The sequence below is a fragment of the Marinomonas rhizomae genome (assembly GCF_024397855.1).
In the GTDB taxonomy this organism is placed as follows: domain Bacteria; phylum Pseudomonadota; class Gammaproteobacteria; order Pseudomonadales; family Marinomonadaceae; genus Marinomonas; species Marinomonas rhizomae_A.
This window is the reverse complement of record NZ_CP073343.1, coordinates 2,249,189-2,364,531: the sequence shown is the minus strand read 5'-3', so window position 1 is coordinate 2,364,531 and position 115,343 is coordinate 2,249,189. Positions and strand designations below refer to the sequence as shown.

99 protein-coding genes, 1 tRNA gene, 4 rRNA genes and 1 riboswitch (2 of these 105 running past the window's edge) are annotated in these 115,343 nt (G+C 42.7%); of the genes, 65 read left to right on the top strand and 39 right to left on the bottom strand.

Annotated elements, in window-relative coordinates; translation table 11 throughout:
• The 3 genes in view from KDW99_RS11205 to KDW99_RS11195 are tightly spaced (at most 3 nt apart) and all read left to right on the top strand, a layout consistent with a single transcriptional unit that may run on beyond the window.
• Positions 1 to 569, top strand: the 3' portion of a protein-coding gene (locus tag KDW99_RS11205; RefSeq protein WP_113915722.1) for a DUF2760 domain-containing protein. Its footprint begins 40 nt before the window's first position; only the last 569 of its 609 coding nucleotides appear in the window; its start codon lies off the left edge, out of view; the stop codon is at positions 567 to 569.
• 3 nt (positions 570 to 572) lie between these two features.
• Positions 573 to 2,351, top strand: a complete 1,779-nt coding sequence (locus KDW99_RS11200; RefSeq protein WP_255824865.1) for an Hsp70 family protein — start codon at positions 573 to 575, stop codon at positions 2,349 to 2,351.
• 3 nt (positions 2,352 to 2,354) lie between these two features.
• Positions 2,355 to 5,072, top strand: a complete 2,718-nt coding sequence (locus KDW99_RS11195; RefSeq protein WP_255824864.1) for a hsp70 family protein — start codon at positions 2,355 to 2,357, stop codon at positions 5,070 to 5,072.
• A gap of 50 nt (positions 5,073 to 5,122) precedes the next feature.
• Here KDW99_RS11195 and KDW99_RS11190 read toward each other — a convergent pair whose 3' ends face one another.
• The 11 genes from KDW99_RS11190 to KDW99_RS11140 all read right to left on the bottom strand — a co-directional run bounded on the left by KDW99_RS11190 (position 5,123) and on the right by KDW99_RS11140 (position 17,119).
• Positions 5,123 to 5,968, bottom strand: coding sequence for an ABC transporter ATP-binding protein (locus KDW99_RS11190; protein ID WP_304941358.1), 846 nt, complete (start codon positions 5,966 to 5,968; stop codon positions 5,123 to 5,125).
• Positions 5,965 to 7,050 (bottom strand): FecCD family ABC transporter permease, encoded by a 1,086-nt coding sequence (locus tag KDW99_RS11185; RefSeq protein WP_255824863.1) that lies wholly within the window; start codon positions 7,048 to 7,050, stop codon positions 5,965 to 5,967. Before KDW99_RS11185 ends, KDW99_RS11190 begins: the two co-directional genes overlap by 4 nt.
• Positions 7,047 to 8,066: a FecCD family ABC transporter permease gene (locus KDW99_RS11180; protein WP_255824862.1), complete on the bottom strand. Its 1,020-nt coding sequence runs from the start codon at positions 8,064 to 8,066 to the stop codon at positions 7,047 to 7,049. The genes KDW99_RS11185 and KDW99_RS11180 overlap by 4 nt, the downstream gene beginning before the upstream one ends.
• A 17-nt stretch (positions 8,067 to 8,083) precedes the next feature.
• Entirely contained in the window at positions 8,084 to 9,025 is a 942-nt protein-coding gene (locus KDW99_RS11175) for an ABC transporter substrate-binding protein (protein ID WP_255824861.1), read from the bottom strand.
• A 282-nt stretch (positions 9,026 to 9,307) separates the two neighbouring features.
• Entirely contained in the window at positions 9,308 to 10,090 is a 783-nt protein-coding gene (locus KDW99_RS11170) for an ABC transporter ATP-binding protein (protein ID WP_255824860.1), read from the bottom strand.
• A gap of 11 nt (positions 10,091 to 10,101) precedes the next feature.
• The gene (locus KDW99_RS11165) at positions 10,102 to 10,941 is read right to left on the bottom strand and encodes an ABC transporter ATP-binding protein (protein ID WP_255824859.1); all 840 of its coding nucleotides are present in this window, start codon (positions 10,939 to 10,941) and stop codon (positions 10,102 to 10,104) included.
• Between the two features lie 12 nt (positions 10,942 to 10,953).
• The gene (gene nikC / locus KDW99_RS11160; protein ID WP_255824858.1) at positions 10,954 to 11,856 is read right to left on the bottom strand and encodes a nickel transporter permease; all 903 of its coding nucleotides are present in this window, start codon (positions 11,854 to 11,856) and stop codon (positions 10,954 to 10,956) included.
• Entirely contained in the window at positions 11,853 to 12,887 is a 1,035-nt protein-coding gene (locus KDW99_RS11155; protein ID WP_255824857.1) for an ABC transporter permease, read from the bottom strand. Before KDW99_RS11155 ends, nikC begins: the two co-directional genes overlap by 4 nt.
• Positions 12,888 to 12,988: 101 nt before the next feature.
• Positions 12,989 to 14,599, bottom strand: a complete 1,611-nt coding sequence (locus KDW99_RS11150; protein WP_255824856.1) for an ABC transporter substrate-binding protein — start codon at positions 14,597 to 14,599, stop codon at positions 12,989 to 12,991.
• Between the two features lie 92 nt (positions 14,600 to 14,691).
• Complete coding sequence (locus KDW99_RS11145; protein WP_255824855.1) at positions 14,692 to 15,846, bottom strand: mandelate racemase family protein; 1,155 nt, start codon at positions 15,844 to 15,846, stop codon at positions 14,692 to 14,694.
• 403 nt (positions 15,847 to 16,249) lie between these two features.
• The gene (locus KDW99_RS11140) at positions 16,250 to 17,119 is read right to left on the bottom strand and encodes a lipase family protein (RefSeq protein WP_255824854.1); all 870 of its coding nucleotides are present in this window, start codon (positions 17,117 to 17,119) and stop codon (positions 16,250 to 16,252) included.
• 630 nt (positions 17,120 to 17,749) lie between these two features.
• On the opposite strand from KDW99_RS11140, the gene KDW99_RS11135 reads away from it, so the two are divergent.
• The 10 genes from KDW99_RS11135 (at position 17,750) to KDW99_RS11090 (ending at position 25,138) form a co-directional block, all read left to right on the top strand.
• A complete protein-coding gene (locus tag KDW99_RS11135; protein WP_255824853.1) occupies positions 17,750 to 18,175 on the top strand; it encodes a hypothetical protein in 426 nt (141 codons plus the stop codon).
• A complete protein-coding gene (locus KDW99_RS11130; protein ID WP_255824852.1) occupies positions 18,172 to 18,603 on the top strand; it encodes a hypothetical protein in 432 nt (143 codons plus the stop codon). The genes KDW99_RS11135 and KDW99_RS11130 overlap by 4 nt, the downstream gene beginning before the upstream one ends.
• Positions 18,604 to 18,788: 185 nt before the next feature.
• Positions 18,789 to 18,983, top strand: coding sequence for a hypothetical protein (locus KDW99_RS11125; RefSeq protein ID WP_255824851.1), 195 nt, complete (start codon positions 18,789 to 18,791; stop codon positions 18,981 to 18,983).
• Positions 18,984 to 19,235: 252 nt separating this feature from the next.
• The gene (locus KDW99_RS11120) at positions 19,236 to 20,762 is read left to right on the top strand and encodes a hypothetical protein (RefSeq protein WP_255824850.1); all 1,527 of its coding nucleotides are present in this window, start codon (positions 19,236 to 19,238) and stop codon (positions 20,760 to 20,762) included.
• 155 nt (positions 20,763 to 20,917) lie between these two features.
• Positions 20,918 to 21,457 (top strand): tetratricopeptide repeat protein, encoded by a 540-nt coding sequence (locus KDW99_RS11115; protein ID WP_255824849.1) that lies wholly within the window; start codon positions 20,918 to 20,920, stop codon positions 21,455 to 21,457.
• 10 nt (positions 21,458 to 21,467) lie between these two features.
• Positions 21,468 to 22,124, top strand: a complete 657-nt coding sequence (locus KDW99_RS11110; protein ID WP_255824848.1) for a hypothetical protein — start codon at positions 21,468 to 21,470, stop codon at positions 22,122 to 22,124.
• Positions 22,121 to 22,600, top strand: a complete 480-nt coding sequence (locus tag KDW99_RS11105; protein WP_255824847.1) for a hypothetical protein — start codon at positions 22,121 to 22,123, stop codon at positions 22,598 to 22,600. The genes KDW99_RS11110 and KDW99_RS11105 overlap by 4 nt, the downstream gene beginning before the upstream one ends.
• Positions 22,601 to 22,731: 131 nt before the next feature.
• Positions 22,732 to 23,211, top strand: a complete 480-nt coding sequence (locus KDW99_RS11100) for a hypothetical protein (RefSeq protein WP_255824846.1) — start codon at positions 22,732 to 22,734, stop codon at positions 23,209 to 23,211.
• A gap of 2 nt (positions 23,212 to 23,213) precedes the next feature.
• A complete protein-coding gene (locus tag KDW99_RS11095) occupies positions 23,214 to 23,906 on the top strand; it encodes a hypothetical protein (protein WP_255824845.1) in 693 nt (230 codons plus the stop codon).
• Positions 23,907 to 24,349: 443 nt separating this feature from the next.
• On the top strand, positions 24,350 to 25,138 hold the full coding sequence (locus tag KDW99_RS11090; RefSeq protein ID WP_255824844.1) for a hypothetical protein: 789 nt from the start codon (positions 24,350 to 24,352) through the stop codon (positions 25,136 to 25,138).
• 917 nt (positions 25,139 to 26,055) lie between these two features.
• Here the strand turns inward: KDW99_RS11090 and KDW99_RS11085 are convergent.
• A protein-coding gene (locus KDW99_RS11085) for an IS3 family transposase (RefSeq protein ID WP_370646783.1) occupies positions 26,056 to 27,212 on the bottom strand; the annotation gives its coding sequence in 2 pieces (ribosomal slippage) (positions 26,056 to 26,964 and positions 26,967 to 27,212; 1,155 coding nt in all).
• Between the two features lie 276 nt (positions 27,213 to 27,488).
• Between KDW99_RS11085 and KDW99_RS11080 the strand changes: the two genes are divergently transcribed.
• Together KDW99_RS11080 and KDW99_RS11075 are read left to right on the top strand one after the other, a co-directional pair.
• The gene (locus KDW99_RS11080) at positions 27,489 to 28,253 is read left to right on the top strand and encodes a DUF1499 domain-containing protein (protein ID WP_255824842.1); all 765 of its coding nucleotides are present in this window, start codon (positions 27,489 to 27,491) and stop codon (positions 28,251 to 28,253) included.
• Positions 28,254 to 28,335: 82 nt separating this feature from the next.
• Positions 28,336 to 28,923, top strand: a complete 588-nt coding sequence (locus tag KDW99_RS11075) for a TetR/AcrR family transcriptional regulator (RefSeq protein WP_255824841.1) — start codon at positions 28,336 to 28,338, stop codon at positions 28,921 to 28,923.
• Between the two features lie 5 nt (positions 28,924 to 28,928).
• On the opposite strand, the gene KDW99_RS11070 is transcribed toward KDW99_RS11075, so the two are convergent.
• Entirely contained in the window at positions 28,929 to 30,686 is a 1,758-nt protein-coding gene (locus KDW99_RS11070) for a DEAD/DEAH box helicase (protein ID WP_255824840.1), read from the bottom strand.
• A gap of 118 nt (positions 30,687 to 30,804) precedes the next feature.
• Between KDW99_RS11070 and KDW99_RS11065 the strand changes: the two genes are divergently transcribed.
• Positions 30,805 to 31,497: a 2OG-Fe(II) oxygenase gene (locus KDW99_RS11065; protein WP_255824839.1), complete on the top strand. Its 693-nt coding sequence runs from the start codon at positions 30,805 to 30,807 to the stop codon at positions 31,495 to 31,497.
• Positions 31,498 to 31,623: 126 nt separating this feature from the next.
• Complete coding sequence (gene trhO, locus KDW99_RS11060; protein ID WP_255824838.1) at positions 31,624 to 32,613, top strand: oxygen-dependent tRNA uridine(34) hydroxylase TrhO; 990 nt, start codon at positions 31,624 to 31,626, stop codon at positions 32,611 to 32,613.
• Between the two features lie 72 nt (positions 32,614 to 32,685).
• Here the strand turns inward: trhO and KDW99_RS11055 are convergent, their stop codons facing one another.
• From KDW99_RS11055 to KDW99_RS11045, 3 genes are read right to left on the bottom strand one after another with little or no spacing between them, the layout of a single operon-like run.
• The gene (locus KDW99_RS11055; protein WP_100188409.1) at positions 32,686 to 33,279 is read right to left on the bottom strand and encodes an SIS domain-containing protein; all 594 of its coding nucleotides are present in this window, start codon (positions 33,277 to 33,279) and stop codon (positions 32,686 to 32,688) included.
• Positions 33,280 to 33,284: 5 nt separating this feature from the next.
• Positions 33,285 to 33,668, bottom strand: coding sequence for a YraN family protein (locus KDW99_RS11050; protein ID WP_255824837.1), 384 nt, complete (start codon positions 33,666 to 33,668; stop codon positions 33,285 to 33,287).
• Complete coding sequence (locus KDW99_RS11045; RefSeq protein WP_255824836.1) at positions 33,619 to 35,391, bottom strand: penicillin-binding protein activator; 1,773 nt, start codon at positions 35,389 to 35,391, stop codon at positions 33,619 to 33,621. Before KDW99_RS11045 ends, KDW99_RS11050 begins: the two co-directional genes overlap by 50 nt.
• Positions 35,392 to 35,504: 113 nt before the next feature.
• Between KDW99_RS11045 and rsmI the strand changes: the two genes are divergently transcribed.
• The 7 genes from rsmI (at position 35,505) to KDW99_RS11010 (ending at position 43,122) form a co-directional block, all read left to right on the top strand.
• Positions 35,505 to 36,365, top strand: coding sequence for a 16S rRNA (cytidine(1402)-2'-O)-methyltransferase (gene rsmI, locus KDW99_RS11040; protein WP_255824835.1), 861 nt, complete (start codon positions 35,505 to 35,507; stop codon positions 36,363 to 36,365).
• 76 nt (positions 36,366 to 36,441) lie between these two features.
• Positions 36,442 to 36,546, top strand: a riboswitch (TPP riboswitch).
• A gap of 181 nt (positions 36,547 to 36,727) precedes the next feature.
• Positions 36,728 to 38,755 carry a phosphomethylpyrimidine synthase ThiC gene (thiC, locus tag KDW99_RS11035; RefSeq protein WP_255824834.1) on the top strand — a complete coding sequence of 676 codons (2,028 nt, stop codon included), beginning with the start codon at positions 36,728 to 36,730 and terminating at the stop codon, positions 38,753 to 38,755.
• Positions 38,756 to 38,770: 15 nt separating this feature from the next.
• The gene (gene thiE, locus KDW99_RS11030) at positions 38,771 to 40,288 is read left to right on the top strand and encodes a thiamine phosphate synthase (protein ID WP_255824833.1); all 1,518 of its coding nucleotides are present in this window, start codon (positions 38,771 to 38,773) and stop codon (positions 40,286 to 40,288) included.
• Positions 40,285 to 40,482, top strand: coding sequence for a sulfur carrier protein ThiS (gene thiS, locus KDW99_RS11025; RefSeq protein ID WP_255824832.1), 198 nt, complete (start codon positions 40,285 to 40,287; stop codon positions 40,480 to 40,482). Before thiE ends, thiS begins: the two co-directional genes overlap by 4 nt.
• A gap of 1 nt (position 40,483) precedes the next feature.
• A complete protein-coding gene (locus KDW99_RS11020; RefSeq protein ID WP_255824831.1) occupies positions 40,484 to 41,260 on the top strand; it encodes a thiazole synthase in 777 nt (258 codons plus the stop codon).
• Positions 41,257 to 42,429 carry a 2-iminoacetate synthase ThiH gene (thiH, locus tag KDW99_RS11015; protein ID WP_255824830.1) on the top strand — a complete coding sequence of 391 codons (1,173 nt, stop codon included), beginning with the start codon at positions 41,257 to 41,259 and terminating at the stop codon, positions 42,427 to 42,429. Before KDW99_RS11020 ends, thiH begins: the two co-directional genes overlap by 4 nt.
• Positions 42,430 to 42,639: 210 nt before the next feature.
• Positions 42,640 to 43,122: a hypothetical protein gene (locus tag KDW99_RS11010; RefSeq protein ID WP_255824829.1), complete on the top strand. Its 483-nt coding sequence runs from the start codon at positions 42,640 to 42,642 to the stop codon at positions 43,120 to 43,122.
• 164 nt (positions 43,123 to 43,286) lie between these two features.
• Here KDW99_RS11010 and aroA read toward each other — a convergent pair whose 3' ends face one another.
• Positions 43,287 to 44,564: a 3-phosphoshikimate 1-carboxyvinyltransferase gene (gene aroA, locus KDW99_RS11005; RefSeq protein ID WP_255824827.1), complete on the bottom strand. Its 1,278-nt coding sequence runs from the start codon at positions 44,562 to 44,564 to the stop codon at positions 43,287 to 43,289.
• Positions 44,565 to 44,841: 277 nt separating this feature from the next.
• Here aroA and KDW99_RS11000 point away from each other — a divergent pair, with 277 nt between their 5' ends.
• From KDW99_RS11000 to KDW99_RS10985, 4 genes are all read left to right on the top strand, one after another.
• Positions 44,842 to 45,741, top strand: a complete 900-nt coding sequence (locus KDW99_RS11000; protein WP_255824825.1) for an aldo/keto reductase — start codon at positions 44,842 to 44,844, stop codon at positions 45,739 to 45,741.
• Positions 45,742 to 45,921: 180 nt separating this feature from the next.
• Complete coding sequence (locus KDW99_RS10995) at positions 45,922 to 46,431, top strand: molybdopterin-dependent oxidoreductase (RefSeq protein WP_255824823.1); 510 nt, start codon at positions 45,922 to 45,924, stop codon at positions 46,429 to 46,431.
• An 8-nt stretch (positions 46,432 to 46,439) separates the two neighbouring features.
• Positions 46,440 to 48,860: an ATP-binding protein gene (locus tag KDW99_RS10990; protein WP_255824821.1), complete on the top strand. Its 2,421-nt coding sequence runs from the start codon at positions 46,440 to 46,442 to the stop codon at positions 48,858 to 48,860.
• Positions 48,850 to 49,905 (top strand): HD domain-containing phosphohydrolase, encoded by a 1,056-nt coding sequence (locus KDW99_RS10985; RefSeq protein WP_255824819.1) that lies wholly within the window; start codon positions 48,850 to 48,852, stop codon positions 49,903 to 49,905. The genes KDW99_RS10990 and KDW99_RS10985 overlap by 11 nt, the downstream gene beginning before the upstream one ends.
• 1 nt (position 49,906) lies before the next feature.
• Here KDW99_RS10985 and KDW99_RS10980 read toward each other — a convergent pair whose 3' ends face one another.
• Positions 49,907 to 50,416, bottom strand: coding sequence for a YchJ family protein (locus KDW99_RS10980; protein WP_255824817.1), 510 nt, complete (start codon positions 50,414 to 50,416; stop codon positions 49,907 to 49,909).
• A 79-nt stretch (positions 50,417 to 50,495) separates the two neighbouring features.
• Here KDW99_RS10980 and sbcB point away from each other — a divergent pair, with 79 nt between their 5' ends.
• From sbcB to pyrC, 4 genes are all read left to right on the top strand, one after another.
• Positions 50,496 to 51,950 (top strand): exodeoxyribonuclease I, encoded by a 1,455-nt coding sequence (gene sbcB / locus KDW99_RS10975; RefSeq protein WP_255824815.1) that lies wholly within the window; start codon positions 50,496 to 50,498, stop codon positions 51,948 to 51,950.
• A 9-nt stretch (positions 51,951 to 51,959) separates the two neighbouring features.
• On the top strand, positions 51,960 to 52,997 hold the full coding sequence (locus KDW99_RS10970; RefSeq protein ID WP_255824813.1) for an AI-2E family transporter: 1,038 nt from the start codon (positions 51,960 to 51,962) through the stop codon (positions 52,995 to 52,997).
• A gap of 174 nt (positions 52,998 to 53,171) precedes the next feature.
• Positions 53,172 to 55,061, top strand: a complete 1,890-nt coding sequence (locus KDW99_RS10965; RefSeq protein ID WP_255824811.1) for a DEAD/DEAH box helicase — start codon at positions 53,172 to 53,174, stop codon at positions 55,059 to 55,061.
• A gap of 149 nt (positions 55,062 to 55,210) precedes the next feature.
• Positions 55,211 to 56,242: a dihydroorotase gene (gene pyrC / locus KDW99_RS10960; RefSeq protein WP_255824809.1), complete on the top strand. Its 1,032-nt coding sequence runs from the start codon at positions 55,211 to 55,213 to the stop codon at positions 56,240 to 56,242.
• 181 nt (positions 56,243 to 56,423) lie between these two features.
• On the opposite strand, the gene KDW99_RS10955 is transcribed toward pyrC, so the two are convergent.
• A tRNA-Leu gene (locus KDW99_RS10955) sits at positions 56,424 to 56,508 on the bottom strand.
• Positions 56,509 to 56,692: 184 nt separating this feature from the next.
• Between KDW99_RS10955 and KDW99_RS10950 the strand changes: the two genes are divergently transcribed.
• From KDW99_RS10950 to KDW99_RS10930, 5 genes are all read left to right on the top strand, one after another.
• Positions 56,693 to 57,424 (top strand): DUF599 domain-containing protein, encoded by a 732-nt coding sequence (locus KDW99_RS10950; protein WP_255824807.1) that lies wholly within the window; start codon positions 56,693 to 56,695, stop codon positions 57,422 to 57,424.
• Entirely contained in the window at positions 57,414 to 58,124 is a 711-nt protein-coding gene (locus KDW99_RS10945; protein WP_255824805.1) for an O-methyltransferase, read from the top strand. The genes KDW99_RS10950 and KDW99_RS10945 overlap by 11 nt, the downstream gene beginning before the upstream one ends.
• 206 nt (positions 58,125 to 58,330) lie before the next feature.
• The gene (htpG, locus tag KDW99_RS10940; protein WP_255824803.1) at positions 58,331 to 60,259 is read left to right on the top strand and encodes a molecular chaperone HtpG; all 1,929 of its coding nucleotides are present in this window, start codon (positions 58,331 to 58,333) and stop codon (positions 60,257 to 60,259) included.
• 174 nt (positions 60,260 to 60,433) lie between these two features.
• Positions 60,434 to 61,273: a DNA ligase gene (locus KDW99_RS10935; RefSeq protein WP_255824801.1), complete on the top strand. Its 840-nt coding sequence runs from the start codon at positions 60,434 to 60,436 to the stop codon at positions 61,271 to 61,273.
• A gap of 23 nt (positions 61,274 to 61,296) precedes the next feature.
• The gene (locus KDW99_RS10930) at positions 61,297 to 61,989 is read left to right on the top strand and encodes an alpha/beta fold hydrolase (protein WP_255824799.1); all 693 of its coding nucleotides are present in this window, start codon (positions 61,297 to 61,299) and stop codon (positions 61,987 to 61,989) included.
• Positions 61,990 to 62,002: 13 nt separating this feature from the next.
• On the opposite strand, the gene KDW99_RS10925 is transcribed toward KDW99_RS10930, so the two are convergent.
• The 3 genes from KDW99_RS10925 to KDW99_RS10915 all read right to left on the bottom strand — a co-directional run bounded on the left by KDW99_RS10925 (position 62,003) and on the right by KDW99_RS10915 (position 64,107).
• Entirely contained in the window at positions 62,003 to 62,317 is a 315-nt protein-coding gene (locus tag KDW99_RS10925; protein WP_255829277.1) for an ArsR/SmtB family transcription factor, read from the bottom strand.
• Between the two features lie 178 nt (positions 62,318 to 62,495).
• The gene (xthA, locus tag KDW99_RS10920; protein ID WP_255829276.1) at positions 62,496 to 63,311 is read right to left on the bottom strand and encodes an exodeoxyribonuclease III; all 816 of its coding nucleotides are present in this window, start codon (positions 63,309 to 63,311) and stop codon (positions 62,496 to 62,498) included.
• Between the two features lie 139 nt (positions 63,312 to 63,450).
• Positions 63,451 to 64,107, bottom strand: a complete 657-nt coding sequence (locus KDW99_RS10915; RefSeq protein WP_255824797.1) for a hypothetical protein — start codon at positions 64,105 to 64,107, stop codon at positions 63,451 to 63,453.
• A gap of 226 nt (positions 64,108 to 64,333) precedes the next feature.
• Between KDW99_RS10915 and gorA the strand changes: the two genes are divergently transcribed.
• The 3 genes from gorA (at position 64,334) to KDW99_RS10900 (ending at position 68,102) form a co-directional block, all read left to right on the top strand.
• On the top strand, positions 64,334 to 65,707 hold the full coding sequence (gorA, locus tag KDW99_RS10910; protein ID WP_255824795.1) for a glutathione-disulfide reductase: 1,374 nt from the start codon (positions 64,334 to 64,336) through the stop codon (positions 65,705 to 65,707).
• A gap of 194 nt (positions 65,708 to 65,901) precedes the next feature.
• Positions 65,902 to 67,374 (top strand): aminoacyl-histidine dipeptidase, encoded by a 1,473-nt coding sequence (locus tag KDW99_RS10905; RefSeq protein ID WP_255824793.1) that lies wholly within the window; start codon positions 65,902 to 65,904, stop codon positions 67,372 to 67,374.
• Between the two features lie 407 nt (positions 67,375 to 67,781).
• Entirely contained in the window at positions 67,782 to 68,102 is a 321-nt protein-coding gene (locus KDW99_RS10900; protein WP_205114861.1) for a cupin domain-containing protein, read from the top strand.
• Here KDW99_RS10900 and KDW99_RS10895 read toward each other — a convergent pair.
• A complete protein-coding gene (locus KDW99_RS10895; protein ID WP_255824789.1) occupies positions 68,097 to 68,222 on the bottom strand; it encodes a hypothetical protein in 126 nt (41 codons plus the stop codon). The two genes, KDW99_RS10900 and KDW99_RS10895, sit on opposite strands and share 6 nt — an antisense overlap.
• A 578-nt stretch (positions 68,223 to 68,800) precedes the next feature.
• Here KDW99_RS10895 and KDW99_RS10890 point away from each other — a divergent pair.
• The 5 genes from KDW99_RS10890 to KDW99_RS10870 all read left to right on the top strand — a co-directional run bounded on the left by KDW99_RS10890 (position 68,801) and on the right by KDW99_RS10870 (position 72,313).
• Entirely contained in the window at positions 68,801 to 69,328 is a 528-nt protein-coding gene (locus KDW99_RS10890) for a hypothetical protein (RefSeq protein ID WP_255824787.1), read from the top strand.
• Positions 69,329 to 69,472: 144 nt separating this feature from the next.
• Positions 69,473 to 70,690, top strand: a complete 1,218-nt coding sequence (locus KDW99_RS10885) for a HEPN domain-containing protein (RefSeq protein WP_255824785.1) — start codon at positions 69,473 to 69,475, stop codon at positions 70,688 to 70,690.
• A 66-nt stretch (positions 70,691 to 70,756) separates the two neighbouring features.
• Positions 70,757 to 71,143, top strand: a complete 387-nt coding sequence (locus KDW99_RS10880) for a tautomerase family protein (RefSeq protein ID WP_255824783.1) — start codon at positions 70,757 to 70,759, stop codon at positions 71,141 to 71,143.
• An 86-nt stretch (positions 71,144 to 71,229) separates the two neighbouring features.
• A complete protein-coding gene (locus KDW99_RS10875; protein ID WP_255824782.1) occupies positions 71,230 to 71,598 on the top strand; it encodes a hypothetical protein in 369 nt (122 codons plus the stop codon).
• A gap of 139 nt (positions 71,599 to 71,737) precedes the next feature.
• Positions 71,738 to 72,313 (top strand): YdeI/OmpD-associated family protein, encoded by a 576-nt coding sequence (locus tag KDW99_RS10870; protein WP_255824780.1) that lies wholly within the window; start codon positions 71,738 to 71,740, stop codon positions 72,311 to 72,313.
• A gap of 134 nt (positions 72,314 to 72,447) precedes the next feature.
• On the opposite strand, the gene KDW99_RS10865 is transcribed toward KDW99_RS10870, so the two are convergent.
• Positions 72,448 to 72,624: a DUF1328 domain-containing protein gene (locus tag KDW99_RS10865; protein WP_113917703.1), complete on the bottom strand. Its 177-nt coding sequence runs from the start codon at positions 72,622 to 72,624 to the stop codon at positions 72,448 to 72,450.
• Between the two features lie 401 nt (positions 72,625 to 73,025).
• Between KDW99_RS10865 and KDW99_RS10860 the strand changes: the two genes are divergently transcribed.
• The 9 genes from KDW99_RS10860 to KDW99_RS10820 all read left to right on the top strand — a co-directional run bounded on the left by KDW99_RS10860 (position 73,026) and on the right by KDW99_RS10820 (position 85,315).
• On the top strand, positions 73,026 to 73,895 hold the full coding sequence (locus KDW99_RS10860) for a 2Fe-2S iron-sulfur cluster-binding protein (protein ID WP_255824776.1): 870 nt from the start codon (positions 73,026 to 73,028) through the stop codon (positions 73,893 to 73,895).
• 50 nt (positions 73,896 to 73,945) lie between these two features.
• The gene (sbcD, locus tag KDW99_RS10855; RefSeq protein ID WP_255824775.1) at positions 73,946 to 75,223 is read left to right on the top strand and encodes an exonuclease subunit SbcD; all 1,278 of its coding nucleotides are present in this window, start codon (positions 73,946 to 73,948) and stop codon (positions 75,221 to 75,223) included.
• On the top strand, positions 75,220 to 78,948 hold the full coding sequence (locus KDW99_RS10850; RefSeq protein WP_255824774.1) for an AAA family ATPase: 3,729 nt from the start codon (positions 75,220 to 75,222) through the stop codon (positions 78,946 to 78,948). The genes sbcD and KDW99_RS10850 overlap by 4 nt, the downstream gene beginning before the upstream one ends.
• 316 nt (positions 78,949 to 79,264) lie before the next feature.
• A complete protein-coding gene (gene minC / locus KDW99_RS10845) occupies positions 79,265 to 79,990 on the top strand; it encodes a septum site-determining protein MinC (protein ID WP_255824772.1) in 726 nt (241 codons plus the stop codon).
• A 61-nt stretch (positions 79,991 to 80,051) separates the two neighbouring features.
• Positions 80,052 to 80,861 (top strand): septum site-determining protein MinD, encoded by an 810-nt coding sequence (gene minD, locus KDW99_RS10840; RefSeq protein WP_255824770.1) that lies wholly within the window; start codon positions 80,052 to 80,054, stop codon positions 80,859 to 80,861.
• 1 nt (position 80,862) lies between these two features.
• The gene (gene minE, locus KDW99_RS10835) at positions 80,863 to 81,120 is read left to right on the top strand and encodes a cell division topological specificity factor MinE (RefSeq protein WP_110572897.1); all 258 of its coding nucleotides are present in this window, start codon (positions 80,863 to 80,865) and stop codon (positions 81,118 to 81,120) included.
• Between the two features lie 189 nt (positions 81,121 to 81,309).
• Positions 81,310 to 82,488, top strand: a complete 1,179-nt coding sequence (locus tag KDW99_RS10830) for a cytochrome-c peroxidase (RefSeq protein WP_255824766.1) — start codon at positions 81,310 to 81,312, stop codon at positions 82,486 to 82,488.
• A 176-nt stretch (positions 82,489 to 82,664) separates the two neighbouring features.
• A complete protein-coding gene (locus KDW99_RS10825) occupies positions 82,665 to 84,137 on the top strand; it encodes a transporter substrate-binding domain-containing diguanylate cyclase (RefSeq protein WP_255824764.1) in 1,473 nt (490 codons plus the stop codon).
• Positions 84,138 to 84,262: 125 nt separating this feature from the next.
• Positions 84,263 to 85,315, top strand: a complete 1,053-nt coding sequence (locus KDW99_RS10820; RefSeq protein ID WP_255824762.1) for an aldo/keto reductase — start codon at positions 84,263 to 84,265, stop codon at positions 85,313 to 85,315.
• 165 nt (positions 85,316 to 85,480) lie between these two features.
• Here KDW99_RS10820 and fusA read toward each other — a convergent pair whose 3' ends face one another.
• From fusA to KDW99_RS10795, 5 genes are all read right to left on the bottom strand, one after another.
• Positions 85,481 to 87,571: an elongation factor G gene (gene fusA, locus KDW99_RS10815; RefSeq protein WP_255824760.1), complete on the bottom strand. Its 2,091-nt coding sequence runs from the start codon at positions 87,569 to 87,571 to the stop codon at positions 85,481 to 85,483.
• A 184-nt stretch (positions 87,572 to 87,755) separates the two neighbouring features.
• On the bottom strand, positions 87,756 to 88,925 hold the full coding sequence (locus KDW99_RS10810; RefSeq protein ID WP_255824758.1) for a cation:proton antiporter domain-containing protein: 1,170 nt from the start codon (positions 88,923 to 88,925) through the stop codon (positions 87,756 to 87,758).
• A gap of 49 nt (positions 88,926 to 88,974) precedes the next feature.
• Positions 88,975 to 89,643 carry a TIGR04211 family SH3 domain-containing protein gene (locus KDW99_RS10805; protein ID WP_255824756.1) on the bottom strand — a complete coding sequence of 223 codons (669 nt, stop codon included), beginning with the start codon at positions 89,641 to 89,643 and terminating at the stop codon, positions 88,975 to 88,977.
• Positions 89,644 to 89,766: 123 nt separating this feature from the next.
• A complete protein-coding gene (locus tag KDW99_RS10800; RefSeq protein WP_255824754.1) occupies positions 89,767 to 90,243 on the bottom strand; it encodes a DUF934 domain-containing protein in 477 nt (158 codons plus the stop codon).
• Positions 90,227 to 91,888 (bottom strand): nitrite/sulfite reductase, encoded by a 1,662-nt coding sequence (locus tag KDW99_RS10795; RefSeq protein ID WP_255824752.1) that lies wholly within the window; start codon positions 91,886 to 91,888, stop codon positions 90,227 to 90,229. Before KDW99_RS10795 ends, KDW99_RS10800 begins: the two co-directional genes overlap by 17 nt.
• 249 nt (positions 91,889 to 92,137) lie before the next feature.
• Between KDW99_RS10795 and nfuA the strand changes: the two genes are divergently transcribed.
• Positions 92,138 to 92,719: a Fe-S biogenesis protein NfuA gene (nfuA, locus tag KDW99_RS10790; RefSeq protein ID WP_255824750.1), complete on the top strand. Its 582-nt coding sequence runs from the start codon at positions 92,138 to 92,140 to the stop codon at positions 92,717 to 92,719.
• Between the two features lie 97 nt (positions 92,720 to 92,816).
• Here the strand turns inward: nfuA and KDW99_RS10785 are convergent, their stop codons facing one another.
• Together KDW99_RS10785 and KDW99_RS10780 are read right to left on the bottom strand one after the other, a co-directional pair.
• Complete coding sequence (locus tag KDW99_RS10785; protein ID WP_255824748.1) at positions 92,817 to 93,893, bottom strand: 3-deoxy-7-phosphoheptulonate synthase; 1,077 nt, start codon at positions 93,891 to 93,893, stop codon at positions 92,817 to 92,819.
• Positions 93,894 to 93,989: 96 nt separating this feature from the next.
• Positions 93,990 to 94,751, bottom strand: coding sequence for a sulfite exporter TauE/SafE family protein (locus tag KDW99_RS10780; protein ID WP_255824746.1), 762 nt, complete (start codon positions 94,749 to 94,751; stop codon positions 93,990 to 93,992).
• Positions 94,752 to 94,859: 108 nt separating this feature from the next.
• Between KDW99_RS10780 and cysB the strand changes: the two genes are divergently transcribed.
• Positions 94,860 to 95,834 carry an HTH-type transcriptional regulator CysB gene (gene cysB / locus KDW99_RS10775; protein ID WP_255824744.1) on the top strand — a complete coding sequence of 325 codons (975 nt, stop codon included), beginning with the start codon at positions 94,860 to 94,862 and terminating at the stop codon, positions 95,832 to 95,834.
• Positions 95,835 to 95,971: 137 nt separating this feature from the next.
• On the opposite strand, the gene wrbA is transcribed toward cysB, so the two are convergent.
• The 4 genes from wrbA to KDW99_RS10755 all read right to left on the bottom strand — a co-directional run bounded on the left by wrbA (position 95,972) and on the right by KDW99_RS10755 (position 99,684).
• A complete protein-coding gene (gene wrbA / locus KDW99_RS10770) occupies positions 95,972 to 96,574 on the bottom strand; it encodes an NAD(P)H:quinone oxidoreductase (protein WP_255824742.1) in 603 nt (200 codons plus the stop codon).
• A 28-nt stretch (positions 96,575 to 96,602) separates the two neighbouring features.
• Positions 96,603 to 96,947 (bottom strand): arsenate reductase (glutaredoxin), encoded by a 345-nt coding sequence (arsC, locus tag KDW99_RS10765; RefSeq protein ID WP_255824740.1) that lies wholly within the window; start codon positions 96,945 to 96,947, stop codon positions 96,603 to 96,605.
• Positions 96,948 to 97,019: 72 nt separating this feature from the next.
• On the bottom strand, positions 97,020 to 98,744 hold the full coding sequence (locus KDW99_RS10760; RefSeq protein ID WP_255824739.1) for a proline--tRNA ligase: 1,725 nt from the start codon (positions 98,742 to 98,744) through the stop codon (positions 97,020 to 97,022).
• Between the two features lie 70 nt (positions 98,745 to 98,814).
• A complete protein-coding gene (locus tag KDW99_RS10755) occupies positions 98,815 to 99,684 on the bottom strand; it encodes an SMP-30/gluconolactonase/LRE family protein (RefSeq protein WP_255824737.1) in 870 nt (289 codons plus the stop codon).
• An 84-nt stretch (positions 99,685 to 99,768) separates the two neighbouring features.
• Between KDW99_RS10755 and KDW99_RS10750 the strand changes: the two genes are divergently transcribed.
• The 7 genes from KDW99_RS10750 (at position 99,769) to rrf (KDW99_RS10720) (ending at position 109,432) form a co-directional block, all read left to right on the top strand.
• Entirely contained in the window at positions 99,769 to 100,215 is a 447-nt protein-coding gene (locus KDW99_RS10750; protein WP_255824736.1) for an HIT domain-containing protein, read from the top strand.
• Between the two features lie 63 nt (positions 100,216 to 100,278).
• Complete coding sequence (locus KDW99_RS10745) at positions 100,279 to 101,979, top strand: DUF2786 domain-containing protein (protein WP_255824734.1); 1,701 nt, start codon at positions 100,279 to 100,281, stop codon at positions 101,977 to 101,979.
• 165 nt (positions 101,980 to 102,144) lie between these two features.
• A complete protein-coding gene (locus KDW99_RS10740) occupies positions 102,145 to 103,662 on the top strand; it encodes a fumarate hydratase (protein WP_255824732.1) in 1,518 nt (505 codons plus the stop codon).
• 351 nt (positions 103,663 to 104,013) lie between these two features.
• Positions 104,014 to 105,553, top strand: a 16S ribosomal RNA gene (locus KDW99_RS10735).
• Between the two features lie 408 nt (positions 105,554 to 105,961).
• A 23S ribosomal RNA gene (locus KDW99_RS10730) occupies positions 105,962 to 108,860 on the top strand.
• 178 nt (positions 108,861 to 109,038) lie between these two features.
• Positions 109,039 to 109,153: ribosomal RNA gene (gene rrf / locus KDW99_RS10725) — 5S ribosomal RNA — on the top strand.
• A gap of 164 nt (positions 109,154 to 109,317) precedes the next feature.
• Positions 109,318 to 109,432 (top strand): 5S ribosomal RNA (gene rrf, locus KDW99_RS10720).
• Together the 16S, 23S and 5S rRNA genes form the textbook arrangement of a ribosomal RNA operon.
• 249 nt (positions 109,433 to 109,681) lie before the next feature.
• Here rrf (KDW99_RS10720) and KDW99_RS10715 read toward each other — a convergent pair.
• The 4 genes from KDW99_RS10715 to KDW99_RS10700 are packed head-to-tail and all read right to left on the bottom strand — an operon-like array spanning position 109,682 to position 112,757.
• Positions 109,682 to 110,641 carry an FAD:protein FMN transferase gene (locus tag KDW99_RS10715; RefSeq protein WP_255824730.1) on the bottom strand — a complete coding sequence of 320 codons (960 nt, stop codon included), beginning with the start codon at positions 110,639 to 110,641 and terminating at the stop codon, positions 109,682 to 109,684.
• Between the two features lie 57 nt (positions 110,642 to 110,698).
• A complete protein-coding gene (locus KDW99_RS10710) occupies positions 110,699 to 112,069 on the bottom strand; it encodes a DUF3570 domain-containing protein (protein ID WP_255824728.1) in 1,371 nt (456 codons plus the stop codon).
• A complete protein-coding gene (locus KDW99_RS10705) occupies positions 111,993 to 112,217 on the bottom strand; it encodes a DUF4266 domain-containing protein (protein WP_255824726.1) in 225 nt (74 codons plus the stop codon). Before KDW99_RS10705 ends, KDW99_RS10710 begins: the two co-directional genes overlap by 77 nt.
• Before the next feature lie 3 nt (positions 112,218 to 112,220).
• Positions 112,221 to 112,757, bottom strand: coding sequence for a TlpA disulfide reductase family protein (locus KDW99_RS10700; RefSeq protein ID WP_255824724.1), 537 nt, complete (start codon positions 112,755 to 112,757; stop codon positions 112,221 to 112,223).
• Between the two features lie 147 nt (positions 112,758 to 112,904).
• Here KDW99_RS10700 and dsbD point away from each other — a divergent pair, with 147 nt between their 5' ends.
• Together dsbD and KDW99_RS10690 are read left to right on the top strand one after the other, a co-directional pair.
• Positions 112,905 to 114,734 (top strand): protein-disulfide reductase DsbD, encoded by a 1,830-nt coding sequence (gene dsbD, locus KDW99_RS10695; RefSeq protein ID WP_255829274.1) that lies wholly within the window; start codon positions 112,905 to 112,907, stop codon positions 114,732 to 114,734.
• A 14-nt stretch (positions 114,735 to 114,748) separates the two neighbouring features.
• Positions 114,749 to 115,343 carry the 5' portion of a response regulator gene (locus tag KDW99_RS10690; RefSeq protein WP_255829273.1) on the top strand. Its footprint extends 71 nt past the window's final position, so 595 of the gene's 666 nt are visible here — the first part of the coding sequence; it begins with the start codon at positions 114,749 to 114,751; the stop codon falls past the right edge of the window.

The following is a 115,343-nucleotide window of genomic DNA, read 5'->3' as shown; positions in this document are numbered from 1 at the left end:
TTTTTGGCGCTTTTGGTCAGTTCTTTAAATACATGGGGAGCGGCGACTATGCCGCTCGCTGTCAAACGGTTGATCAAGGCGAGCAATTTGCCTTCGAAGTCGAGCCTAAAGTCATAACAGAAGAAGTGGAAGTGATTCGTGAAATCGAAGTCGCTGCACCTGTTTTGGATACAGTCAACGCTGACGGAGCGCACCAGTTACTACAACTGTTACAACAAGAAGCGCGCTTTATCGATTTCATCCAAGAAAGCATTGATGATTACAGCGATGCGGATGTGGGGGCGGCGTCTCGCCAAATTCACGCTGGTTGCTCTAAAGTATTGAAGCAACATTTTACCATCGATGTCGTGTCTCTAGATGCTGTGAATAGCGCCGCGGAAAATAGCCGTGTAGAAGTGCCATCTGGTTACGATTCCAAGCAGATCAAGCTTGAAGGTCGAGTGGAGGGTGATGGCCCATACTCTGGCACGCTGATTCATCCTGGTTGGAAAGTGACGGAAACGCGTCTGCCAAAAGTAACCAATACAGAAAGCCTAAATATTCTAGCGCCAGCTGAAATCGAGGTATAACTCATGAGTCAATATTTCATTGGTATCGACCTAGGTACCACGCATTCGGCTGTCTATTATTCGCCATCTAGCCAAATGGCAACCGAATCAGATCAAGTAGGGCGTATTCAACAATTGGCGATTCCGCAGTTTATCGCGGCAGGTCAAGTGGATGCTCGTCCTTTACTTCCTTCTTTTGTGTATTTTCCTCACCAAGGTGAATTTTTAGAGAGCGATTTACAGCTTCCTTGGGGCAAAGCGGATTTTGTTGTCGGACAGCTGGCGCGTGAGTTGGGTGCGAAATCTTCTGGTCGATTGGTACAGAGTGCTAAAAGCTGGTTGTGCCATTCTCGCGTGAGTGCTGATGAAGCGGTATTACCTGTGGATGCGCTTGAAGAAGTAGAAAAAGTGTCTCCAGCGCAGGTGACAGAAACCTTGTTAGCGCATTTGGTTAGTGCATGGGACCATCAATTCCCTGATGCGCCAATTGCCGAGCAAACTCTTGTTATTACCGTGCCGGCATCATTTGATCCCGCTGCTCGTGTTATTACTGAACAAGCCGCTGAGAAAGTCGGTTTGCGTGCTCGTTTGATTGAGGAGCCGTTAGCGGCATTTTATGCCTGGTTAAGTGATCAGCAAAGCTGGGCTGAAAGCCTAGATGTCAATGAGCATATTTTGGTTGTCGACGTGGGTGGTGGTACAACAGATTTATCGTTAATCCAAGCGGTAGAGCAAGATGGAGTGCTTGGTCTAGAGCGTGTCGCTGTGGGTCGTCATATTCTTCTTGGCGGCGACAATATGGATTTGACGCTGACTTACCATTTGGCTGCTCAGCTAGCGCAAAACGGCACTAATCTTGAGCCTTGGCAAATTAGCGGTTTGACCCAAGCTTGCCGAGAAGCAAAAGAACGTTTGTTAACCAATGCGGATTTAGGCGACGTGAGCGTTGTTGTGCCTAGTCGTGGTCGCAGTCTGTTTAATAACAGCATCAAAGCAACCTTGACGCAGAACGATGTGCAACAGCTTTTGATTGATGGCTTTTTTCCACAAGTTCAATTAGGTGATCAAGCTCAAAAAACAGCACGTAGTGGTTTCAGTGCGATTAACTTGGATTACGAAGGTGATCCAGCGATCACTCGCCACATCAGCGAATTCTTAGCTCAGCATGATGTGAAACCAAGCAAGGTGTTGTTAAACGGTGGTGTGTTCAATGCCAGTGTCATTCGCAATACCCTAGAAACCCGTTTGGCTTCTATGCTGGCCGAGTCGTTGAGTGGCCGCGAATTAACTGTGTTAACGCCGTCTCATTTGGACCATGCGGTTGCTAAAGGCGCGACATATTATGCCCAAGTGCAAGCTGAAGGCGGCGTTAAAGTAAAAAGTGGCCTAGCGGCAAACTACTACATTGGCGTTGCTAGTCCAATGCCAGCGATTCCTGGAATGGCACCTCCTGTGGATGCTATTTGTGTGGCATCATTTGGGTTGGAGGAAGGTTCAGAAGAGCAAATGTTGCCGAACGAGTTTTCTCTTGTGGTTGGCGAAAGTGTGACATTCCGTTTCTTCCAATCGAAAAACAGCAATGTGGAATCGGTAGGTAAGGTCATTGCTTCGTTTTCTGTTCCCCAGCTAAATGAATTGAACCCTTTGTCGGTACGATTAGACGCAGGTCATTATCAAGCTGGCGATATGGTGCGAGTCTATCTGACGGCCCGTGTTACTGAATTGGGGCTGTTGCTGTTACAAGCACACGATACCCAATCAGACCTAAGTTGGACTATTGAGTTTCAAGTCAGGGAGTCTTAATACATGGCGCAGACGGCTTTTCCTTCTACTTATCGCGTAGGCATTGATTTGGGGACAACCAATTGTGTTGTCTCTTATATACCAGTATCAAATGACTCGAATGTAAATGCGCCAGAATTATTGCCCATTCCGCAAGTGATGGCGGATGGTTCTGTGCAAGAGTTTGCGTATTTGCCCAGTGCTATTTATGTATTGGCCTCCGATGAGGTAGGTAAAATCGATCCGGTTTTGCCTTGGCGCCATCATGATAAAGAGCGCATTGTTGGTGTTGGTGCGTTGGCATTAGGCCAGCGTCGAGCCGGACAATTGATACAAAGCGCGAAAAGTTGGTTAAGCCATCGTCAGGTTGATAGACGCTCCGCTATTTTGCCTTGGGCGAGTGAGTTCTCAAAGAAACTCAGTCCTCTTGAAGCGAGTAAAGTTCTTTTATTACACATTAAGCAAAGCTGGAACCATCGCTTTGCGGATGCACCGCTAGAGTCGCAATCCATCGCGTTAACCTTGCCAGCCTCTTTTGATGAAGAGGCGCGAGCTTTGACACTAGAAGCGGCGAAGTTGGCAGGTTTACAGGATTTATATCTGCTTGAAGAGCCGCAGGCGGCCTGTTACCACTACATCAGTGATGACGAAAAGCTCGCTGCGTTAGCGAATAAAAAGATGCTTTTGGTTGTCGACATCGGCGGTGGCACCAGTGATTTTAGTTTGGTGGCGATCAAGTCTGCGCCTTCAAACAGTAGCGTATCTCTGAAGCGTGTTGCCGTAGGTGAGCATTTATTGCTAGGTGGCGATAATCTAGATCAAGCCTTGGCGTTTCAGTTAGATCCAAAACAAATTTCTGCCTTGTCAGCTACGCGCTTAGCGGCTTTGGTTCAACAAACTCGTCAGGCAAAAGAAACCTTGTTAGGTGAAGGCGCACCGGAATCCCTAAGTATTACGGTTCTTGGTGGTGGCAGTCGTTTAATTGGCGGCTCACAAAAATTTGATGTCTATAGAGATGCTTTGTTAGAACAAATTCACAATGGCTTTTTTCCTATGGTGAATAGCGATGACAAGGTGCAAAAGAGCGATTACGCCATGCACACCTTGGGTTTGCCTTACGAATCTGATCCCGCTTTTACACGTCATTTAGCGGCGTTTTTGCAGCAGCATAAAACTGTAATTGAAGCAGCAACAGGCTCGCCTATGCCTGATGCGGTGTTGTTTAATGGTGGTTTATTTAATAGTCCGATATTGAAGTCGCGTTTGTTAGAGCAGCTCAATACTTGGTCTTCTGAGCCAATTTTGGCTTGTAGTGCAGACGAACCCAACGACGCGGTTGCCAAAGGCGCGGCCATGTATTTGAACGCTTTAGCAGGCGAAAGTACACGCATTGAAAGTGGCGTGGCACACAGTTTGTATTTGAAGCTTGGCGAAGATCAATTCGTCGGTATCTTGCCAAAAGACACCTTGAAAGGTGAGATTATCCGCTTGGAACAAGAGTTCTTTGTGACTCTGGGTCAGCAAGTTCAGTTCCCCTTATATCGATCAGATGACCATATTGATTGTGTCGTCGGTAGCGTTTGTGATCAAAATGGATTGCATTACATTTCAACCTTGATGACAGAGCTAGATGGCTCCATCGAATCCCAAGAAACCGCGGTAACACTATCGGTGCAAATGACCGAGGTTGGTGTGTTGCAAGTGGTGTTAAACGCCAATAATCAGAAAGACCAGTGGCGTTTGGATTTCTCTACCCATGTGGGTTCCTCACAAGAGACTGAGCAAGCTGATGAAAGTGGTTTGTTGCATGCCAATATGGGGCAAGCTGAAGAGCATTTAGCTAAGTGTTTTTCCAGTGCGGGTCAAAAACAAAATCCAGACTTAGTGAAATCTCTTAAACAGGATTTGGACCAGTTGTTAGGCAATCGAGATGATTGGAATCTTGCCACCTCACGACGTTTGGTGGATAAACTGTTAAGTGTAAAATCGGGTCGGACCAAAAGCGCCCAGCATGAGCGACAATGGTTGCAGCTCATGGGCTATTGTTTACGCCCAGGTTTTGGTGCCGCGGATGATTTGGCACGGGTTCAACAAGTCGTTAATACTACTAAAGCTGGCGCTCAGTTTGATACGGCACCCGTATGGGGGCAATATTGGACCTTATATCGTCGTATTGCTGGTGGCTTATCGGTGGAACAACAAACGCATTTGTTTAAACAGTTTAGCCAATACTATTCCCCAACAGGGCAGCGTTCTCGTGACAAGATGAAAGCACTGACGACTAAATCCAGCGATGATTTAATTCGTTTGGTCGGCGCGTTAGAGGGTTTGTCGAATGAAGATAAAGTCACCACGATTGATTGGTTGCTGAAGCGTTTACAAAAGACTTCTGAGCCAGATACCGCTTGGTGGACGATAGGGCGCATTGCTTCTCGTCATCTTTTATCTGGCAAGCAAGAGCAAAGAATTGCAGAGGATAAACTCTTTCCGATACTAGAAACGGTTCTCAAGGAAGATTGGAAGAAACGCAAGCAAGCAGGGTTGGCCGCTGTTTTAATGAGCCAAGTCAGCCTTGGTGAATCTGACAAGATGAGCGCTATGCGCAAAAAAGTCGCTAATAAACTCAAAAAAGATAAATGCCCCGCCCAATGGTTAGAACGTTTGGAAAGCCAAATCGAGATTAACAGCGATGAACTAAACGCCTTGGTCGGTGAGAGCTTACCGCTGGGTTTACGTTTGTGATTTGGAGGCAAAATAGGTCTATGAAGTACCTGTTTTGCCTTTGTATGTATTTAGTTTCTAACTCGCTTCATATTAATGAGAATAGGACTGCCAGTCATTGGGTCCGGAATTAAGTCGCATTCAACACCATATAATTCACGTACCAGCTCTTTTGTCATTACCTCTTTTGGGCTGCCTTGGGTGATGATTTCACCTTTTTTCATAGCAATAATATGATCTGAATAACGGCAAGCACTGGGCAAATCATGAACCACCATTGCGAGGGTTTTACCTTGTTTGGATAAATGTCGTATCAATTCAAACACTTCAATCTGATGCCCCAAGTCCAGTGCCGATGTAGGCTCATCCAACAAAAGTAATGGCGTTTCTTGGGCAATCGACATGGCTATCCAAGCACGTTGGCGCTGTCCGCCTGAGAGTGTGTCTAACAATCGATCTTTGAGCCCTTCTAAATCTGCGGCGTTTAAGGCGTAATTAATAGCTTGCTGGTCATCCATTGCCCATTGCTTTAACAAGCTTTGGTGAGGGTGGCGACCAAAACGAATAAGTTCTTCGATTGTAATGCCGTCAGGTGCGAGTGTGTCTTGTGGCAAGAGGGCGAGCTGCCTCGCGACTTCTTTAGAAGGGAGTGTGTGAATGTCTTTACCGTCTAGTAGTACTACACCAGAGCTTGGTGAGTGAACACGAGACAAGCCATTCAGCAATGTTGATTTACCGCAGCCATTTGGCCCCACAATAGCGGTCACCTTTCCTTCTGGTAGCGAAACATCTAGGTTTTCAATGATGCTAGTTTTGCCGTGTTTTAAGGTTAGCTTTTCTGCACCTAGGTGTGCCAAGGATGTTTTGTAAGTATTTTCTTTAGGTGTCTGTGTAAATTGTAGAGACGTAGCCGTCATAGTGAAGTCCTTGAAGTGCGTCGAACAAGTATCCAAATTAAGTAAGGGCCGCCAACAACGGCAGTGACTATACCAACAGGTAGTTCTATTGGGGATAATACAGTTCGACCAAAGAGGTCAGCGATTATCATTACTAAGGCGCCAGTCAGTGCAGAGCTTATTAATGGAATACCACGATAGCGTGCCAGAACTCGTGCAATTTCAGGGCCGATTAAGGCGACTAAACCAACAGGTCCTGCAACGGCAACGGCAAGGCCTGTTAGTGTGATACACAAGACTAACGTAATAATCCGAATTGATTTGATATTGGCTCCAAGGGCTGTGATTACTTGGTCAGAGAAGGGCATCAAGGCAAACTGAGAGGCGAAAAGTAAGCAAGCAACTAAGCAAACGCCTAGACCAATGCCTAATACCTTTACCATCATAGGATCGCGAGCGCTTAAACTACCGACCGTCCAAGGGTAAGCGCTGTTTGCTACATCTATACTGACTTGGCTTAAGAGTAATTGTGTTATCGCACCCGCAATGGCACCAATACCGATACCCGCAACGATGAAACGATATCCTCGTGTGCCACTTCCACCTGCTAAACCAAACGCCAAGGCGGTTGCCGTTGCTGCACCCGCTAATGCCATCACGGAAGGTGCGAGAGAAATTCCCATACCAACCACCGAAGACACAGCGAATGCCATAGCGGCGTTATCTATACCGATAATGCCTGGTGTCGCAAGCCGATTTCTTGCCATGGTTTGCATTAAACAGCCAGCCAAACTGAAAGCGGCGCCAGTGAATAGAGCGGCTAATAAACGGGGTAAACGTAAATCTTGCACTATGAATTGGCTCATTGAGCTGCCATGACCAAATAAAACGGCAATGACTTCTTTTGGTGAAATAGGCATGGTGCCAATACCAAGGGTTGCGATACAAGCGATAGCCAACAAGGTTAACAGCCAAGCGTTGCGTATTATTGCGGGCTTCTCTATCAATAAAATTGCATTTCGGCCTAAAGGCAATAGACAGTGACCGCTTGGTGCAGATGTAACTTCTTCATCATTAGGAAGCGAGAGGCTTTGATTTATCATAATGTCGGCATTCTTCGTGAGCGCACAATCAATAAAAGTACTGGGGCGCCGATAATGGCGGTTAGTACGCCTAGCGGCATTTCGGCTGGTTGTGCAACAAGGCGTGATACAACGTCTGCGGCAATAACAATAATCGGCCCGAGTGGTAAACATAACCACAAAGTACGACGAATATCGGGGCCCACTAAAGCACGAGCAGCGAAGGGAACCACTAGGCCGATAAAAGCAACGGGACCAGCAATCGCGGTGGCGCCACCAACGAGTAAAGCAACGGCTACAATGACAACAGCGCGGATGCGTTGCGGTTTGTGTCCCAAGCCAATAGCAACTCGTTCACCTAGTGCTAATGACGCAAGCGGCTTTGCTGCGTATAAGATACAAAGCCCAGCAATCAACATGGAAGGTAATAGTGAGAACAGAGTGTTGGTATCTCTGCCTGCAACGCTACCGGTTACCCAAAAGCGAATTTCATCGGCGGCTCTTTGGTCAAACAGTAATAATAGAGAGGTCACTGCAAGTAACAGGCTTGAAAGTGCTGCACCGGCCAGTACTAGTCGAATGGGGTCGTTGTGTTGTCCTTGCATGCGAGCGACGCTAAGCACACAAATGCAGCCTATCAAGGCGCCAAGTTGAGCAATACCAACGGTTAATGTCGCCGTACTTGCACCTAGTACCAAGGTAATGGCAACGGCAAAAGAGCTTCCTGCACTGACGCCAAGCAAACCAGGCTCTGCCAATGGGTTACGAGCAACAGCTTGCATAAGCGCGCCAGCAATTCCCAATGTTAGACCGACAAATAAACCAACAAGTGTTCTGTTTGCGCGTAAATGAAATACGGTGAATTGGTCGTCTGCAGAACCATTGCCTAATAAGGTTTGAAAGGAAGCTTGAAGGCTTAAGCCGCCAGCACCAAACAATAAGCTACAGAAACAGCAAAGTGCCAGCACTAAGAGTGCTGGCACAAACAAGCTAAATAGTGGACGCTGTGCAGGAGGTATGTGAAACCAACTAATCATTTAGAGTAGATATCTTATTATTTAATTTTTTGGTCAAACACTGTTTGAATGTCATCAAGAATGGCATGTGCGGCAAGTGGGCCAGCAGCGCTTGTCCAAAGTTGTCCATTTACTGCGATAACCTTGTCTTCTTTTACTACATTAAGGCGAGAGAAAGACGGCGATGTTTTAGCAGCTTCCAAAGCATCTTTACCTTCACTATTGAGTGTTGCCAAGAATAACCAAGCACTATCAACTTTAGTTAAGTTTTCTAAACTAAGAGGGCTACTATGTGGGCGGCCTTCTTTGATAACACCAGCATCATTAATGATGAATCCGGTCGCAGCAAGCACATCGGTAGAGAAGATCTGCGAAGACATCACAATAGGGCCTTGGGGCATCCAGCGAGCTAAAGTTGCTGAACGTTCGTTTTTAGAAAGTCTATTGGTAATGACTTCTTTTAATGCATTTTCACGATCTTTTATGTCGCTTAGGATTTCATCCATTTGATCGCTTTTGTTTAACGCTTGAGCATAGACTTTAGCAACACTGATCCAGCTGTCAGAAACCATTCCAGGTGAAATAGGAACAACGGTCGGAGCAATTTTTGATAAGATGTTGTATTGATCCTGAGGCAAATACGCCGATGCTAAAATCAAATCTGGACGTTGAGCTGCGATAGCTTCTAAGTTGTTTTGACGAGAGGTGCCAACCATATTAACGCCACTAGTGCGTTCTTGAATGTATTCAGCGACAGAATCACCGCCACGGGTTGCAATTGCGCCTAGAGGTTTCACACCCAGGGCAATGGCACTGTCTAGGGCATCTTCAGATAGCGTTACTATGCGTTTGACATCATCGTTCACCTTCACTTCGCCATATTTTGTAGTGACACTGTGTTCGCTGGCAAAGGCACTAACAGAAGCAGAAAGGCAAGCACAGAGTAAGACTTTCTTAATAGAGGGACGATTAAGTAACATAATGGATTCCTTTGAATTGAATATCTACATCAGCTTTTTCTGTGGCGCATTCTTGAAAGTAAGTGATCAAGACTACTAGAAGCGGTTGGTAGGCTAATAAACGATGCTAATGATAACGCTTCTTATTAATATTTTTAACTATTTATTTTCAATTAAGCGTAACGAGATGTGCAACGTAACGTTTTACAACATAGTTAATTGTGAGGAGGAGGTAGTTTAAGGGGAAGAACTAAAGGAAAAGCGCTCAATTCACTGAGCGCTTACATATATCAATTATACGTTCTATGGAGAACTAAGTGTCGCAGAGTTGAGTGTGGCTTCGGTATGAAAGCAACAATCAAGTAGCATTCTAGTATAGGGTTCCGACGCATTATGACTAGCAAGATCCTCTGATGATATGGTTTCTACAATATGGCCATTCTGCATAACGGCAACACGATCACAGAGGTAAGACACCACACCTAGATCATGAGTAACCATGAGGTAAGTGAGCCCTTCTTTTTCTTTTAAGTCTTTTAATAAATTTAAGATTTCTGCCTGTACAGAAACGTCCAGCGCTGATGTTGGTTCATCCAATAAAAGGATCTTTGGTTCAAGTATCAGGGCTCTGGCAATAGCAACACGTTGACGTTGGCCTCCAGACAATTGGTGGGGCGAGCGATAACGGTAGCTATCATCCAAACCTACTTTTTTGAGTATGGAGCTAATGCGTTCGTCTCTGTTATCCATTCTATGGATTTTCAAAGGTTCTGCTAATGCTGTCTCAATACTGTGCCTTGGGTGCAATGATCCGTATGGGTCTTGAAAGACCATCTGCATTTCGATACAGCGTTTCTTGTCGAGCTTATGCTGTAGATGTTTTCCATTAACAGACAGTTGGCCTGACCAATGATGGTATTGTCCTGCAAGGCAGCGTAAGACAGTTGTTTTTCCTGAGCCAGACTCTCCGACTAGGCCAAAAGACTCTCCTGTTTGAATCTGAAGAGTAACGTCGTGCAGGATTTTGCTTTCGCTGGCGCCTGTTCCAAAAGATAAGTTGAGTTTGTCTATGTCAATTATGTTCATAACGCTCCCTCTTAATTGTATAGCCAGCTAGGATCCCTTTGCAGGGTCGGAAGGCGGTTTCGAATGTCGCCTATTCTAGGTGGTGCTTTGAGCAAGCCTTGTGTGTATGGGTGTTGGGCATTTTCTAGTTCACTGGCTTTGATGGATTCCACAACACGTCCCGCGTACATAACCAGTACTCGATCACAATAATTACGCACTAGGTCTAGGTCGTGGCTGATAAATATCAGGCCAATATTTCTTTCTCCAATAAGCTCATCAAGTAGGTTGAGCACTTGGCGCTGTACCGAAACATCAAGCGCCGACGTGGGTTCGTCAGCAATGATGATTTCTGGTTCAGGAATCAGCATCATGGCGATCATAACTCTTTGACCCATGCCACCAGACACTTCGTGAGGGTAAAGGGTGTAGACTCGTTTTGGGTCACGAATTTGTACTTTTTCTAGCATAGCTAAGGCTTTTTCTTTGGCGGCCTTTTTACTTACCTTGTAATGTGCAAGGTAAGCTTCAGCGATTTGATCGCCGACTCGCATCACAGGATTTAGCGAAAATTTAGGGTCTTGCATTATCATCGAAATTCTACGACCGCGAATATCTTGCATGGTTTTTTCGTTGGCTTTTAATAAGTCGATATCGCCAAATTGCAGTTTTTCGGCTTCTACTGTGGCATTTTTAGGATGTAGTTTTACTAAACTACGCCCAACTGTGGATTTGCCTGATCCCGATTCTCCTACAATGGCTAGCTTTTCTTGTCCTAGTGAAAAAGAAACGTCGCGCACGGCATTTACTTGGCTCCCTTCATGAGAAAAGCTAATTTGGAGATTTTTGACTTCTAATTTTGTATTCTGCATAAAATCACACCTTTAGTTTCTAGGGTCGAGTAGGTCGCGCAGACCATCGCCAAGTAAGTTGAATGCTAAACTGACGAGCATAATTGCGGCGCCAGGGGCGGCAACAAGCCACCAATTTTCCAACATATAACTACGGCCAGTGGAGATCATTGCACCCCATTCAGGCAATGGCGCTTGAGCTCCTAGCCCTAAGAAACCTAAGCCTGCTGCAGTCAAAATAATTCCTGCCATGTTCATAGTCAGGCGTACGATTACAGAAGATAAGCACATCGGAACAATATGACGAAAAATGATGCGGCTAGAAGAGGCTCCCTGTAATTGAACCGCCACAATATAATCCGCTTTACGTAATTGCAGTGTTTCAGCACGTGCCAAACGGGCTATAGGAGGCCAACTTGTTAATGCTATGGCAATTACTGCATGTTCAAGGCCAGGCCCTAAAGCAGCAACAAAAGCTAAGGCAAGTACAAGTCCTGGGAAAGAAATGAAAATATCGGTAATCCGCATGAATACGGTATCGATCACGCCGCCGAAATAACCTGAAATAGTCCCAATCGCTAAGCCAATCGGCCCAACAATTATCGTGACTAAAGCAATGATATACAGGGTTATGCGAGAGCCGTAGACAAGGCGACTAAAGATATCACGGCCGAATTCATCGGTGCCAAACCAATGTTCGGAGCTAGGCGCTTGTAAGCTATTGCTAAGCTGTTGAGCAAGCGGGTTATGAGTTGCAATCCAAGGAGCGAACAGTGCAATGATGAGCAGCAACATTACGACAACAAGTCCTACTGCAGTCAAAGGGTTACGTATGATTCGTTTACAACCATGCGCAAACGTTTGTAATAACATCATTATGCTGTCGTAGGTTGATTTTGAGGTGGCAGATGACTTCATAGTTGAATTTGTAATCATTTTCGTGTCCTCGGATCAAATACTTGATAAAGCAAATCTGTCAGCAAGTTCAGTGAGATAAAAATCAGACCAATCAATAAGATGGATGCAACAACTGCATTCATATCACCGAGTAGCAAGCTACTGGTAAGATATTGCCCAAATCCGGGCCAAGCAAAGACAGTTTCAATCAATACTGCACCTTCTAAAAGCGCACCATAGGAGAGGGTGATAATAGTGAGTAATTGCACAAGAATATTGCGAAATGCATGGCGCCAGATGACAACATGCTTAGGTAAACCTTTTACTTGAGCCGTCAAAATGTACTCTTGTGAAAGCTGCTCTAACATGAAGCTTCTTGTCATACGAGTGATAAAAGAAACGGCGTTTAAACCCAATATAAAGGCTGGCAAAATAATGTGTTTGATGGCGCTTTGAAACACATCCCAGTCTTTTGCCAGAGCCGAATCTATCAGTAGCATGCCAGTGACTGGATCGACGAAACCATCGTAAGCCAAATCTACGCGCCCAGATCCGCCGACGACATTAAGCCAAGCATAGAAAATAATCAGACCTATCATGCCCACCCAGAATACGGGTGTTGAATAACCAAAGAGGCTGATAACTCGAATAATATGATCAACAGCACGACCTTTGTTTACTGCAGCGTATACTCCTAATGGAATACCGATAAAAATACCAAAAATAATCGCTATGGTGGCGAGTTCCAGTGTTGCTGGAAAAACACGTGCAATATCTTCTATCACTGGACGACCAGTCAGTAGGGCATTGCCAAAATCCCCATGAGCAATGTCATTCAAATAATACAAATATTGCATGTAGAGAGGCTTATCTAGCCCCATTTCTTGGTAAACTTGTTCATACGTTGAATTATCTGCATCGGGTCCTACGACAGATAGAACAGGATCGATGGGCATTACCCGACCGATGAAAAACGTCAATGCAAGCAAACCTAATAGGGTAATGGCGACGGAGCTTAGGCCACCAAGAAAATGCTTAAAACGCACATTCGATAACTGGAAAGTAAGCAAAGTAAATCTCCAAAATAAAGGGGAGAAAGCCACTAGAAACGAGGCAACTAGTGGCTGTACTGGCCAATATAGACCAGTACTTTCGTTGAAAAAGAATTCCCTTAACGCTCTTTAGTGACTTCTCTTAGTCGCGTAGTTGCAGCTTGGTGACCCTCGTAGTGTTTCACATCGCTTCTAAGTAAAACGGTATCTACCATTTGTGAAATAGGGAAGATGGCACCAATTTGAGTGTCATAAAGGTTTTGGACGTCTTGGTACATTTCAATTTGCTTTTGAGTGTCTTTTTCTAATAAAGCCTTTTCAATAATGGTGTTAATTTCTGGGCTATAAAACCCAGTACGCCAGCCTTGGAAGTTAGTCAGTTTAGCTTCATCACTGTTATCAGGGTTGTAAACCAGTGAACGCAGGCTGGAATGAGGATGTGGTTCTATACCTCCGCCCCCGCGACCAACGAGCATCTCGAATTTACGTTCACGCATCGCGCCATATACCTGATTACCTGTGCCGGTAATGATCTCTGCATCAATACCTGCTTGAGCAAGGGTAGATTGCACGCTGGTGGCGATGTTAATAAAAGGTAGTTGAGAAAGCACTCGAATGCTGGTTTTGAATCCATCTGGATAGCCAGCTTCTGCTAGTAGCGCTTTGGCTTTTTTTACATTTAATCCGTAACCAAGTTCAGGAAGGGTAGCATCCAGTCCTAATTTGAGAGGACGTTGATGCAAAACACCGTAGTTCGGCATAATTGAATCGTTAATGCCTTTATAGTCGATCAAATAGCGTAGGGCTTCTCGTACTTTTTTGTTCGAAAATTTAGGGTCTTTCATGCTCACGGCAACATAGTAAAGAGTGCCTCGAATATTCGCTTCAGCACGGACATTATCATCTTTTTTTAAGGCTTCGATGTCAGGAATTGACATGCCCATGGCGATATCTATATCGCCACGCTCAAGCATCAAACGCAATGATTGAGACTCTGTCATATGGCGCATTACTATACGGCTCATCTCGGACGGTTCGCGCCAATAGTCATCGTATCTATTCATGAGTACGCGGTCTTTTGCTCGCCAATCCCTTAGCTTAAAAGGACCTGATCCTGCTGCATTTGTTGTTAACCATGCATGACCTAAATCATCTTTTACTTCGTGTTTTAGGACTTCCTTGCTATCAATGATAAAAGCACTTGGAGAACTACCCAGAGTATAGAGAACTAATTTAGGGTCTGTTTTTTCTGGTAAGGTTATTTCAACCGTGTAATCGTCTTTTGCTTGGATAGCTTGCTCGACATTATCAGCAGTAAAACCATATGTTTTCCAAGTAGAAGCTAGAGCTAAATTGAGCTTCAAAACGCGCTGAAATGACCAAGCGACGTCTTGTGCTGTTAGTTTGTTGCCAGAGTGGAAGGTGACATCATCTCTTAACTGAAATGTGATGCGGCTACCGTCTTCACTTATAGTCCAAGTTTTCGCGATAGCAGGTGAAATTTTTGATGGCTCCTTTGGTGCCAACTCAATTAGCATGTCATATAAATTAGAGTTCACGCCAACTACATCTAGGCCGCTGGCTGAAGCCGGATCGAGGGATAATAGGTTATCCATACTCATACCGATAACCAGTTGATTGTCTGGTGTTATAGCATTCGCACTGGGAGCGATAGTGGCACTAACCGCTATTGAAAGTGCACAATATTTAAGCAGATTTGAAACGTTCATTTTTTGCTTCCTCTTTATTTTTGTAATGGATAAGCATTGCCGCTGACTGGTGCTCATAGTGCCAGCGACGTTTCATTTTTTATGTGATTTAATTAATAGGTTTCCACTGTGTTATTGGCAATGTATTCGAAGTTAATGTCTTCACCTAAACCAGGTTTTTGAGGTAAATGAACATAACCATCTTCATCCATAGGATCGACGATGCTATTGAGATAGGCTGGCACATCATCGTATTCTAGAAATGGGTGAAGTAATCCACGTTCATACCAAGCACAGTTTTTAATCGCACCAACAACCGCAAGATTAGCCGCACCGTTACCATGGATTTCGCAGTTCATTCCGAAAGAATCGGCAAGGTGAGAGACCTTCATGCACGGCCCAATACCACCGACACCTGCAACGCCTGCGCGTAAAATATCGCAGGCTTCATTTTTAACCCAACTTGCGCGGCTAAAATGCTTGCCTGAAAGTGACTCTGGTCCCAATACCGGAATATCTAAATTTTTTGTCAGCCATGCATAAGACTCTGTAGATTCTTCCGGCATTGGTTCTTCGATCCATTCAAAATTAAGACGTTCTAGCTCTTTGCCGATTTTGAACGTATCTGTGCGGCTGTACCAATGGTAGCCATCTAACATCAACGCAATATCTGGCCCAACAGCTTCACGCACAGCGGCGCAGGCGCGAATGTCCATTTTTGGACTAGGGGCGAAAGAAACAGGAGGCATCCAAGTATGTAGCTTGATGGCTTTGTAGCCACGTTTTACAAGTGTTTCTGCAAAGTTGGCGTAGTCTTCAGGGGTTGCTAAGCCGCCTTTAAGCTCGTCACCGCACATTGTGCTGCCGTAAGCTAAAACTTTGTCGCGGTAGCCACCAAGAAGTTGGTACACAGGAGTGTTAAATTTACGGCCAATAAGATCCCACAGGGCTTGTTCAACTAATGCAAGAGCCCGGTCGGTTAATTGACCAGCGCTACCACGTTGCCAATGAGCAAGCTCTTGCCATAGGCGTTCTCTGTGCATGGCGTTTTGTCCGATAAGTACTTTTCGAGCGAAGGCGTCTAGGATGTGTTTACGTATTACTTCCGGTGGTCCAAAGGCATAACCTTCGTCGCCAGACTCGGTTGTGATACGCAACATTGCCATTTTGGTATGCTTTTCATCACCAGGATGGGCATGGCCTGCGGTATCTACAGATCGACGGCAAGGAAAAGTAAAAACGTCCACTGAAATGGATTTAATGATCATAAAGTAAGCATCCTGTTTAATATTTTTATCTTTTAAGAGACTTTTAATATGTATGTGAAGACAAATAAAATTAAATAAAACACCTGACATTTAAAATTAAAACGCTATTTCATTTATCTTCCCTTTAAGTTGTATGATGTATAACTAATTGAGTCAAGAGTTGTTTAGAAAAAGTTTGTTCGAAATGATTGAGTTAAAATAAAAAGCATTTAAAAACAATAGTTTAAGGGTTTTTGATAAGTATAAGGATTTTTATTTCTAACTGTAGAGTGATCTTTAGTGGCAATGTTTTGTTAAAAATCAGGGGGTGTAAGGTCGTGTTGTAGAAGGATTAAGCAAAGCGGAAGGTCAAAAAATGATTCGTGGAATTTTGTTATAAGGGGAGTTGGGAAGTGATTAGTGGCTAATCGAGTGAGAAGCCAAAAAGGCTAATATCGGTTTTATAAGGTATTTTCTCTGCCGATGTCTGGAGCTGATCAATCAGCTTTATATAAGTCGTCATTTGATGTGCAATTAAGTTCTTTTCGCTTGGGATTGATGTTGTGAACTTGGTCGCTCTTAGCATAGCTTTTACGCCATTAGTTTGGGCAAATTCGCCTTTGTTCATGAGAATTATTTCTTCTCCCATGTGCCAAAAAATATCTAAGTCTCTAATCTGCATCGGGCTGATAGGTGGAACTAAAGGAACAATATCATTAAGCGTGACGACTCTAGTCAATGGTAAATCATCAAACTTGTTTGCGCCTGTGACATTCGTCACTTTAGGCTGGCCAAAAGTGATTACCTGCTCCACAGAGTAGCCATCTTTTTGCAAGTACATGGCAAGGATTACGGCAATAGCACCACCCAGGCTGTGACCTGTTAGGTGGATGGGTCTGTCTTTCGCTAAAAATGGTTTGATATCCTCATAAACGGCTTTTGCTCCAGAGCCAAAACCTTGGTGTAGTTTCACATCAAGAATGGCGTCTGGTCTTAATTCCAGATCTAAGTCCAGCATGGCATTTTCTAAATTTGCAGTGCCGCGAATGGCAATGGTTTGGACGCCATTTGCACGACTTAAAAAATAACTTACTTGAGACAAAGGAATTAAAGATTGATGCACCAGTTTTTGACCCTGTTCTTGAAGGCGTTGTTTGAGTGTGCCTTCTTCTAGATAAGTGTCATCTGATAGCTTTGCTTGTGTTTTTATAGTGGCAAAGTTAGGGGAAGCAAACGCCAATTGAAATGGGATGGTTATTAATAGAGATAGTAAAATAATTTTGTTTTTTAACATGAGGAGGGAGTATATAAAGACAATAAGATTAACATGGACAGTACTAAAAAAAGGCTTTTACGAACAGCTATTTATCGTAAATTTTTGGTAAGTCCTAAATGTCTTGTTAGGTTGCTGGCGAGGGAAAGTTATCACTGCAACCATTGTGTTTTCCCCCCAGCCAGAAAAAAATATCAATGCAATAAAGAAGTCTTTAATCATCTACAGCAGTACACGCATGCGAGTTTTTTTGTTAGTATGGATATGAAAAATTGATACTAATTAGCTTTAGTGTAAGTTTCATTCTTTGGCTAATAAAGAAATATAGATAGTGTTTATTGATATTTAGCCGTTTTATAGAGGTGAACCAACTTACAAGCTGAATTTAGTTTATTTATAAAACAGAATATGTACCATACCTTTACTTGATTACTATGAATTCTAAATCAGAAAATCTCGAAAGTGCGTTGCAATTTTTTTGATCACAAGCCTTGGATATCTCTATGCTCGTTCAAAATCATTTTTTGCATGTGACTAGGTGCATTTTTGCCTGCTTCTTTATAGTTAGTAAAATCGGTGAAGATTTAGTCTATAAATAAATGGTAATTATGATCATGAAAATAAATTTACAAAAGGTTTATAAGGAAAACTATGTTTAATAAAATAATATTGTTATTACTCACTGCACCTATTTTACATGGATGTACAGACTCTCAATCTATAACCGGCGTTGTTGTAGAATCTGTTGATTTTCAATCAGATGGTTCGATGTTGATTTACGATGTTAGTATAGAAAATAGTAAGCATACGTGCACTATCTTATTGTCAACCTTTGGTAAGGATTTATGGGCATTAGAAGATGAAAAAAGTTTATTGAAAGGCGTTGCGTGTATTCATAAAACTGGAATTATATTGTCTGGTCCGCCTGAGGTAGACAGCTTTACTTGGAAACCGGTGAAGGGCGGCTTTGAATTTACGATGGACGCCACTGCTACTGAACAAAATAATTATGATGAGAAACTCAATATATACACCGCATCTCCACTATTCGTTCCGCTAACAAAGGATTCAAAATGAAACTGATTGCACTTTTTGGTTTTATGTTAGTAAGCTCGTCAGCTTTTGCTGATGAGTCGAATGTAAACTTGCCGGCCACAGATAACCAAGATCCATTATTTATAAAAAAATGCCAAGAGTTTAGACAAGCAAAAGCTGATAAAGACATTGATAAAATGATGTCTTTTGTGCAAAAACAATTTAAAGATACTGAAGACAAAAAAAAACGTGCTATCGCATATTTGAGTAAAGAAGCAGAAAAGTTTCAGAAGTATGCACAAAATCCTGATTTTGAAATTACCTCTATAAAAATGTCAACAGAAACAAAACCTCTTTTTGCTCAAGTTAGAATTAAGGCTAAATATGGTGAGAAGAAATTTTTGTCGGATGGTTGTGGCTTTGAATATACCAAAGAAGATGGCTGGATAATCATAGTAACATCTAGTTAACTGGTTGTTTGAATAACTTAAGTATTTATAGATCATGAGGGTATGCAATTAAGTATGCTCTTTTTTATTTAAAGAAATAGCTGTTAATGGCTAAAATTTCACAGGAAATAACCTTCTTATTGATTTTTTTGGCGGAAAGGTGGCTATATTCATCAACACACTAAGTTTAAAACAGAGGGTGTATTATGATTAAAGGACTTTTAAGTATTGTTATAATTGCCGTATTGGGCATCACATTGCTAAGCATAGGTTTATATCGATTTGCAATTCAGCCTGAATTTTCGCAAACAATTACCTTTGGCTTGATGTTTGTTGGCGGACTGATGGCTATGTATGTGATGTTGGCAGTCTTTTACAAAGGACTTACTAGTAGACCATGACGTAAAGTCGGTACAAGAGTTTTAAAAAGAAAACTTTTACGTTGGAAGGCCGAACCTAGATGCGATGCTAGCGATATAAAGCACTCGTGTGGCAGGTTTTAATGTATTTTAAGGGCATTGGGTAAATCAGGTTTACAAGTGTCACGAGCGGAAATTCAATATTTATTAGAAATTATGGTACGGTAAAATTAGATTTAGAACATAAGCTTAAACAATCAATACATTAACGGATTAATCAACAAGGATGGACTCTTGAAAACACCATTATTTTACATCTGGCTTTTAACTGTTAGCAGCGCTTTTTGTTCACTAATGTATACAACACCATCACACGCAAAAACCATTCAGCCATCTTCTCATGTAGGCACATGGCAAAACAAAGACGAAGACAGTGATGGCGTGCCTGATGTTGATGATGATTTCCCATTCGATACTACTCGCTCTAAATTTGTTGAGGTACAAAATAGTGAACCTAATGATAACCCCAGCGTTGCTACACCTTTAGATACTGGGATCCCTTTTAGGGTGAGAGGTGCTATTTCAAACGAAAGAGACAATGGTGACCTTTATAGTTTTCAAGGCAAAAAAGGAGACTTTGTTTCAGCATTGGTTACCTATGAGTCAGAAAGCTTTGCTCCCAAGGCTTACTTTTCTGATGAGAGTGGTTTAGCTATTAACTCTTCTTTAATTCATTATAGTAAAGAAAATAAAACCTTATTCGTAACTGTTATTATTCCTAAAGATGGTTTATTTCATTTGGGAGTCATTGACGCTAATTCTGGCGGAGATCCAAGCTTTAGATATCAAGTAGATGTTTTTTATGATGCAGATATCGATGGTATTCCCGACAACAAAGAAAGGGCGCTTGGGATTCTACCTGAAAGTCAAGATACCGATGAGGATGGAATCCCCGATTTTTATGAGTACTATGTGGATGCATCTATTGGGTTAGACTCTGATGGTGACGGCATACCTAATATGCTTGACGATGATAGTGATGGTGATTCAATTGCTGATAAGTTAGAGGGTTTTACCGATCCTGATAAAGATGGTTTTTACAACTTTATTGACCTAGATAGCGATGGTGATTCAATTCCCGATAGTCAAGAAAAGGCAAATGATAAAGGATCACCACTTGATTCGGACTATGATGGTCTAGCTGATTTTATAGACTTAGATAATGATGGTGACTTCATATTAGACATTCATGACTCAGCTGCGTATGAAAAAGCAGAAAGTATCTCAATGAATTCAATACCATTCGTTCAAATTAATAGCTTGAGTTCATTAATTAATGGGGTAACGACTAAAGAGGTATTTAGAGGTAATGATACCGTCGTTGTAAACGGTATGAACATGGAGAGTGTAGACGCGCCACTTTTGGTCATTTATTCGCAAAGCAACATTTATAATTTTACACCCACATATAGTGAGGGGAAATATAGATTTAAGCTTAATATCGCAAAAGGGAAATATAGAGCGTTTTTATATGTTGGCGGCTTAAAAACAAATGATATTTACATCACACCCTATAGTAATGATGGACCACTTATTTTAGGCTCTTTTACTGTTATGCTTAAACGTGGTACTGCTTATACAATCAATGTGGCTGGGGTAACGCAAGATACCAACGTTCTACTAGATGATATAGCGATTGCACCCTCTTATATATCTGCAAATTCGATTACTTTCAATGTCCCTGATAGTATTACAAAAGGTAAAATTCACCTCTCTACTGATGCGGGTGTAAGTAACACGATATTATATGACTCACAGTAGTGGCCACATCAATCTAGTGTAGCTACACGATCAAAATAAATGGCTATAGCGTAATGTATTAAAAAGGGGAGCAAGAAAATTTAGCATCATAAAGCTTTGTTACTCAAAAAATTTCATTGGGCCTATATAGCCCGCTTTCTATAAGGATTATACAGATGAAAAAATTACCATTAGCTATCATACTAGGCTTAGCTAGCTGCGTTGTATCACTTGACCTGCAAGCTGGTACAGATACATCGTTACATGCAACTTTTTCTAGCAAAGAACAGCGCAATGTTGACATACAGCGTAGCAAAGCAAAACAAGGAGATGCTGAAGCGATGGCGCGAGTAGGCCGTCTTTATGCACAAAGCTCTGGGAGGGAATATCCACAAGACTTTGATAAGGCACGTTATTGGCTTGATAAAGCTATTGAGCAGGGTAATACTGATGCTTTTTACTATTATGCAAAGTTATATGAAGAAGGAACATTCGGTAAAAAAGACCCTGTTAAAGCGTTTGAATACTATCAACAAGGTGCCGACGCTGGAAACCTGACTGCAATGTACTTTGTATTTGAAGGTTACCGTGATGGAAAGGGTGTTAAAGTCAATTTGAAAAAAGCCCAACAAGTAATGGATGAATGTGTAGAAAAGGGCGGGTCACTTTGTTCTGACTGGAAAAGGTTTGTAGGCACCTTGGATAAGAATAATTGATATTATGCCATTGAATTATGAACAACTAAAAAAAAGCGTTACTACATACTCTCACATATTTGATAAGTCTAGCGATAAAAATCACATAGCATTTAAAACCAAAGCAACGGTCATAACTCGTACCTTAGGGGGGATCTTTGCTGTATTAGCTTTAGGTGCAAGCACACAAAGTTTATCGTTGCAATTTTACGCATGGGCAACTGGGGTGTTTGTTTTGTTATCGATATTATTGCTTAGTACCAACCTGCTACTGGTGTTAACAACTGCGAGCAAAGGTTGTTACTACAGTATTTCAATACTTGGTATAAAGTACAAACAACATGCTTATTTACATAGTAAAGGCTTTCTTGTTGAACCCGATACTGATTTACAAAATAAGTGGCGGCTACTGGTTGCTAATCAACGCTATCTATTGTCTAGCCGAAGTGAGGCTGAATCACTGGCTGTAAATCTGGCGCTATGGTTAAGCACAAATGCTTACATTAAAACACACAGTGGCGCAGAGCCGATGCTTATTACTGAACCAACCAGCCAAGCTAGCAACAATGTTAATGTAGAATCTATAGACGACTTTGCACCGGTTTTATGGCGAGTAAAAGATTATGCCAAGCTTACACTGCCTTTTTTTGTGCTGTTTTTATTTGCAAATATACTGAGGTTACTATGAAGCCAAAGTTTCGTAAGTCATCAGATGGCACCTTTTATATTTACAAAGATATGGGGATATTTAGAGTGACAGGTTTTATGATTGGGCTTATTTGTGTTGCTCAATTAGTGCTGTCTTACGATAAAGCTGATTTCAATGTATTTGCGTGGGCATGTGTTTCTACATTATGTTGGCATTTACTTTTTTTAAAATCGCGCTTAATTTTGTCAGCAAATGATAGTGTGCTTATATTTAAATCCAGTTCACTTTATCCAATTAGGACAGTTCGTTATCAATTGAAGAATATGACAAGTGTAATAGCGACTCGCCATCCTATAAAAAAAGAGTTTTATCAATATCATGTTGAGTTTGAAAATTTATCTAGGGTTACTTTAGGTTATAGTCGCGCACATGAAAATGTCAGAAATATAGCAAAAGAGTTAGCTGAGCACATTGATAAACCTTTTGTAGATGATATTAGAGGATTTTTCGACTGAAACTCTTAAATGAAATAAACAGGCAATCTATTGAAAGCAGCGGAGTGGAGGGCACTTCGGGTGGTATTTTTAGAGTAGAAACTCAGCTAACTAGTAAAGTGCATTTTAATTACCTATTTTAGGAGAAAGCTATGAAAAAAATAGCTTTTGTTACACTGGCTCAATCATTAATTTTGTCATTTACGGCAAGTGCCGTTGACTACAGTATCCCGATTGAAAAATGTAAAAAGTCAGTAGATATCGTTTTAAATCAAGATTATGAGCTTTTCAAGCAGCTTTATGCACCGCTACCTAAAGATATGGACCAAAGTATTGTAAAAGGTATGTTAGCTCGTGAGCATGATCATTATACAAAAAAACAGTATTTGAGTATCCATAACTTTACAATTGTTGGTACTGAGGTGCTTGAGGATGCTAAAAACAGTATTTATCAAACATCACAAAAGAATGCATTGAAGTATGGTTATACTGACGAGCTGTGGGTTAATTACACATTTACAACATCAAAAATATTTTTTGGTAAAAAGAAAGACAACGTAACAATAAAAGGAAAATGTAAGTTTGGACAAGTCGATGGCAAATGGCTTATGGCCAACTTATTAAGAAGTTAAATATGACTAACAATGAACAGCCAACCAGCCTAGGCGATAAAAAATGGTTTGAAAATGTTCACTTTAAAGAGCAGGATACTTTAAGTTCTACAAGTGAAATTAAACTCCCTTTATTACGTTTATTATGTCATTTGTCTTTTCTAATAGAGTTATTATTTACCGTTGCTTTAATTACGCTTTCATTAGTAGCCGCGCTTTGGTTAGTTGATAGCTATGGCGTAGCTGGCTTAGTTGTTTATTTACCGCTCCTTATTGGTACACTATTATTAAAACGCATTCTTATATGGCGCAAGTTTGGATTTAGCTCAAAACACGTGATGACCATAAGCAAAGAGAAAATTGAAGTTAACCCATTTATAAATGATTCATTAAAGCAAAGCAGACTATTCAAAAGGGATGATATCGAATCAGTATTATTTAATTACAATTTGATTAATCACGTGTCTGATACACAAACTCAAGTAAATGCTGCGCTAAATAGGGCTTTTATAAAGCTAAAAACAGGCGAAAACATTGATTTGAACGTTAACAGAGTGGGGTTATTTAATGTTTTGTATTTGTTATATCACTTTGATTACCCATTAATTTATAAAAAATCATTTGATGGTGGAGGATCTAGTGTCGGTTATTTATTTTTACGAGTTTCTGGGGTCTTGGCTAATTTACCTGTAATCGCGATGTACTTTTTTAGCTAAAGTAAATGTGTTGATGAGCTTGTTAAAAGTAGCCTTTATTTTACGAAATCACATTTTTAACCGAGTATACTGCACGTTTAGCAAGTGTCATATGTATACTGGTACAGCGAATATTATTTAATTTTTCGGTCTGATATTTAAGGTTAGTGAGTACAATATCGTTGATAATAAAATATTTTCGATTTCAGAAAAACACACTTTAGTGCAAAAATAAAAATGTGTAGTTGATCTAATAACGGAAGTTTTAGGCGCAACCTGTTTCGGGAATAGCTACATTCAGCATTTCGAAAATGTGCCCAATACCATGTACATTAATTATTAACTAAGTTATTATAATAATGGGCAATAAGTTGTTAGATTGAACACAATATTACCTACTTTAGATTGTGTTAAGAAACTCAAAAAAAATGTTATTTGATCAAGCTAATAAGGATATACTAAACATGTTAAAAGAAACTAGAATAGTTACTGTTCTTTCTGCTTTGTTGATAGGCAGTCAAACCATGGCTGCAGACAATAATTTAACACTAAAATACGAGGTTTTGAAAGGGACTAACCATTTGGTAGATATAACTATTAAAGTTAACGATACCTATTTACGCACAGATTATCAATTGCTAAATGAAAGGCATACAAAGCTCACCGAGATGACTGTAAAGTGGAAAGGTCAATATGTTATTGATCATAATAAACATAGTGCATATCTATTCGACTATAATGTTGTTCATGAAAGAGCTGAAAAAGCCTTTAGCGAAATGGCGGCTAAGATACCAAACTTATCTGCTGAACAAATTTTTGAAATGAGTATTGACCCAGCTAATGATGAAAGTAAATTTGTACGTTACGAAGATGTAGGGAACAATAAACTTATTGGTAAAATAGATGGTGATTTAGAGTATGAAATTCAATATCTTGAAGTCCCTAATAAATATATTAAAAAAGAACAATATGATTGGTTGCTATCAAGAGCTAAAGAAGACCAGAAATTTGGTCGCGGTTTTGTCAGCATTTTAGATCAACCACTTTCAGAATTAATGCGTAGACTAAGTTACCAATTTTCAGTTTTCCCAGTTTTTATAAAAACGTATGACTATAACATAACACTTAAATCTGTTGATTCTGACTTTATCGATGAAAATGACTTAAAAATTGAGCAAGGCATTATTCAGAAAGATGTGACGTATTCTGGAATCCAATTCTTAGAAAGCTTATCTGATCGAATGGATCAGTAACCATTAAAAAATTAAATTAAAGGAAGTGGTTTTAAATATTTTTGATATTAATAAAGTTGGTTGTAATCTTATTGTTTTTTTGTGTCTTGTTAATATTAAGTAGACTTCACAATTGTCGATTCGTACATGAAAAAAACACTTTTAGTACTTTTTCTAATGTACATAATTAAAACAGGCTCGTGTAATTATATTTTGTTATAATGCTATTTACTATTTTTGGGTTTAATATTTAAGAGAAGATAAATTGATAATTTAAATTCAATTATAATTGTTATTTTTCGATAATTCATACATTTTAAAAACCTTAAAGTCTGCATCCTTTTAATTAAAAAGGATGCAGGCACATCTTTACTGTTTCGTCACAGCTCCGTGTTATGCTTCTTTTTGGCCCCACTGATATTTGAGTATATTGATTGGCTTTGTAATATTGTCATCGACGATCTTGAAAAAGGGCCTTGTAGTGATTACATTTTTTTTGTGGTCGAGTGAGTCACAAAATCAAAAAGATTGCTGTGTTCCAATAGTTGCTTTTGGTCATATTATCACCGCATCTCCTTCCCAATGTCCTATTCTTGTCTGTCAGTTACTTTTTTAGGGTGCTGATAGATATCTTCTCGTTTAGGGGTTAAGTTATCGCCTAACATCGAGTCTCTACACGGATCATTGTGTCTTACTTATTTATGGCTGCGCCCTTGCTTAAACACAATACAACATAATGTGTTGCAACAGACTCTTGGTGTAGATATTTCACAGGTTAATCTTACAGCTATTTGTTGTGGGGGGATGGTGACTTTGACTGTTTTTTTACTTTGACGGTCACTCTCTAATGTTGCTTTGGTAAGTTTTCAGGTTTGAACTCTAACTATGGTAATTAGCTGTTAGACAACAATTTTTTTATAGGGAGATCTGAATCGCCACTAGTTCAGTAGACACTTCTCAGTCATCTTTTCGAACAGTTTCTCATACTCAACAGGTGACAACATATCATTAGCGCTATGGCGTCTGACAGGGTTATAAAACATTTCTATATAATTAAAAATGTCTTGTTTGGCTTCGCCCCTTGTCGAGTAAATCTTTCGCTTCACTCGCTCTCTCTTTAAAAGCTGGAAAAAGCTTTCAGCAACAGCATTATCATGACAGTTCCCACGTCGACTCATGCTGGCTTGTAAATTGTGATCGTCCAAAAATCTATGCCACTCATAGCTCGTAAACTGACTGCCTTGGTCTGAATGGATTATTACCCTTTGCTTTGATTTTCTTCTCCACACAGCCATCATCAGTGCATCAAGAACAAGTTCCTTCACCATTCTTGGTCCCATGCTCCAGCCTATTATTCGACGGGAATAGAGATCAAGCACGACAGATAAATATAGCCAGCCTTCGTGAGTTCGGATATAGGTGATATCTGTAACCCACGCTGTATTCGGGCTTTCTGGATTAAACTGTCTTTCAAGCACATTGTTGGCTATTGTATGTGTTTCTCCTGACCGAGCTCTAGGCTTTCGGTAACCCACCTGAGCCTTAAGGCCTGCTCTTCGCATCAGATAATGCACTCGATTAATACCACAAGATTCATTCAAGGATCTCAGGTCTTGATAGATCTTTCGATAACCGTAGACACAACCCGATTCCAGCCAAAGTTGTTTAACAAGACCTGTTAGCCGTTCATTTTCCTTAGCAAGTTTTGATTTTGGCTCTTTCAACCAAACGTAATAGCCACTGGGATGAACATCGAAGAGATTACACAGTCGCCTTACTGAAAAATCGGCACAGTGGTCCCTGATAAAGGCGTATCTTAGTCTGGGTGGCTTGCGAAGTACGCCGCGGCTTTTTTTAACAGGTCGCGCTCTTCCGTCACTCGCTTGAGTTCTTTCCGAAGACGAAGGATCTCGCTCGACTCAGCAGAAGCCTCTGCAAACGATTCTGCCTCAGGGCCATATCGTTTAATCCAAGCGTATAAACTGTGAGTGGTGGTGCCTAAGCGATTAGCGACTTCAGCAACACTAAAGCCTGCTTCAGTCACTTGCTTAACCGCTTCAATTTTGAATTGTTCTGGGTAACGTGTTTTGCTCATAAATACCTCTCAATTAGATCATTTTATCTAACTAAAAGGTGTCTAGCTAATTAGTGGCGATTCAATCTTGTTAGTTCATGTGTAATCGATTTATTACTTTGACCTATTTTTACGCAATGACTCCTGCTAAAACGCTATTCTTTATATTCTCTGTCTGAAATCTTACAGAAAATATGCAAATACAAAGGAATGCGTCGAAACAAGCTAGTTGCTTCTGTTCGTTGCCGTCAAGTCGCGATATGGTGTGAGATATTATTTTTTCGCTATGAGTTGTCTATGAGTCGTTATATCTCTCCGGTTTTATACATTCTTCTCATGTTGGTTGGTTGTATTGCATTTATATCTATTGCCGGTGTTCGAGTTGGGATTTTTGAACCAATTACAGGCTTTTCTATGCTCCGTAAGAGTGTATTGGCTTCTTTGGTTTTGTCTTTGTTTGCTGCTGTGTCGCTAGGTGTTTGCTGGAAAGAAAGAAATATAGCGTGTCAGAGATTCTTCTTTTTGGTTCTAATTGTGTCTTTGGTCTACAGCTTAATGTGGATTGGTTTTTATCTACAACGCGCCAATTTGCCTGACATAAACGACATTACAACCGATACAAATATCCCTCCTGCTTTTCTCAATGCTAACTTCATCCGTAAATCTCAAGAAAATGATCTGAGCTATAATCGTGATTGGGCTCCTATTCAGCGTAAATACTATCCTGAAGTTGAACCTTTGTTTTCTGAAAAAAGCAAAGAGGTTGTTTACTCTCAAATAGAAAAACTTGTTGAGGATAGAGGTTGGGATGTGTTGGCAACCTATTCTGGTGCCGGCATTATTGAGGCAACCGCTCGTACGCCGATTTTTGGATTTCGTGATGATGTGATAATTCGTATCACACAGGTAGAGTCCGATAAAATTCGAGTTGATATGCGCTCTTGTTCAAGGGTGGGTAGTGGTGATTTTGGTGTAAATGCAGAACGTATTGTGTCTTTTATGTCGGATCTTTCAGAGTCCCTCGCTCGATCGTCTATGCCGAATCTAAGTTCAATGCGTTAATGTTCTACGCGTTAAATTATGCTCGTTTTCGAAAATTAGACAGGCTAGACTCTCCTGATATCTTACTTAGGGGAATGTTAAGGTGAGTCTTCGTCAGCAGCAAAAAGCCAATACTCGATCTAAAATCAAAACCATTGCCAAGCAAGCTTTTTTAACGCAAGGTATTGAGGCAACCAGTACTCGCTACTTAAGTGACAAAGCTGGCATCGCCGTTGGAACCTTGTTTGTACACTTTCCGGATAAACTTTCCCTAGTAAAAGATATCTTTTTTGATGAGATGGATGTGGCGCTTCGCGCGGCTGTTGCTTCTCAAAAAGCCAGCTCTTCGCCAATTGATTACCTTTTGCAGATGGCTCAAGTCTTATTTGACTTTTACGATGAATACGCTGAATTTACTCGGCAAGTATTGCTAGATAGCTTGGCGAAGGGTGGGTTTCATACCAATCAAATGGCGGTTATTTCAGAAGGTATCGTTAAGCGCTTTAAGCAAGTGGGTGTGGACGATAAAACCGCCGGTATTTTTGCGGAAAATATGATTGCTAACTATTGGTTTGTTTTGCTGACAGGGGTGCCAAAAGGTGTTTTGGGTGCGGCTGCAATCGACCACTTGAAACGAATGAATCTGCCGTTTGAAATGTCTTATCGTAATGCGTTAAAAGCCAAGGGTTAATGCTTTTAACTAAGCTCGTTGGCTTTTCGATAAGGTCCTTGGTAATCGAATAATCGTTCAGTGACCTGCCAATGTTGCTTTTGCTTTTTCGCGATGACGAAATCAGGCGCAGGAAGATACGGTAAAAAGCGTTCCACCTCTTCAAGATTATCAAATTCAATAGATTGACTGCCGTTGGCAATCCTCCGCGCAAATAGGTCGTTAAACGCTTGTCGGGACTTCTTGAAATTAAAACGAAATGTCTCTGCCAGTGTTAATCCATCTTCATCGTGATAGGTGATCTTAATGCTTTTTTCTTTGATGTTTATTTCTGGCGTAATCGCTGAGCAGCGCAATACTTTGTTGTTTTTTAGATTGAGTGCGCTTCTTAATAAATCGTCCGGATCAATGAGTTTTTCGGCGCAATGTTGGCACTGTCGTGCAGCGATGTCATTTTCTTCATTGCAATGAGGGCAGCGTTTGAAGCGAAAGCGATACGTGCATTGTTCTTCTCCGTGTTCGGTTTCCACTAGACCATGGCAGCGGCGTCCAAAATGTTCAATGATATTACCTTCGGCGTCTTTTCTTCCCCAGAATGTATTGGCAAAGTCGCACGCAGGGCAATGAATTTGCACTGCCACTGAATCTTGAGTTGGGCGCTTTTCGCCAATTTCAGGTTGAAATATATTGTAGCCATTATTGGTATAATCTAAGACCAAGCAGTCTTTTTTGCCAGGACTTAAACGCAAACCACGGCCGACAATTTGTTGGAATAAACTGATTGATTGCGTTGGCCGTAATATGGCGATTACGTCCACATGGGGCGCATCAAATCCGGTGGTTAATACGGAAACGTTAACCAAGTATTTGATCTCTTTATTTTTAAATGCAGTGATTAATGAATCGCGTTGTTTGAGCTTGGTTTTACCGGTTATTAGCGCGGTTTTATCTGCCGGTAAGTAGCTGGCGATTTCTTTAGCATGATCTATGGTGGCAGCAAAAATCATCACGCCTTGGCGATCTTGGCTAAGTTGTAATATTTGTTCGGTAACGGCTTCGGTGACTCTTGGGTGTTTATGAATCAGCTCGTTTAAGGCGATGTCGTCGGTGTTTTGCTCGCCATCCAAGCTCTCGGTTAGTAAGCTGAAATCATAATGAGCAATCGCGGCATCGTAATGTATAGGCGGCGTCAAATAGCCTTTTTTCACCATGTGTTGGAGTGGCAGCTCAAAAATACATTTCTTGAATAATGAGTTGGTGCAGGTTCGCGTGTAGCCATGGTAATGATTCTGGTAGATCCAACCACTGCCTAAACGATAGGGCGTGGCGGTTAAGCCAAGAATTTTTACCTTAGGGTTTAGAGCTCGAAAATGTTCGATGGTTTTATTGTATTGGCCACTTTCTTCCATGCCGACGCGATGGCATTCATCAATGATGATTAAGCTTGCGGATTCGTTAAAATCGTCAAGGTTTGCCGATAGTGATTGGATGCTAGCGAAGGTGGTCTTTTCTGTACTGGTTTTCTGGCTTAGTCCAGCGGAGAAAATTCCCGCCGATGCGCCAGTTGCCAAGAACTTCGCGTGGTTTTGTTCAACCAGTTCTTTCACGTGTGCCAAACAAATAACTCGACCTTTAGCTAATCGACTAAGCTCTGCTATTACTAAGCTTTTTCCTGCGCCTGTTGGAAGTACAATAACGGCTGGATCGTCGCTATTACGAAAGTGTCCCAAAGACGCATCAACGGCTTGAATTTGGTAGTCTCGTAATTGAAAGGTTTGAGTCATTTTGTTTTAAATCTATCAGGTGAAATCTTGGTGTGTTGTATCTTTGGCTACAGTATCATACCTGTTGTTGTAATTTTGTCTTTTTACAAGTGATCTTTTTTAAGTGACGAATCTATCTATGTCTAATAAAGTTCTGCCTGCTAAACGTCTGTATGTTGAAAATTCTATTCCCGCTTTCAGTAGGGAGGAACCATTTGCTAATTTATTAATGGATCTACAGACCAAGGGGTGGAGCATACAAGACGACTTTTTTTCATCGGATTTTACTCAAGCGTTAATGGATGAGGCAGAAAGCATACAAAATGCGGTGATGTTGCAGGCGGGTATTGGTCGTAAGCAAGATCATCAAATTGTTTTGGATGCTCGACGTGATTATATTCAGTGGATTGATCCAGACAAAGCTATTCGCACCGATTTTTTAAAAATGATGGCTGACTTGCGTGTCGCACTCAATCGTCGTTTGTTCTTGGGGTTGTTCGATTATGAGGCGCATTTTGCCCGATATGAAAAAGGCGCGTTTTACGAAAAACACATAGATGCCTTTAAAGGCGAAAGTAATCGTATTTTATCGACCGTTTTGTATTTGAATGAAGATTGGCAAGATGGTGATGGCGGTGAATTGATTATTTACGATGAGCATGATTCTTCTATCGAAGTAGGGCGTTTTTTCCCGAAAAAAGGGCGCTTGGCGGTGTTTTTGAGCGAATGCTTTTATCATGAAGTGGTCGTGGCGAAACGGACTCGGCACAGTATTGCTGGCTGGTTCCGTGTTAATAACACCACCGGGTCTACGCTTGATCCGGATCAGTAAATTTACTCCCTTTTGTTTGTGTGGTTTTTTTGGGATTTGGCCTCGAAAAATGGTCTATAAATCTTTATAATGCGCGCCTTGTTTAATTGCTCTGGTTTTACGTTCCAGATCGCATAGGAGAATGTTATGTCTAAAGTCGTTGTGTGTGCCCTTTATAAATTTGTTGAACTGCCCCATTTTGAATCCCTTCGTGAACCGCTTCAGAAAACACTAGAAGATAACGGTATTCGTGGCACCTTGTTGCTAGCGAGCGAAGGCATTAATGGTACAGTAGCGGGTACTCGTGAAGGTATCGATGCCATGTTGGCTTGGTTAGATCAGCAGCCAGGTTTGGATAAGATTGTCACCAAAGAGTCTTATGACGAAGACATGCCGTTCTACCGAACCAAAGTGAAGCTTAAAAAAGAAATCGTTACCATGGGTGTTGAAGGCATCGATCCTAAGCGCGTGGTCGGTACTTATGTTAAGCCGACTGAATGGAACGCTTTAATTTCTGATCCTGATGTGGTTCTTGTTGATACCCGTAACGATTATGAAGTGCAAATTGGCACGTTCAAAAATGCGGTTAACCCAAAAACAGAGACCTTTCGTGAGTTTCCTTCCTATGTGAAAGAAAACATGGATCCAGCGAAACACAAGAAAGTCGCTATGTTCTGCACGGGTGGTATTCGTTGTGAAAAATCCACCGCTTATATGTTAGAGCAAGGCTTCGAAGAGGTGTATCACCTTGAAGGTGGTATATTGAAGTACTTGGAAGAAGTGCCGAAAGAAGAAACCTTATGGGAAGGTGAGTGTTTCGTGTTTGATAATCGTGTGTCTGTAAATCACGATCTACAAAAAGGCGAATACGACCAATGCCATGCGTGTCGTATGCCTATTACCGAAGAAGAGAAACAAAGCGAGCATTACATTCAAGGCGTGAGTTGCGTGCATTGCGTTGATAAATTCACTGATGAGCAGCGCCAACGCTTTATTGAGCGTGAGCGTCAGGTTCAGCTTGCTCGTTCTCGTGGTGAAGAGCATATCGGTGCGGAAGTGCTGGATGCAGTTGAAAAACATCGTCTCGAAAAAGCACTTGAAAAAGAGCGTCAGCGCAAGGTTCGTGAACAAGCCTGATAGTTTTATTTAAGACTAAAAAAGCCGCTCTCGAGCGGCTTTTTTGTCTTAAGTTTTTGTATTGGATTAAACCTAGTCTTCGTAGCCAAACAGTTGGCGCTCAAGTAGGTCAACTAAAATATGAATGACGCTAAGTTGGCATTCGTGAACTCTGGCGGTACCGAGTAGATTGATTTTTATCTCTGTGTCGTCTTGTGAGGTCAGTGAAGAGACGTTTTTAGCTTCTGGGCTAGTCAGCGCGACTATGCTCATTTTTCGCTCGTGGGCTGCTTGTATCGCTTGTATTATGGGGGAGGTGTTGCCTCTGTTTGCAATAACAAACAATATGTCGCCTTGATTGCCAAGTGCCGTGATCTGCTTTGAGAAGACGTCGTGGTAGCTATCGTTGTGGGTGATGGCTAATAGTGCGGAGCCTTCACCACTCAAATTAATAGCGGGTAGGCCAGGGCGCTCTCGGTCCATTCTGTCCAGCATCAATGTACTGAAATACTGAGATAGGTGAGAGCCAGTACTGTTGCCGATGCAAATGACCTTCCCGCCAGATGCAATGCTTGAAAAAATCACTTTTGCAGCATGCTCAATGTAAGGCGGTAAGCTTTCCAGAGCCTGTTGTTGTGCTTCAAAACTCTGGGCAAATTGTGTGTAGATTGCTTCTTGAAAATCCATAGTGGTTAAAATACTGCTTTAAGCCAAGTTAAATGTTGAGAGTCTATTTTTTCGTCAAATAATATCGCATCGAAGCGACTTGCATTGTTTACTTTGTTGTTCTTTTGTAGCCATAAAGCAGCGCTATTGCGAACTTTTTTAAGCTTTGATTGCCCGAGGCTTTCAGCGGCACTTCCATGAGCATTGTTTGCTCGGAAGCGAACCTCTACAAAAACATAGGTGTTTTGATCTTTAAAGATTAAATCAATTTCCCCGATACGGCAGAAGTAGTTTCTTTCTACAAACCGAAGCCCTTGCTCTAATAGAAAGGCTTCGGCAGCTTGTTCTGCTTTCTCGCCGTTATTTTTCGGCTTTTTCCTTTTGTTCAAAAAACTGCTGACTGCTCGCATATACCAAATTTCCTTTTCGGTAAGTCATGATTTCAGGTCTTTTATGAAATATGCCATTTTCATCCATGGTGATAATGCCAGTATTTGCTGAAATTTTAGTGCTTGGAAGCAATGTGAACAGCTGGTACTTGTTTGCCAGTAAGTACGAGTCAGCTCCTAGTGCTTGTAGTCTGCGTAAAATATTTGAACTCTGATTTTTAGGCAAAACTTCAAGTGAAGTATTCTTTGGTGTAAGGGCCGGTGCTTCAGTGAATAGTATGCGTTCTATGTCTTCTGGTTTTGTTGATCTTTCGGGTGCACTATCATTTAAAGTGCTGCTAGCTAACATAGGTATTTTGTCAGCGAAATAGAAATCTAAAAGCGGTCGAATTTGTTTGGCATCATTGAGTTTGCCAATATAGTAGACATAATCTAAATCTTCACGAGACCGAGCTATGCTGTCTACGTTTGTTCCAATCCATTTTTCAATGGATCTCTTGCGAGCATAGCTTTCGGTGACCAATAGTAATTTTTGAACCGCATCTTGTCTGCCTCTCGGGGTGTTCGCGTAAGACTGATTGGATGTGATAGTGACATTTTCTTTGGCGGCTTCAGCACGAAACTCATCGCTTTGTTTTAGAGCCCAGGTATCTTGTGTGCTTAAAATGGCGGCTTTGGTTGCCCCTTCTTGTTTGGCGAAGGCGATGAGTTCATGTATTTCATCTTCGGCATTTAAAGAGAAATGATACAGATTTTTAGGGTGCTGATTAATATCGAGCTGATTAAGCGCGATAACAGGGTAGGGTAACTCTAGGCGACTTACTTGAGCAACGTTGTTTTTTTGCAAAGGCCCAATAATGACGTCTGGTTGTTGTTCGTTGGCGGCATTAAGTGCTTCTTGGATAGTCGCATAGTCATCAACGTTGACGACATGAATTTCTGGCCTGGCTTGATTTTGCTTGTAGAAAGAGGCAAAGAAGCCATCAACAATAGCTTGGGATGCGCGTTCTAACTTCCCGCTCATTGGTAACATCAAGACGATCTTTTTAGGTGCCATCTGTTCAACGGAAGCCATTATTTCAAAATCTTGTGGTGGTGATAGGGCGGCTGGGTGATTTGGATTTTCAGCTTGCCACTTTTTGAACATCTGAAGTTGCTGTTCAATGGACAGGGTTTGATTTCTTAATATGCTGCTTATTGTCAGCCAGCCATTAAGTAGAGGTTTTTGCTGCTGAAATAATTCGTCCACTTCATTTTGAGTCAGGTTTTGGATCGCCATCCATAATTTTGCTTGATTTTCTTCGCCTTCGTTAAGGGGAAGGTTGTAGGTTAAATCCATGCGAAGGTCGACGACTTCTAGCCAATTTCCAAAATGTTCAAGGATGGATGCTCTTGTTTCTTTAAGTTTATTTTGATTGTCCGGATGGCGCGCAGCAATAAGCTGATTTGCTTGCTCTAGATAGCTTTTAGATTCAATTGAATCATCCAAGTAAGACGCAGACAAAGCAGCTAATAAATAGGCTTCAAATTGAATAGAAGAAGGCGTTGTTAAAAGCTTGTCTTCTAAAATATCAATGGCCTGTTGAAACTCACCTTGCTCATACAGATTTTTGGCAGAGAGGTAAGCATCGGCCAGCGCTTTGGAAACATCGGTTGTTTTTTTTGGGTGATAAATACTAGGCGGCAAAGTTCTTTCTTGTGAACCGCTATTTTTTGCTTGGACCCTGTTTTGTGGCTGCTCCATATTTAAATTCATGGAATTACAGGCGCTTAGCAGAAAAGTACAAAGAGTTAATGATATGATGCGGTAATTAATTAGGCTCATAAGCTTATAAAATGACAAATAAAAGAGGCAACATGGTACCACATAGTTCTGATGATGCGAGAGGGTCGCTGTACATAGTTGCCACTCCAATTGGCAATCTAGATGATTTCAGTAAGAGAGCAGAGCAAACTTTACGCGATGTAGACTATATAGCCGCAGAAGACACTCGACACACTCGCCGCTTGCTCAATCATTTTGCGATTGAAGCGAAGCTATTTTCAATTCACGATCACAATGAAAAAGATAAAGCTAACTACGTTGCCAGCTTACTAGAGGAAGGCAAAAATGTTGCCCTAGTCTCTGATGCGGGTACGCCACTTATTTCAGATCCTGGCTATCATGTGGTGCATGCATTACGAGAGCAAGGTCATAAAGTCGTGCCGATCCCTGGTGCTTGCGCGTTGATTTCAGCATTGTGTGCTTCTGGTTTGCCTACCGATCAGTTCTTTTTTGCTGGCTTTGTTCCTGCTAAATCCAAAGGTCGTTGTGACTTGTTTGAATCTTGGAAGAAGCAAACTGGCACCGTGGTTTTTTATGAATCTACTCACCGAGTTTATGACTCCATTGCGGATGTACAAAAAGTCTATGGTGAGGATGCTCAGCTGGTTTTAGCACGGGAAGTAACGAAAACATTTGAGACATTTTTATCCGGAACGGCCTCTGAAATACTTGCCAAGTTCGATGCAGATGCCAACCAAATGCGTGGTGAGTTTGTCGTTATGCTGAGTTTTACGCAAGAGAGCGGTAATGAAGCCGAATTAGAAGCGAAGCGTATTCTGACGATTTTGCTAGAAGATTTACCGGTTAAGCAAGCGGCAGTTATGGCGGCGAAATTAACGGGTGAGAAGAAAAATTACCTCTATAAAATGGCGCTGGAAATGCAAGCCGAGTAGTTTTTCGTTGATTGGTTCCTCAAACACTTGCTGAAAATGTGGGTGTTTACATTCCGATAAGACTGGGTATACTCAGCCCTACTTGTCGGAGTGCCATTTGGCTGAGATCGCATAATTAAATGCGGGATCCGCAGAACCTGATCGGGCTAATACCCGCGTAGGAAACAAGAAAGTCTCTATTTTTCTTTTCTGCATCGAATGAACTCCTGATTTTTATGGAATCGATGCGGTCATATGTCTACAGCATCCTTTCCTAATAAAATTCAGGGTTCATGTTTTGCAAATTAACGCCAGTAGTGCGTTTGCCTGTAAAACAGCACCCCAGACAAGCAATTCTCCATTTTTTAAATAAGGGAAGTGCTATGTCGACTACGAATAAACCTCAAAAAAAACCAAGCAAATTGTCTAAAAAACAGACTCGAGAAGAAACGCGCCAAGCCGCCAAGTCTTTTATCGAATCATTACAAGCCAAGCCTTTTCCAGCGTCTGAGCGCATATATTTGAGCGGATCAGACGATTCGATTCGCGTTCCTATGCGTAAGATCAACTTAACCGATACACCGATTGGTTCTGATCCAGATAACCTGACTTTCGAACCCAATGAAGCCATCTATGTTTATGATTGTTCTGGTCCATATGCGGATCCGCACGAAAATATCGATGTGTATCGTGGTTTGGCGCCAATGCGTGCTTCTTGGATCGACAAGCGCAATGACTCCGAGGTGTTGCCCAGTGTGTCGTCAGAATTTGCGCAATCACGTTTAGAAAACTCGGCTCTGGATGAATTGCGTTTTAAAGAGTTACCTAAAGTACGCAAAGCGCGCCAAGGCAAGTGTGTGACGCAAATGCATTACGCTCGACAAGGTATTGTTACGCCAGAAATGGAATACATCGCTTTACGTGAAAATCAAAATATTGATGCAATCAAGAGCGAATTATTATTGAAGCAGCACCCAGGTCAAAGCTTTGGGGCGAATCTACAAACACGCATTACGCCAGAGTTTGTTCGTGATGAAGTGGCAAGAGGTCGCGCCATCATTCCAAACAACATTAATCATCCAGAATCTGAGCCCATGATCATTGGTCGTAATTTTTTAGTGAAGGTGAACGCCAACATTGGTAACTCTGCCGTGACGTCTTCCATTGAAGAAGAAGTAGAAAAACTGGTGTGGTCAACTCGTTGGGGCGCAGACACTGTAATGGATCTATCGACCGGTAAAAACATTCATGAAACGCGTGAATGGATCTTGCGTAACTCGCCCGTGCCAATTGGCACCGTACCTATTTATCAAGCTTTGGAAAAAGTCGATGGCGTGGCCGAAAATCTTAACTGGGACGTGTTTCGAGATACCTTGATCGAGCAAGCGGAGCAGGGCGTGGATTACTTTACTATTCATGCCGGCGTTTTGCTGCGCTATGTGCCCATGACGGCGAAACGCCTGACGGGCATCGTGTCTCGCGGTGGTTCTATCATGGCGAAATGGTGTTTGGCGCACCATACAGAAAGCTTCTTGTACGAGCGCTTCCGCGAGATTTGTGAGTTGTGCGCGCAATACGATGTGGCCTTGTCGCTTGGTGATGGCTTGCGTCCGGGGTCTATCATGGATGCCAATGACGAAGCACAAATGTCGGAACTTCGCACCTTGGGCGAGTTGACAAAAGTCGCTTGGGAGTACGATGTGCAAGTGATGATCGAAGGGCCGGGGCACGTGCCAATGCAGCTTATCGAAGAGAATATGACCGAGCAGCTGAAGCATTGTCACGAAGCACCCTTTTACACGTTAGGGCCATTAACGCAAGACATTGCTCCGGGTTACGATCATATCACGTCTGGCATTGGTGCCGCGCAAATTGGTTGGTACGGCTGTGCCATGCTGTGCTACGTGACGCCGAAAGAGCACCTTGGCTTGCCAAACAAAGAAGACGTAAAAGAAGGTTTGATCACCTATAAAATCGCCGCTCATGCAGCGGATTTGGCCAAGGGACATCCAGGGGCGCAAATTCGTGACAATGCCTTGTCGAAAGCGCGTTTTGAGTTTCGTTGGGAAGATCAGTTCAACCTGTCGTTAGACCCTGAAACCGCCCGTTCCTACCATGATGAAACATTGCCACAAGCTTCCGGCAAAGTGGCACATTTCTGTTCCATGTGCGGGCCAAAATTTTGCTCGATGAAAATCACCCAAGAAGTTCGCGACTATGCAAAAGGGTTAGAGAGTGCAAAAGAGTTCGAAGGCACACAGGCAATCGATGTGAGTGCTTTAGAAGCGAACGCAGGTATGCAGCAAATGTCTGAGCACTTTCGTGAGCTAGGCAGTGATGTCTACTTAACCACAGATAAGTTAACCACAGATAAATTAACGTCAAACAAATCAAAAGAAGAATCGCTGTAAGCGAAAGGAGGATATATGTCTATAAAACCTCCTGTGGTCTGGTGCGTGGGCGAGTCGGACTCGTCCGCCAACGTTGGACTTCAAGCGGATTTGGGTACAGGGCAAGATTTAGGTTGCCACGTGCAAACCATCGTCACTTGCATCACAGCGCAAAACCACAAAGAAGTGCGCTCCGTCGAGGCTGTTTCTTTGTCCATGTTCGATGAGCAGTGGCAAACCTTGCTCGACGACGTACCGCCAGATGCTATTAAAGTGAGCTTGCTACCATCCATTGAGATAGTAAAAGCCTGCTCGATTTGGTTGAAGCGTATTAAAGCAGACTTTCCTACTGTGTTGGTTGTCTTTGATCCCGTAATAGCGGCGAGCTGCGAGTCGGGAAACCTGTTGCAGCAAGACTCAGTCGGAGCGTCTTTATTAGAGTCATTACTGCCTTATGTGGATGTAATTACACCTAACTCGATAGAGTTTGAGCGGTTGACAGGCTTATCAGCTCAACAGTCAGTGGTTGATATACAAGGTCAATTGGCCGCGTATTTATCATCGTCAAGGTGTGCTTGGCTACTCAAAGCAGGACATTCAAACTCAGAACAAGCAACAGACTGGCTGGTGAATCGGGATTCTATCATTGGTTTCGCATGCGAAAAACTGGTCGTACAAAACACCCGTGGCACAGGCGACGCCTTGTCGATAGCGCTGGCTGGCTTTATCGCTCATGGCTACGATCTTTTAGATGCGATGACTATGGCGCAAGCTTATATCACTGGTGCCTTGAAAACAGACGTGGAAATAGGCAAAGGAATTGGTTCATTGGGTCGACCTGGTTGGCCTCTTCAGATTGAAAACCTTCCAGCGATTGTTTCACCAAACATGAACACAAAGGCTTCAACAACGCTGCCTTTCGCCAAGATGGACCTCAAAAAAATGGGCTTGTATCCCGTTGTTGATTCTGTGGATTGGTTGGAGCGAGTGCTAAAGCAAGGCGTAAAAATTGCTCAGTTGCGCATCAAAGACCCTGACGACGCCGATCTAGAAAGTAAAATTCAACAAGCTATTACACTAGGAAAAGAATACGGCGCTCAAGTCTTTATCAATGACTATTGGCAGCAAGCCATCGCTTTTGGCGCTTATGGTGTTCATCTCGGTCAAGAAGATTTAGACGTGGCGGATTTAGAAAAAATCCAAGCGGCAGGCTTGCGACTCGGCATCAGTACCCATGGTTACTATGAAATCGCTCGGGCCCAGTCCATCCAGCCTAGTTACATAGCTTTAGGTCATATTTACCCAACGCAAACCAAAGACATGCCATCTCAGCCACAAGGTTTAACGCGTCTTGCTCACTATGCGACTTTATTAAAAGGCGCGTTTCCGACAGTGGCAATTGGTGGCATCAATGCCGAACGATTACCGAGCGTTACGCAAACGGGCGTCGATAGTGTTGCTTTGGTGACAGCCATCACTAAAGCGGTTAATCCAGAATCAGCGACTCGGTCACTTATCATGTCTTTTGAACAATATGCGAGAGATGAATCATGAAGATTATGTTAAACGATACTGTCCACGAATTTGTTGGAGAGACGCTCGAAGATTTGCTTACTCAATTAGGCAAGACCGAGCAAGGTATTGCCATTGCGATTAATCAGCAAGTAGTGCCAAAAAGCTTGTGGCGCAGTACGGAACTGAATGAGCAGAGTCAGGTGTTTATTTTTGAATCGATTGCAGGAGGCTAATATGTCGTCTTTATTTATTGCTGGACACGAATTTCATTCTCGACTTTTTACCGGAACTGGGAAGTACGCCAGTTCCGATACCATGATGGATTCTTTAAGCGCCAGTGAGAGCGAATTGGTCACGTTATCGCTGCGTCGTATGGATTTAAAAAATCAGACGGACAACATTCTTCAACCTTTGTTGCAACAGGGGATAAAACTACTACCTAATACGTCTGGTGCACGCACCGCGAAAGAAGCGGTATTTGCCGCTGAACTTGCTCGTGAGGCATTAGAAACCAACTGGGTGAAGTTAGAAATTCATCCGGATCCGCGTTATTTAATGCCAGATGGTATGGAAACCTTATTGGCGGCGGAGGAGTTGATCAAAAAAGGCTTTGTGGTGATGCCTTATGTTCATGCCGACCCTGTGCTTTGTAAGCGATTAGAAGAAGTAGGCTGTCAATGTGTCATGCCGCTGGGGTCGCCTATTGGTTCCAATATGGGCTTGGCGAGTCGTCCTTTTCTGGAGATTATCATTGAGCAAAGTAGGGTGCCAGTGATTGTGGATGCAGGGATTGGTGCGCCATCTGATGCTGCTTTAGCGATGGAAATTGGTGCCGATGCGGTGTTGGTAAATACGGCCATGGCCGTCGCTAAGCAACCGGCTCAAATGGGCAAGGCCTTCAGGCTTGCTGTGGAAGCAGGGCGAATGGCTTATGAATCGGGCTTGGGTGAAAAGCGAGTTCAGGCGAATGCCACCAGTCCTTTGACGGACTTCATTGGGGCTCTGTCATGATGGAAGAAGTCAGTCAAAAAATTCGCATGCTTGAACAAAGCCCTGCTACGAAAGGTCAATTCAGCGAGTTTGTTGAAAATGCCGATTGGCAGGAAGTAACACGGTCGCATCAAGAAAAAACAGAGCCAGATGTGTTGCGGGCCTTGAGCAAAAGCAAATTGGATGTGGAAGATTTTTCAGCCTTGATTTCCCCTGCCGCAGAGCCGTATTTGCTGGAAATGGTGGCGAAAAGCGAACAGCTTACTTTGCAGCGCTTTGGCAATACGGTGAGTTTGTTTGCACCTTTGTATTTGTCTAATACGTGCGCGAATGAATGTACCTATTGTGGTTTTTCTATGAGCAATGCGATTAAGCGTCTCACTTTAAATGAAGCTCAGCTAGAAAAAGAAGTCGCGGCGATTAAAGATAAAGGCTTTGATCATATTCTCCTGGTGACAGGAGAAACCAATAAAGTCTCTATGCCTTACTTTGAGCGCATGATTCCGCTTATCAAACCGCATTTTAGTCAGCTCTCGATGGAAGTGCAGCCATTGGATGCTAGCGAATATAAGCGACTGCAGGATATTGGCTTAGATGGCGTGCTGGTTTATCAAGAAACTTATCGACGTAAAACCTATCTTGAACATCATTTACGTGGCAATAAATCCAACTTTAATTATCGTCTCGACGCGCCAGATCGAATTGGGCAAGCGGGTATTCATAAAATTGGCTTGGGTGTGTTACTTGGCTTGGAGGATTGGCGCACGGACTCCGTGATGATGGCGCATCATCTTCGGCATTTGCAAAAGCGTTACTGGCGCAGCCGATTTAGCGTGGCATTTCCGCGTATTCGCCCTTGTGAAGGCGGTATTGTTCCTAAATCTGTCATCTCGGATCGTCAGTTGGTTCAACTTATTGCAGCGTGGCGCTTGTTTGATCGGGACTTAGAGATGAGCCTGTCTACCCGCGAATCCCCTGAATTTCGCCATCATGCTGTGCGTATGGGCTTTACTACTATGAGTGCGGAATCTAAAACGCAACCTGGCGGTTATGCGGACGATTCTCAAGAGGCTCTGGAACAATTTGAGATCAGTGATGATCGCCCAGTTACGGAAATTATGGCGATGATTCGTCAGCAGGGGCGCGAAGTGGTTTGGAAAGACTGGGACCCTGCGCTTTCAAATGGCTAAAAAGTGGATGAAGCGTCAAGCGATTCATCACTACTTCTAAGAATATGTTCGGGCTTACTCGGTTAATAGGCAAAATTCGTGAATGCGCACTTTCCCTTACGCTCTCATGACAAGTTGTGCATCTCGATTCACTCTCTTTGACACTGTTTGACATAGAAATAGACATAATAGATTTCATCCAAACAGGAAATAGAGCTTAAGGAGCCAACTATGTTTAATCGTAAAAAAGCAGGAATGATGGGTGTTATCGGTTTGAGTGCCGCGATTATAACCGGTGTAGCCGTTAGTGCTTATGCTGAAACAAAATCACCCGAAGGTGATGTTGCTAAAGGCCAAGCCGCTCAGGAAGCTCCAATTAATGCCGTTCCAAGTCATGAGCAACTTGCTAGCCGCATGGCTCAGCAGCTTGGTTTAGATGAGAAAACGCAAGCAAAAGTGTCTGACCTTTTTGAAAAAGACGGTAAGGCGATCCGTAAAATTCAAGAGCAGCTACATAGTACTCAAGTTGAGTTAAGCAGCTTGTCCCCAAGTTCAAAAAGCTACATGGATAAAGTTGATGACCTCGCTGAGGAAAGCGGTGAGCTTACAGAAGATTTAACCATTGCTTATGCAAAAAACCGTGCAGGTTTGTATGCACTGTTAACCCCACAACAGATCGAAAAACTTGAAACACCAGCACAACCACAGTCTTAAGATTTCATTGATACGTTTCCCTTTGTATTGAGAGCCTTGCCCCAGCAGTGAAATGCTGGGGCTTTTTTTTGACCAAAAAAAAGCCAAATCCTTGATAGGGATTTGGCTTTTACTATTTTTGTTCAAACAAGTGGATTTTAATAAGGTTTGTGCCTTTTAAAAACTTAGCTCGCCACGGTGTTGAACAGTTCAAAATAGGTTGGGAAGGTTTTTGATGTGCAGCCCGGATCGTTGATAGTCACTGGCGTATCTGAAAAGGCAACCAACGAGAAACACATAGCAATGCGGTGATCGTTATACGTGTCAATAGCGGCATGCTGTAGTTTCTCTACTGGCGTGACTGTGATGAAGTCTTCGCCTTCAATCACGTCTGCTCCGAGTTTTTTAAGCTCGGTCGCCATTGCATACAAACGGTCTGTTTCTTTTACACGCCAATTGTAAATGTTGCGAATGGTCGTTGGGCCTTTGGCAAATAGGGCTGTTGTTGCTATGGTCATTGCCGCATCTGGGATGTGGTTCATGTCCATATCAATGCCGTTAAGTTCGTTGTGTTCGGCTTCTATCCAAGTCGGGCCGTAAGTGATGTTCGCCCCCATTTTCGCTAATACATCGGCGAATTTTACGTCGCCTTGTACGCTGTCTGTGCCTACACCGTGGACTTTAATTTTTCCACCTGCAATAGCGGCCGCTGCCAAGAAGTAAGACGCAGAAGAGGCATCACCTTCGACCATGATTTCACCTGGGCTTTGGTAAGTTTGCTGACCTTTTACCACAAATGCTTGGTAATTCTGGTTTTCTACTTCGACACCAAACTGCTTCATAGTGTGCAAAGTGATATCGATGTATGGCTTGGAAACCAGCTCGCCATCGACTTTGATGGTGAGATCGCCTTCTGCTAATGGCGCGCTCATTAGAATAGCTGTTAGGAATTGGCTTGAGATGTTGCCTTTAATAGACACTTCGCCGCCAGATAGTCCGTTGGCTTTAATGCGCAGTGGAGGGTAATTTTTTTCGCCTTCGTAAGCGATGTCGACACCCAATGCTTGCAATGCATCGACAAGATCGCCAATTGGGCGTTCGTGCATGCGTGGCTCACCATGCAGATGAAACTCACCTTTTCCTAGGCAAAGTGCTGCAGCCAAAGGGCGCATTGCAGTACCTGCGTTACCAAGGAATAAGTCACCGAAATCTGCTTGAATCGGGCCAGCAAGGCCTTCCAGTATACAGGTTGTGCCGTTATCTTCTAGAGAATAGTTGACGCCTAATTTAGTTAGGCTTTCTAGCATGCGGCGAATGTCGTCGCTGTCTAGTAGATTGGTGATTTTTGTGGTGCCTTTTGCTAGCGTTGCTAACAATAAAATGCGGTTTGAAAGGCTTTTGGAACCCGGAATTTGGATCTCTCCATTGGCTTTGGAAAGAGGGCCTAGCGTCATTGAATTCATTATTAAGTCCATCACAGTGGTGTTGTGTTTATTGTTTCGCTTTTGTGCTTACTGATGTGTCGCTGCGTGTAAATTATAAGTGTTCCATATTGTCCGCAATTTGTCCGTTGTAGGTGGTCGCGTCGCTCTTGCTTAGAGGTCAGTCTTGAATGCGTAATAGTATACCTTCGATGATGTTTCCTGTCAGTTATGCGTGTTCACTGAGTTTGCTGTTTTTTTATTAAAAGGTCTCCATTAGAATGATTGGCAATAAAATAATGACGCAGAGGAAATCCCCATGAGACATCAGTATCATCCCCTTGGTTTTGAAGGATCACGTATCGCTCAAGGCTTTTGGCGGCTAGAAGAATGGAATATGAATTCTTCAGAAACACTAGGCTTTATAGAAGCGTGTTTAGATCTTGGTGTAACGACGTTTGATCATGCGGATATTTATGGTGGTTATCAGTGTGAAGCTTTGTTTGGCGAGGCACTAAAGCTTAAACCCGCTTTGCGAGATAAGATGGAAATCATCACTAAGTGCGGAATCTTGCTGCCTTCGGATAATCGTCCTGATATTCAGGTGCATCGATATGATTATCGCGCTGAACACATATTGGCGAGTGTCGATCAATCTTTGGCAAATTTGCAGTGTGAATATATCGATACTTTGTTATTACACCGTCCAAGCCCTTTGATGGATGCGGATGAGGTCGCACAGGCGTTTGATTTGTTATTTACGCTCGGTAAAGTTAAACACTTTGGCGTATCCAATTTTACTACTCGTCAATTTGATTTGTTGCAGTCTCGCCTTGATGCGCCTTTGATTATCAATCAGGTGGAATTGTCACCACTTGCGTTGCAGCACTTTGAAGATGGCACACTGGATCATGTGCAACAGCATGCGGTAACGCCCATGGCATGGTCGCCTTTTGCTGGTGGCGAGTTGTTTTCTGGAACCAGTGAGAAAGCTAAGCGCGTACAAGCTGTGTTAAGTAAGTTAGCGCAAGACAACAATTGTTCGGTTGATCAAGTCGTGATTGCGTGGTTATTGCGTCATCCGGCTGGGATTTGTCCTGTAATGGGGTCTGGAAAGATTGACCGTTTAGCGGCAGCTGTAAACGCTATACCGGTTTCGTTGAGCGATGATGATTGGTTTAGTGTTTGGACTGCTTCTCAAGGTCACCCCGTACCTTAATTGATTGTTAGTAATAAGTTTTTACTATAAAAAAAGCTGCATTTGCAGCTTTTTTTGTATCTATTGTGCTGCCTTTGTTTTTCTAGGTGTAGAAAGCGTGTCGTTTCGTAAATGACCAGCGAATATCGCTAATCCTTTCACTATACTGCACTGATATTAATCCATCTTGAGGTTTTTGGAATGAAGTCGTATTTCGTCATTGGAATGGTGTTATTTGGAGTGTTTGGATTTACTAACTTGCAAGCGCATGATTTATCTAAACCAACGGGAACGGTAATTCTTACGATTACAGGAAATATCACCAACACTAATGCTGATGGGAATAAAGCAGAATTTGACCGCGATATGCTGATGAACCTAGAAGTGATGAATCAGCGTACTATGACACCTTGGAGCGAGGGGGTTGATTTGTATCGTGGGCCTTTATTGCGTTCTGTAATGGCCGCGGTGGGCGCAAAGACAGATGAGCTATCAGTAACCGCATTAAATGATTACAGTGCTGAAGTGCCAAGGAAAGATGGTGAAGAGTACGATGTGATTCTCGCGATGGAAATGAATGGTAAGGTGATGAGTGTAAGGGATAAAGGCCCCATCTTTCTGCTTTATCCATTCAGTGATGAGCCTAACTTAAATAACGAAGTGATTCACAATCGGTCTGTATGGCAAATAAAGTCGATAAACGTTGAGTAAGTTTTATTATGCGCTTGCCTAAATCTTCTATTGTGAACCGCCAACAAAAGAAATCATCACCCTTTCTTTTGTTGGCGGTTGCTGCGTTCATTTTTATGGGGGCCGCTATATTGATTTTTACCGAATTAGTCGACCGTCAAAAAATCATGCTGTCTGCTGTAGAAGAAGATGCACTCTGGGCTGCTTACCAATTAGATAGAGAAACGCTAAAACTCAGAAATTCACTGAAGTTACTCGAAGATGATTTTAGTGATGATCGCCTTAATGAAGCGAGAATGCGCTTCGACATTCTCTATAGTCGCGTAAATATTTTAGAAAAAGGTCAGCTAAGAGTTTTGTTTGATCGACTGGATAATTCTGATCAATTGATGAAGACTCTTAAGAGTGAAGTGACGGAGATTGACCGCCTCCTTTTTGTTGAGAAATTATTAATAAATATTGAGAATTTGTTGGATAGAAGCAATTTCTTATTAAAAGAAACAGAAGGTGTTGTATTAAGTACATTGACATCTAGGTCAAAGAATAAGGTAGAGCAGAGAGGTGACAGTCTAGCACTTTTCCTTTATTTAGGTTCGTTAATTGCTTTATTAACCATCACTATGTTTTTTATCATAGTAATGCTTTTTAATCAGTTGAAAATTGCTAAAAAATCTTTTGAAAAATCTCAAAAATTAACTAAAGAGCTAGAGAACGCCGTTTTTTCAGCGGAAGAAGCTCTAAAAGTAAAATCGGAATTTTTAGCAACGATGAGCCATGAGATTCGTACACCAATGAATGCTATTGTTGGTTTCAGTTATTTATTATTAGATGCTGATTTAGCTGATGAACATCGAGAGAAAGTTGTTAAAATTCAGCAGTCGGCTGATGGTTTGTTGTTAATTATTAATAGCGTTTTAGATTATTCAAAAATTGAATCAGGCAAAGTAGACTTAGAAAATAGATCGTTCAGTTTAGATGATGTACTTGAGTATGTTTACCAGACTGGGGAAAATCTTGCTCAATCTAAAAAGTTAGATTTTATGATTTGTCGTGATTTTAGCCTCAATGATAAATTGATTGGTGATAAAACAAGGCTTCAGCAAATCTTAGTGAATGTGGTTGGTAATGCCATTAAGTTTACGGATCTGGGTTCAGTCAGAGTAAAAGTATATCTGTCAAAAACGCAAGAGATTGTCATTGAGGTTCAGGATACAGGGAGTGGCATACCTGACGGTGTTGATGTATTTGATGTATTCAAACAAGCGGACAGTAGTACAACAAGATTGTATGGTGGTACAGGCTTGGGATTAAGTATTACCCAAAAACTTGTTGGCTTGCTTGGTGGTCATATTTCTTTCAAAAGTGTGATAAATGAGGGGTGTATTTTTACGATTAAGCTTCCTTACCATCCAGATTCGGAAACGGATTTATTGCATTCAGAACATGTGACTATTCTTGAAGATGATGCTGAAATAGCCTCATTGCTTTCAGACCTAAATGTTAATCATATCAATTCATTAAAACTATCTGAGCTAGGTGAATCGCAACTGTCAATCATTGCTGGAGGTCATTGGTTGGCCGATACTGGCACGGTTTCTGAGCAACTAAAAGGTTTTGAAAATCGTATTCTATTCTTAGAGGGTCGTGATTTAGGTGTGTCCAATTTTTTAATGACAGGGCTTGTTACACCGTCGAATATACATAAAAAAATAGTCGCTTTAAGCTCAGGTGAAGAAGGGGCAAAGAATAGAAAGTCTTTTGACGTTGCTTCAGATAATAAGAATTTTTTCAAAAGTAAAACGATTTTGTTAGCTGAAGATAATAAAATCAACGCCAATATAGTGAAAGCGATTATTGAAAAGCTAGGGGCGTCTGTAGATTGGGTTGAAAATGGAAAAGAGGCGTATGAAAAATCTCTGGCAGGGACTTATGATTTAATTCTAATGGATATTAGAATGCCTATAATGGATGGCTATGAAGCGAGCGAAAAAATTTATAGCTCCTTATGTGGCAAAAAACCACCTATTCTTTTTTTAACTGCGGATACATTAAGTTTAAAGTTAGAGAGTTTAAGTCAGATAGGTATCGATGATGTTTTGTTTAAGCCATTAGATCCATATCTTTTGATTGAGAAACTTGAATTCTGGATCGTGAAGTATCGCTTTAATGCATTATCTAAAGAGCCATCTTGCCAAAATGGCAATGATTTGACGCCGCTTTGGTCTGTCATTGAGGAGCTAGAGTCCTTATTGGAAAATGGCGATTCTGATTCTGAAACATTAATCCGAAAAATAATTTTGGATGTGTTTGATAAGGATAGTGTGCATTTTCTGCAGTCTGCATTAGAGGATATTTCTTCTTATGACTTCCAAGACGCAATAAAGAAAGTTAAGGCTTTTAAACGTAGCCTTGTATCAGTGAGTTTAGAGGGAAAAGCAATTGATCAATGAGCATAAAGTAAAAAGCCAAACAGTCTCAAAAAACAAGCGTGTGCTTATTGTTGATGATGTGCCTAGAAATATTGATTTACTAAAAAATATATTATCTGAGCATTACCAAGTTCAAGTGGCTAAATGCGGAATGTTGGCGCTAGATATTGTGGACCGATCCTTACCAGATATCATATTACTAGACATTATGATGCCTGACATGAATGGTTTTGAAGTGTGTGAACGATTGAAATCGAATCCAAGAACACAAGATATTCCGGTCATCTTTTTAACGGCGATGACCGATCCTCAGCAAGAGCAGAAGGGGTTTGATGTTGGGTGTGTGGACTTCATTACTAAACCAATAACACCACTGACAACGCTTGCTCGAGTGTCTACTCATTTAAAATTGGCGGCCGAGAACCTAAGAAACAAGCAAATTATCGATGATAGAACCAGAGAGCTTGATGAGGCGCTGGAATCTGCCATTGGTATGCTTGGTGCGGTAAGTGAGCTTAATGACACCGATACTGGTGTGCATATGTGGCGAATGGCAGATTACTGTGCGGCATTGGCTAGGGCGGTAGGCTGGGAAGAATCACAGGTTGAGTTACTAAAGCTTGCGGCCCCTATGCATGATACAGGTAAGGTTGGTATCCCTCACAGTATTTTGAAATCACCAAATAAGTTAACGGATGATGAATGGGTGATAATGCGTCAACATACGGTTATTGGGTATGAGATATTAATAAGAGGGGAGGCCCCATTATTTAAGTTGGCCGCCGAAGTCGCACTAGGTCACCACGAAAAGTGGGATGGCGAAGGATACCCATCAAAATTAAAGGGTGAAGAGATACCTCAATCCGCTCGAATTGTTGCCTTGGCCGATGTATTTGATGCATTAACTATGAAACGTCCTTACAAAAAAAGTTGGACGATAGAAGAGTCGTTTGCGCATATCCAACAAGTGGCTGGTACGCACTTTGATCCAGAGCTAGTGCGTACTTTCTTATCGATTGAAGATGAGCTGAGAGAGATAAAAGAAAAATGGGACGCTGTCGACTAGATTAAGCTACAGCGCAGCATTTCTTGAATTTTTTACCAGACCCACATAAACATGGGTCATTTCTGCCTATTTTCATTGCGTCAGAGTTAACCAATGGGGTGTTTTTCTCAACATCGTGCTCGCCAGAGATATAAAACCATTGGCCTTTCACTTTCTTAAATATAGAGCGTTCGCTCAAACGGCCAATGTGTTTGCCTTCTTTGAAGTGTGCAGAGAAGGCAACAACGCCTGTTTTGTCTTTCTCTAAGCCATCTTCTGTGGCGTTGATTTCGAGCTTTATCCATTTGGTATGTTCATTACTGTCTTGGATATCAGCGGTGTTTTGATCTGGCTCGTCTTTTAATTTTTGCGTGGCAGCAATGTACTCAAAGTCACCGATAGCAAAAGCGGTATAACGTGAACGCATTAGTGTTTCTGCAGTAGGGGCGGTGCCAGGATTGTTGTGATACATGCCACAACACATCTCATATGGGCTTCCGGTTCCGCATGGACAAATTACTGGGACTGACATAGATATACTCCTCTCATCGCCAAATACACGCCAAGGTGCGTATAATACCTTTTTATTTAACGGCTTACAGGAATTATTTGTGACTTCATCGGGCCCCACTTCATTTTTTTGGTTTGATTTTGAGACAACCGGAACGGACCCAGCGCGAGATCGTCCCATGCAGTTTGCGGGGATTAGAACCGATCTTGATTTTAACCCCATTGGCGAGCCTATCATGTTTTACTGCCGCCTAGCGGAAGATGTGCTTCCTCAACCAGAGGCGTGTTTGCTGACAGGAATTAGCCCTCAAGATGCGAATAGAGAAGGCTTGTGTGAAGCTGAATTTATGCAAGCAGTAGAAGCTGAGCTTTCGCAACCTGGTACTTGCGCTCTTGGATACAATACCATTCGTTTTGATGACGAAGTGGTTCGTTATGGCTTTTATCGTAACTTTATTGACCCTTATGCCAGAGAGTGGCAGAACAATTGTTCTCGCTGGGACATGATTGATCTAGTGCGCATGACATACGCAATGCGTCCAGAAGGAATTGTTTGGCCGAAGAACGAAGAGGGCCAAGTTTCAATGAAGCTGGAAGCGCTCACAAAGGCAAACGACATTGCTCACGAGCAAGCTCATGATGCGCTATCTGATGTATATGGAACCATTGAAATTGCTAAGCTGATTCGCGATAAGCAGCCTAAATTGTTCGCTTATTATTTTAAAATGCGCCAAAAACATGAGCTACAGCAGTTTATTGATATCGCACGATTAAAGCCTTTTCTGCATATCTCGGGCATGTTTGGGCAGGCGAAAAACTACGCGGCTTTTGTTGTGCCCATTGCACCGCATCCAGCCAATAAAAATGGCGTGATTGTATATGACCTTATGGCAGATGCTCAGCCTCTGATTGATTTAAGTGTGGAAGAGATTCGTCATCGAGTCTTTACTCGTCAAGATGAGCTTGGCGATCTAGAAAGATTGCCTTTAAAGGTAATTCATTATAATAAGTCTCCTGCGGTTGCGCCTGCGACTTTTTTGAAAGATGCTGATGTCGTCAAACGACTCCAGTTGGATGGTTCAATGTGCCGTCATAATCTTGCCATCATCAAAGGGCATGCTGGTTTAGCGGCTAAGCTGAGTGATGTCTTTGTGCAGGAAGATCGACCAATACATAAAGACCCAGATGTTATGTTGTATTCCGGAGGCTTTTTCTCAAGAGAAGATAAAGTCAGAATGGAAAAAATTCGTTCAACTCCGGCTGATCAGTTATCAGAGTTGGCCATGTCGTTTGATGATCGTCGTTTACCTGAAATGTTAATGCGTTATATTGGACGGAATTACCCCGATCAACTAACGGAACAGCAACAATTCGAATGGGAAGAATATAGGCAGGTTCGTTTGCTTGAAAAAGACGGAGGAGGCTCTATCAACATGGAGCAGTATTTTGAACGGTTAAATCACATCGCTCAAACCCCTGACTTGCCACCAGCAAAACAAATTATGCTTCAGGACTTGGCAGATTATGCGCAAAGTATTTATCCAATCCCTTTGTAAGGAATTAATATGAGTGAACAGCATAAGGGCATCCATTGGTTAGTGGGTTTTGCCGCCTTTGTGATCATTATCGCCGCGCTAAAAGAAGCCTCTCAAATAGTGGTGCCTTTTATGCTGGCTGTTTTTATTGCCATCATTTGTGCCCCAGCGATGTCCAGTCTGCGGCGCCGAAACTTACCAACTTGGCTTTCAATCTTGGTGGTTGTTTTCGTTATATTAGTAGGAATCAGTTCTATTGCGGTATTGGTTGGCGCCTCGTTGGATAATTTTTCCAATGAGTTACCGACATACAAAAAACGCTTTGGCGAAGAGGTCTCCAATTTAATACAAGTGATTAATCAATTGGGGCTGCACATATCTTATGATCAAGTGAAAGGTTATGTGGATCCTTCCGCATTAATGCAAATGGTAGCCAATGCGTTGAGAGGGCTTGGAAGTGCACTGACTAACCTGGTTTTAGTGGTGATGATTGTTATCTTCATTTTATTTGAAGCGGTTGAGTTGCCTAAAAAGCTGTCTTTAGCCTTTAGCGATACCTCAAAATCGATGGGTAAGTTTGATTCCTTTATTCAATCGGTCAATCGTTACTTGGTGATAAAAACCTTACTTAGTATGTTAACGGGTGTCTTAATCACTTTTTTCATGTGGGTGTTGGGTGTTGATTTTCCTATTTTATGGGGTGTATGTGCGTTTCTTTTAAATTTCGTGCCGAATATTGGCTCTATTATCGCAGCGGTTCCGGCGGTTTTGCTCGCGTTTGTCCAGCTTGGTAGTTTATCGGCTGGCTTGGTTGCCGGTGTGTTTTTAATTGTGAATTTGATCGTTGGTAATGTGATTGAACCACGCTATATGGGCCGCGGACTCGGGCTTTCTACCTTAGTGGTATTTTTATCTTTACTGCTTTGGGGGTGGGTGTTTGGTCCTGTTGGTATGCTACTTTCGATTCCTTTGACCATCATTATGAAGTTGGCTTTTGAGGCAAACCCGAAAATGCACTGGTTGGCTGTGATGATTGACTCCAAAGTGGACAGCGATACAAAGGACTAATAAATAATTGGCGTCGCAAGGACGCCAATCTTATTTTTAATCTGGCCTAGCTTATTTTCGTTTTATTGTATATACTTCGCCATCAGTTTTTCCTCCGAGAATTTCTAGAGAATTTCATTAAGGCATGTAAATGATTACAGGCCTTATCCTCACCAAAAAAAGGTACTAATTTACATGTCTGATGCTGATACTCAGCCTACATTTGATTCGTTGGGTCTAATCGCCCCTGTTCTTAAAGCGGTTGCTGACTTAGGTTACGAGCAACCATCTGCTATCCAAGCGCAAAGTATTCCATATCTATTAGAAGGTCGTGACCTTTTGGGGCAAGCGCAGACGGGTACTGGTAAGACAGCGGCGTTCGCGCTTCCGTTACTGTCTCGCATTGATGTTACAGATAAAACGACACAATTACTTGTACTGGCTCCAACTCGTGAACTTGCTATTCAGGTTTCTGAAGCATTTCAAAGTTACGCTCGTAACCTTCCAGATTTTCATGTTTTGCCAATTTACGGCGGCATGTCATACGACACACAACTTCGTCAGCTAAAGCGTGGCGTTCAGGTTGTTGTTGGTACGCCTGGTCGTGTTATGGACCACATTCGTCGTAAAACATTGAAACTAGATGGCCTTAAAGCCCTAGTTCTTGATGAAGCGGATGAGATGTTACGCATGGGATTCATCGACGATGTCGAATGGATTCTTGAGCAAACCCCACCAACTCGTCAAATCGCTTTGTTCTCTGCGACTATGCCTCCAGTGATTCGTCAAGTGGCTAACCGTCATTTGAACAATCCTAAAGAAGTTAAAATTGTTACAAAAACTTCTACGGCGATGACGATTACTCAAAAATACTGGCCAGTAAGCGGTCTACATAAACTAGATGCTTTGACTCGTATTCTTGAAATGAACGAACACGATGGCATGATCATCTTTGTTCGTACAAAAGCGGCAACGGTCGAATTGGCTGAAAAGCTAACGGCTCGTGGTCACGCTTGTGAAGCCTTAAATGGTGACATTAGCCAGAATTTGCGTGAACGTACGGTTGATCGTATCAAGAAAGGTCAAATTGACATTCTTGTAGCGACTGACGTTGTTGCGCGTGGTTTGGACGTAGAGCGTGTAAGTCACGTTGTTAACTATGACATTCCATACGACACTGAATCTTATGTTCACCGTATCGGTCGTACTGGTCGTGCTGGTCGTTCAGGTACAGCGATTTTATTCGTTGCTCACCGTGAGCGTCGTATGTTGCAAGCCATTGAGCGTGCGACTCGTCAGCCAATCGAAAGTATGACATTGCCAACGGCTTCAGATATTAATGCGCATCGCGTTAATCGTTTCAAGCAGAGCATTACTGATGCGATGGATAACGAAAACCTTGATTTCTTCCTTGAGCTTGTTCAAAGCTACCAGAAAGAAAACGAAGTTGATCCACTAAAAATGGCGGCCGCTTTGGCTCATATGGCTCAAGGCAAAACGCCTTTGTTGTTGTCTGAGATGGAAGTTCGTCAAGAGCGCAGAGAGCGTCGTGAAGATCGTGGCGATCGTCCAGATCGTGGTGATCGTGGAGACCGAGCTCCTCGTGAACGTAAAGTTCGCCCGGTGACAGCTGAAGCTATGCCGTTGAAAGACGATCCTGATACCTCTATGACACGTTATGTTGTTCAAGTTGGTTACAGTGATGGTGTTAAGCCAGGCAATATCGTTGGTGCGATTGCTAACGAAGCTGATATTGAAAGCCGCTACATTGGCCATATCGAAATTTATGAAGATTTCGCGACAGTGGATCTACCTTCAAACCTAAGCTCTGATGCACTAGGTAAATTAGGTAAGACTCGTATCTGTGGTCAACGTACTGACATTGCTAAGCTAGACAATGCAGAAGAGTTAAATAAGCGTGCAGCAGCACCTTCAACTCGTAAGCGTCCAGCTGGTGGCGGTGATCGTCGTCCATCTAATGGTGGTGAGCGTCGTCGTCCAAGTGGTGGTTCTGGTGGCGGTCGTGATCGTGATGCAAATCGCGGTGGTGAGCGTCGTCCAAGAGCACCGCGCAAAAACGCGTAATACGTTTTGCTTGTAGTTACTTTTAAAAACCGAATCTAGCAATAGATTCGGTTTTTTTATGTATAAATGTTGGCTACTGTCGATTAACCACTTCTGTTAACATTATTTTATTATTCCCCTTTCTAAAACGTTGCATAAAAAGGCCGCTAATGAACGAAATTACTATTATTAAGCCAGATGATTGGCACTTACATTTTCGTGATCAAGACATGTTACTTGAGACGGTTCCGGCTACGGCTCGTTGTTTTGAGCGCGCTGTGGTGATGCCAAACTTAGTGCCGCCGGTTACGACGGCAGAGTTAGCGTTAAGCTATAAAGAGCGTATTTTAGCGGCTCGTCCTGCAGGTAGTACTTTTACGCCTATCATGACCATCTATCTAACGGATAAAACCAGCGTTCAAGATATTCAAGATGCGAAAAAAGCGGGTGTATTAGCGGCTAAAATGTATCCAGCTGGTGCGACAACGAACTCTGATTCCGGTGTAAATTCTCTAGAGTCATTGTATCCAGTGTTTGAAGCCTTGGCAGAAAACGATATGTTATTGCTGATCCATGGTGAAGTGACGCAAAAGCATATTGATATTTTTGATCGTGAAAAAGAATTTATCGATCAGCATATGGTAAACATCGTAGAGCGCGTGCCGAATTTAAAAGTAGTGTTTGAGCACATCACTACGAAAGATGCCGCGGATTTTGTTTTGGCTGCCCGTGAAGGTGTGGCTGCGACTATTACGCCTCAGCACTTATTGTTGAACCGAAATGACATGCTTGATGGCGGTATGCGTCCACATAACTATTGTTTGCCTGTACTTAAGCGCAGTACGCATCAACAGGCGTTGCGTGACGTTGTTAAATCTGGATCGCCTAAGTTCTTCCTAGGGACGGATTCAGCACCACATGCTAAGCATCGCAAAGAATCTGATTGTGGTTGTGCGGGCTGTTACAGCGCTTGGTCTGCGCTTGAGCTGTACGCACAGGTATTTGATGAGCTGGGTGCGCTTGATAAGTTAGAAGGCTTTGCTAGCATCTACGGTGCTGATTTTTATGGTTTGCCACGTAATACAGAAACCGTGACCTTGGTGCGCGAGTCTTGGGAGGTGCCTAGTAGTATTACTTTGCCAAGCGGTGAGCCAATCGTGCCTTTCTTCGCCGGTAAACAAGTGTCTTGGAAGTTAAAATAAAGCATCTGCTATGAAGCAAAATAATGGATGCTAAGCAAAGCCGAATTCAGTGATGGGTTCGGTTTTTTTATGGCTAAAAATAGACATTGTGTGGTAGAAAGGGGGTTTTTCTAAATGAATAACTAGGTTGTTTCAGGGTGTATTTTGATTTGAGAAGAGATTACTTAGAAAGGAAATAAGATGGTGCGGATGGAGAGACTCGAACTCTCACGCCGTGAAGCACTGGAACCTAAATCCAGCGTGTCTACCAATTCCACCACATCCGCATGTCGTGTTGACGTGCGAGATCTTACCGATATTTTCTGGCGATGCAAGTGTTTTTTCAATGAAGTGTTTAGATTTATTTTCTTGGCGCGGCTTGCAGAATTTTCTATGAGGAAACTAGGACATACAAAGTGAAAAGTGGTCTAATATTACCATCCTAGAATGTTCCTACAGTAGAGTTAAAATATGGAAAAGCACTCGGTGTCATTACTGTTAAATCCCCTTGATATCGCGACATTTTTTGTCTTTTTTGCATGTTGGTGGGGTTATGCTTTTTATGCCCAGTATAATTCGAAACGTCGTTCATGTTTGGTTAGTGTATTACATCAGTTTCGGCTGGCTTGGATGTCGCGCTTGCTTAGGCGAGATAATCGCATTGCCGACGCATCCGTCATGGCAAATTTAGAAAGAAGCAGTTTGTTTTTTGCTTCCAGTAGTTTGTTGATTATTGCGGGCCTTTTCACAGCGTTTAATTACTCTGAAAAAGCGCTGGGTATTTTGTCGGACTTTTACCTTTTGTCTCCGATGAGTCAGCAAGAATGGGAATTAAAGATCATCGTATTGGTGGCAATTTTTTCTTATGCATTTTTTACCTTCACGTGGTCTGTTAGACAATATAACTTTTGTTCTGTCCTTGTAGGTAGTGCGCCGCTTGCAACAGAACGTGGTATTGAAGACAGTGAGCGAGAGCTATATGCCATGTATATGGCGCAAATTTGTAGCTTAGCTGCGAACCAATTTAACTATGGGTTACGTGCATTCTATTTTGCGATGGCCTTTTGTGGTTGGTTCCTTGGCCCTTATTTCTGTATGGCGGCGAGCGTCATGGTCGTTGCAGTGCTTTACCGTCGTGAATTTCGATCTAAAACATTCAAAACATTGAGCCGCGGACTCGTTATGAAATCTCATGCTTCCTAATTTCCCCAAACCTTTACCGGAAGACGATAAGCCTGTTAATCGTACTGTAAAAGTTGATGATAGGCTTTACCAGTACTTAGTCGATGTTTCCGTACGTGAAGATGACTTATTAAGAACTTTGCGCCGTGAGACGGCTCAGTATCATATGGCGCGTATGCAGTTGTCGCCAGAAGTGGGTCAGTTATTGGCCTTGTTGGTTAAACTGCAGGCACCAAAAAAGCTTCTCGAAATTGGTGTTTTTACGGGTTACAGCACCTTGTCGATGGCGATGGCAATGCCAAAAGAATCAAGGCTCATTGCGATCGAAAAGAAGCAAATGTGGCTAGATATTGCGACTCGCTATTTAGACCAAGCGGGCGTTAAGGATCGTGTAACGACTTATTGCGATAAAGCCTTGCCCGTCATGGAGTCTTTTTTAGAAGCTGAGCGTGAAACGTTCGACTTTATCTTTATTGATGCGGATAAACAAAACCTCTTAGCTTATTATCTTTTGGCCAAGCAATTATTACGCCCAGGTGGCTGCTTGTTGATTGATAATACCTTGTGGTGGGGGAACGTCGCGGATGAAGCCTTTACCGATAAAGACACTAGAATAGTGCGTGAGTTAAATAAAACCATTCACGAAGATACGGAAGTTGAGCTATCGCTCATTCCCATAGGTGATGGTTTAACCCTAGTTCGAAAAGTAACTAAAGCCTGATCGTAAATTGATCAGGCGTCTTCGCTATTTCTTCCTGAATACCTTTAGCTTGTTTATATCCATAAACTTATTGTGACTTTTTTACTTCTTTTAGTGAGTTAGCCTCTTGAAATTGCTCCAAGAGCCTTTATCTATGAGGCACAAGTGAAACGAAATACGCCTTTGGCTTTGTCCGAAGGTTCATTCAAATAGGAGCAAGTTACAACATGGCAACTGATACTCAAAAAGAAACGTTAGGGTTTCAAACGGAAGTTAAACAACTACTTCATTTGATGATCCACTCTTTGTACTCCAACAAAGAGATCTTTCTACGAGAGCTTATTTCGAACGCATCCGATGCGGTAGATAAGCTTCGCTTTGAGTCTGTCGCTAACGCAGACCTTCTAGCAGAAGACCCAAACCTACGTGTTCGTATTGAATTTGATAAAGAGACGAATACGGTTGTTATCGATGATAACGGCGTAGGTATGTCCCGTGAAGAGGCGATTGCCAATCTTGGTACGATTGCAAAATCCGGTACGTCTTCTTTCCTAGAGCAATTGAGCGGCGACCAGAAAAAAGACAGCCAACTTATTGGTCAGTTTGGTGTGGGCTTTTATTCAGCCTTCATCGTTGCTGATAAAGTAACAGTTGAAACTCGCCGTGCCGGTGTAGCAGCGGATGATGCTGTACGTTGGGTATCTGATGGTTCTGGTGAATTTACTATCGAGAACATCGAAAAAGACACTCGCGGTACTCGCATCATTCTTCATCTTAAAGCAGATGAAAACGAGTTCGCAGATAACCATCGTCTTCGTCACTTGGTTACTAAATACTCTGACCATATTTCTATCCCTGTTGAAATGGAAAAGCCGGTTTATCCAGAAATGGACGAAGAGGGCAATCCTAAGCCAGTGGAAGAAAACAAAGCGCCAGAATATGAAGCAGTTAACTCTGCAAAAGCACTTTGGACTCGTCCTCGCAACGAAGTAACTGATGAAGAATACCAAGAATTCTACAAGCACATTTCTCACGATTACCAAGAGCCTTTGAAGTGGTCTCACAACAAAGTTGAAGGTAAGTTGGAATACTCAAGCTTGTTGTACATTCCATCCAAAGCACCTTACGATCTTTGGAATCGCGACATGCAACGCGGTCTGAAATTATACGTTCAGCGCGTATTTATCATGGATGAAGCAGAAGCATTTCTACCTCCTTACATGCGTTTTGTGAAAGGTGTAGTGGACTCAAATGATTTGTCATTGAACGTATCTCGTGAAATTTTGCAAAACGACCATGCGGTTGATTCTATGCGTTCAGCATTGACTAAACGTGTATTGGACATGTTAGGCAAAATGGCGAAGAACGAGCCAGAAGATTACCAAAAATTCTGGGACGAGTTCGGTAGCGTTATCAAAGAAGGCCCTGCAGATGACATGGGCAATAAAGACAAAATTGCCGGCTTGTTGCGTTTCAGCTCTACAAACACGGATGCCCCAGCGCAAACTGTGTCTTTAGCTGAGTACATCGAACGCATGAGTGAAGGTCAGGATAAGATCTACTACATTTATGCTGAGAGCCACAATACTGCGAAAAACAGCCCGCACTTAGAAATTTTGCGTAAGAAAGGTTTCGAAGTCTTGTTGTTGAGTGATCGTATTGATGAATGGATGATGTCGTCTCTTCAAGAGTTTGAAGGTAAGCAATTCCAAGATGTCACTAAAGGCAAACTGGATCTAGCGGATTCTGAAAACGAAGAAGAGAAAAAAGAAAAAGAAGAAAAGGCTGAACAAATCAAGCCGCTTCTTGATCGCATGAAGTCTGTTCTTGAGTCTAAAGTCACAGCGGTTAACAGCACAGACCGTCTGACTAACTCACCAGCTTGCCTAGTTGTTGGTGAGTATGACATGGGTCTACAAATGCGCCGCTTGCTTGAGCAGGCTGGTCAGCAGCTGCCAGAGTCTAAGCCTAGCCTTGAGGTGAACCCAGATCACCCTATCGTGGCAAAAATGGACGCTGAAACGGACGAAGAACGTTTTGCAGATATGGCGTGGTTGTTGTTTGAACAAGCTACTTTGTCTGAAGGTGGTCAGTTGGAAGATCCAGCAACTTTCGTTAGCCGCATGAACAAACTAATCGTGCAGCTTAGCAAATAATTAAATGACGCTATATTGTAAGTAGGTCAGTAAAAGCCCATATTTGGTGACAAGTATGGGCTTTTTTGTAGCTTATCGTAGAGTAGAAGCGCTTACGGTTTGATTCCAGAAACAAAATCGTTTAGCGTAAACAGGTGCTATGGAAAGGCACTTTTAATATCAAAGGAGTGAATCATGTCTAAACTAAAATGTTTGGCCGTCTGGCTATTCTTATCCCCCTTATTTCTTTTTGCACAGCCTGATGTGCAGCTTGCCACCGTGTTTCCTGAAGGAGCTCATGTAGAAGAGTATCTTGTTAGTGAGAAATACGATGGAATTCGTGCTATTTGGACGGGAGAAAAGCTCATCACGCGGCAGGGGAATCCTATTTTTGCCCCTAAATGGTTTACAGATACGCTGCCAAATGTTTGGTTGGATGGGGAGCTATGGTCTAAGCATAATGATTTTCAGTTTATTATGTCGACGGTTAGAAAACAGACTCCGGTCAACAGTGAGTGGCGTAAGATATATTATATGGTGTTTGATGCACCCGACAGAGAAAGAAATATGACGTTTGAAGAAAGATACAAACGTTATATGCGCCTGCTTACTATCTTGGATTTGCCACATGTAAAGCCAGTTGAGCAGTTCTCTGTGAGCAGTAATGAGGCGCTGCATAGCATTTTGACCGCCTATGTAGAGAAAGGCGCAGAGGGTCTTATGCTGCACCGTAGGCTTGCACGTTTTTCGAATGGCCGATCAGATAACTTACTAAAGCTAAAACCCTACATGGAAGCAGATGCTAAGGTCATAGATATCTTAAATGGCACAGGAAAATATGATGGCATGATGGGGTCCGTTCTGGTGGAAATGCCATCTGGCTTACGTTTTAAAATTGGCAGTGGCTTTTCGGACAATGAACGCAGCACACCTCCCAATATTGGTGACTATGTTATTTATAAATATCATGGTTTCACTGAGCGTGGTATTCCACGGTTTGCTAGCTTCGTACGTTTACGCAATACTCAGTTTTAATTTTTAGATTCAGAGGCCATGTTTTGTTAACAAAAGTGTACTGCTTGCCCGGCACTATGTGTGATGAGCGTCTTTGGGAGCTTACCCAGCAAGAGTTGGGAGGATCATTCAGTTTGCAGCATGTTGCTATTCCACAGAAAGACACCATTGAATCGATCATTGATGCTTTGGCAGTTGTCTTGCCAGCTGAGCCAATGAATCTACTTGGCTTTTCTATGGGAGGGTATTTGGCTTGCGCCTTTGCCGTAAAATATCCTGAGCGCGTCAAGCGACTGATGGTCTTATCTAATACAGCAAGTGGTTTGCTAGACACAGAACGCCAACAGCGCGAGGTCGCACTTAACTGGGTGACAAAGAAGGGCTATAACGGCATACCAAAGAAAAAGGCCATCGCTATGCTAGGGCCGTCGAATAAAGACAGAGCTGACCTGCTTGATGTTATTGTTGCAATGGATAGAGCGTTGGGGGAAGTGGTCTTCATTCAACAATTGAAGAGTAGTTTAGTTCGTCCAGATCTTTTATTAATGCTTAAAAAAGCAGGCCTTTCCCTGTGTTTCGTGGTGGGAGAAGAGGATGCGTTATTGTCGAAAGCGGTGTTAGAAGATATGCAAAACGTCAAGCAATTGAAGGTTAAAACGCTCAATGATTGCGGGCACATGTTGCCTTTGGAGCAACCAACTTTACTCGCTGAGTTGGTGAAAGATTTTTACCTGTAAAGACCTTTCGGTTTTAACGTGATTGGCAAAATAAACTGTGTAGCGTTTTGATCAATTCTTTTACTCTTGTATCGCCAATACTATAAAAAATAGTTTGAGATTCACGACGAGTGCTAACGAGTCCGTCTTTTCTTAATACCGCTAGATGTTGAGAAAGAGCGGATTGACTTAAAGGTAGCTTTTCGTTCAAGGCTGTCACAGACAATTCTTGATCTAGGATATGGCATAAAATCATCAGACGGTTTTCGTTGCTCAGCGCTTTTAAGAAAACAGCGGCTTGGGTTGATTGCTGAAGCATGTCTTCCATTGTTAGTGTTTCGTTTGTCATCATCTTTTCTCGTTTCTATACGGCAAATTACACGCTAAGCTTTATGTTTTAAATAAAACCATCCACATTGTCTGTGGATAAGACTGGGACTATTGGTGTTTAGTAGTGGTTCTTATCAAGTAAGACGGTCATTATATGATTTTGTATGAAAATTGCACAATGACCGTCTGGATTCGTTCTATTTTTCTAGATTGAAGCTAGTCCAAATAGGAGCGTGGTCTGAAGGCTTTTCTAAGGCGCGCAAATCATAATCCACGTCGGAGTCTTCTAAGTAGGGTGTTAGACCATTTGACGACATAATGACATCGATTCTTAAACCGCGCTTAGGCGTATCATCAAAGCCCTTTGAACGATAGTCAAACCAGCTGAAGCGATCATTCTTGATTGGGTTAAGCTGGCGGTAAGTATCTGTCAAACCCCAGTCTGCCAATGTTTTAAACCACTCTCTCTCTTCGGGTAAAAAGCTGCATTTACCAGTTCTTAACCAGCGTTTTGCATTTGGCTCGCCAATGCCGATGTCCAGATCCGTTGGGGAAATATTGATATCGCCCATAACGATGATCTTTTCATCAGGAGAATGCGCGGCAAGGTATGCCATTAGGTCCGCATAAAATTTCCGTTTTGCGGGAAACTTAGTTTCATGGTCACGACTTTCACCTTGAGGAAAATAGCCGTTCAATACTTTCACTGGGCCTTGCGGCGTATCAAAAGTAGCAATGATCATGCGACGTTGTGCTTCTTCATCATCCCCTGGAAAGCCGTACTCTACTTTAGTCGCTTCTTGTTTGCTGAAGATTGCCACACCGTAGTGTGATTTTTGACCGTAATAATAAGCGTGATAGCCAACAGACTTAGGAATTTCGTGAGGGAAAGCGTCGTCGTGGACCTTAATTTCTTGCAAGCCAATGACATCTGGCGCGTGTTTCTCTACTAAAGCTTCGATTTGATGTGGACGAGCACGCAAGCCATTGATATTAAAAGAGACAAATTTCATGTGAATGATTCCATAGCGAATTTTCTTAATGATACCCAGTTGCGTAAGAGTCATAAAGGGATTTACCTATCCATTGCTATAGATTGTCTTGTCTCTTATAAAGCTGAGCCGATGATCCGTTGATGACGACACTGATAATTTAAAAAAATGCGACCATGATTCCCTTTAGAAGAAAGCTTCCGGGAATGATGCCTAGCGTGGTGTAGGCAAAAAGGAAACGTTGCTCTGGGTTTATTTTTCTGATTATGGCGAGTAAAAACAATATGGCAAATAAACCTAAACTTAAAGCCATGCCATAGAGGAATGAACCGCAAAAGTGTGGCAGAGCAGCAAAGGCAAAGGCAAAGGCAGAAATATGGATGTGTGTTAACTCTAAACATTCTTTGTTGCTGCGAAAAATAGTCAGGAGAGAAAGAACAACTGCGAGCCCGTATAAAGCAATCACATAAGTTGGCCATTCATAACTCAGTGGATTATTTAAATGAAAAGTCGAAAAGCTGAAGTCCGAAAGGAATGTCCATGCTGTTTTAATGACGATACTTACAGCAAAGGCACCGACCGAGAAAAAGAAAAAAGCAACCACAGCACCGCCAGCGGTCGGACCTGCCTTGTGCCCCTCAATAATTAAGAGCAGTACACTGAGCGCCGCACTTAATTGTAGCCAAAGCCAATAATCGTCACTAAAGAGCGGGATAAATGGTAACGCCATTATAATGAAGAATGATTTACCATCGTCTTTTTGAAAAAAGTAAAACGCCATGATGACGATGTAAACTAGGATAATGAAATCGGGCATGTAACTTCCTTGTAGTATGATCTTTTGCTGAGATTTGTTGGTAAGGTGATCGTTTGTTTAATGGTAACGTAGTAGCCTTTAACGATACATTTTTTATATTCATTATGTGTATCTAAAGAGAAATAAATATCTACAGCATCGCTATTTTTGGTTCTGCCTTCTTCTCAGAGGGTAGGGCTGTTAAACTGCTCTCATATTACATCATGAATGATTTTGGAGACTAAGAATGTCTTATCAGTACGATTTATTTGTTATTGGCGCCGGTTCTGGTGGTGTGCGTGCTAGCCGTGTTGCGGCATCCAAAGGCTATAAAGTGGCGGTTGCCGAAGGCAGTGCTTTAGGTGGAACTTGTGTGAACATTGGCTGTGTACCGAAAAAATTATTTGTTTATGGTTCAGAATACGGTCATGGCTTTGATGAAGCGGCTGGCTTTGGTTGGTCTCATAAAGGTTTAGAGTTTAACTGGTCTGTTTTACGTGATAATAAAACCAAAGAAATTCAGCGCCTAAACGGCATTTATGGAAATTTGCTTGGTAATGCTGGTGTTGAACTTATTACGGGTTATGCGAGCTTTGTCGATGAACACACCGTCATGGTGGATGGCAAAACTTACACCGCAGAGCGAATTCTGATTGCCGTTGGTGCTAAGCCATTTATTCCTGAATTCCAAGGCAGTGATTTGGTGGTTAGCTCTAACGAAATGTTTTTCTTGGAAGAGCTACCTAAAAAAGCCCTTGTTGTGGGCGGTGGTTACATTGCGGTTGAATTTGCTGGCATCTTGAATGGTTTGGGTGTTGAAACCAGCCTTGCTTATCGCGGTGATCAACTACTTCGTGGTTTTGATGAAGACGTTCGTGGGTTTGCCAGTGAAGAATACAAAAAATCTGGCATTGACGTGCGTTTAAATACAGACGTTGAACGTATTGAACTAGCTGATACTGCCAACCCGAATGGTGCTCGTACTGTGCACTTCAAAGACGGCCATACAGAAGAGTTCGGTTTGATTCTATATGCAACGGGTCGTGTGCCGAATGTTGAATCTTTAGCACTTGATAAAGCGGGTATTAAAACTGGCAAAAATGGTGCCGTGATCATTGATAATAACTTCACCACCTCAGCGAAAAGTGTATTTGCCCTTGGGGATGTGACAGACAATATTCAGCTAACCCCAGTAGCGATTAAAGAAGCCATGGCGCTGATCGCTTATTGGTTTGAAGGCAAAGAAGTCGATTTTGATTACGACAACATTCCAACGGCTGTCTTCAGCCAGCCAGCGATCGGAACTGTTGGTTTAACCGAGCAAGAAGCAGAAAAACGAGGCCTAGACTTCCGAGTTTATCAAACCGACTTCCGCCCAATGAAACACACGCTAAGTGGTGGTACTTCACGTTCCCTCATGAAGTTATTAGTGAATAATGCCGACGACAAAGTGATTGGTGCCCACATGGTAGGCGATTACTCAGGCGAGATTATCCAAGGCTTGGGTATTGCTATTAAAGCAGGCGCTACCAAAGCGGACTTTGATGACACTGTGGGTGTTCACCCAACCAGTGCTGAAGAATTTGTTACTTTCTCGGCGGGTTCGCTTAAGAAAAAATAAACTCAGCATTGTTTGCAGAGTAAATAAATGAAAACAGACGCCTTGGTAAACTTTATCAGGCGTCTTTTTTATAAGCGTCTATTACACATACGTTTTCTCTATCGGCATAGTCTTAATTTCGATTGCCACGATAGGTTGTCTTCTTTAGTGTTGCTAGCACTAGTAACAAGCATTTTAAAAGACAAGAGATCACGATGAACGAAGTACTTACGACGTTACAACCAACAGCCATTTGGCGCCATTTCCAAACACTATGTAATACTCCTCGACCTTCTTTTCACGAAGCCGAACTAAGAGAATACCTAATCAAATGGGCGACTGAGTTAGGCCATGAAACCTATGTGGACCCAGTTGGGAACCTGTTAATCCGCAAAGCCGCCAGCAAGGGCATGGAAGACAGAGAAACCGTTGTCTTACAAGGTCACCTAGACATGGTGGCGCAGAAAAACGCCGACATTGATCACGACTTCACCAAAGACCCCATTGTCACGCAAGTGATCGATGGTTGGGTTCATGCAACAGGAACCACTCTTGGTGCCGATAATGGCATAGGCGTCGCGGCTGCCATGGCTGTATTGGAATCCACTGATTTAGCCCATGGGCCAATTGAAGCCTTGTTCACCATCGAAGAAGAAACCAGCTTACGTGGCGCATTACAGCTAGAAGAGGGCATTCTAAAAGGCAGCATTCTACTGAACTTGGATTCTGAAGACCGAGGTGATGTCTACATCGGCTGTGCTGGTGGCATGGACATTAATATTGAAAAGCAGTATTCCGCTATTGCAGTAGACAGCAGTAAAAAAGCTTTCAAAATTACCGTCTCAGGTTTGCGCGGTGGGCATTCAGGCCTGGATATTCATAAAGGCCGTGCCAGCGGAAACGTGCTGATTGTGCGTTTGTTGAATCTACTTAAAGAACGTTGTGACTTTGGATTAAGCGCCTTTACGGGGGGCACACTTCGCAATGCGATTTCTCGTGATGCTGAAGCAATTATCAACGTAAACGACAAAGACCAAGCGACGTTATTTGCTTTTATAGAAGAATTCGAAAAAACCACCAAGGCCGAATTTTCAGCGACCGAAGCAAATCTGGCCGTGACATTAGAAACCGCTGAACTGAACTCGGAACTGGAAGAAACAGACAAAGACGCCTTGTTAAACGCCATGTACTGCGCGCCTCACGGTGTTCATCGCATGAGCGCAGACTTGGAAGGCGTAACAGAAACCTCTTGCAACTTTGGCGTGATCAACCTGCGTGACACAGCAGATGGCACAAAAGCCTTTGATGCTTGCTTGTTGGTTCGTTCTCTTGTGGATTCCGCCGTAGAGCACCTTGCTTATGTGGCAAAATCTGCCTTCTCCATGATCCAAGCAAACGTCAAGCTCGAAAATGGTTACCCAGGCTGGCGTCCAGATCCAAACGCAGGTTTGCTCAAGCATTTCTTAACGGTTCACACCGAGGTGATGGGTCACGAAGCGAATGTGAAAGTGATCCACGCCGGACTAGAATGCGGCATCATCGGCGCGAAATACCCAGGCATGGAAATGGTCTCCTTTGGCCCGAATATCCGTGGTGCCCATTCACCAACTGAGCGCATGGAGATAGACTCCGTTGGGGATTTTTGGCGACTACTTGTGGCTCTTTTAGAATCTGTTCCAAAAGTCTAAGTTTTTGGGTTTTTGTACATAACTCGAACCGAGTGACATTCTCTTCGAAACTATCGCCTACCTCAGGTGAATGTCACTCTTATCCTCGTTAATCAGAATCCCTATGCGCTGCTGGGTCGAGCCTTTTTATTACCAAATAGACTGCTGACATTAAAAGCGCTTTTAAAAAGGGTTTTGGCCCTGAGGTATCCAAATCCTTCCATTTATCAGCTCAAAGTAGCAGCATCTGAAAAACTAGGTTATGTGAAGTAATGCTATTTAATATATCTAAAAAGCAGGAGCGATTTCGTTATTTGCTTTTTTTACGTCTATAAATATAAATGAAACAGCTTTTCAAAAAATATTGAATAATGTTTTATCGCTGCTATAGTAGAGAAGTCTAAAACAATAATGCAAAGAGTTATCCTATGTTTGTTTACAATAATGAAGTCCCTCTAGAAGATCTTGGTGCGGGCGTTTCACGCAAAATCATGGCCTATTCAGATAACATCATGGCAGTAGAAGTGCATTTTGAAAAAGATGCCATCGGCCCACTGCATAATCACCCACATGAACAGTTAACTTACGTACTGTCTGGTAAGTTTGAGTTCACCATAGGCGATGAAACCAAAACTGTAGGCCCTGGCGACACGCTTTATAAAGAGCCAAATGTTATGCATGGCTGCCGCTGTTTAGAGCCGGGCGTCTTGCTGGACAACTTCACTCCAGTACGAAAAGACTTCCTATAAACGGCTTTCTTGTTCAATCATATTAATAATGGCAACGCCATTGCCATGGCGTTTGCCAAAGGCTTTGCTTGCGCCTGTTTGGAATATGACTCTGCACACACAACTCGAATCGAGTGACATTCCCTTCGAAACTACCGCCTACCTCAGGTGAATGTCACTCTTATTCTCGTTAATCAGAGTCGTCATGTCGTACTGACTTCTTCTTAGCTAACCCTAGCGTAGGACACATAAGCGCAACGTAATACGCTGTTGAAAGCGAAACTTTCATTTTCTATGGTAGGTCGCGGCTTTAGCCCGACGCAGAATTTAGCTTTCATTCTAAGGCTTTTAATTTTAGCCACCTAACCCCCCTAACAAACCACGACAAATTTATAGAGCCTGAGCGGATATAGAGTTTATTTTCAAAATAACTGATTGTTGGCACGGTTTGCCTAAAAAATAATCACTGTATTGCTCGTTTGTACTGGCAGCGAGTCATAAAGTCTTTTAGTATCAATGAGTAATATTATCGACCGCCGAAATAACGCGCTGTGGATAAATGAAATAACACGTATGCTCGTTTTTCCAGATCTCCCTTCTGTAGGTATCTGTATTAATGTCTTTTAGGTCAGAGACTTACGGGTAAATAAAGAGGGTTGTGAAATTGTCTAAACGCGCATGCGCACTGTTAAGCTGTTACATGTCTAAAGGAGTATCGCGTGGAATTTGAATTAAGCGAAAAAACACAAGCGGATATCGACTTTCTACATAAGATGTCGCTCGAAGAAGTTATAAGCTGGCCTATCGATTACGAAACTAATAGGCAGACATTCTCAGAAACGTCAGATGTCTTAGATATGTGGTTGGGTGGTAAGAAATGGAGAGAAACCGAACATCATTTCATCCAATTTGGTCAAGATGGCTGCGGTTCTCTATTTTGCCTTTGGTACTACCCTGAATTAAAAGGTGAACCGCCAGTGGTTTTCTTAGGGTCTGAAGGCGAAAGAGCTCTTGTATCCAATAGTGCTCATGATTTTGTAATGCAAATCACTTCTGGCAAAGTGTTCTACGACGGAAGTTGGCTCGATCCAGACGACGAAGATAAAGACGAATTAAATTGGGATCTTCTGTCTAAGAAAGCAACATCTTATCTAGACTCACTATGCGATAATCCGTCAGAATTAACTAAATCGGCACAAGCTAATCACCCAGATATTTCCTCATGGATTGAAAGCAATGTCGAGTAAACATGTAACAAGCAAAGTCACTGCGACCAAATACTCTCCACTTCAATTTTGTGCGGGAAAATGCTCGCACAAAATCAAAGTTCCGGTATTTGGCGCGTGCTTTGGGCGTTATATTTAGTCAAAGTTTCAAATATAGGATGTGAAATGAAAGTTGAATACCTAGTTATGATTGATTCTAATGAGGAGTATTGTAAGTCGATCAACACTCTCAACTACCTTATTCAGTCCTACGATGGAATTACTATCTCCAATGGAAAGATAAGCTACGAGGGAGCTGAATTCGCATACGACGTACAGCTTGGTGAATCTGATAATACCTCGCACCGATTCTTCCATATTCGAATCGACAACGAAGATGAATCGAACATCGGAATGTTCCAGTCATTCCTGAAATTAATTAGGACGATCTTAACTAAGATTAGCGGTTTTCCAGTTGAGATATTGTGTGACGATCTAAGCTCCTCATTTTGCTTCAAGGCCTACCCCATTATTCACAATCTTGAAAACCAGATGAGAAAGCTAATAACCAAGTTTATGTTGACCAATGTTGGTCTGGGATGGACTAAGGATAATACGCCAGAAGAAGTTACGGCTTCGATTAAAAATACTAAGGCGCCGCTGAATAATTTCTTGTATGAGGTTGATTTTATTCAGCTATCAAAATTTCTTTTTACTGATTACGCAGGATTAGACTCCAAGAAAATTATTGAGAAAATTAAGGGCGCAGAATCAGTTTCAGATTTGGATTTAGCAGAGCTTAGGGAGTTCGTTCCCCAGTCAAACTGGGAGAGATACTTTGCTGAAATAGTGGATTGCACAGGTGAGTTTTTAGAAAAACGCTGGGGTAGACTCTATGAGTTGAGAAATAAAGTAGCTCATAATAGGTTTATTGGCGAGTCAGAATATATTGATCTGGAAAAGCTTAATGGTGAAGTATCCGACAAATTACAACTCGCAATCGAGAGCCTAGATAAGATACATATTACAGATGAGCAAAAAGAAGAGGTCGCAGAGAATGTTGCGTTCAATCGTGACGAAGTCTACGGGGAATTTTTAGAGGTATGGAATATTCTCTTAGAGCAGTTGTATGATGTGGCTAGCTATGTTTCCGACGAATCAGATAAAGGAAAGCTGGGCTCAGGGAAAAACTGGAGGGGCATGGCAAACATTCTTATATCAAAAGATGTGATAAATAAAGATTTCAAAAATGAGCTCCAAGACTTGGCCGCTTTTCGAAACACTCTAGTTCATCACACTGATGTAATATTTACAAAGGAGAGTATCATTTCCAGGATGAAAGCGCTAATAAACTTGTATGATCAGCTTCGTGAATACGAAAAGACCATCCAGCAGGAAATATAAAAAAAAGGCAGTCGAACGGCTTCGCCGCTCGCTGCTTTTGGCGTTACACGCCTTAAAGGAATTATCATGATCGTTGTATATGGAATAAAAGAAAAACTAAATCCAATAAAGTCAAAGTTGTCGGATGTCATTCACGGTTGCATGCAATCAGTTCTTGGTATGCCGGAGGATAAACGTGCCCATCGGTTCGTACCTTTAGAGCGCGATGACTTCTATTATCCGGGAGGTAGAAGTGATGCTTACACTGTGATCGAAATAAATATGATGGCAGGGCGTAAGCCGGAAACTCAGAAGGATCTTATAAAGGCTCTATTTATAGAAATTGAAAGTCAGCTCGGAGTCGCGCCGGTTGATGTCGAAATCACAATCAAGGAACAGCAACCCTATCAGTGGGGGTTCAGAGGTATTACGGGTGATGAGGCCAATGATCTTAAATACAAAGTCAATGTGTAACAAGACCATTAAATTCGTTCCCTGCGGTCGCCAGACACAGGAAAGCTGTTGGCGTTCGGCACAAAAATCACAGGAATGAGTAATCAATGACCCACATGCTGACAATTATCCATCAACTTGCCTCATGGGCTTGTACTGGATTAGCTTGGATTAATGGCGCTATTCTTTTGTGGGATGGCTTTGCTAATGCAGAGTCTCGGGTCATAACTTTCGCGGTCGCACTGCTTTTTTGTGTAATCGGTGGTATTGCTTTCGGGGTGGAAAGAAGTTTGAGTCAAATTTACCTGTGTTCCGACAAGACTTCCGGAGGGCTAGTGAAATCAAAATCTTCCCGTGCTTGGACAATACTCTACGTGTGTCTTATTTTCGGAGCACTTCTCACGGGTGTGGTAATGGGAGCTGGCTTAGTCGCGATCATCGGAAGGTTGCAAAATGGATTGCATATCTTCGGATGAGCACTAATGCAGATGTACTCGTTGCCCGAAATAGTCCAACAAGGAAAATGCCGAGCGAATCGCTACTGTCGGACAAATTTTCCGTTATGCTTGAAATTTACCGCAGTGCGCGGCGTTATTCCTAACTGAGTCTATTGTGATGCCTGAACCAAATTCCTTAAAAATCATGTCATTTGAAACACCGAGCGATCTCGATGAGTGGCTTAGGGTGAATCACGCTATTGAAAGTGAGTTGTGGGTAAAGATATTTAAGAAAAATTCTGGAATTCGGAGTGTTTCTTGGAATGATGTTGTGGTGGAGGTTTTGTGTTGGGGCTGGATTGATGGTGTGAAAAAATCACTTGATGATCAATCCTATCTTCAACGAATAACACCACGATCAGCACGAAGTATTTGGTCTAAAAGAAACACGGAGCATGTTGAGCGTTTGATAAGCGAAGGCCGAATGAAGGAGTCTGGATTTGTGCATGTGCGAGCAGCGAAAGCTGACGGTCGTTGGGAAAACGCCTATGTAGTGAGTCAAATGGAAGTGCCTGCAGACTTTTTAGCGGCACTGGAAGGTCAGCCGAGGGTAAAACTCTTTTTTGATACGCTTAATAAATCGAGTCGTGATGTGATCGCTTACGGCTTAACGAGTGCGAAGAAACCTGAAACTAGGCAGCGGCGATTTGAAAAGTTCTTAGACATGCTTATCAGAGAAGAAAAACCGACTTAGTCTCTATGACATTAAAAAGATCTTAGTAAGGCGATCAAATTCTTCGAATTGGTAACGGGTGAGGTAAGTAATAGAAAAAGGGCGCATGCCCCTTTTCTATAAATTGAATAAAAATAAGTGTCTGCGAGCCAATGTTAAAGCTTAGGCCCTTTGCCTCTGATTGCTCTGGATACAAGTGAAATCACCAATAATACTACGAAAATAAAGAAGATGATTTTTGCAATTCCCGCCGCGGCACCAGCAATACCTGTAAAGCCTAGCACCCCTGCAATAAGGGCGATGATTAACAATAATACAGTCCAGCCTAACATTTCGTTCTCCTTGTCTTAGTAAATGATACTTATCGAAAGTTGACGATATTTTCAAAGCTCATAACTCATAATCAACGGTTAAAAACATAGCAAGCTTGGAGTTATAAAGCCAACCAACTGGTCAGGATTGGTTCAATAAGTCACAAAGTTGATACTTTGCTAACATAATCGAGTTAAGTGATTGGCTTTAAGGGGGCAGGGAGTTGCATAAAATACTTAAGCCCTTTTGGCATGATGCGGGAAGTTTCGTTTTGCGCAGTTAAGAATCACCAATTATAAAATCGAAGGCTAATGAGCTTGTTCTTATAGTAACTAAATGGGATTTTTCTACGATTGAGTGTCACACAAGAGAGGTAGTTAGGCAGAATATGTCATAATAGCCAGATCAAAGATGAGGTTGGATGATGGATTCACAGGCGCTGACGATAGAATTGGATGATGAGCAGTTTGAGGCAGTTTTGGGTGACAACTTATTGTCGTCGCTACTATCTCAGGGTGCGGATGTTCGTTACGGTTGTCGCGCTGGCGCTTGTGGTGCGTGTCGTCTTTATGATGCGAGCAATTGCGAGTCGATTCTTTCCTGCCAAACTACCCTTGCTTCGTCTATGTCATTAACCCAGCAAACACCGGCTGAGTCTTCTACTTTTTCTGTGCTAAGTAATGTTTCCCTTAATGATGATTCTATTGAGCTTGTGTTGTTAGGGCCAAGTGATGATTCTTTTGGCGACCGTGTTTTTGTGTCCTTACCATTTAAAGAAACAGGTGAAGAAGCGAATTTTGAGCACGCTCATTTTTATGAGTGTATGGCTTTAAATCCAGCGGGTGCGCCTTTGAAACTGGTGTTGCAAAAAGCGGAGTTAAACGAAAAGGATTGGTTGCGAGCCTTGGCGCTTTCAGCTGAGGATCAGGTAGCTGTTCAGTTATCGACGGGCGTTAGGAAAGGGCGTTTGTTGTTTGAAATGGACATTGCAGACGCGCCTGTTGTGGTGATTTCTTCTCCTGGAAATGCCATGTTCGAATCTTATTGGCGTGAGGCTTTGTTGGACTTTACGCCAAACTTTGTTGGGCATTTTACTCTGTTTGATAATACTGACCTGACACTTAGCTTAGCCGACGATGCGCTGATTGTTTTTCTGCAAGAGGCACTGAGGAGCTCTGGCGGTACTTCTTTACAACTTATTTATCATGGACAAAGCGTGTCGGCGAAAGATTGGGCGATGTTATTACGTCCGTTAAGGATCCATCCGAATCAGTTGCATTTTGTTCGGTAACTTGGCCTTTTTATTTTTATGCTTATTTTTATATTCAACGGATTCAATAAATGAAAATTCTACACACTTCTGACTGGCATCTTGGTCAGCATTTTATGGGGAAATCCCGCCGTGATGAGCACAAAGCCTTTATCGATTGGTTATTGGCGCTGGTGGATAAAGAATCTATCGATGCGGTGATTATTGCTGGTGATGTATTCGATACGGGTTCACCACCAAGCTACGCGCGCGAAATGTATCATCAGTTGGTATTAGACATGAAGGCGCGCCAATGTCAGTTGGTGATCGTCGCGGGGAATCACGATTCGGTCAGTATGCTAAATGAATCCAAGAGCTTGTTGACCTATCTCGATACTCAAGTCTCGAGCCAAGCTAACCTAGAAGATATCGATTCTCATGTTATTCCGCTAAAAGACAAAACGGGTGATATTGCCGCCTGGATATGTGCTGTGCCGTATTTACGCCCGAAAGACGTGATGCAAAGCGTCGCTGGGCAATCTGAACAAGATAAGAAGCTCGGTTTGCTGCAAATGATCGGTGATTTTTACCAGCGAGTGTTTGACGCTGCGTGCGAGAAAAACAAAGCATTGAAAACGGCGGTGCCGATTATTGGCACTGGGCATTTAACGGCAGTAGGTGGCCAAGTAAGCGAGTCTGTTCGTGATCTTTATGTGGGCACTTTGGAAGCCTTACCGACGTCGGTGTTCCCGGCATTTGATTATTTAGCCCTTGGGCATATTCATCGTGCTCAACCGATTAGTAAAAGTGGGCGATTCCGTTACAGCGGTTCACCGATTCCGTTGAGTTTTGATGAGCTTGGCCGTGACAAAACCCTGGTGATATTTGATACCAATTTGCTAGGTGAGGATACGTTTGTTGAAGATTTGTTTGCCGAGCCTGTGGACCCTGTTCAGTTGGTAACGATTCCGAATTTTCAGCCGATGGCGAGTTTGAAGGGCAACTTGAAAGAAGTGATTAAACAGATCACGGCTTTGGAATTAGCAGAAGACAAAACCCTTTGGTTGGAAGTCACTGTGATTGCCGATGAGTATTTGAGTGATGTCCATAAGCGCTTGCTGGAAGTTATTGAAGGCAAACCGATTGAGTTACTGCGAGTGATGCGTCGCAGTGCGATAGAGAAAAAGAACGAAGGTTTTGAGGCGCGCAAAACCTTGTCGGAATTAACGGTTGGTGATGTATTCGAGCAGAGTCTTAAATCGAATTTAGAACTGGACGAAGACGAGTCTAAAACTCTGACCGAGCTTTTTAATACTTGCTTGGTAGAGTTGGAAGAGCATCAGCAAGATGGCGAGGAGAAGCAATCATGAAAATTTGCAAACTGCGCCTGAAGAATTTGAACTCCCTAAAAGGCGAATGGGAAATTGATTTTACCAAAGAGCCATTTGACGACGCTGGTGTGTTTGCCATTGTCGGGCCGACGGGAGCGGGTAAGTCGACCTTGTTGGATGCGATTTGTTTGGCTTTGTATCACGAAACGCCGCGCCTGAAAGTGTCACCAAGTCAGAACGATGTGATGACGCGTCATACGTCGGAATGTTTGGCGGAAGTCGAGTTTGAAATAAAAGGCAAAGGCTATCGCGCTTTCTGGGGGCAGCGACGCGCTCGAGGTCAGAGCGATGGTAAGTTGCAACCGATGACTTGCGAACTTTGTGAGCGTGACGGCACCATCATTACCACTAAGATAAATGAAAAAATCGATAAGATAGCCGACATCACTGGTTTGGATTTTTCGCGTTTTACCAAGTCTATGTTGCTGGCTCAAGGTGGCTTTTCGGCGTTTTTGAATGCGTCAGCCAATGACAGGGCAGAGTTATTAGAAGAGCTAACCGGCACAGAAATTTACGGTGACGTGTCGAAGTGGGTGTTTGATAAACACAAGCTTGAGAAGCAAGCCATAGCGTCGCTCGAGAAGTTTAATGAGCAGACTCAGTTATTATCAGATGACGCTTTTTCTGAGCTAAAGCTGACCGAGTCGAGTTTTGAGTCTAATGAAAAAGCCAATGCCGACGCGTTAAAGCAACATCAAGCGATATTGGAGTGGCGACGTACTGAGAAGAAACTGCAAGAGCAAGTGGCTCAATATCAGCAACAATTCGATGATGCGACGCAAGCGCTAGCGGATTTTGCACCTCAGCAACGACAGCTTGAACAAGCTCTCACAGCACAGGTTTTACAGCCAGATTATGACAAACAGCAAGGTTTACAATCACGTTTGGATCAGAATCAGGCGGATGTTAGTCAATACTCTGAAATGCATCAAGCACAGCTTAAGCAAAGCCAGATATTGACTGATTCCGTTGAGCAAGCGAAAGAAAAGTTAGCCCGTGCGCGAGCTGATTTGGAAACCTTGAATAACAAAATCAATGATGAAATTCAGCCTATCTTGTCCCGCCAAGAAAGTGTGAAGGCTCAGCATCAGGATAGCCTTGCTCGACTTAAGCAAGCGACAGAAAAAGTCGATAATCAGCAGGCGCAACTAAAAGACGTGTCTGAAAAACAGGCGGGTATTGATAAAGCCTGTGACGAAAGCAAAGCCATTTTAAGCCGCTGGACATCGCCAGAAAAAATTGAAAATCAGTTGGCTAGTTGGCAGCATCAGGCGCAAATCATAGAAACGAATACTCACGCTATTGCCGAACTTGAGATCAGTATCGATCAAGATACCAAAAATTATGATGCTGCTCGCTCTGCTCATGGAAGCAATCAAGCTAAGTTAGAGCATGAACAAGCCAGCATAGAAGAGCGTCAGCAAGCATTGCAGAGCACGGTTCATGATTACATGGCGTTATCATCGCAGCGTGAATATGCCGATTGGCAGAAAGGTTATCATCAAACTGAACGTGCTCAGTATAATGCGCAATCACTCTGGAAACAGTTTCATCAATATCAAGATCAACAGTTGCAATTGTCCGAGCTGGACGAGAATCTGAATACAATGGCAAGCCGTATTCAGCAACAGCAAAGCCAGCTAGAGCAACAAAGGCAAACCTACAAAAACAAGCTTCGTCATCAAAAATCGATTGAAAAACTTGCCGAGGCGGAGCGTCATATTGTGGCGTTAACCCATTTACGTAATGAGTTAGGTGAACATGATGATTGTCCGTTGTGTGGTTCAGCAGAGCACAATCTTGCTAATGCTTTGTACCAAGCAGATTCTGGTAGCCAAGAAGAGTTTCTTCTATTAGGCAAAGAATTAGACGGTCTGAAAGGCCAGGGTATGCAGTTGGCGGCAGACTTGGAATCCATGCAGCGCGAATTAACATCTGCTCAAACGCGACGTCAGCAATTGATCGATGGCTTACTGGCAACCGAAAATGATCTGAAAGAATGGCTGACGTCGTTGAATCAGGATCAAGGTTTTAACCTGTCTGATAAAGAACAAGTCTCTGCTCTGGTTCAACATGTAGAGCAAGATTGGCTGGCGCTGCAAAACATAGCACCTAAACTTGAAGCCTTGCACCAGTCTCGTTTGGCTTTAGAGACTGAGTTGCAGAACCTAGTTGTTCAGCACCAAACAACACAGCAGCAGGTTTCGCAAGATCAGAATCAATGTCAATTATTGTGGCAAACCTTAGAGACTCATCAAAAAAATCTTGTTAGTAAGAAGGATGAGCAAGAAAAAATCACTGCGAATTTACGCCATGATATGCAGCAATCGGGTGTGCCAGACAGCTATTTTGATTTGTCTTTGGTTGATGCGTTGACCCAGTTACAAGAGGCCATGAAGCAATGGCGCGACAGCAAAGCCGGTTACGATGCTTTGTTGCAGCAGCGTGAGCAGTTTAGTTATGAAAGTAAAAATTTAGAAAATACGCTAAAAGAGAGTCAGCAACTACGCGACGATGCGCAAGCCAAAGTGTATGAGTTAGATGCGGGCTTAGCTGACATTACTAAACAGCTGTATAACTTGCTAGGTGATAAGAGTGTTGGTGAGCTTCGTCAAGAAGCGCAATCTTTAGCTGATCGCGCTCATCAAGAGCTGGAAAAAGTTGAAGCGGAGCGGCAGCAGCTTGCTCAAGCTTTGGCGTCCAGCAAGGCGTCGCTAGATGCACTTAATAAGACGCGTCTAGTTTTGGCAGAAGAATATGATGCTGCGCTTGCTCATTGGCAACAATCACTGACAGAGAAAGGCTTTGAGGGTGAAGCTGCTTGGCTGCAAGCAAGCTTATCCGCAGAAGAAATGGCTCAGCACCAAGCAACACTTAAGCATCTTCAAGAGGCTGTTTCTAAGCTACAAACATTATTTAATCAATCTCAAGAATCTTTAGCTAAGCATATTGAAAGAAAGTCTGAACTTGTCGCTCTTGAAGGGAAAGAATCAGGTAGTGCGGAGTTTGACGCCATTTCTCTTGATGCACTAGAAGAAAAATACACTCAGCTCGATACAGAGCGCCAAGCGTTGCATCGCCAGTGGGGCGTTATTAGTCAACAGATTCAAGAAGAAACACAGCGTAGGGAGCAAGTGGCGAAATCTAAGGAAGCACTAGAGGCGCGTCGAGGGGCTTTCATACATTTGGAGCGTTTGAATCATCTGATCGGTTCGGCAGATGGTGCCAAGTTCCGCCGCTTTGCGCAAAGTTTAACCTTGGATCATTTGGTCTATTTAGCTAATCAGCATTTGGACATTTTGCATCGTCGTTATCAATTAATGCGTAACGAAGATGCTTTGTCTTTGCTTGTGGTGGATACTTGGCAAGCAAATGCCTCGCGAGATACTAAGACGCTGTCTGGCGGTGAATCTTTCTTAGTGAGTTTGGCATTGGCATTGGCATTGTCTGATTTGGTTTCCCATAAAACCAGTATTGATTCTTTGTTCTTGGATGAAGGCTTTGGCACCTTGGATAGCGAGACATTGGAGTCTGCTCTTGATGCTTTGGATAATTTGCATTCTTCCGGTAAGACCATTGGTATCATCAGTCATATTAGTGCGTTAAAAGAGCGTATTCCGGTTCAGATTAAGCTCACTAAACAAAGCGGTTTGGGTGTTAGTCGACTTTCTTCTGAATTTGCTGTGCATTCGCCGGAGGAGTGAGGTGAATGTCGGGTTATTTTCTGGGCTTTCATGGTGCAAAAGTTTTCCCCAGATTTATGGGAACAAGTATGTAAGTAAGTTGTAAAATATTAATTAAATCAAATGCTTAATCTTACGTTCATTATTGTTCATTTTGCGTTATTCTTAGCACTACAAGAGAGCAGCGGGAACCATTGAGCGAATGTAAAGACATTGTAGAGGTGTCTTTCTTTAATCATCCAGCTTGATAGAATAGATTTTTAACGCTGATGGTGAAATTTCAGTGCGGCTTTTTAGTGTTTTGAGCCATTTAAGTTTTTAAAAAAGGAAAGTTTGCATGACAGACTCAGGCTTCCGGCTAAAAGGAAGCGTTGTTACGACGGTTTTATTAGAAATTCAAACTTTTTCACTAGATGACATTGTGTTTCATTTAAAAGAGAAGATTGATCAGGTTCCGCATTTTTTTAATCAGGCGCCGATCATTATCGATATTTCGAAGATGAAGCGTGGTATCAGGTTAGAAGAATTTGAAGAGCTGATTCAGTCGGTCAGTGCCCTTGGGCTTGGTGTGATTGGTTGGCGATGTGATCCTGAAGAATTGCCTGTCTGGAATGCTTCGGTAACCATTCCTTTATTACCTGCCAGCAAAGCAAGACCAATCAATGCATCTCCAGTCATTAAGGATGATACTAGCCCAGATGTAGTAGTGAAGACTGTTGTTGAAGAGCGCTTAGTGCCTCAGTCGACCAAAGTTATTAGCAAGCCAATTCGTTCTGGTCAGCAAGTGTACTCTGAAGGTGACTTGATTATTCTCAATCAGGTTAGTGCTGGTGCTGAGGTATTAGCAGATGGCAATATTCATGTCTATGGTGCTTTGCGGGGGCGTGCGTTGGCTGGCGTGAAAGGTGATGTAGACGCTAGAATTTTTTGTAAAAGCATGGAGGCGGAATTGGTTTCCATTGCTGGTAATTTTATGTTGAGTGATGCGCTGCAAAATATCGTTTGGAAAGACAGCGCGCAAGTGTTATTAGTTGACGATAGCTTAGAAATCGTACCGCTTTAAAATTTATTATTCATTTGATTTGTTAGATAAGCTTAATTTGAGTTTATCGGGGGATATAGCATTGGCAAAAATTATAGTAGTCACCTCAGGCAAGGGTGGTGTCGGTAAGACAACATCCAGTGCTGCTATTGGGACTGGTATTGCGTTAAAAGGTCATAAAACGGTTATTATTGATTTCGATGTTGGCTTACGTAATCTAGACTTGATTATGGGTTGTGAGCGTCGCGTGGTTTATGATTTTGTAAATGTCATTAATAAAGAGGCTTCTTTGTCTCAGGCTTTGATTAAAGACAAGCGCACAAAAGAGTTATTCATTTTGCCAGCATCTCAAACGCGTGACAAAGATGCGCTGACGATTGAAGGTGTTCAAGAAGTTCTTGAAGAGCTGGCGAAAGAGTTTGAATATATTATTTGCGATTCACCAGCCGGTATTGAAAAGGGCGCTCAGATGGCCCTTTATTTTGCTGATGCGGCTATTGTAGTAACTAACCCTGAAGTATCTTCGGTACGAGATTCTGATCGTATTTTAGGGATCTTGCAAAGTAAGTCTAAGCGAGCTGAGGAAGGTAAAGCGCCGATTGAGGAGCATCTTCTTTTAACTCGTTATCACCCTGGACGTGTTGCGTCTGGTGAGATGTTAAGTGTCTCTGATGTTGAGGATATCTTGGCGATTCCTCTGCTTGGGGTTATTCCTGAGTCTGAGGCGGTGTTGAAAGCATCGAACCAAGGTACTCCCGTGATTCTGGATACGGAATCTGAGGCTGGTTTGGCTTACATGGATGCCGTTGATCGTTTGATGGGTGAGGAGCGTCCATTGCGCTTCTTAGAGATTCAGAAGAAAGGCTTTATCAAGCGTTTGTTAGGGGGTTAGAGTGGGAATTTTCGATTATTTTAAAAGTAAAAGTGCTCCTAGCTCAGCTTCTGTAGCAAAGGATCGTTTGCAGATTATTGTTGCTCATGAGCGCAGCAAACGCCATCAACCTGATTATTTGCCGCAGATGCAGCAAGAAATTATTGATGTGATTCGTAAGTATGTGAATATTGGCAGCGAAGATGTGCAGATACAGTTGGATAATACGGATGACTGTTCTGTGTTGGAGTTGAATGTTACTTTACCAGAGCAAAATTAGTGTAAAGATAACTGCTGCTAATTTTGGTTATTGATTAAACGCCAAACAAGATCGTAAATTTGTCTTGTTTGGCGTTTTTTTATGCTTAATTCAATCAGTTTGCTCAGTGTTGTTTTACTCAAGTTTTCGTGGGTGTATTATTTATGTCACTTCTTTTTTGATTAAACATTTTCCATAAGAGTAAAGTTGATGCTGCGTTTTTCCCTTGGTGTGGTGGCTATTTCAGTTCTGCTTTGTGCCTGTAGCGAACCTAAACAGGTCGTTTCTCAAGCTAAGCCTACACATTCCACTGCTGAGCTTCCGATTGCGATGACAGACCCTAAGGCAATGTTAGGTGCACAGCTTTTTTTTGATACTAACCTGTCTAAAGAGCGTAATCAGTCTTGTGGTACTTGCCATGATATAGCGAACGGCTTTGTTGATAAAAGGCGAGATGCGCTATTTGGCGCCGTGTCATTGGGCAGTGACCGTTTATCTATGGGAAGTCGCAATACGCCGACAGCCGCCTACGCGGCATTCTCACCCGCATTTCATCGTATGTCTAATGGCGAGTATCGCGGTGGTCAGTTTTTGGATGGCCGTGCATCGGGGTTAGCCCAACAGGCAGAAGGGCCATTCTTAAATCCTTTGGAAATGGCTTTGCCTGACGGCGCGGCAGTTGTGAATCGAGTTAGAGAAAACGAGCGTTATGAAAGCTTGTTCAATTCAATATATGGGCAAGATGTTTTAAATGATCCTATGAAGGGTTATGCCGCAATTACTGACTCTATTGCCTCGTTCGAAAAAACGGCTATGTTTATGCCATTTGATTCCAAATATGATCGAGCTCTGCGTGGCGAGATAGCGTTAACGCCACAAGAGGAGTTGGGCAAAACTTTGTTCTTTTCACAACAATTTACTAATTGTAATGCTTGCCATCAGTTAAGTTCGTCTCCGCTAAACGACCAAGAAACCTTTACGAATTACGAATACCGTAATATTGGTGTTCCTGCTAATCCTGATGTTTTGCATCAAAATGGCAGAAGGGATCTGGGCTTGTTGGACAACCCAACTATTGATGATGAGAAACAAGCTGGCAAGTTTAAAGTGCCTTCTTTACGTAATGTTGCTGTGACAGGACCGTATATGCATAACGGCGTGTTTACTGATCTTCGTACCGTGGTGCTTTTTTACGACAAATACAATAACCCTAGTCGTACGGAGAATCCTGAAACAGGTAAGGCTTGGGCGGAACCTGAGGTGTCAGAAAATATAGATTTGGAGAATCTGCAAAAAGGTCCTGCTTTACCAGATCGAAGAGTGGATGCCATTGTTGCTTTTTTGAAAACTCTAACGGATCAGCGCTATGAATACTTGTTGGAGGAATAAGTTAGATTGTTGATATATTTGTTATAAGTCGGTCGTTGTATTTTGTTTGGTCTTTCTGGGATGGTCAATGTCAGGTCATTGAATTACTATAGAATATGGTTTTTTTAAATGCTCCTAACTTAATCTTGGGCTGCAAATGTTTTGTGCATAGGGATGTTATGAAGAGAAATGCATTTTTGACTAGAAGCTTTTTCGGTGGTTTGTATCTGCTTCTATTCGGCGCGGCTGACATCTTGTATGGCAAAGATATATTTACGGCTGAGGAACGTCTCTGGTTGGATCAACATCCTGTTATTCGCTTTGCGCCTGCGCCAAATTACCCTCCAGTTGAGTTTTTTGATGAGAATAATGAATACCAAGGTATTACCGCTGATTTTATTAAAATAATCGATCAGCAATCTGACTTGGGGTTGAAGCTTGAAATTGTACAGCTTGCCAGTTGGGATAAAGTGGTATCTGAAGGGCGCTCCCGAGGAGTGGATATGTGGGGAGCCGCTGAAAAAACCGAAGAACGTAGTAGGTTTATGCTGTTTACTCGACCTTATATTCGCTTGCCGGAGATAATTATTGTTCGTAATGAGTTTGCCGGAGAGGGAATGGAGGCGCTCAAAGGCAAGAAAGTAATTGGTATAAAAAATTACGCATCCTATGAGTATTTGTTAGAAAATTTCCCAGAATTAAATACGTTAGCAGTCTCGGATATAGAAGTCGGGCTGCGGATGGTATCTTATGGGTCGGCGGATGCTATTGTCGCAACCAACGCGGCTGCTATTTACTACATTGAAAAAAATGGTCTTACTAACCTTAAGGTAGTGGGTGAGTCAGGCTTTGAATGGAATTTACGTTTCGCAGTAAGGGATGATTGGGCTCCGTTGTTGTCTATTATGCAAAAAAGCTTAGACAGTATTACAGCGCAGCAGAAACGGGATATATATCGTTATTGGATAAATTTAGATTCATCAGAAGGCTGGAGTTTCGCTAAGGACTACATGTTTATCGCCACTGGTGGCGGTGTGCTAGTCATTGTGTTGATCCTATTTGGTTGGGGGTTTCGAAAAAGAGCTGAAATCAAAATGCAGCGATTAACACAACGAATTGAAGAGCAAAAAAAATTAGAAGAAGAGCTAAGAAATCTGGCTACTACCGATGAGTTGACTGGTACCTATAATCGTCGTGCTATTTTGGATATGGCGCAAAATGCGTATCAAAAGTGTATTGATGAAGGGCAGCCTTTTAGTGTGTTGTTGATTGATATTGATCATTTTAAGCAAGTAAATGATCAATATGGTCATGAAGTAGGCGACAGGGTGATCAAGGCGATTGTAAATGTCTGTAGCGATATATTGAGGGTTAAGAATGTCGGGCATATCGGTCGTATAGGAGGTGAAGAATTTGTGGTTATCCTTCCTATGATAGATAAAATAGAAGCGCACGCTGTGGCTGAGAAGTTACGGAAGTACGTCGAGAAAGAGCCTATCCAATGTGTAGAAAATACTTTGTACTGTGCAACTGTTAGTGTCGGTTTAGCTTCTCTAGACCGCACTGAAAAATTTGATGAGTTGTTAAATAGGGCTGATATGGCTATGTATCAGGCTAAGAACACGGGTCGTAATCGTGTTTCCATTTGTCGAGAAATTATTGCTGGCTAATCATTGCTTGGCTAGTTAGGTTTGGTGAATTGTATTTATCTAATATCGCTCGATATTGGTTCTTTGGTTGCCGCTTTAATGTATCGTCTAGTGATTATCTTGTTAGTAAATATGGAGAGTTTTGAATGAAATATAGTAAGTTGGGGCGAACTGGTTTGTCTGTTTCGCGAGTATGTTTAGGTACTATGACTTGGGGCACTCAAAACAATCAAGCCGATGCTGATGTACAAATTGAGTACGCTTTAGCAAATGGCGTGAATTTCATTGATACGGCAGAAATGTATTCTGTACCACCGACACCAGAGTCTTACGGTAAAACAGAGACTATCATTGGTGATTGGCTTTCTCGTAACCCAGAACGACGTAAAGAATTTGTTCTTGCGACTAAAATTGCAGGTCCAGGTCTAAAATATGTGCGTGATGGTAGTAATATTTCAGGTAAAACCGTGATTGAGGCGGTTGATGCTTCTCTAAAACGTTTGCAAACCGATTATATTGACCTTTACCAGCTTCATTGGCCTAACCGTTCAACACCTCACTTTGCGAAGCATTTCCCAGGTGTTATTAGTTTTACGAATGTTGACCGTGATGATCAGTCTGCTCAGATTTTAGATATTCTTCAGGGCTTAGATGCTTGCATTAAAGCGGGTAAGATTCGTCACTTTGGTTTGTCGGATGATACGACCTGGGGGATTAATGAGTTTATTCGCCTTAGTGAAAAGCATGGTTTACCGCGCGTCGCTTCTATTCAAAACGAATTTAGTTTGCTGCATACAAAAGATTGGCCATATTTGGTTGAGAATTGCGTGCATGAAGATGTTGCGTACTTACCATGGTCGCCTTTGGCAGCGGGTGCTTTAACGGGAAAATATCTCGGTGGCGCTCGCCCTGAAGGGAGTCGTTGGACTTATTCTCAGCGTAACGGTATTTTCCGTGATACGCCTTTGGTTGAAAAAGCTGTTGCTGCTTATATGAAAGTTGCCAAGAAGTATGGCTTTACACCGGCTCAGCTTGCGTTAGCGTGGTGTGACCAAGTGGACGGTGTTGGTTCAACTATCATTGGTGCAACGTCTCTTGAACAGCTAAAAGAAGATATGGCTGCATTTGATATGACACTGTCTGAAGAGGCGTTGAAAGACGTCATGGCGGTATTCAAAGAGTATCCAGTGCCGTTCTAATTGGGCTTAAAGATACTTGGTTTGATAATGAAAAAAGCGCTTAGGCGCTTTTTTTATTTCTTTAGGTCTAGGTTTTAGAAAAAGTTGTGGGCTTTATTTTGGCCAATAAAAAACCCGATACACATTGTGTATCGGGTTTTTTTAGAGATTAGAAAAAACTATGAATTAGTTCTTTTCTCTTTCACGCTTGTCTTTAACGGCAGCGATAACAGTTTCAGCTACGTTAGAAGGACATGGTAGGTAGTGAGAGAACTCCATAGAGAACTGACCACGACCAGAAGTCATTGTACGTAGAGTACTGATGTAACCAAACATTTCAGATAGAGGAACGTCAGCTTTGATGCGAACACCAGTCAAACCTTTCTCTTGGTCTTTGATCATGCCGCGACGACGGTTCAAGTCACCGATAACATCACCAACGTGGTCATCTGGAGTGAACACGTCAACTTTCATGATTGGTTCGATCAATTGTGGACCAGCTTTTGGAATTGACTGACGGAAAGCGCCTTTAGCAGCGATTTCGAAGGCAATTGCAGAAGAGTCAACTGCGTGGAACCCACCGTCGAACAATTCAATTTCAACGTCTAGTACTGGGAAGCCAGCTAGAACGCCTTGCTCCATCATAGACTTGAAGCCTTTTTCTACAGCTGGGAAGAACTCTTTTGGTACGTTACCACCCACAACAGAAGAAGAGAATTTGAAGCCAGAGCCCACTTCACCTGGTTTGATGCGGTAGTCGATTTTACCGAACTGACCAGAACCACCAGATTGTTTCTTGTGCGTGTAAGTGTCTTCAACAGGCTTAGTGATCGTTTCACGGTAAGCAACCTGTGGTTGACCAACAATCAGATCTACACCGTAAGTACGCTTCAAGATATCAACTTTGATGTCTAGGTGAAGCTCACCCATACCTTTAAGGATAGTTTCACCAGAGTCTACGTCAGTTTCAACGCGGAAAGTTGGATCTTCTGCAACCATTTTACCAATAGCGATACCCATTTTCTCGTTACCACCTTTATCTTTTGGTGTAACAGAGATAGAGATAACTGGCTCAGGGAAAACCATTGCTTCAAGAGTACAAGGGTGCTTAGGATCACAAAGAGTGTGACCAGTTTGTACGTTTTTCATACCAACGATTGCTAGGATATCACCTGCTTGCGCTGTGCTGATTTCTTTACGGTCGTCAGCTTGCATTTCTACCATGCGGCCTACACGTTCAGTTTTGCCCGTGAAGCTGTTAAGGATAGTGTCGCCTTTGTTTAGTACGCCAGAGTAGATACGTACGAAAGTAAGAGCGCCGAAACGGTCATCCATGATTTTAAATGCAAGTGCTTTTAATGGCTCTTTAGCATCAACGATTGCTTTCTCGCCATTTGGATTACCTTCTTCATCTGTAAGATCCTGAGGGATTACGTCAGTTGGGCTTGGTAGGTAATCAACAACAGCATCAAGAAGAAGCTGCATGCCTTTGTTTTTGAAAGCAGAACCACAGTATGTTGGGAAGAACGCAAGATCACGAGTACCTTTACGGATACAAGTTTTTAGGTCGTCAATAGATGGCTCTTCGCCGTCCATGTACGCCATCATTAGGTCGTCATCTTGTTCAACTGCTGTTTCGATTAGTTTTTCACGGTATTCTTCAACTTGATCAACCATGTCAGCAGGAACATCTTCAATGCTGTAGTTTTCTGGCTGGCCAGAATCATCCCAGATGTAAGCTTTACGAGAAAGAAGATCTACAACACCAGAGAACTCGTCTTCAGTACCGATAGGTAGAACCATGATTAATGGTGTCGCGCCTAGTACTTTTTTAACTTGTTCAGTTACACGGTAGAAGCTTGCACCTAGACGGTCTAGCTTGTTTACGAAGATCAAACGTGCAACTTCAGATTCGTTCGCATAACGCCAGTTAGTTTCTGATTGTGGTTCAACACCACCAGAACCACAGAATACACCAATACCACCGTCAAGAACTTTAAGAGAACGATATACTTCTACTGTGAAGTCAACGTGTCCAGGTGTGTCGATAACGTTAAAACGGTGATCTTTCCAGAAACAAGTTACAGCCGCAGACTGGATGGTAATACCGCGCTCAGCTTCCTGTTCCATGAAGTCTGTTGTAGATTCACCTTCGTGAACTTCACCAAGCTTGTGGATCATACCGGTAAGTTTAAGAATACGTTCTGTAGTAGTAGTTTTGCCCGCGTCAACGTGAGCAAAAATACCGATGTTTCTGTATTTTGATAAGTCAGCCATTACATTACTCTAAATAAGTGAGGACGAAATTTGCGCGTTAGTATACAAGACTTTTTGCATTTGTAGTCAGGTATTTCGCGCTATTCTATTATATTTTATGTGACTAAAGAAAGAGGCAATAGAAAAGCATTTTATAAATGTAGTAGAAGTTCTTTTGTTAACCTGTAAAAACAGCCAAATTCTTCTAGTCTCGACGCAATTTATCTGAAATAGCAATAGGATTTGGGAAGTTCAAAATGACAATGTAAGTGGATAATGCAAAGCTCAAGATGGCCGTTGCCTGTATTACATGTGAAGCTTCTTCGCCAATTAGTCCTATGTTGGCAGCTAGATAGGCAATCAAGAGCGAAAATTCACTTACTTGGCCCAAGCGAAAGCCAACCTCCCAAGATGTGCTCGCGTCTTCTTTTATGCCTTTCAGTAAGTAGCGAAAAACAACAGGTTTGATAAGCATTGAGCTGATGGCCAGAAGTAAAGCGGGAATAATTACGATGCCAAGTAGGTCAAGATTAAAGCTGGCGCCAATAGTAAAGAAAAATAGAATTAAGAAAAAATCTCGCAGAGGTTTTAGGTGGGTTGCTATGTACTGGGAGATCGGGCTGGTTGCTAATGCAACGCCGGCTATAAAAGCACCCATTTCAGCAGATAGGCCTGCAGTCTCAGCAAGTACCGCCATGGATAGACACCAACCTATCGATACTAGGAAAATGTATTCATGGAAACGATCAAACCGAGTGATGAGTTTTAATAGAATATATTTTACAAATAAAAAGGCTCCAGCGACCAAAAGAGGCAGGCCGACTAGGGGCTTTAGGTATTGCATGGCGCCATTGTCTTCAGTGCCAGACATGCTATACAAAACCAGTAACACGCTGATTGCAATCATATCTTGTAATAGAAGCAAGCCAACCACAAGTTCACCTGTGTGCTTGTGATGCAATACCGTAGTTGGAAGTAATTTAATACAAACGATCGTGCTTGAAAACATCATAGCAATGCCGATGATTAAACTTTCAATGCTGCTATAGCCGCATAATATGGCAACGCCATAACCTAGTGCTGCAAATACAGCAGAGCTGAGTAGGGCAATCCAAGAGGCTTTTTTGAGCATGTTTATTAAATGACTTGGCTGCATGTCTAAGCCAAGCAAGAAAAGTAAGAAGATGATACCTATGTGGCTCATCTCATCCATTAGTTTGGGTTCATTGATTAGAGATAGAGCGGAAGGGCCAAATAATACACCAAGGGCAATATAGGCGATAATCATTGGTTGCTTAGTGTATAAAGCTATGGAGGCAACGACAGCGGCTCCTGCAAATATTAAAAAGAAGGAGTGTACTATCGATGCTTCCATTAATTATCCTTTATACATTTACAAACTCATGTTAATCGAAGCCCTCGACTTAAGACCAAGAACCTGTGCTGCTCTTTTTGCGCCGTAACATGGGTAGTAGTATGCCAAGTAATAAGCCGCCAAAAAGGGTAGCTCCTCCGATCATAAACCATTTTTGCTCTGTGGTGTCTTGCAGTTTTTCTGCTTGCGCGATAGCTGTGCTTGCTTGTTGTTTAAGAGTTGCTATCTGATAACTGACATCCTTATTTTGAGAGACGATGGCTTGTGCTTTTTCTGATAACTCTGCCGCATCCTGAAGCTGCTGCTTTAGTGAGTCATTTTCGCCTTGAAGGTTGGAATTTGTTTCGTTTAATTCTTGAATTTTTTGCTGGCTAACCTTTAAGGTGTTTGCAAGTTCCGTTCTGCTCTCTGTATTTCTACTAAGGCGAGTTTGCAATACCTCTAACTGATCTCTTGTTACCATGTCTTCACTGAGGAAATAATCTGCAACCCAGCCTTCGTTACCACTAGGAGTGCGAACTTTAGTATAGCCATCATTTTGCTCTAAAACTTCAACCGGAGTTCCGCTTTTTAAGCCTCTTTCTACTGCTCTAGTGCTGTTATCGAGTCCTTCTCGGATGGCGACAAATTGGATGTCAGAAATGTACACTGTCGCAGAATGCGCAGTGGCAGAAAGTAGTGCGCCAACAATTAGGCCTGTAATGCGTTTTTTAGACACGTTTAGTTCCTTTAACAATCAATCACTTTATCTGTTTAGTACGATAATCATGAGACGTCCAATACGCAATAGAAAAGGCCATCGTAATGGCCTTTTCTTGTTAGTTTATTGAAAATGTTTTGTTTAGCGACGCAAGAATAGAGGTCTAGGGTCTGCTACGTCACCTTGGTAAGCGATTGAGAAAGGCTTGTGTAAGTCTAGCGCTTTTTCTAGATCGACTTCCTCGCTGAATTGGAAACTGTTGAATCCAACGCGCAAAAGATAGCCTAATTGGTCTGGAATAAAGTGACCAAGTGCTCGTATTTCGCCTTGGTAATTTAATCTTTCTCTTAATAGGCGAGCGTAGGAAAAACCTCTGCCATCAGTGAAAGCTGGAAAATGCACACCAATAACATCAAACTGACTTAAGTCCACATCTTGCAGGAACTCAACGCCATCACCAGCTTCAAGCCAAATACCAGCAACATTGCCAATGGTCTCTTTTTCGGATAACCATTTTTGGGCTGCCACAATACTGTCTTGCGTAACGGTTTGTTCAGCATCTTGTAGCCAGTTATAAGTATTGTCGACTATTTCGCCGTTTTTAATTAGCTTTGGCATAAGCGGCCTCTTTAAATGGTGTGATGCCAACGCGGCGGTAAGTGTCTATAAAACGTTCTTCTTCTGTACGATTCGCAACATAAACATCCATCAGCTTTTGAATAACGCTGCTGATTTCTTCTTGAGCAAATGATGGGCCGAGAATCTTACCAATGCTCGCATCGTGGCCTGAGGCGCCACCGATAGAGATTTGATAGAACTCTTCTCCTTTTTTGTCTACACCTAGAATACCGATATTACCAACATGGTGATGACCGCACGCGTTCATGCAGCCTGAAATATTTAAATCAATATTTCCAAGGTCATAGAGGTAGTCAAGATCATTAAATGTTTCTTGAATTTGTGCGGCAATCGGAATGGATTTTGCGTTAGCTAACGCACAGAAATCTCCACCAGGGCAGCAAATCATGTCAGTCAATAAGCCAAGAGTTGGTGTGGCAAAGCCCGCTTCTTTTGCAGCTTCCCATAAATTAACTAGTTCCTCTTGACGAACATCAGCAAGTACTAGATTTTGTTCGTGGCTTACTCGTAATTCGCCAAAACTAAATTGGTCGGCTAGGTTAGCGGCTTTATGCATTTGTTCAGCAGTAGCGTCGCCAGGTGCTTGACCGGCTTTTTTAAGTGTTAGCGTTACAATGCGGTAGCCCGCTTTTTTGTGCTCGAACGTGTTACGTTCAAACCAGCGAGCAAATCCTGCACTTTCAGCTAGCTTGCTAGTTAAGTTCGCTGGGTTGTTTTCTAACGCGTCATAATTAGGTTCGCTAAAGAAGCCTTGTAAACGTTCGAATTCACTCATTGGAACTGTGCTTTCTTTGCCTTTCAAGTGAGCCCATTCCGCGTCAACTCGGCTACGAAACTCTTCTATACCCAGTGCTTTAACCAGTATTTTAATTCGAGCTTTGTATTTATTGTCGCGACGACCTTGCTGGTTGTACACGCGAATAATCGCATCTAAGTAGGTAAGTAGGTCTACTCGTGGAATGAATTCGCTAATGGTTACGCCCACCATTGGGGTACGGCCTAGACCACCACCAACAATGACTTTAAAACCAATTTCGCCAGCTTCGTTCTTTTTGATGTGCAAGCCAATATCGTGTACTTGGGTCGCAGCACGGTCAGAAGACTCGGTGGCATTAACCGCAATCTTAAATTTGCGTGGCAAGAATGCAAACTCAGGATGGAAAGTGGACCATTGGCGAATCAGTTCACAGTATGGGCGCGGATCGACTGTCTCGTCTGATATAACGCCAGCGTACTGGTCGGTTGTCGTATTGCGAATACAATTGCCGCTTGTTTGAACCGCGTGCATTTGAACTTCCGCGAGTTCTGCCAAAATATCTGGCACATCTTCTATTTTAGGCCAATTCAATTGTAGATTCTGGCGAGTGCTGAAGTGTCCGTATGATCTGTCATAACGGCAGCTGATGTCGGCAAGTTTGCGCAATTGAGCGCTAGAAAGCATTCCGTATGGGATCGCAATTCGCAACATTGGTGCGTAGCGTTGTACGTAAAGGCCGTTTTGGAGGCGCAATGGTAGAAATTCTTGTTCGCTCAATTCTTGATTTAAATAGCGGCGTGTTTGATCGCGAAATTGTGCTACACGCTCTTCAACAAGCTGTTGGTCAATGGCGTCATATTGATACATAGTGAAATGAACCGTGGTTAAGAAATTTTAGTTGAGCCATGTTAGCAAATATCCTTTATTCTAAAAATGAATATTTACCTATATCTTTAGTGGTTTTCATAATAAGGCTTATTCGGAATTTATTTAATCTTAAAAGCAGCAAAAGAAAGAGGAAAAATACCCTACTTTTTTACTTGGTCTTTGGCTTTGTTCGTCATCTGCTGTAATATAAACACCATTAATCGTTGTGTAGATTTTGAAAGGGTTATTATGAATATTACAATTACTGATGGTGCCCAAGAATATCTTTCTTCTTTGCTAGAAAAACAAGGTGTAGAAGGTATTGCTGTGCGAATTTTTATCCAGCAGCCAGGTACGCCCTATGCTGAAACTTGTCTTGCTTATTGTCGTCCAGACGAGGTAAATGAGACAGATGAGATTTTGAATCTCCCAAAATTAAAAGTTTACATTGAAAAAATGTCAGTAAACTTTTTAGATGAGGCTTTTGTTGATTACGCTACCGAAAAAATGGGCGGCCAGCTGACCATTAAAGCGCCTAATGCAAAAATGCCGAAAGTCACGGCTGATAGTTCAATTGAAGATCAAATCAATTATGTTTTGTATTCTGACATCAACCCTGGCTTAGCCGCTCATGGTGGTGAAGTTAGCTTGCTTGAAGTAATTGATGGGCAAATCGCTGTGCTGAAGTTTGGCGGTGGTTGCCAAGGCTGTAGCGCTGTTGATTTGACTCTTAAAGAAGGTGTGGAAAAAACGTTGATTGAAAAAGTTCCTGCGCTTACTGGTGTGAAAGATTCAACAGATCATACTGTGACAGACAACGCTTTTATGTAGGTTTGTCTTGTAAGAAGTTTTTGTATGAAAAAAGGGGGAGTCGCTAAATTGCGACTCCCCCTTTTTTTATATAGTTTCTTGTTTAATAAAGAACTATTTATACACGCTGGCGTTTTGGAAGTACGGCACGCAAGCTGTTGGCCATTTCTGTCAACGCTTTTTCTGTCGTTTCCCAGTCAATACAAGCATCCGTAATAGATACGCCGTATTCTAGATCACTTAAGTTGGCGGGTACTTTTTGGTTGCCCCAGCCAATATTGCTTTCAATCATCAGACCCATAATAGATTGGTTGCCATCAAGGATTTGTTGAGTCGCATTTTCAGAAACGGTAATTTGGCGTTCAGGTTTCTTGCTGGAGTTTTCATGGGAGGTATCTACCATGATGTTCATTTTAAGCTTGGCTTTTGTTAGCTCTTGTTCAGCTTCGGCAACAAATTCCGCTTCGTAGTTTGGTTTTCCACCACCGCCACGTAGAACGACATGACCATAATCGTTGCCTTTGGTGTTTACAACGGTAACCTGACCTTCTTCATTAATTCCTAAGAAAGAATGTGGATGAGAGACAGATTGCATGGCGTTGATAGCAACCGTTAACCCGCCGTCTGTACCATTTTTAAAGCCAACTGGTCCAGATAGGCCTGATGCCATTTCACGGTGTGTTTGTGACTCGGTTGTGCGTGCACCAATAGCTGACCAGCTAATCAAGTCTTGGATATACTGCGGTGAAATCGGGTCCAGTGCTTCGGTTGCTAGTGGTAGGCCTAGCTCAGCAAGATCAATCAGAAGTTTTCTGCCTATACGCAGGCCTTTATTTATATCAAAAGAGCCATCTAGATTTGGGTCGTTAATAAGACCTTTCCAGCCCACGGTTGTGCGTGGTTTTTCAAAGTATGCGCGCATAATGATATATAAGGTGTCATCTAATTTTTCAGCAAGCGCTTTTAGGCGTGTTGCATAATCTAATGCGGCTTTTGGATCATGTATTGAGCATGGCCCAATTACGATAGCTAGGCGGTGATCTTTGCCATCCATGATGTTTTTTATAATATCGCGGGACTCCGCTATATGGCTGCTAACATTTTCGCTAACTGGCAGCTCTTTCTTTAATTGACTCGGCGTTACCAGAGAGGTAAAGGAGGCAATATTTAAGTCTTCAAGACGTTTGTTACTCATTGCGGGGTTTCCTGCTTTTTTGCTTTTAGTTATAGCTGTTTACAATATCGTGTTTTTCTCTTTGAATGAACCGCTTAACTGTGATTTTTCGATTTTTTAGAAGAAAAGATACTTCACGCCGAATGAGAGTAAAGCGGTTGCTAGTATCGGTTGTAAAACATGATTGGGTACATGGGTTGCGATGCGAGTACCAACATAGATTGTTGGGATCGAGCCAATCAATAGGGCGGCGAGTAATGAATAGTCAACGTTGCCTAAGAAGATGTGCCCTGTGCCTGCAACGAGCGTAAGGGGGACGGCATGAGCCAGATCCGTACCTACAATGTTTTTTGCTCTCATGGCTGGAAATAATATCATCATGATGGCCGTTCCTAATGCGCCAGCGCCGACGGAAGTAAGGGTAACTAATGTTCCTAAAATAAATCCACATAAAAAAATAATTCTAGTGCTTTGATTTTCGGATATATCGAAGCTTATTGCCTTGGTCAATTTCGCTCTGAATAGTATAACTATAGCGGTGAGAACAAGCATTATGCCTAATGTGCTGGTTAAGATTTCTTGATAATGATCGGGCTTTTCAAATTGTGACAATGCCCAAACGGTTATAAGAGAAGCGGGAATGCTACCTGCAGCCATGGCGAAAACTATTTTCCAATTTACATTGCCACGTTTAGCATGCATAACAACGCCGGTACTTTTTGCAATGCCTGCGTACATAAGGTCAGTGCCGATAGCGATGTGAGGAGGGAAGCCAAACATTAATAAAAGTGGAGTCATTAGTGAGCCACCACCAACGCCTGTGATGCCCACGGCCAAACCAACCGCTGCACCAGCACAAATGTACCAAAGAAAATCCATCAGAAAGCCATATTGAAGTTATTTAAGCTGGCAACACTAGAGGTTTTTTACTATTCTATAAAGTAATATTTTATTATGTTTTTAACTCTTTTTCGAATAAGGCCGACGATGAAATTACAGCAGCTTAGGTATATATGGGAAGTGGCACGTCATGACTTAAACGTGTCGGCCACTGCGCAAAGTTTGTATACGTCACAACCAGGCGTTAGTAAGCAGATTCGTCTTTTGGAAGATGAGCTTGGTGTTGAGGTTTTCGCGAGAAGCGGGAAGCATTTAACGCATGTGACGCCTGCGGGTGAGAAAATCATTGCTTTAGCAGGTGAGGTGCTGAGCCAGACGCAAAATATTAAGCGTGTGGCGAAGGAATTTAGTGATGAGCGTAAGGGGTCGCTGGATATAGCAACGACGCATACACAAGCTCGATATGCTTTGCCTAAAGTGATTAATCAATTTATTGAGGGTTATCCTGAAGTGAGTTTGCATATGCACCAAGGAACACCCATGCAAATTGCGGAAATGGCAAACGACGGTGTGGTGGATTTTGCTATTGCCACAGAAGCGTTGGAGTTGTTTGGTAATTTGGTGATGTTGCCTTGTTATACGTGGAACCGCTCAGTGGTTGTGCCAAAAGACCATCCATTGGCACAAGTGAAAAAACTCACTCTGCAAGCATTGGCTGAATACCCTATAGTCACTTATGTGTTTGGCTTTACAGGTCGATCTCAATTGGATCAGGCATTTCAAGATGCTGAATTGCAGCCAAATGTTGTTTTCACTGCGGCTGATTCTGATGTCATTAAGACTTACGTTCGATTGGGGCTCGGTGTTGGTATTGTTGCTTCAATGGCGCATGATGAAATGCAGGATGCCGATTTGGTTGCCCTTGATGCATCGCACTTGTTTGCGGATAGCTGTACAAAAATCGGTATTCGCAGTAATACATTTATTCGTGGCTACATGTATAAATTTATTGAATCTTTTGCGCCTCATTTAACCAAAGATGTTGTTATGGCGGCAATGGAGGCGGGTAATCGACAAGATGTTGAGGCGCTGTTTAAAGACGTTGAGTTGCCGAGGCATTAATCTCAGATTGAGGTTGGCAGCGCTTTGATAATTACAGGGCAGCGGTCAATAGAAAGTTGATAAAAAGCCGCAGCATAATGTTTATGTTGCGGCTTTTTGGTTTTGTCTGGTTTGTTTTGAGTGATGCTTGGTAAAGCTTATTTTTTTAGCTTTAGGGCTATTTCGGCAAGGCGTTTACCCTGTGCTTCGCATAGGGCTTTTTCGTCATCTGTTAGTGCGGTCTCATGCGTGTTGTCCGCTAGGTGGCTTGCACCATAAGGTGTTCCGCCAGCCTGTGTGCTGATGAGTTCTTTATTTTTATACGGCAATCCAAGCCAGACCATGCCGTGATGAATTAATGGTGTCATCATGCTATAGATGCACTGTTCTTGGCCACCATGCATGGTGCTAGCGCTGGTGAAACCACAAGCGGGTTTGTCGATCAGTTGACCAGTCAACCAGAGTGTGGATGTTTGATCGATGAAGTGCTTTAGAGGCGCAGCCATGCTACCAAAATAGGATGGTGAGCCTATAGCAAGCCCTGAGCAGTCTGCCAACTCTTCTAGGGTGCAATAAGGGGCGCCATCATCCGGTAGTGCAGGTGCGGCGACTTTTGTTGTGTCGGACACTTCTGGCACTTGGCGAATTTTTGCCTCCATGCCGCTCACTTTGTTGATGCCACGGGCTATATGCTTCGCCATCGTTGAAACTGAGCCGTGGCGACTATAAAACAAAACTAATACGTAAGCTGATTGAGTCATTCAGTGCTTCCTGTTTTGTGGCTCTCATTCATTTGAATAAGGCTAAGACATCTTCCGGCGGGCGACCAATCTTTGCTTTATTGTTGTGTATGACGATAGGGCGCTCAATTAGGCTTGGGTTTGCATGCATGGCTTGCAAGCGCTCTTCATCTGTAGAATCTTTGTTTAAACCAAGTTCTTTGTAGGTGGCTTCTTTTGTGCGCATGAGTTCCAGTGGTGTTACGGATAGCTGTGCAAGCAATGTTTTTATTTCTTCGATGCTAGGATTGTCTTGCAAATATAAGCGAATATCAGGCTGGATGTTGTGCTCTTCTAAAAGCTGTAAGGTTTGGCGAGATTTTGAGCAGCGAGGGTTGTGGTAAATAGTTGTCATGTCTACTTTCCTGGTCGTTGTTCGCATGAAAAAGCCTAACGGAAGTGGTAACTTCCGTTAGGCTTGACGATTTTACTTTTTGCTTAGAATAAACTCGACTGCATCAGCGATAGCGATGTCTTCGTTTTCACCTGCTTTGCGATATTTATATTCTAGTGTGCCCTTTTCTAGGCCTTTATCACCCACAACTAAACGATGCGGAATACCTAGAAGTTCGCAATCTGCAAATTTAACCCCTGGGCGTTCTTTGCGGTCGTCTAGCAATACGTCCAAGCCTTTAGCTTTTAGTTCTGCATATAGGCGATCGCATTCTGTACGTACCGCTTCGGATTTGTCGTAGTTCATCGCAACAATAGCAATATCGAATGGCGCGATGCTTTCCGGCCATAAAATGCCTTTTTCATCGAAGTTTTGTTCGATTGCAGCAGCGACAATACGAGAAACACCAATACCATAACAGCCCATGTGCATGACTTGCGCTTTACCATTTTCATCTAGAACGGTTGCTTTAAGCGCTTCGGCATATTGTTGACCAAGCTGGAAAATGTGGCCCACTTCGATACCACGCTTAATAACGATAGTGCCTTGTCCGTCAGGAGATGGATCGCCTTCAACAACATTGCGGATGTCGGCAACTTCGAATGCCGCGCAGTCGCGCTCCCAATTTAGACCGGTAACGTGGTAGTCATCTTTGTTGGCGCCAGCGCAGAAGTCGGACATAACAGCCGCTGAGCGATCAGCGATAACACGAATGCCTTTTTCGACTAAACCTTGTGGACCAATGGAGCCTGGAGCGCAGCCTGTTTTAGCTACGATATCGGCTTCGTCGGCGAATTCAAATGGCGTAACGATACCAGCTAGTTTTTCTACTTTGATTTCATTGATGTTGTGGTCACCACGTAGGACGAGAGCAACAATGCTTGGCTGCTCATTTTCATCTATGGCTTTCACAAGCATGGTTTTTACCGTGCTTGTCACATCTAGTTTCAAGAACTCCGCTACTTTCGCGATAGTTTTGCAATCAGGCGTAAATACTTCAACGAGTTCTTGGGTTGGTGCATCGGCTTTTTCTTTTAAACAAATAGCTTCTGCAAGCTCAATATTTGCCGCAAAATCTGACGAATCACTGAACGCAATGTCATCTTCACCTGAATCTGCTAAAACGTGGAATTCATGTGAGAAAGCGCCGCCAATACTGCCAGTATCTGCACGAACCGGGCGATAATCAAGGCCGATACGGTCGAATACATTGCAGTATGCTTTATGCATTACGTCATAAGTTTCTTGTAATGACTCTGCGCCAACATGAAATGAGTAAGCGTCTTTCATGCAAAATTCGCGAGAACGCATCACACCAAAGCGAGGGCGTACTTCGTCACGAAACTTGGTTTGAATTTGAAAGAAATTCATCGGTAGCTGTTTGTAACTAGTTAATTCGTTGCGCGCAAGTTCGGTAATAACTTCTTCATGGGTCGGACCAAGGCAATAATCGCGACCGTGGCGATCCTGCATGCGAAGTAATTCTGGTCCATATTTCTGCCAACGTCCGGTTTCTTGCCATAATTCTGCGGGTTGTACGCTCGGCATCATTACTTCAAGAGATCCTGCCTTTTCCATTTCATCACGAACAATGCTCTCGACTTTGCGAAAAACTTTTAATCCTGTTGGTAGCCAAGTGTATAGGCCTTTAGAGATTTGGCGGATCATACCGGCACGAACCATTAGTTGGTGGCTGGTGACAACGGCATCTGTTGGTGCATCACGTAGGGTAGAAAATAAATAGTTGCTTGCGCGCATAATAGTATCGGTACTTTAAAGTTAGGTGATTAAAGTTTAATTGTAAGATTTATAAATTACAAAAAAGCGTTTAGCCTGCAAAACGAGGCTCTATTTGGCCTTTTGTGTTTGTTTCAAGAGCGAAGATTCCGCCTGCTTGGGGGAATTGCTTTAGCTCTTCTTCTGTTTGTGCGCCACGGCAAGTGGTCACAAATAATGTTTTCATTTCCGGCCCGCCAAACGCAACCATAGTTGGGTAAGTTGCAGGAACGGGATATTCTTCTAGAATTTCACCTTGAGGGCTAATTTTGACGACGCGTTGTCCCTGGTAAAGGGCAGACCAGTAATTGCCTTCACAATCAACTGCTGCACCGTCTGGGCGGCCGTTTCCGTGTGGAAATTGAACAAAAACGCGTTTATTGGTTGCTGAGCCTGTCTCTAAGTCATAGTCGAACTGATAAACCACATGGTTGGGTGTATCTGAGTAATACATAATGGTGTTATCTGGAGAAAAGGCCAAACCGTTTGACGTCCAAGCGGCTTGATCTATCAGGTTTTCTTTACCTTGTGAGAACTGGTGTAAAGCACCATTAAAGGCATCTTTCGGTGAATACATAGTACCAGCTAGGAAACGACCTTTGGCGTCACAGCGTCCATCATTAAAACGTGTTGTTTTTTGATCGTAAGTGGCAAGCCAGTAGGGTGTTAAGTCGGCAGTGAAGTGTTCGAATGTATAAACGCCTGTGCGGAAAGCGGCAATGAATCCGCCATTTTCTGCTAGGGAAAAACAGCCGATTTCTTCATCAAATTCACGTTTTTCTAGTTCTTTTGATTTTGTGTCGTAAGCGTATAGTATGAAAGAATCAATATCGACAAAATAGAGCGTCTGAGTGCGCTCGTCCCAACGAGGACATTCGGCTAATTTTGCTTGTGCATTTATGGCACATTGCATATCAGTCATGCGGGCTCCAAGTCTCTGAGAGTTTTAAAAATAGGGTGCTATAGTGCTTTCGAAAGCCATTTTTGTAAATAGGAAGATGTAAAGATGTTTGAGTTAAATCCAGTGTTAGGTCGTGATTCTATTCTTGTTGGGCACTTCTCATTGTGTCAGTTGCGTCTTATGAATGATGCACAATTTCCTTGGTTTATACTTGTACCTCAAAGAAATGATATCGGTGAAATATATCAATTGGTAGAAGAAGACCGTCAGCAATTAATGGTGGAGAGCTGTTTGTTAGCGGAGACCTTGCATGATGCCTTTTCTGCGGACAAGCTAAATGTTGCCGCTTTGGGCAATCAGGTGCCGCAATTGCACGTACATCATATTGTTCGCTACAAGACTGATTCATGCTGGCCTAGCCCGATTTGGGGTAAGTTTGATGCTGTTGCGTATTCAAAGGAAGAGTTGGCTGGAATTTTGCAAAAGGTTCATTCATTGCTTAGTGATGATTTGACATTGCCTAGTGATGATGGGGCTGGACTTTACTATTGAGAAAATGCCCTGATTTTGTATTCTATACTGAGTAAAAATTAGCCAACTTGGAAAGTATGTTTTATGAGCATCAGCAAAAGGAAGAAGGCCATACAGAAAGTTGTTAAATTACTGAATTTAGCAACTTCCTCTAATTCAAGTGAGTCCGTTATGGCGTTGCGTCATGCTGAATCTTTGATTAGGCAATATCAGGTGGCTCAAAGAGAGCTTCCTATTTTGCAGTTGTGTGATCGCTCTATGCTTTACCGTGTTAGTTGGGGAGGAACGGCTCCGCGTTATCAAAAAGAGCCCGCTGTAAAATCATCCTCCGAAGGGTCCGTCTATCAGCGTCGTTTCAGTGAAAAGGATAACGACCCAAGTCGAGCTTATGAGTCAGCTCGCACTATTCTTGATGATATGGATCTTTCTGGTTTTTATAATGTTGATGCGTCTTTTGGTGATCAGACTTTGTCTGAGTCCGAAGGCGCTGTTAGTAAAAATAAGATGGCTGATCATAGTGATCATGTTGCTGATGATATGGAGGCTCAATGTGAAGATGTTGAGCCATTCTTTGGGGTTGATGATGGTTTCGGTGAAGATAGCATGACGGCTGAAAGTGTATTGGATGATATGGATGTTGCAGCGGACTCTCTTGTTGATGGGGGTGAGCATGATCGCTCTGCGAGCTTTGCGTCAAGCGATAATGTTATTAATGCAGCTAAAGCTTTCCGTCCAGACAATCATGAATTCACTGAAACATTAAAAACACAATACGCTACCAGTGATCCTAATGTGCCATTTGTTGAAGATGGTTATTGGTCAAAAATATATGAAAAGCTTGCGGATTTCGATGAAGCTAAAATTCAAACTGATATCGAAGCATTAGATAAACAGCTTTTATTGGCTCAAGAGAATTTGCAGCTTAAAAAACAGAAGCGTTACGAGCATGAGCAAGGTGAGGTGCAGGAGCGCGCCGAGAGGGCTCGAATTGAGCAGAGTTTTGAAGAGGCCATTGAACGAGCGTTTCAAGCGAGAGCGAAATCTTATGAGGCTTGGGAAGATAGCTGTACTAAGATACGAATGGCTCGATTGAGAGATGAGCAAGAGGCGGTTCAAGGTTATGATGTAATTAGTCATGCTCTGGCGAAAAACAAAGAAACGTTTAAACAGCATTTGCAGCGAAAAGAAGACTATCGAGCAGCTAAAATTATGCATGAGCTTCGTAGACATCTGGTTCTTGCGGTGTCTATTGGTGAGGATGCTACAGCTTCGTATGAAAAAGTTATTGATATAATGTCTGAAAATGGTTTGTCTCTTAAGGATTTGGAGTTCTCTGATATTAAGAATAAAAGTTTATTTATTCGTTTGTTGGAGCGTGAATCTGCGTTGATTTCAGATGTGCATGCGAGAGAAGCACACACTGAAGAAATGTTGGATAAGTTTTTAACTTCTAGTTTAGCAAAAAAAGAGTCGCGTACTTCTGAAAACCCAATTCAGCATATTCAGCGTTTGCTTGTCGCGGCGAGTGAGGGTGGTCAATTTGAAACGCAGAAGAATTTAGAGCAAGTGATTTACCTAATGGAGGCGAATGATGTCGGTGTTAGGGATATCGGTTATGGGTTCATTAAAAAATACTCCGTCTTTATTCGCTTGATCAATTGGGAGGCAGAGCGCATTTCCTCCCTACCTGAGCGAGAAAAATTCACCGCTCAAATTTTAGAAGAATATATTCAGCATTCTGTTCAAAAACCAAAGACTGATAGAGAGCAGAAAGCTAACCGCTAAATTTCTTAGCCAGCAAATTTACTAACCGCCCAAGCTTATACCCCTCATTCATTTGATTGATGAGGGGTATATTTCTTTAAAACACACCTTAGTGCTTTCTTTGCAGGGCTGCATCTTTTACCATTTCGTTTTCGATTTAATCGTAATACTCAGCAGGAGAGAAGCATGAGCATTATTAAAGAAGATGATCTGATTGATAGCGTTGCAGACGCATTGCAGTTTATCTCTTATTACCACCCTCTGGATTTCGTAAAAGCGGTACATGAAGCATACGAGCGAGAAGAAAGTAAGGCTGCGAAAGATTCGATGGCGCAAATCCTTATTAATTCGCGCATGTGTGCTGAGGGTAAACGTCCAATTTGTCAGGATACTGGTATCGTTACCGTGTTTGTTAAAATTGGTATGAATGTTCAGTGGGAAAGTACTAGAAGCGTTACTGATATGATTAATGAAGGTGTGCGTCGTGCTTATCTTCACCCTGACAATGTTTTACGTGCTTCTATTCTTGCTGATCCTGCTGGTGCTCGTAAAAACACCAAAGACAATACTCCTGCTGTTATTCATATGGAAGTAGTGCCTGGTGATACTGTTGAGGTTCATGTTGCTGCTAAAGGCGGTGGCTCCGAAAACAAATCTAAATTGGCTATGCTTAATCCGTCGGATGATATTGTTGAATGGGTTAAGAAGACGGTTCCTACAATGGGGGCTGGCTGGTGTCCTCCAGGTATGTTGGGTATAGGTATTGGTGGTACGGCAGAGAAAGCCATGGTGATGGCGAAAGAGTCTCTGATGGAGCCAATCGATATTCATGAATTGAAAGAGCGTGGTCCGCAAACTCGTGTCGAAGAGCTTCGTCTTGCTATCTTTGATGCGGTTAATAATTTAGGTATTGGTGCACAGGGGCTCGGTGGTTTAACGACAGTTCTTGATGTGAAAATTATGGATTATCCAACTCACGCCGCTTCGCTACCTGTTGCTATGATTCCTAATTGTGCTGCTACGCGTCATGCACACTTTGTATTGGATGGTTCTGGTCCTGCAGATTTGGTTCCGCCATCACTGGATGACTGGCCAGAAATAACTTGGGAAGTAGGTGAAAGTGTTCGTCGAGTCGATCTGAATACTATTACGCCTGAACAGGTTAAGGAATGGCAACCTGGTGAAACAGTATTGTTGAACGGCAAGATGTTAACGGGTCGTGATGCAGCTCATAAGAAAATGGTTGAGATGATAGCTAACGGCGAGGAGCTCCCTGTTGATCTTAAAGGGCGCTTTATTTATTACGTTGGACCTGTTGATCCAGTAAGAGATGAGGCGGTTGGGCCAGCTGGGCCAACTACGGCCACTAGAATGGATAAATTTACTCGCACGATTCTAGATAAGACAGGTCTGCTTGGAATGATAGGTAAATCTGAGCGCGGTCCAGTTGCTATTGAAGCAATCAAGGAATTTGGCGCTGTCTATTTAATGGCAGTGGGTGGTGCGGCTTATTTGGTATCTAAAGCAATCAAAAAAGCAGATGTTGTTGCCTTTCCTGAATTAGGCATGGAAGCAATCTATGAATTTGATGTTGTCGATATGCCTGTAACTGTCGCGGTTGACACCTTGGGGACATCTGTTCATTTAACAGGGCCTGCTGAGTGGAAAGCTAAAATTGAAGCGCAAACGCTTGAAATTAAATAGCTAAGCGCTGGTTGTATGAAAAAAGCCACTGTATTTTTTTGGATGCAGTGGCTTTTTTATTTAAAAATAGTTGCATAGGTGAAAATAGTCTGTATTATACACGACCTCAGCCACACAGCATGTGTGGCGACGCTCTTTAAAATAGATAATCAGATAATTTGTGTGGGCGCTCGCTAGAGGCTTCAGAAGATTGTCCGGATTGGTTTTTAACTGATTCGAGATGATCAAAAAAATTGAAGTCTTGCGAAACGTCTAACACGTCAATTCGCTTTATGTTGGCTTATTGTTCTTAGGGATGATGAGTCGATTAAGTTATTGTTAGTGTAATAGATTTTGAGTAAGCAAACTTTTTAACTGAAGAGTTTGATCATGGCTCAGATTGAACGCTGGCGGCAGGCTTAACACATGCAAGTCGAGCGGTAACAGGGGAGCTTGCTCCTGCTGACGAGCGGCGGACGGGTGAGTAACGCGTAGGAATCTGCCTAGTAGAGGGGGACAACATGTGGAAACGCATGCTAATACCGCATACGCCCTAAGGGGGAAAGGAGGGGACTCTTCGGAGCCTTCCGCTATTAGATGAGCCTGCGTAAGATTAGCTAGTTGGTAGGGTAAAGGCCTACCAAGGCGACGATCTTTAACTGGTCTGAGAGGATGGCCAGTCACACTGGGACTGAGACACGGCCCAGACTCCTACGGGAGGCAGCAGTGGGGAATATTGGACAATGGGCGGAAGCCTGATCCAGCCATGCCGCGTGTGTGAAGAAGGCCTTAGGGTTGTAAAGCACTTTCAGGGGTGAGGAAGGGTAACTGGCTAATATCCAGTTACTTTGACGTTAGCCCCAGAAGAAGCACCGGCTAACTCTGTGCCAGCAGCCGCGGTAATACAGAGGGTGCAAGCGTTAATCGGAATTACTGGGCGTAAAGCGCGCGTAGGTGGTTTGTTAAGTCGGATGTGAAATCCCAGGGCTCAACCTTGGAATGGCACCCGATACTGGCAGGCTAGAGTATGGTAGAGGGGTGTGGAATTTCCTGTGTAGCGGTGAAATGCGTAGATATAGGAAGGAACATCAGTGGCGAAGGCGACACCCTGGACTAATACTGACACTGAGGTGCGAAAGCGTGGGGAGCAAACAGGATTAGATACCCTGGTAGTCCACGCCGTAAACGATGTCTACTAGCCGTTGGGTTGTAATGACTTAGTGGCGCAGCTAACGCAATAAGTAGACCGCCTGGGGAGTACGGCCGCAAGGTTAAAACTCAAATGAATTGACGGGGGCCCGCACAAGCGGTGGAGCATGTGGTTTAATTCGACGCAACGCGAAGAACCTTACCTACTCTTGACATCCAGAGAATTCGCTAGAGATAGCTTAGTGCCTTCGGGAACTCTGAGACAGGTGCTGCATGGCTGTCGTCAGCTCGTGTTGTGAAATGTTGGGTTAAGTCCCGTAACGAGCGCAACCCTTATCCTTATTTGCCAGCACTTCGGGTGGGAACTTTAAGGAGACTGCCGGTGACAAACCGGAGGAAGGTGGGGACGACGTCAAGTCATCATGGCCCTTACGAGTAGGGCTACACACGTGCTACAATGGCGTATACAGAGGGCTGCGAACTAGCGATAGTAAGCGAATCCCAGAAAGTACGTCGTAGTCCGGATTGGAGTCTGCAACTCGACTCCATGAAGTCGGAATCGCTAGTAATCGTGAATCAGAATGTCACGGTGAATACGTTCCCGGGCCTTGTACACACCGCCCGTCACACCATGGGAGTTGATTGCTCCAGAAGTAGCTAGCTTAACCCTTCGGGGATGGCGGTTACCACGGAGTGGTCAATGACTGGGGTGAAGTCGTAACAAGGTAGCCCTAGGGGAACCTGGGGCTGGATCACCTCCTTAAACGATAGAAACCTCTGGTGAGCGTTCACACAAATTATCTGATACATCTCTTTTTAAAGAGAGCTTGAAAAAGCCGCTTCTTAGCGGTTTTTTTGTTTTTAACTTTCTATTTTTGGCCTTTGGGTTAGTGATAAAAAGTTCTAAATAAATATAATAATTGTGTTGACCTTATTGTAGTTATCTCTATAATACGCCTCCACGATTTGAGGGAAGCTTAGTGAATAAGTTTTTCCTCGGTATTAAACTTTATGTTTAGACCAGCTCTTTAACAATTCGAATTTTGAAATAACGATGAATCAAGCGTTAAACCGGTGGAAGTTCACTTTAACCTAGTGACTTCTATTATCGTAAATCCAGAGAGACACAAAAGCTCTTTGGTATGTGATCCGAAACTATTTTGGGTTATATGGTCAAGTGACCAAGCGTGCACGGTGGATGCCTTGGCAGTCAGAGGCGATGAAGGACGTGGTAATCTGCGAAAAGGTTCGGGGAGTCGATAAACAGACTTTGATCCGAACATGTCCGAATGGGGAAACCCACTCTACTTGTAGAGTATCCCACAGTGAATACATAGCTGTGTGGAGGCGAACCCGGGGAACTGAAACATCTAAGTACCCGGAGGAAAAGAAATCAACCGAGATTCCCTAAGTAGCGGCGAGCGAAAGGGGATTAGCCCTTAAGTGGTTTTGGTGTTAGTAGAAGGCTCTGGAAAGTGCCGCGATAGAGGGTGATAGCCCCGTATACGAAAACACCTTAATCATGAAAACGAGTAGGACGGGACACGTGTTATCCTGTCTGAATATGGGGGGACCATCCTCCAAGGCTAAATACTCCTGACTGACCGATAGTGAACCAGTACCGTGAGGGAAAGGCGAAAAGAACCCCTGTGAGGGGAGTGAAATAGATCCTGAAACCGTGTACGTACAAGCAGTGGGAGCGGACTTGTTCCGTGACTGCGTACCTTTTGTATAATGGGTCAACGACTTATTTTCAGTAGCAAGGTTAAGCACATAGTGGAGCCGTAGGGAAACCGAGTCTTAATAGGGCGTTTAGTTGCTGGGAATAGACCCGAAACCGGGCGATCTATCCATGAGCAGGTTGAAGGTTGAGTAACATCAACTGGAGGACCGAACCCACATCCGTTGAAAAGGCTGGGGATGACTTGTGGATAGGAGTGAAAGGCTAATCAAGCTCGGAGATAGCTGGTTCTCCTCGAAAGCTATTTAGGTAGCGCCTCGTATCTCACCATTGGGGGTAGAGCACTGTTTGGGCTAGGGGGTCATCCCGACTTACCAACCCCATGCAAACTCCGAATACCAATGAGTGCAATTACGGGAGACACACGGCGGGTGCTAACGTCCGTCGTGGAAAGGGAAACAACCCAGACCGTCAGCTAAGGTCCCAAAGTTACAGTTAAGTGGGAAACGATGTGGGAAGGCTTAGACAGCTAGGAGGTTGGCTTAGAAGCAGCCATCCTTTAAAGAAAGCGTAATAGCTCACTAGTCGAGTCGGCCTGCGCGGAAGATATAACGGGGCTCAAACTGTACACCGAAGCTACGGATGCTTAATTTATTAGGCATGGTAGAGGAGCGTTCTGTAAGCCGTTGAAGGTCAAGCTGTAAGGCAGGCTGGAGGTATCAGAAGTGCGAATGTTGACATGAGTAACGATAAGGGGAGTGAAAAACTCCCCCGCCGGAAGACCAAGGTTTCCTGTCCCATGTTAATCAGGGCAGGGTGAGTCGGCCCCTAAGGCGAGGCAGAAATGCGTAGTCGATGGAAAACAGGTTAATATTCCTGTACCGATGTATATTGCGATGGAGAGACGGAGAAGGCTAGGCCAGCACAGCGATGGTTGTCTGTGTTTAAGGCGGTAGGCAAGTGACTTAGGCAAATCCGGGTCACTCTTTTAGAGAGAATGCCGAGAACTGATGACGAGCCCTCTTTTGGGCGAAGTGGTTGATGCCATGCTTCCAGGAAAAACTTCTAAGCTTCAGATATACATTGACCGTACCCCAAACCGACACAGGTGGTCAGGTAGAGAATACCAAGGCGCTTGAGAGAACTCGGGTGAAGGAACTAGGCAAAATGGTACCGTAACTTCGGGAGAAGGTACGCCGGCCGGTGTGAAGGACTTGCTCCGTAAGCACTAGTCGGTCGAAGATACCAGGTGGCTGCGACTGTTTATTAAAAACACAGCACTCTGCAAACACGAAAGTGGACGTATAGGGTGTGACGCCTGCCCGGTGCTTGAAGGTTAATTGATGGGGTTAGCGCAAGCGAAGCTCTTGATCGAAGCCCAAGTAAACGGCGGCCGTAACTATAACGGTCCTAAGGTAGCGAAATTCCTTGTCGGGTAAGTTCCGACCTGCACGAATGGCGTAACGATGGCCACACTGTCTCCACCCGAGACTCAGTGAAATTGAAATCGCAGTGAAGATGCTGTGTATCCGCGGCTAGACGGAAAGACCCCGTGAACCTTTACTATAGCTTCACAGTGAACTTTGAACCTACTTGTGTAGGATAGGTGGGAGGCTTTGAAGTGCAGACGCCAGTTTGCATGGAGCCACTCTTGAAATACCACCCTGGTATGTTTGAGGTTCTAACTCAGGTCCCTTATCGGGATCGAGGACACTGTGTGGTGGGTAGTTTGACTGGGGCGGTCTCCTCCCAAAGAGTAACGGAGGAGCACGAAGGTGTGCTCAGCATGGTCGGAAATCATGCATAGAGTGTAAAGGCAAAAGCACGCTTAACTGCGAGACAGACACGTCGAGCAGGTACGAAAGTAGGTCTTAGTGATCCGGTGGTTCTGTATGGAAGGGCCATCGCTCAACGGATAAAAGGTACTCCGGGGATAACAGGCTGATACCGCCCAAGAGTTCACATCGACGGCGGTGTTTGGCACCTCGATGTCGGCTCATCACATCCTGGGGCTGAAGCCGGTCCCAAGGGTATGGCTGTTCGCCATTTAAAGTGGTACGCGAGCTGGGTTTAGAACGTCGTGAGACAGTTCGGTCCCTATCTGCCGTGGACGTTTGAGATTTGAGAGGAGCTGCTCCTAGTACGAGAGGACCGGAGTGGACGAACCTCTGGTGTTCCGGTTGTCACGCCAGTGGCATTGCCGGGTAGCTATGTTCGGACGGGATAACCGCTGAAAGCATCTAAGCGGGAAGCCTCCCTTAAGATAAGATCTCACTGGGACATAAGTCCCCTAAAGAGCCGTTCGAGACTAGGACGTTGATAGGTTGGGTGTGTAAGTGCTGTGAGGCATTGAGCTAACCAATACTAATTGCTCGTGAGGCTTGACCATATAACACCAAAGTGGTTTTAACGAAAACGTTAAAAAGACACATATACGATATTGAATAAGCTGGTTTATCGCTTGATACACGTTATTTCAAAACAGAATTGTTAAAGATCCAAGCACGTATTCGCGTGTTTTGGTGAGACTGACACAGTCCAGCCAGAACAAAACGCAAAACGAATTGCTTGACGATCATAGAGGCGTTGAACCACCTGATCCCATCCCGAACTCAGAAGTGAAAAGCGCCATCGCCGATGGTAGTGTGGGAGATCCCATGTGAGAGTAGGTCGTAGTCAAGCTTTAAATATTAAAAAATAGATTTTCACATTAGTGTGTCTATTTTTGGTAGATAAGCATGTGACATTAGTTTGTCCTTGAGCTTATACCTTGAAGTCCTAAAGTCATTTTAGGCGATTGAAAATTTGGTTTTATTAGACGATATCTGATAAGACAAGCCAGTTTTCTTGATGATCATAGAGGCGTTGAACCACCTGATCCCATCCCGAACTCAGAAGTGAAAAGCGCCATCGCCGATGGTAGTGTGGGAGATCCCATGTGAGAGTAGGTCGTTATCAAGATTTAATTAAGAATGCCCTGATTACGCAAGTAGTCAGGGTTTTTTTTTCTCAAAAATAGCTCATCAAAATTACGTTGGTTTAACCATTATAATTAATAAAGTGGTCTTAACATGCGAGCATCAGTTTGCTTTTAGCCAATGGCACTTCCGCAAGAGGATAAGCATCCCGCAAGGGGATAAGTATGTGGGGCTATTTTTTTATTCTGCTTAATCATAAACTGTAAGTTTAAAGTGAAACTTACAGTTTATCTCAATTAGATATCCAATAGTCCATATCCAGTGATGCTAGAAAGCTTTCTGCTTCTGGACCTTTTAGTAACGCGAGAGTTGATACTATTCCTGCATTGACGCATGTAGGCGCCCCTACGGTCACACTTCTTGGTGCGTCGGTCATGGCCCATCCAGTCGTTGGATTTAAAACATGAGAATAACGGATACCATCTTTCATTAAAAAGCGGCGACTGTCTCCCGATGTGGCAAGGGCACCAGAGGAGAGTGCAACAATGAGTGTTGCTTTTGTGGGATCGTTAATCGACTCAATCCCGACTTTCCAGCTTTCACCGTTTAACCTTTTGCCACTACAAGCAAGGTCACCACCACAGTTTATAAGAATGGCAGCGGTAGTTTTTGAAAAGATTTGACGACAGATAGACAGCATTTTATCGACGGCATACTCTTTGCCTATACCGCCAAAATCCAACTCCATACCTGATGGCAAAGTTAATTCTGTTGGGTTATTTGGGTTCCAGCCTAACTTTTCCCAACCAACTATAGTCAATAGTTCATTTACTGCACTATTTTCAGGTAAATTGTCACTGCCATCAAACTTCCATACTTTTCTCAGTATTCCAGATGTTATGTCAAACAACCCCTGTGACGCGTTGTAAGCGTGATTAGCGAAAATCATTAATTGGGCAGTTTCTGTATCTAGTTTTTGAATAGCATCAACGTTCGAATGGATTTTGGTGAATGTATTATCTGTTTGATAGCGGCTAAATTTATATTCGATTCGCCATGCTTCAATAATGGCGCTTTTAGCTGCTGTTTTAACGAGATCGAGCTGTTTAGATTCAATCAATATTGAACAGTTGCTTGCCATACATTCAAATTGAATTTTATATGCGTGTTCGCTTTCTTGCCATAAGCTAGGGTTTGGATGGCTAGATGGGTTAAACGATGAATCTATAAGTAACTTTTCAATTAACTTCATAGTGCCCCGGTAGCGATGAAACCCCCTCTATAAATGATATATAGAGGGGATTATGGTTTAAAACTTATATCCTAGGATTAACATAGCTGCATCCAAGCCTGGGTAAAGTTCTTGTGATGTAAGCTTTCCATAGCCTTTATCACCAGAGCTTTCTTGATGGTAAAGGGAGAATCGAGTATAAAGCTCAGTTTCATCCGCAAATTTATAACCGTATTTTAAGCCTAGAGTATAGGTATCTAAATCTCCTAAACGATAATCAGCACTGGCGAAATCAGCGTTTGTATAATCACTAGAATTTAAATATCTATGATAAAAGTCTGCTTTGCTTTGAGTGTACCAGCGTAGTTGTGGTTCTAAGTACTGGTTATCAAATCGAAAGCGATACTTAGCGTCAATCGTGTGGGAATTAACTCCCCAATCATCAAACATATATCGATAACTTACATCGAGTATATCGTCGTTATCAAATTGATATTTTGTTTGCCAGTATATGCTTTGCTTGAGGCGTGAATCAGGCCGCTTTTCATATAGATATAAATCTCGGCCACTGCTTTGAAAATTACCGCCATAATTTGTACCTGCATTATCATCTATCACAGAAATAATTTTATAAGGATCCGTTAAGTAACCAGAGCTGGTGCTTAACGCATAATTAAATTGCATGATGGTTTTTCGGTTGATAATTTGAGTGACGCCGAATACGGCATCAATTAAATTTTTATTTTCCGCGTCGCTTCGCTGAGTAAATTCACTGCCTAAATTATTGAGCGGTACTTGAATCAAGCCTGTGGGAATACCGCCTTCTGGGTTTACCGTATCATTAGATAAGTTTAAGCCCAATGTAAGTGTTGTATTCTTTTGGTTTAAATAACGAGTCAGGCTGCCATTTACGCCAAGAGACTGATAATCGTGCTCTTTGGAAAGGTAGCCACCAACGCCGTAAGCCCAATCGCGATCTATTGGCGCAGTCCAATTGCTGGAAAGTGCAATACGAGTATCTTTAAACGTATCGTCTAGAGGTTGCTCACCTGTAGTCGCATTGTAAGAACTTTTACCTGAAGGGCTGGTGAAGATTTGAACATGATCACTTGCTGTCGCACCATTTGGAGAGGCACCGGTTAAGGTGTCGGCTGCGATTTTAAAGGTAAGTTTTGTTTCTTCATCATAGTTTTTGGTTGCACTAATAACAGGTTCAGCAGCAGAGACTCGTCCGTCACTTTCTGAATAGAGCAGGAAAGCAGAATCTACATCCCAACTATCAGCCGCATTGACAATAGGAGATATACCGCCAATAAGGGCACAGCTGGCAGCCGCTAATAGCTGAGCCAGTTCACGATTATTATGGGTTTTCTTAGTTACAGCCACAGCCACCACCTCCAAATCCTTGCCCACCACTACTGGCTTCTTTACTGAAATAAATGTGATCATTCAAACTGCTTTCGATAGGATCACTAATTAGGTTCATCTCCTGTTGGGCAAGAATATCCCGTTCCCAAGGCTTAACGCCCATGTCACTGCATCCGGATACAATAATGGGTAAGCTGAGCAAGCCGACTATATGGATTATTTTTCGCATAGGTTATTCCCCTTTTTCTGCTAGTAATTCAGCAATAGCGGCTTCATATTCATTTATATTGTTCTGATGAAAGCCAACGTGAGTAGCTCTAATTTTTCCTTGTCGATCCAACAAAAAGCTTGTTGGCATACCGATAACCCCAAAGTCTTCTGGTAATTGAGCTTGTGTATCAAACAATACGGTAAAGCCTGGTTTAAATTCTTTTAAGAAATCTAACGCTTGTTGTTTCTCTTGATCTAAATTGATGGCGATAACTTTAAGTCCTTGGCCTTTGTATTTAGCCTGTATATTTGTCATCCAAGGGAATGATTCTCGGCATGGCCCACACCATGAAGCCCAGAAATCTACGAGTATCACTTTGCCCTTTTCCATTTGTAACGAAACTTTTTGGTTTGTTTGATACTTAGGCAGCATCACAGCTTGGTGAGGTGCAGCTTTTGCTGTGGAAGATGGTGTCAAATCGGATGCCCACAACGATGAAGATAACAAAAGGTAACCAGTTAAAGCGGCTAGCAAAATGCATTTAGGATGTTTGGTCATAGCGTGCTTCCAAGTAGTAGATTTACTGGAAATACTACTGTGCCATTCTTAAGGAAAAATTAAGGGGCAAAAAGATATGACGTAAGATTTGCTTAAGGTTGCTTATCTATAGTGTGTAAATCTACGCATATTAAGGAATATTGAGTGATGACTTCTTTCATGTATTATCGGCAAATTAGATGGGTAGTAGCTGCTTTAATTGCTTTGCTTTTGGCAATTCCAGCCTTTGCGGATAGCGATTTTTTGAAGCCGTCTGAGGCCTTTAAATTGCAGGTTGATGATATTAAAAAAGAGATCCATTGGGGAATTGCTGATGGGTATTATTTATATGAATCACGAGTAAAAGTGTCGTTGGCAGAGGATAAGGCTGTATCGATTCCTTTTCATTTCTTAACGAGATCTGAAGAAAAAGACGATCCAAATTTTGGTTTGGTTAATGTTTTTCATAATGAAATGGCGATTGCCATTGATGGCGATGAAAAAAAGCCTAGTGACCTGAAGGTGACGTATCAAGGTTGCGCTGCGGCAGGTTTGTGTTATCCACCACAAACTAAGATTGTGGCCTTTAGCGGCAGCAGTGATAAAGCCGTAGAGATCGAGCAATTATCGGTTTCTGTGCCTTCTAAATCCATCAATAATACAGTGCAAGCTCCCCCTAAAGCATCCACTGAAGGTGAAGCAGGGCAGTTAGTTAAGTTGTTATTAAATGGTGATCGCTTTTGGGTCTTGATCACCTTTTTTGTTTTAGGTTTGGGTCTTACTTTTACACCTTGCGTGTTGCCGATGATTCCAATATTGGCTGGTATTATTGCAGGGCAAGCTGGAAATATCACCGCTAGAAAAGGCTTTTTCTTATCCCTTTCGTATGTCTTGGGGATGTCCTTTTCTTACAGTATAGCGGGAGTTTTAGTCGGTATTTTTGGTGCACAGCTTAATCTTCAAGCTTTGTTTCAGGCTCCAGGTGTATTAATTAGTTTTAGTGTTTTGTTTGTTCTTTTGTCTTTGTCTATGTTTGGCTTCTATGAACTGCAGTTACCGATGTTTCTGCGTGACAGGTTGGATAGATTAAGTCAAAAAAGCGTCGGTGGTCCATATCTTGGTGTTGGTATTATGGGGGCCATTTCAGCATTAATTGTATCGCCTTGTGTCTCTGCTCCCTTGGCAGGCGCGCTAATTTATATCAGTACAACAGGAGATGCTGTTCTAGGTGGCAGTGTGTTGTTTGTAATGAGTTTAGGGATGGGCGTGCCTTTACTGTTAGTTGGCTTGGGAGGTGGGAAATATCTTCCGAAAGCCGGTATGTGGATGATGCAGGTAAAGGCGGCATTTGGCGTGATTTTGTTGGGAGTGGCCATCGCTTTAGTATCCCGTATCGTATCTGACACTATCAGTGTGTATTTATGGGCGCTGCTTTGCATTGTGTATGCTATTCATCTCTCTCCCTTTGAGTCTGGTAATAATGGTTGGGGTAAGACGCGACAAGGCTTAGCGTTAGTTTTGCTAATCTACGGTGCTGCGATATTAACCTCTGGTTTAGCGGGTAAACCTAGTTTAGACAAGCCGTTAGGGTACTTTTCCTCAGCTTCAAATGGTGTGAGTGCGGCTGAAATGAAGCCTTTATTTGATCGCATGCAAAATGTTGTTCTTGTTGAAAATGCGATGCAACAGGCTAAAGCTAATGGGAAGTTGGTTGTCTTAGATATGTATGCCGACTGGTGTACCGCTTGTTTAGAAATGGAAAAAGATGTCTTTAGTAGCAGTGATCTAAAAGTTTATTTGAATAACATTGCTTTTTTGCAGCTTGATCTCACTGAAAACACGCCTGCTCAGCAAGCATTTTTATCAAAATATGGCGTATTTGGACCACCAACTCTGTTATTCTTTTCTGCAGATGGTGATTTGATCAACGCCCGCCAAGGTGAAATGAATTTAGCTCAATTTGATAGAGTGCTGCAATCAACCTTGGCAAACTTATGAAAGAAGGAAGAGGTTTGCGCATACTCATTGTAGAGGACGATCTTTCATTAGCGGATGGCCTTGCCACTGCTTTAAAGCGTGAAGGATACACGGTTGATCTACTTCATGATGGCATTCATGCATTGGAAGCATTGGCCAATGAAGTGTTCGATTTAGTTGTGCTGGATTTGGGCTTGCCAAGATTGGACGGTTTGGCTGTATTGAAGCAGCTGCGCTCAAATGATAATGGCATTCCTGTTTTGATTCTGACTGCTCGGGATGCCTTGGAAGACAGGGTGTCTGGTCTGGATTTAGGGGCGGATGACTATTTGGTGAAGCCTTTTGATGTGACAGAGCTTAAAGCCCGTGCTCGGGCATTACTGCGTCGAAGCTATGGTCGAGCAATCAGTGAAATTCATTACAAAGGTCTTACGTTGTTTCCTGCAAGTCATAAAGTAACTTATCAAAATAAAGACATCAGTTTAACTCGCCGAGAGTATTCTTTGCTGCACGAACTTGTTAGTCAGCCTGGTCATGTTTTTACTCGAGATGTACTTCAACAATTAATGTACGGCTGGGGGGATGATGTGGAAAGTAATGCGCTAGAGGTACATATCCATCATTTACGTA

Bases quoted from the DNA above. Each gene is read 5' to 3' on its own strand.
- gorA (WP_255824795.1), top strand. From the start codon at position 64,334: ATGTCTTATCAGTACGATTTATTTGTTATTGGCGCCGGTTCTGGTGGT.
- KDW99_RS11095 (WP_255824845.1), top strand. From the start codon at position 23,214: ATGACTAACAATGAACAGCCAACCAGCCTAGGCGATAAAAAATGGTTT.
- pyrC (WP_255824809.1), top strand. From the start codon at position 55,211: ATGAACGAAATTACTATTATTAAGCCAGATGATTGGCACTTACATTTT.
- KDW99_RS10900 (WP_205114861.1), top strand. From the start codon at position 67,782: ATGTTTGTTTACAATAATGAAGTCCCTCTAGAAGATCTTGGTGCGGGC.
- KDW99_RS11070 (WP_255824840.1), bottom strand. From the start codon at position 30,686: ATGACTCAAACCTTTCAATTACGAGACTACCAAATTCAAGCCGTTGAT.
- KDW99_RS10710 (WP_255824728.1), bottom strand. From the start codon at position 112,069: ATGATCACATTTATTTCAGTAAAGAAGCCAGTAGTGGTGGGCAAGGAT.
- KDW99_RS10850 (WP_255824774.1), top strand. From the start codon at position 75,220: ATGAAAATTTGCAAACTGCGCCTGAAGAATTTGAACTCCCTAAAAGGC.
- KDW99_RS11175 (WP_255824861.1), bottom strand. From the start codon at position 9,025: ATGTTACTTAATCGTCCCTCTATTAAGAAAGTCTTACTCTGTGCTTGC.
- KDW99_RS10860 (WP_255824776.1), top strand. From the start codon at position 73,026: ATGATGGATTCACAGGCGCTGACGATAGAATTGGATGATGAGCAGTTT.
- aroA (WP_255824827.1), bottom strand. From the start codon at position 44,564: ATGAATTCAATGACGCTAGGCCCTCTTTCCAAAGCCAATGGAGAGATC.
- KDW99_RS10785 (WP_255824748.1), bottom strand. From the start codon at position 93,893: ATGAGTAACAAACGTCTTGAAGACTTAAATATTGCCTCCTTTACCTCT.
- KDW99_RS10780 (WP_255824746.1), bottom strand. From the start codon at position 94,751: ATGGATTTTCTTTGGTACATTTGTGCTGGTGCAGCGGTTGGTTTGGCC.
- KDW99_RS10915 (WP_255824797.1), bottom strand. From the start codon at position 64,107: ATGCCCGATTTCATTATCCTAGTTTACATCGTCATCATGGCGTTTTAC.
- wrbA (WP_255824742.1), bottom strand. From the start codon at position 96,574: ATGACTCAATCAGCTTACGTATTAGTTTTGTTTTATAGTCGCCACGGC.
- KDW99_RS11090 (WP_255824844.1), top strand. From the start codon at position 24,350: ATGTTAAAAGAAACTAGAATAGTTACTGTTCTTTCTGCTTTGTTGATA.
- KDW99_RS10935 (WP_255824801.1), top strand. From the start codon at position 60,434: ATGTCTAAACTAAAATGTTTGGCCGTCTGGCTATTCTTATCCCCCTTA.
- KDW99_RS11195 (WP_255824864.1), top strand. From the start codon at position 2,355: ATGGCGCAGACGGCTTTTCCTTCTACTTATCGCGTAGGCATTGATTTG.
- KDW99_RS10870 (WP_255824780.1), top strand. From the start codon at position 71,738: ATGCCTGAACCAAATTCCTTAAAAATCATGTCATTTGAAACACCGAGC.
- KDW99_RS11055 (WP_100188409.1), bottom strand. From the start codon at position 33,279: ATGGATTTTCAAGAAGCAATCTACACACAATTTGCCCAGAGTTTTGAA.
- KDW99_RS11065 (WP_255824839.1), top strand. From the start codon at position 30,805: ATGTCTAATAAAGTTCTGCCTGCTAAACGTCTGTATGTTGAAAATTCT.
- fusA (WP_255824760.1), bottom strand. From the start codon at position 87,571: ATGGCTGACTTATCAAAATACAGAAACATCGGTATTTTTGCTCACGTT.
- KDW99_RS11010 (WP_255824829.1), top strand. From the start codon at position 42,640: ATGTTTAATCGTAAAAAAGCAGGAATGATGGGTGTTATCGGTTTGAGT.
- KDW99_RS11170 (WP_255824860.1), bottom strand. From the start codon at position 10,090: ATGAACATAATTGACATAGACAAACTCAACTTATCTTTTGGAACAGGC.
- KDW99_RS10970 (WP_255824813.1), top strand. From the start codon at position 51,960: ATGAGTGAACAGCATAAGGGCATCCATTGGTTAGTGGGTTTTGCCGCC.
- arsC (WP_255824740.1), bottom strand. From the start codon at position 96,947: ATGACAACTATTTACCACAACCCTCGCTGCTCAAAATCTCGCCAAACC.
- KDW99_RS10880 (WP_255824783.1), top strand. From the start codon at position 70,757: ATGATCGTTGTATATGGAATAAAAGAAAAACTAAATCCAATAAAGTCA.
- KDW99_RS11105 (WP_255824847.1), top strand. From the start codon at position 22,121: ATGAAGCCAAAGTTTCGTAAGTCATCAGATGGCACCTTTTATATTTAC.
- KDW99_RS11185 (WP_255824863.1), bottom strand. From the start codon at position 7,050: ATGATAAATCAAAGCCTCTCGCTTCCTAATGATGAAGAAGTTACATCT.
- KDW99_RS10755 (WP_255824737.1), bottom strand. From the start codon at position 99,684: ATGACTGATATGCAATGTGCCATAAATGCACAAGCAAAATTAGCCGAA.
- KDW99_RS10905 (WP_255824793.1), top strand. From the start codon at position 65,902: ATGAACGAAGTACTTACGACGTTACAACCAACAGCCATTTGGCGCCAT.
- KDW99_RS11020 (WP_255824831.1), top strand. From the start codon at position 40,484: ATGTCGTCTTTATTTATTGCTGGACACGAATTTCATTCTCGACTTTTT.
- KDW99_RS11140 (WP_255824854.1), bottom strand. From the start codon at position 17,119: ATGTTAAAAAACAAAATTATTTTACTATCTCTATTAATAACCATCCCA.
- KDW99_RS10820 (WP_255824762.1), top strand. From the start codon at position 84,263: ATGAAATATAGTAAGTTGGGGCGAACTGGTTTGTCTGTTTCGCGAGTA.
- KDW99_RS10895 (WP_255824789.1), bottom strand. From the start codon at position 68,222: ATGTCACTCGATTCGAGTTGTGTGTGCAGAGTCATATTCCAAACAGGC.
- KDW99_RS11135 (WP_255824853.1), top strand. From the start codon at position 17,750: ATGTTTAATAAAATAATATTGTTATTACTCACTGCACCTATTTTACAT.
- KDW99_RS11100 (WP_255824846.1), top strand. From the start codon at position 22,732: ATGAAAAAAATAGCTTTTGTTACACTGGCTCAATCATTAATTTTGTCA.
- KDW99_RS10965 (WP_255824811.1), top strand. From the start codon at position 53,172: ATGTCTGATGCTGATACTCAGCCTACATTTGATTCGTTGGGTCTAATC.
- KDW99_RS11145 (WP_255824855.1), bottom strand. From the start codon at position 15,846: ATGATCATTAAATCCATTTCAGTGGACGTTTTTACTTTTCCTTGCCGT.
- KDW99_RS10700 (WP_255824724.1), bottom strand. From the start codon at position 112,757: ATGACCAAACATCCTAAATGCATTTTGCTAGCCGCTTTAACTGGTTAC.
- KDW99_RS10810 (WP_255824758.1), bottom strand. From the start codon at position 88,925: ATGGAAGCATCGATAGTACACTCCTTCTTTTTAATATTTGCAGGAGCC.
- KDW99_RS11125 (WP_255824851.1), top strand. From the start codon at position 18,789: ATGATTAAAGGACTTTTAAGTATTGTTATAATTGCCGTATTGGGCATC.
- nikC (WP_255824858.1), bottom strand. From the start codon at position 11,856: ATGATTACAAATTCAACTATGAAGTCATCTGCCACCTCAAAATCAACC.
- KDW99_RS10745 (WP_255824734.1), top strand. From the start codon at position 100,279: ATGAGCATCAGCAAAAGGAAGAAGGCCATACAGAAAGTTGTTAAATTA.
- KDW99_RS11050 (WP_255824837.1), bottom strand. From the start codon at position 33,668: ATGCGAGCAGTCAGCAGTTTTTTGAACAAAAGGAAAAAGCCGAAAAAT.
- htpG (WP_255824803.1), top strand. From the start codon at position 58,331: ATGGCAACTGATACTCAAAAAGAAACGTTAGGGTTTCAAACGGAAGTT.
- xthA (WP_255829276.1), bottom strand. From the start codon at position 63,311: ATGAAATTTGTCTCTTTTAATATCAATGGCTTGCGTGCTCGTCCACAT.
- thiE (WP_255824833.1), top strand. From the start codon at position 38,771: ATGTCTATAAAACCTCCTGTGGTCTGGTGCGTGGGCGAGTCGGACTCG.
- KDW99_RS11130 (WP_255824852.1), top strand. From the start codon at position 18,172: ATGAAACTGATTGCACTTTTTGGTTTTATGTTAGTAAGCTCGTCAGCT.
- KDW99_RS10800 (WP_255824754.1), bottom strand. From the start codon at position 90,243: ATGCCAAAGCTAATTAAAAACGGCGAAATAGTCGACAATACTTATAAC.
- thiC (WP_255824834.1), top strand. From the start codon at position 36,728: ATGTCGACTACGAATAAACCTCAAAAAAAACCAAGCAAATTGTCTAAA.
- KDW99_RS10740 (WP_255824732.1), top strand. From the start codon at position 102,145: ATGAGCATTATTAAAGAAGATGATCTGATTGATAGCGTTGCAGACGCA.
- KDW99_RS10760 (WP_255824739.1), bottom strand. From the start codon at position 98,744: ATGCGCGCAAGCAACTATTTATTTTCTACCCTACGTGATGCACCAACA.
- KDW99_RS10705 (WP_255824726.1), bottom strand. From the start codon at position 112,217: ATGCGAAAAATAATCCATATAGTCGGCTTGCTCAGCTTACCCATTATT.
- thiH (WP_255824830.1), top strand. From the start codon at position 41,257: ATGATGGAAGAAGTCAGTCAAAAAATTCGCATGCTTGAACAAAGCCCT.
- thiS (WP_255824832.1), top strand. From the start codon at position 40,285: ATGAAGATTATGTTAAACGATACTGTCCACGAATTTGTTGGAGAGACG.
- KDW99_RS11080 (WP_255824842.1), top strand. From the start codon at position 27,489: ATGAGTCGTTATATCTCTCCGGTTTTATACATTCTTCTCATGTTGGTT.
- KDW99_RS11150 (WP_255824856.1), bottom strand. From the start codon at position 14,599: ATGAACGTTTCAAATCTGCTTAAATATTGTGCACTTTCAATAGCGGTT.
- trhO (WP_255824838.1), top strand. From the start codon at position 31,624: ATGTCTAAAGTCGTTGTGTGTGCCCTTTATAAATTTGTTGAACTGCCC.
- KDW99_RS10945 (WP_255824805.1), top strand. From the start codon at position 57,414: ATGCTTCCTAATTTCCCCAAACCTTTACCGGAAGACGATAAGCCTGTT.
- KDW99_RS10980 (WP_255824817.1), bottom strand. From the start codon at position 50,416: ATGTCAGTCCCAGTAATTTGTCCATGCGGAACCGGAAGCCCATATGAG.
- KDW99_RS10990 (WP_255824821.1), top strand. From the start codon at position 46,440: ATGCGCTTGCCTAAATCTTCTATTGTGAACCGCCAACAAAAGAAATCA.
- KDW99_RS10875 (WP_255824782.1), top strand. From the start codon at position 71,230: ATGACCCACATGCTGACAATTATCCATCAACTTGCCTCATGGGCTTGT.
- rsmI (WP_255824835.1), top strand. From the start codon at position 35,505: ATGGTACCACATAGTTCTGATGATGCGAGAGGGTCGCTGTACATAGTT.
- KDW99_RS10750 (WP_255824736.1), top strand. From the start codon at position 99,769: ATGTTTGAGTTAAATCCAGTGTTAGGTCGTGATTCTATTCTTGTTGGG.
- KDW99_RS10925 (WP_255829277.1), bottom strand. From the start codon at position 62,317: ATGACAAACGAAACACTAACAATGGAAGACATGCTTCAGCAATCAACC.
- KDW99_RS11115 (WP_255824849.1), top strand. From the start codon at position 20,918: ATGAAAAAATTACCATTAGCTATCATACTAGGCTTAGCTAGCTGCGTT.
- KDW99_RS11000 (WP_255824825.1), top strand. From the start codon at position 44,842: ATGAGACATCAGTATCATCCCCTTGGTTTTGAAGGATCACGTATCGCT.
- KDW99_RS11045 (WP_255824836.1), bottom strand. From the start codon at position 35,391: ATGGAGCAGCCACAAAACAGGGTCCAAGCAAAAAATAGCGGTTCACAA.
- KDW99_RS10795 (WP_255824752.1), bottom strand. From the start codon at position 91,888: ATGTATCAATATGACGCCATTGACCAACAGCTTGTTGAAGAGCGTGTA.
- KDW99_RS11200 (WP_255824865.1), top strand. From the start codon at position 573: ATGAGTCAATATTTCATTGGTATCGACCTAGGTACCACGCATTCGGCT.
- KDW99_RS10830 (WP_255824766.1), top strand. From the start codon at position 81,310: ATGCTGCGTTTTTCCCTTGGTGTGGTGGCTATTTCAGTTCTGCTTTGT.
- KDW99_RS11190 (WP_304941358.1), bottom strand. From the start codon at position 5,968: ATGACGGCTACGTCTCTACAATTTACACAGACACCTAAAGAAAATACT.
- KDW99_RS10995 (WP_255824823.1), top strand. From the start codon at position 45,922: ATGAAGTCGTATTTCGTCATTGGAATGGTGTTATTTGGAGTGTTTGGA.
- KDW99_RS10950 (WP_255824807.1), top strand. From the start codon at position 56,693: ATGGAAAAGCACTCGGTGTCATTACTGTTAAATCCCCTTGATATCGCG.
- cysB (WP_255824744.1), top strand. From the start codon at position 94,860: ATGAAATTACAGCAGCTTAGGTATATATGGGAAGTGGCACGTCATGAC.
- sbcD (WP_255824775.1), top strand. From the start codon at position 73,946: ATGAAAATTCTACACACTTCTGACTGGCATCTTGGTCAGCATTTTATG.
- dsbD (WP_255829274.1), top strand. From the start codon at position 112,905: ATGACTTCTTTCATGTATTATCGGCAAATTAGATGGGTAGTAGCTGCT.
- KDW99_RS10885 (WP_255824785.1), top strand. From the start codon at position 69,473: ATGAAAGTTGAATACCTAGTTATGATTGATTCTAATGAGGAGTATTGT.
- KDW99_RS10715 (WP_255824730.1), bottom strand. From the start codon at position 110,641: ATGAAGTTAATTGAAAAGTTACTTATAGATTCATCGTTTAACCCATCT.
- minC (WP_255824772.1), top strand. From the start codon at position 79,265: ATGACAGACTCAGGCTTCCGGCTAAAAGGAAGCGTTGTTACGACGGTT.
- KDW99_RS11180 (WP_255824862.1), bottom strand. From the start codon at position 8,066: ATGATTAGTTGGTTTCACATACCTCCTGCACAGCGTCCACTATTTAGC.
- KDW99_RS10865 (WP_113917703.1), bottom strand. From the start codon at position 72,624: ATGTTAGGCTGGACTGTATTATTGTTAATCATCGCCCTTATTGCAGGG.
- KDW99_RS11165 (WP_255824859.1), bottom strand. From the start codon at position 10,941: ATGCAGAATACAAAATTAGAAGTCAAAAATCTCCAAATTAGCTTTTCT.
- nfuA (WP_255824750.1), top strand. From the start codon at position 92,138: ATGAATATTACAATTACTGATGGTGCCCAAGAATATCTTTCTTCTTTG.